Here is a 115,343-nt window from a genome sequence, read left to right as displayed (position 1 = left end):
TGGGCGAGCAGGGTTTTCGCTGGATCTTCGTCGTTCACGACCATGGCGATCCCGCGCACAACCGGGCGCTCACGCAGGTCTCCGCCTTCTTCCACGACACCTACGGCGGAACGATGGTGCACCTCTTCGGTCTGACGACTGTGAACGAGTGCTACGACACTGTCGCAAAGGTCCTCGACAAGAAGGCCGCCGAGGAAGACGGATTCACGGTGCATGCAGGCGCGGGCGAGCACAGCCAGATCCTCTTCCTCCATCCGGAACTCATCGACGCGGGATACAAGTCCGCAATGCCTCTGACCGCGAGTACCTTCGAGGATTTGTATTCTCTCGCGGCTAAGCCCGACTGGCCCGGCTACTACGGTTCTCCACGCCAGGCTTCCGCAGCACTAGGCAAGGCCGTCATGACTTCATGCGCTGCGAAGATGGCTCAAGTGTCGCAGCAGATCATCGGTGGTCTCGACCCCGCGACTCTGCCGCGCTTCTACGATCAGCTCGATCCGCGCGATGCAATCGGCGACAAGACCGAACGCGCGCACGATCGAGAGCTCGCGCAGAAACAAGTCGAATGGCTCAGCAAACATCAGATCGAATGAGAGTCACGTGAGGCCGCATCCGCGCTTTCACCGCACCTCGTGCAGATCCCGATCTCGCACGCCGATCAGGTAGAGCAGCCCGTCCAGCCCCAGTGCCGAGATCGCCTGTGGAGCGCTCTGCCGCACCAGTGGCTTCGCTCGATACGCGATCCCCATGCCCGCAACTTTCAACATCGGGATATCGTTCGCGCCATCCCCGACTGCGACCACCTGCTCGAGTGAGATGTCTTCGCGATCCGCAATCTCGCCGAGTAGCGCAGCCTTGCGCTCGCCATTCACGATCGGAGGCAGTACGCGCCCCGTCACCACGCCGTCGGCGATTTCAAGCTCATTCGCGTAGACGTAGTCGATGCCGAGGCGTGTCTGCAGATGATGCGCGAAGAATGTAAATCCGCCGGAGAGAATCGCAGTCTTGTACCCCAGCATGCGGAGCGTGCGGATCAGCCGCTCGGCGCCCTCTGCCATCGGAATCGCATCCACCAGCGCGTACACTTTCTCAGCCGGCAGTCCCTTCAGCAGCGCTACCCTTCTGGTAAAGCTCTCGTCAAATTTCAGCTCGCCACGCATCGCCGCTTCCGTGATCTTCGCAACTTGCTCGCCCACGCCGGCCATCTTGGCCAACTCGTCGATGACCTCGCCCTGGATCAGGGTTGAGTCCATATCGAAGGCGAAGAGACGCCGATTGCGCCGGAAGATGCTCTCCCGCTGAAACGCAATGTCGATGGAAAGCTCCTGCGCAGCCGCCAGGAAATCCGCGCGCATCCCTGCCTCGCGCGATCCATCGCCGCTCACCGCCAGCTCGACACATGCGTTCGCAGACGGATCCGCGGGCGCGAGCTCTCCGGACAGCCGATCGATGCGATCCACATTCATCTGGTGCGCGGAGACGATCCTGGTCACGCGCGCCAGCTCCGCCGCGCCGATCGATCTTGCAAGTATCGTGACGATGAAGTGCTGGTGATGCAGCCCGCGCATCCAGTGCTGGATCGCATCTGCCCGAACCGGCGAGAACCGCACCTGCAGATCAAGTGCGTGCGCACGCTCGGTCAGCTCCGCTTTCAGAGGCGCGAAACTGCCCTGCTCCGGCACCCGGATCAGAATCCCCAGCGACAGCGCCTCATGCACCACCGCCTGGCCCACGTCCAGGACGACAATCGGATGCCGCGCAAGCGCGCCTGTCAGCTCGCACGTGAGCCCCGGCCGGTCATGCCCGGAAAAATGAAGGAGGACGGTCTTGCCTGGGTCTGCAGAGGACATGCTCTCTCGACTATAAAAGAGCGGCCAATCCTGCCGGGCCTCCGGGTGCCCCATCCTAAACGCGGTTTTTGCGTTTAGGGTGGGAGAGGAACAAGCATCATCGTAACGACACTTTCATCCGGTGCCGATCTTGTCCCGCGCAGGTTCTACAATCATCCCTTGCTCACTCAGGCCCAACGCGACCGCATCTCCATTGTCCTCGTCTCGCCGCGGAATCCCCTGAACATCGGCGCTGTCGCCCGCGCAATGGCCAACTTCGGCTTCGTGGATCTTGCAGTGGTTTCGGCATACGAGCCGCACTGGCGCGAAGCGCGCTCCGCCGTCGGCGCGCCGGAACTTCTCGCAAAGGCTCGCGAAACCAGCACTCTTGCCGAAGCCGTTCGCGACTGCACTCTGGTCCTCGGCACCGGCACACTGACTCACCGCAAGCCCGAGCAGCCGGTCGTGTGCCTCGATGAGATCGCTCAGCTTGTTACCCGCGAACTCGACCAGCCTTCCAGCAGGATCTCCATCATCTTCGGCCCAGAGAAACACGGCCTCACCCGCGAAGACCTCTCCTGGTGCCATCACCTCGTCGAGATCCCCACCGATGCGGGTCAGCCGTCCATGAACCTCGGCCAGGCCGCGGCCGTCTGCCTTTACGAGATCGCCATCCGGTCCGGCGACGCAACCGAAAACCCTTATACCCCCAGCCCTGCGGCTGCGTCGCGTGCCACCTCCGGCAACCTCGACGTGCTCACCGGACTCATCCAGCAGGTCATGCTCGCCTCGAATTACTCCCCGGGAAACATGCGCGCAGCCAATGAGCACGACCTCCGCCTCATGCTCCGCAGGCTGAACCTCAATCCCGCCGATCAGCGCCGCGCCCTCGGCCTATTTCGCCGGATTCTCCGCCAGCTTGAGGACCGGAGAAACTCGTAACGTTACATTTCATGCAACAACAACTTACGGGTGATATCAAAATGCGGGCGGATTCATACAATTTATTCAGGCCCTCGATCCATCAGGAAAGGTACCCGGATGCGCAAGTTCATCCCGACACCCCGCGTGCTTCATGCGTGCCTCGCCATCGCCTCTCTGAACATCACGGCATTCGCTCAAGCTCCCGCTGCCTCTTCGCCCGCCGCGAGCGCTGACGCAAACTCAGGCGTTGCTCCTTACACGCGCTCTGCTCCAGAAACGAATCCTGTGCTCACCGCGGGAGCGTTCTCGCTCCAGACCACCGCCGGGGAATTCAAAGAGGATCAGCTCAAGCAGCTTCTCGTGGGCAAGACGCTCTATGTGCGCGACGGATACCAGGACAATAATCTCGAGTTCGACGAGCAGGGCAAGATCACCAGCAAGTCCGCGCAGGGTTCCTTCACTCTGAGCCAGGTTCAGATCAATAAGGTCAAGCTCTCCAAGCACAAGCTCGAACTGCAGGGCGATCGCTACGGCCTGCACTTCCTTGGGGCGGCGCCTTTCGAAGATCCAACCAAGGCCACAGACCGCGTGAAGATCACACCGAAGAAGAAGACAGTCCGCATCTCCTTTGATCGCGAGCAGGTGGAGAAGCCGAAGAAGGAAAAGAAACACAAGCACAAGGGCGAAGATGCCGATGGGACAGGAAACGCGTCGTCGGACGAGTCGCTCTCGAAGGCGCCCGTTGCTGACCCTTCAGACAAAGGCGAGAAGGAACACACGAAGACGACCTCGCCCGCTCACGCTTCGCAGCTGCTGCTGACTGCGCTGGACAAGGTCTTCTCCATCGGCATCGACGATCGCATGATCGCCGCGATGCCCGACTTCTGGCGTCTCTACTACCAGGCCGCCGCAGCGAAGGCGGACTTCAAGGCGGCCGATCCGGGCATCTTCCGCCAAAGCGCAGTCGATCAGAAAGCAAAGCTCAACACGGCCATCGATCCGCCTTCCAATGAATTTGCGCAGTCGAGCGGCATCGCCGGAATGGCCCTCTATCATGCAGTGATCGGCACAGACGGCAAAGTTCAGCAGGTCATTGCCGGCCGGCCCATCGGGTTCGGTCTTGATGAAAATGCTGAGAAGGTGATTCGCAGCGCCACATTCCAGCCCGCTCTGAAGGAAGGCAAACCCGTCCCGGTTTCGCTCGACCTTATTGTCTCTTTCCGCATCTACTCGAAGCGTACGTCGCAAGCGGCTACGCAGGTAATTAACGAGAAGCCCGCTTCTCTACCCGGCCCGTATACGGCAAAGGTCCTCGAAGCGAGAAGCCAGCAGCCGCAAGCCGCGCAGCAGACGGACGCAGCAACGCAACCGGCGCAGCCCACGACGCCGCAATAGCCGATCTGTGAACTACGAACTGAGAACAGTTCTTCAGGCCTCGAAGTCCAGTTCCACGGGATCGATCAGCGGGACCAGCCACTCCAGCAGTGCCATGTGCATCGGATGCGTCGCATACACATCGCACGCTGCGCGATCTGTAAACCGCATCAGCCCTGCAAACGTGTACCCCTGTCCGCGCGGCGATAAATTCTCGCCAACCGCCACATCGATCAACCCGGGAATCGTCCCCTGAAACGCGCGAATCTCCCGCGTTGCGCGTGCCTTGTCCGCGTCCGTCGCGTTCGCCTTCCATCGAAACCCAAAGATGTGTATGAACACGTCACCCCTCGATCGCTAAGCCGCACCGGGCTCTCAAGCCCTTGCTGAAAGCGGAAGGCTGAGAGCTGAAAGCTTGTGACTCCTACTCTTCACTGCCCCATTGCGAACTTCTTGCCGCTCTCCAGCAGCTTTGCAACCGCTTCCTTCGACGTCGACTCCGTGTAGATCCGCAGCAGCGGCTCGGTCCCGCTCGCGCGAAACAGAATCCACGTCTCTGCCGCATTCGGCTTCGATTTGGCCTCGGGATTTACGAGGTAGAACTTAACGCCGTCGAGTGTCTCCTGCCGCAGCACTGCCATTCCGCCGATTGCCGTGTCGCCGGTCTTCAGAGCTTTCGCGCGCGCGATCGCCGCGTTCTTTAGCTCGTCGGGAATATGCAGATCGATGCGGCCGTACTGGTGTTCGCCGTACTCGCTCTGCAGATCGGCCACCAGTTCTCCCAGCGTCTTCTTCTCCTCGGCCATCACGTTTGCAAGCAGCAGCGCGTTGAGCAAGCCATCGCGCTCCGGTAAATGCCGCTGGAACCCGATGCCGCCGGACTCCTCGCCGCCCATCACGATTTCGCGCTCCAGCATGTAGTCACACACAAACTTGAAACCGATGCCGTGCTCGATCAGCTCCCGCCCATGCTTTTGCGCGATGCGGTCGAGCATCTTGGTTGTGTTGAAGGCTCGCGTCACCGCGCCGGGCCATCCCTTGCGCCGCAGAACCCAGCTCAGCAGCACCGAGAAGATCTTGTGCGGATCGACAAAATTCCCATGCTCGTCCGTCGCGCCGATGCGGTCCGCATCGCCATCCGTGCAGAGGCCGGCGTCGCACTTTTCTTTCACGCAGGTCTCGCCCAGCATACGGATATGCGGCTCGATCGGCTCCGGATTGATTCCCGGAAACAGCGGATCCGGGTTTCCGCGAATCTGCACATGATCTACGCCGATGCGCGTGAAGATTTCCGAGAGGATCGTGCGTCCCGCCCCGTACATCGAATCGATCGCGAACTTCATCCCCGACTTCGAGATCAGATCCAGATCCGCGAAGCTCTCAATCGCCTTGAGATACGGCGGAAGGAAATCAACCTCTTCAATCGCAGCCGCCTGCTTCGCCTGCGGAGCCGGCTTGTCGAGATACGTCTCGATTGCAGCGATGATGGAAGGCTTGCCTGACCCGCCGTACCACGCCTTGTACTTGACGCCGTTCCACTGCGCCGGATTGTGCGAGGACGTGATCATGATGCCGCCTGCCGCATTGCGTTCGCGCACGCCGTAGCTCAGCGCCGGCGTCGGCGTAATGTCGTTCGCCAGGGCAACCTTGATTCCGGTAGCGGCCACGACCTCGGCGCACGTACGCGCGAAGGCCCTGGAGCCGAATCTCGTGTCGTAGCCGATGCAGATCCCCTTCGCGGGATCTTCCTGCGCGTGGATGTACGCGGCGATCGCACCCGCGGCGGTCTTTACATTTGCGAACGTGAAATCATCGGCAATAACGCCGCGCCAGCCGTCGGTTCCAAACTTGATTTGAGGATGAGCCATCTTCGAGTTAAGTCGTTCTCCTTGCAGAAGTATCCATAATCCAGCACTCAGCCGAGGTCCGGCAACCGGGCACACCGCCGGCACTGTCCAGACAAACGAAGCCCCATGTTCATTGAGATGCAGATTTGGGCTTCAACTCACCTTGCGCGGGGCCGATGCCTTCTTGCGTGGCGGGACGTAGTGAAAGCGGATCAGGTAGATCTTTTCGCCCTTGCCGTGTTTCGCCACCTTTAGCAGATCGAGCACGCCCGCGAAGCCAGAGGCCCGGGCAAGTTGCGGCGTGATATCCGGGAACCCGATGGGCTCAATTGAATCCACCTCGATTTCGCCGTCTTCCATCTTGTAGCGGCCGCCGACGCGCACCTGCAGTCGCGTCCATATCCGCACCGTGCACGTAATCTCGCCCCTGCGCACGCCCTCGCGCAATCGTTTGGTGAATTGCATTTGCTGACCAGACCCAGAATTCATTTTGGGGGAAGCCCGTAAGGCTCTTTCCGCCGTCCTCATCAAGATAACGCGGCCGGAGCTATTTCTTCGCAGCCACGCTCTTCAGCCGGTCAGGCGGCACTCTGCGGATCACGACCTCTACGTTCGCCGCAGCCTCGTCCGCCTCAGCCCTCACCGTAGCAGGTGCAGAGACCGCCTCGTATACACCATTGGCGGTGAATTCATCCGGCACTACCGCCAGCGCAAACGGCCCATGCTTGCCCATGCGCACCAGAAAGACGCCGGTGCTGTCGCTGTAGACGGTCTCCTTGCCGATGCGCAGAGCCGCCCCTTCGACCGGATCGCCGTGATCGTCCTTTACGGTGCCCTGAACGACGAACTTCGCGATCGAAAACGAGTCAGACCGCGAGGTGGAAATCATCCCGTTTACGCGATACAGATACGTGCTCAGGCCAAACGTGTAGCGCACATGCCCGGTCGGATCGACATTGGAAGCCGCCGTCACCTGCAGCGGCCCGGTGACCCTCACGGCCGCATTCAGCGCCAGCGCCTGCTCGAAGGGATGATCGGGCCGGAAGGGGAGGTAGACATTCTGATAGTCGGCCTGCAGCATCAGACGGTTGCTAGTGAAGTCTCCTCCAAAAGAAACGGTCGTTTGTCCGGCCGTACGAGAGATGAGTTGCAGCAGGCTCAGCCGCGATGAGAGATTCTCCCGGATCGTTCCCGACAGCATCGTGGTGCTCGGCCCCGCATCCGACCTGCTTCTGAACCAGTTCTCATTCACCTCGAGCACACGCCCGAGGCGGGTGCCGGCGTACATATTTGTCCCCTGCGTGCCGAGCCCTGAGCTGGTGGAAGAAAACTGACCGGTTCCGAAGTAGAATTTTCCGAGGCGAAAGTCGGCTGAAAGCTGATTTACAGATGCCCGCTGCATGGTGCCGCCCAGCGTCACCGGCTCCAGCAGATTCTGGTGCCCGGCCGTGAAGCTTACGCCTTCCCAAGGCTTATACAGCAGCTGCGCATTTCCTTTATCGACCTCGGAGCTGAGCGGAGTCGCCAGAGAGATACGCTGAAACGACTTGCCAGTCACCACGTAGCTTGTTCTGAAGATCAGCTTCTGGGTCTCAGCATCCAGCGCAGCTGCAAAGTACTTCTGGTTCGAACCGACGCCGCCGATCGCCGACGCCCTCACCGCCTTGTTGGGCCGGTATTCCAAACCCTGCAAGAGGCTCTGCCGGCGCGAAAGGATGTTGCGCGAGAAGAACTTGAAATGATCGCTGATTTTGCGCTCGTAGAACAGCATGCCCACAGGATCGTCGCTGGTTGCCGCGTTGAAGATTCCGGTGCCCAGCCACGTCGAGGTCGTCCCTGCGAAGGCGTAGTAGTTCAGCACCGCATCCTTGTGGCTGAGGCCGATACCGCGCACTGAGAAGTAGTGGCTCGCGTCGAAGACATCGGTAGGCAGAACGTACGGAACCGTCTCATCGCCGGTGAGGAGCGTGAAGCGCTGAAACTGATAGCGGTTCTCAGCGCCGTAGCGCAGATGCCCGTCGAAGTAGCCAAGGTTGACGCTTCCGGCATACTTGGGCGCCTTGAACTCAACCGATCCGCCCTGCGCATTCAGCATCGTCGATGTTCCGCCCTGCACGCGAAACACCTGGCACCTTGCTCCTGCCGAGGCCAGCATCGCAGTGAGCAGGAGCGCGCATTGGGCTTGCGGCCGCATCGCAGTGCTCTAGTGCTTCTCCCCGGATTGCGCGGAGGCCGCCGGCGTTGCCGAGGCGAGCTCGAGATTGCTGTTCGGCTTGATCTGCAGTTTTTCTTCGACCTTGAAGTTCTCAAACTGCAGGCTTACATCCGTTGGAAACGCGTCCTTCACAGACTTCGCATCGAGCGGCACTTCAAGCATGCGTTTGCTGTGCGGGAAGATGGGAAAACCGGGCGCCTCCTGCTTCTTTTTGCCGTTCGCGAGCTGGGTCTGCAGTACGCGCCCAAAGTTGTTGCCGGTATTCTCCACTTCGAGCAGAACCTTGTCGTGAGCCTCATCCAGCTCCGCGCGCACCACGCGCACATCCGCCTTCTCCGGCTTCTCCTTGGGCAGCAGATAAACGGTATGCGGCAGCTGCAGCCGCACATTCATACCCTGCGCGGTGCGAAACGCAAAACCTGAAAACGACGCATAGATCACAAACCAGTTCGGATTGGGCGTCGTGCTCGCTTCATAGAAAACGTAGTAGCTCTGCTTGGGCTGAATGCGAAAGCTCGTTGCCGAGAGCTTCAAGTGAATGCTCGGGTCGAGCGGTCTGTAGTCCACGCTGCCCGTCTCTGAAACAGTGAAGCTCTTTGCCTCCAGGACCACGTTCAGCGGCGTATCTCCGTCGTTGACATACTCCACGCGGCCCTTAGCCGGATTGCCAAGCTCGCTGATCACGGGCCGTACCGTCTGCGCCGCCGCGCCCGCGGTGAACGCAAGCGCACAAATCCCACTCGCTAACAGAGGAAGTGCTTTCATATTCCTACCCAGAGAAGTCAGAATGCCTGAGCCTGGATCGTCAGGGTTCCGGTGTATACGCCTGCCGGCAGATTCGGCAGCGGCGCCAGATTGATATTGAACGTCATCAGGTCGCTGTTCGTGCCCGTCTTGTTGTATCCCCGGATCGGCACGGACGAAACCTGGAGTCCAGCGTTGGCTCCGCCGAACGGCACCGTGTTGGTGAGCCCGGCGAAAGCGCCGCCGTTATCGGAGATCTGAAAATCAGCCGACGGAATGTTATGCCCGGCGCCGTCGGTCAACGCTGCTGTGGATGAACTGAAGAACGCGTAGAGGTTCAGGCTGCCAACGCTTGGCTTCAGCACCCAGCTCGTCGTCGCAGTAATACCGGTGCTGCCGGGATTGCTCGCGCTCCCGCCGGTCAGCGTGAAGTTGACCGCATGGCTTGAAAGCGTCAGCGTGATCGAATCCGGAAGAACCGCATTCAGAGCAATGGGGCTCGCTCCCGAGTTCAGCACCTGCCCGTAGCACGGCGCCGAAACGAGGATGGCCGAGATTGCTGCAGCCACTACGGTTCCGAGTTTGACCAGCATCCGCATCGCGCGTTTCTATCCCGTCAGCTATCAAACGCAAGGTGAGTGGGGCGCATGCTGCTGTTCTGCAGCTGCCGCCCCGCCGTTTGGTCTAGAGTGCCTGTGCCTGGATGGTCAGCGTTCCAGCGTAGGTGCTCGCCGGGAGCTGCGGCAGCGTGCCGGTGCTGAGGTCGATGTTGAACGTCATGGCGTCGGTGCGATTCGAGCTGCGATTCGCGGTGGTGATCGCCGTGGTTCCCAGCAGCAGTGCGGCATTTGTTCCGCCGAAGCCCGTGTAGCTGTTGGTCAGCGCAGCCGCGGGGTTCGTTCCATCCTTGATGTAGAAAGCGGAAGACGGAATGTTGTTGGTTCCGTCAGTCAGAGCAGCCGTCGAGCTGGCGAAATAAGCGTAGACGTTCACGTTGGCGCGGCCAGGGGCCAGTACCCACGTCGTGGTGGCGGTAACGCCCGAGGTTCCGGCGTTCGTGGCACTGCCGGCGCTCAGGTTGAAATTCACCGTGCTCGACGACAGGTTGAGGGTAAGCGTTTCGTTCAGCTTTGCACTAAGCGTAATCGGCTGCGCGGTGGAGTTAATGCCCTGCGCAGACACGAAGGAGGCGGAGAGCGCGATCGCGGCCCCAACCATCACAGCCCAAGAGAATCTTCCGGTCTTCATCTTTCCTCCGAGTGGGATCTTGTCAACACTGCTTCGCCAGCGTGTTCGCGAAGGGCCACCGACGCGTCGCATCTCGTAACCCATGGCGTTTATATGAGAAGCAAAGCATTGCTCCCACGGCACTTAGGTAATGGAGGTTCCTTTTTCGGTCAAAACTGTCCCGAAGCGACGCTGGGCAGCTCGAGCTGCCCGGATGACATTACCCGCAATATCACTGAAAAGATTGAGGTTAGGCAGGCGTTCGACACGAAATCGCAAACCAGCAGTGCCACAGACTTAAGTAACTAACTCTTCCGTAACTGTCGCATTCTCCAGCACTTGCGGCCAATTCCATAGGTCAAAAAATTGCCAGGATTTTGAGGGCCGGTAAACCTGCCAAACTCCGCTTTCGCCCCTGGTCGCCCAATCCCGCAACGCCGCGAGCCGTCCTACTTCGACGCCGCCTCAAGCTGCATCTGGTAAGGCGTGAGCAGGTCTCCGGTGGCGTGGCGAATTGCCGCGAGGGCAAGCTGGTAGCTGACCTCGGCCTGAAGCTGCGCCAGTTCGGCCTGGGCGAGCCGGTTCTGTGCGTCCAGCACAAAGAAGTTTGTCTCCGCGCCGAGTTCGAACTTTCGCTGGTCGGCAGCAAGCGACTTCTTCCACAGATCCAGCGAAGTGTTCGCGGCCGCGAGAGAAAGCTTTGCCGTGTTGAGTTGATTGACGGCATCCCTCACCTGCCGCGTGATCACCTCTTCGGCCTGCCGGCTGCTGTAGAGATCGCGCGTGCGGTTGACTTGCGCGTTGCCAAGCTGTGCCTGCGCTGCGCGGTTGCGAACGGGGAAGTTCAGGGTGAGGGAGCCCTGGTAGCTGGGATATCCGAACCCGAAGAGCTGACTGAACGAGGATCCCAGTCCTCCCTGCGACGTGAGCTGGCCGGTGACCAGGTCGTACTGGTTGCCGCCAATTCCGTTTGAGAGGTATTGCCCGCTGAGGTTCAATGCCGGCTTCAGCTGATTGCGCGCGTAACCAATGGTGGTTTGGTCGATGGCCAGCGCTTCTTTCGCCGCCGCTATCTCAGGCCGCGAACTCAAGGCCGTGGAGAGCGTCTGATCAAAGTCGACGTTTTCAACCTCGCCGGTCGGCTGCGCGTTTTCGGTCAGTTCCAGGTCTGCGGATTTGAGCTGCGGATCCTGATCGGCGCCGATCATCAGGCGGAGAGCTTCCTCCGCCTGCAGCAGAGCGTATTGCGCCTGAATCTGCTCGACACGCCTCGCTGCGACTTCCGACTCGGAGCGGCTGATATCGAGCGGCGGCAGCGCGCCGAGCTCGAGCGAACGCTTGTCGCGGTTATAGCTGGTCTCGGCCAGCTTGAGCGTGCGCTGCTGCACTTCGAGAGCACCCCGCGCCTGCACTGCGCTCCAGTAAACGCCAATTACCTGCTGAATGGTGTCGTTGACCTCGGCGGCGAACACAGAGCGCGACTCGGTAAGAGCCCGTCTCGCGATGCGGATCTGGGCCAAATTTGCTGAGCGGCCGAAATTGCGCAGCAGTGGTTGGCTGAATCCGAGAGAGAGGCCCGTGGCGTAGTTGGGATTGAGGAAGTAGAAGCCGCTGTTCGTCGACGAGCGGCTTCCGGTCAGCCCGGCGGAGATGCTGGTTCCTGTGGAGAACATCTGCGCATAGTTGATGAGCGCACTTTGGCTTAGCGAATTCAGCGTCGAGCTGCTCGTCTGGCCGACACCCTGCAGCTGCGATGAGGTGGGCGTCGAAGTTCTGGCAACCGTGAAGTTGCTCGTCAGCAGAGGATCGAACGGTGCGAACGATCCGAGCAGAGCAAACTTGCTCGCCTCAATCTGCGTTTCTTCGATCTGGATATTGCTGTTGGCCTCAAGTGTCAGCAGGATGGCATCGCGCAGGCTGATCCGGATCTTTCCGTCCTGCATATACGATTTGATTCGATCTGAGGTGGGCAGCTTGCCGGAACGAACTCGCGCAGTGAGCATCCCTCGATAGCTCTCTGAAGATTGCGCAGAAGCTGAAAACAGGGCACAGCAGGCGACCAGAAATAGACCAAGGGCTCTTTGAATCATTCGTTCTCCGCAAAATCCTGCATGAGCGCTGCCTGAACAGGCGCAGGCGATGGATCAGCGCTCCGGGTTCCACTTCATTCGTAGCGAATCGCCTCCACCGGATCGAGGCGAGCAGCTTTGGTAGCAGGGTAGATTCCGAACACAAGTCCTACTGAAAGCGACACAAGGAATGCCAGCGCGATGGAGCCGAACGTGACCACCGTGGACCAGCCGGCGAACCATGCGATTGCACGTGAGATCACGCATCCCAGCAGCACGCCGATCGTGCCGCCGACAAACGAGATCATCGTTGCTTCTACAACGAACTGACGCACGATGTCCGACTGCCGCGCGCCGACTGCTCTGCGCAAGCCGATTTCGCGAGTACGTTCCAAAATGCTGGCGAGCATGATGTTCATGATGCCGATGCCGCCGACGAGAAGAGAGATCGCGGCAATCGCTACCATGACGATGTTGAAGAGGTGCTCGGTGCGTTTCTGCTCGGCCAGCAGTTCGGCCGGAACGATGATGCTGAAGTCGTCCGCGCCATGGTGCGACGAATCGAGAATGGCGCGCGTCAGTTGCGCGGCGGTCGGAATAGCGGACTCATCCTTGAGCTCCACATAGATCCCGTCGATCTCATCGCGCGTCTCGCTGTAGCTGTCCTCGATCCGCTGCATTGCTGCCTGAAGCGGAACATAGATGATGTTGTTCGAGTCCACCGCCGGCGTGCCCGCCACGGAGGACGCCGAACTCAACTGCGGGCTCACCACGCCGACTACGCGAAACCACTGTTCGTTGACCTTGACGTATTCGCCGACAGCCCGCCCGGTTCCGAAAATACTCCACTTCGCGGCCGACCCCAGCACGCAGACTGGCGCTCCCGCCTTCTCGTCTTCTTCGCTGAAGAACGATCCCTCAAGAACCTGCAGCCGCGCGATCTGCTGATACGAGGGCTTGACGCCGTAGAGCGTCGGCATCTCCTGCTGCGGCTTGGGGATCACCTTCGATGGTACGATCCGTTTGCGCGGCGTGGAGGCAAGGACGCCCGTCAGGTCGTCGGTGATGACGCGATAGTCGGTCAGCGTCAGACCCGGTGAGGTCCGGCGCACCTTGCTGTGCGCCTGCCACTCGAGCGTCTCCTTCGCCTCGACGATCAGGTTCCGCACGCCCATCTGTTCAATGAGCGCCATCACCTTCTGCCGGGCGCCGGCGCCAATGGAAAGCATCGCAACCACTGCCGCAACGCCGAAGATCATGCCCAGCATCGTCAGGAGAGACCGCGTTCGATGAACGAGGAGATTGTTCAAGCCAAGCTCGGCATCGCGCCCCCAGGCCTGAGAGATGGAAACGAATACGGCGCGGCGTTCGGGCGCAAGGACCGGCATCAGATTGCTCCCGTTCCGGCCGCGGAGGAGCCGGTGGTCTTTTGTGGGACTGTTGGATCGAGGAGCGCAAGCGGCGTGCCCTCCGACAGGCCGTCGATGATCACGCGGCTCTCGCTCTCGCCCTTTACTGTGACGGCCTGCTGTTGATAGCTGGCGCCCTTCTTCACGAACACCACTCGCTTTCCGTCCTTCATGAAGAGCGCCTGGCGCGGAACCGAGAGCACGGAGCGCTGCGGCGAACCCTGAATAAGAACATCGGCGGTGAGCCCGGGACGCAGACGGGGATCGGTGCCGGCCAGATCGATGGTCACGTCGGAGCCGTGCATCGACGGACCGCCGAAGACCGAAGCAATGGTCATGCCGCCGACAGCTTTCACCGTGCCCTTGAACTCGCGGTCCGGCAGCGCATCGAAACGCACGGTCACAGCCTCGCCCTGCTTTACATTGGCGTGCTGGTCTTCAGGGATGCGCGCGGTGAGATTCATGCTCGCTGGATTGAGCACCTGCACAATGGAGCTGCCTGGCTGCACCTGATCGCCTGCGCGGTAGTCCGGCACGGACATGCCGGTGAAGTAGAACCCGCCGGAGGCGTTCATATTTTTCTGGATGGAAGCGAGCCCATCCATGGGCGAGGTGACGCGCATGTGCTCGAGATTCTGCTGCGCCTGATCCATGGCCAGCTTGGCCTTGTTGTACTTCTCCTGTGCGAGATATACCGCGGCCTGTCCTGACGCGTGGTGCGACTCGATGTCTTTCTCCAGCTCAGCCAGAGCGCGCTTTGCGCCCTGCAGAGCCAATTCGTTCTTCTGGGCGTCGATCTTGCTCAGCAGTTCGTCCTTGCTCACATCCAGTTCCGCACGGCGAACGTCGTACTTCGCCTTGAGCAGCGCAACCTTGTCCTGTGCTGTGAGCACTTCGGCATCCGCTTTGGCCTTGATGATTTCCTGCTCGGCCCCCAGTAGTTCGGAGTGGCTTTGCTCGAGCTTGTAGCGCTGCTCGCTCGGATCGAACTCGATCACCACATCGCCCTTCTTCACGACATCGCCGGTCTGGGCGAGCCGGGTGATCTGCAGCGCATCGCCGCCGACGGCCGGGGCCGCCAGCATCATCGATTGCGTCGCGTTCAGCTCTCCGGTGGCGTGAACATCGATGCTGAGATCGCCTCGTGCGACTTCGGCGATGGGAATCGAGTCGGCACCAGCAAGGGGACGGCTGCGGCTCATGGCGATCAAACCCCCGACCGCCGCGAGAGCGATGACGATGAGCACGAGGATGATCCGGCTGCGCTTTCGCATCGCTATTCCTTCACCAGCGGGTCTTTAAGGGCAACGCGATCTCCCGGCTCGAGCCCGTTGGAGACCAGGCAACGATCACGGCTACGGCGATCGATCTGAATCGTTCGCTCTGAAAACTTCGATCCATCCCAGACGTACGCCACTGTACGTCCCGATTTCATGAACGACGCCTGCGCCGGAATCGAGATGGCATTCGGAACGCGTTCCACAATCACAGTGACCTGGACATTCATTCCCGCGCGCAGCCGTGGATCGGTCTGGTCGATTGCAACCTGAAGGTCGAAGTTGCGTGGAAAAGGCCAGCCGGCGGAGAAGTCCATGCTCGCGATTGTGCCGATGCGTTGAATCTTTCCCGTGAACTGTCGATCTGGAATCGCGTCGAGCTGCACGGTGGCCGGCTGCGCAACCGTAAGCCGTCCGCGTTCGGTTTCGTCTACGTGCGCGACGATATGCAGAGAGGTCGCGTCAGGAAGCTCCGCAATTTCCGATCCGGGCCACGCACGATCCCCCGCCTTAAAGGGCGTCTCCGCACCGTCGTGCCACACAGGAACAAGACGGATCGTTCCATCTGCCGGCGCGGTCACAACCATGCGATCGAGCGAGTGCGCCGCTCGGTCTGCGTCGAACTTCGCCTTGGCGCTGGCCGACCGGTAAGCCGCCACCGTGGCCTCGGTCTTCGCGCGATCGGACTTGAGCGTTTCTTCGGCTTCGCGCAGCGTCTGCTCAGCATCTTTCACCTTGAGGCGGGCTTCAGCGCCTTCGATCTCTGAAAGAATCTCGCTCTTGCTCGCATCCAGCTTTGCAGCCTCCAGATCGTATCTGGCCTTCAATACGGCGGTCGTATCTTTCTCTTCGGTGAGCTTTCCTTCGGCCTGCCCCTGCTTGATCTGCGCATCCGCCGACTTCAAAACGGAGCGATCCTGGTCCAGCTCCGACTTCGTCTTCGACGGATCGAACTCGACGACGACTTCACCCTTCTTCACCGCGCTTCCGTCAGCGGCTATCTTCACGATCTGCACATTGCCGATGTCAGAAGGAGCGGAGATCGATACCGTGCGCGCTGCCTTCAGCTCTCCGCGAAACTGCAGCACATCCAGAAACTCAGACCGCTGCACCTGGAACACCGGCTCCGTCGGATCCCTTTTCACCGAGCGCACCCACCCAAACAGTCCGGCACTACAGGCCAGGATCAGCGCCGCGATCGCGATGTTGCGGTGCCCAGCGAATATGCGACGCAGCCTGCTCACTCCGCGCCTCCCTGCGAGTGCGCGGAAGCCGTGCGCTCTACGTCGACAGCAGCGGACAGGTCGGGCATCAGTCGCGGATCGTTGCCCTCAATGCTGAATGTCGCGGAGAAGTTTCGCACTCGCGCCGAGAAGTCGCCCCGTTTTCCCATCGGATCGATCGACACCAGCTTGCCCTTGAATCCAAGATCGGGGTACGCATCCAGATGCACCCGCGCCTGCTCGCCAACCTGAAGACCGGCCAGATCCTCCTGGTTGATCTGAACATGCACCTCCATCTCCGTCGGATCAACCACCTGCATGAAAGGAACCCCGGGGCGCACCTGATCTCCCTCCTGCACCTCGCCCATGGTTCCTTCTTTCCAGATGGTGTTGTAGACAACAACTCCGTCGATCGGGGAATGAACTTCCATCAAGGCCGCATTTGTCTGCGCATGCGTCATCGTCTCGCGCGTTCTATCCCGCTGGATTTCAAGCACGCGGATGGCCGCCGCTGCCGCCTTCCGTTTCAATGCAAATGTCGTCTTCAATTGCGCCAGCGTGGCTTTGGCCTCGTCGAGGGTCTCCTGTGCCTTCTCCGCATCGATGCGCGAAAGCAGCTCGACCTTTTTCATCTCGAGCTCAGCCTTGTTCAGCGCCGTCTCGGCCAGTTCGAGTTCCGTCTGGTCTTTCGCCTTCGCAGCCACTTCAGCGGCCTGGGCCTGGAGAACCTTTCCGTTCTGGTCTTCAGCCTGCGCCTGCTTATCGATGAAGTCCCGCAGTTGCGTCTGGCGATCGAACTCCGCCAACACATCGCCTTTCTTCACCCTGCTCCCGGTCGGAACCAGTCTGATGACCGTCAACGTGCTGAACTGCTGCCCTGACAGAACCGGAGCCAGGATCGCCCTGGACGTAACTGCCTGCGTTTTCCCAGTCAGCCGGACCTGCAAAGCGGAGGCTCGCGTACCGGCAAGCACCGGCTTCGCAGAATCGGACGGTGCTGCTTGCGGCCTGCGAATGACGAAGGTCGCGGCGGCAATCAGGATCACAACTGCAATCGACCCCAAAAGCCAGAAACTTCGCAGCCGATCGCGTCGGGCGCCTTCCCGCACCGTCTCGGGTTCCGCTTTTGGAGGAGCTAATTCGCTATTCACCTCAGCCTGCTCCCAGCATCACGTGAATACACGTCTGACTACAACGAACAAAAAGGGCTGACTCAATATAGCGCCGGAGATTTACCCAGCCAAATCCAGGGCGGATTGAGAAATCAGGTTTGAACCGCTATGCCGATAGACGGAACAGCCGGTCCTTCGTTTCCAGTTTTTCGAGCTTTATTCGTCAGGACCGCTCCGGGAGGTCGGCGTCTACAGGAGCTTTTCGCTCATGACGAGAGCAACTCCGCCCCGCAGCCGCGCCGTGCCGGGCTCAGTCGCCATCCGCAGCATGGGAAGCGCCGGAAGCGGAAACTTGCGCAATTCATCACTGATGATGGAGCACGCCCGCGCCCAGGCCCGCGTGAATTCGCCGACGAGCACGATCTGGCTGGGAGCAAGAGTCGTCACGATCATGTGCAAGCCCTGCCCCAGCGCCCGGAACATCCTGGTAAGCGCCTCGTTCGCGTGCGGATCTTTCTTTTCGGCAAGGTCGAGCAGCACGTCAATCGACGGCAGAGACTCGCCGGTGATCTCCTTGTAATACCTGAGCCCGGCGCGATTCGATGCCAGCGTTTCCCAGCAGCCGCGACTGCCGCAGCCGCACGGAATGCCATCCCGGTCGATCTGCACGTGGCCGAACTCGCCCGCCATCTCGCCTGCGCCGCGCACGAGGCCGCCGTTGACGAAGATGCCCGTGCCGATGCCCTCGGAGACGTTCACAAGCACGATGTCGTGCATCTCCTCGGTGCTTCCGAACCACACCTCGGACAGAACGCATGCGTTCGCGACGTTGTCGACCACCACAGGCAGACCCGTCGCCTCTTCGACCTTCGACTTGATCTGCGCAATCGGCCAGCCTACGTTGGGCGCGAAGATTGTCTTCTTCAACTGGTGGCTGAAGCGGCCCGGCACCGTCAGTCCAATGCCCTCAAAGGAGCAGTCGGCATGCTCCGCGATAATCTTCTTGATTCCGCTGACAATCGCACGGATCACCTTTTGTGGCTCGCTCGGCAGCTGAAGTTCCCGTTGCGTGGTGATACGCCCCGACAGGTCGGCGACTGCCAACGTTGTTTGCGCGGGGTGCACGTCGACAGCCAGAACCGTGCGCTTCTCGTTGACGTGGAGACCGGTTGGCTTGCGGCCTCGCGGCGCGTCGCCGATGAGCCCTTCCACGATCCATCGCTCGCGCAGCAACTCTTCCACAATGAGCGACACCGTGCTTCGCTGCAGGCCGGAGACACGCGCCAGCTCGGCGCGCGAAATCGGCTGGCGCATCCGAACCTGATTGAAAATGACGTTGCGGTTGATCTGACGCGGGGTTCGATTGGACGCACTCTGCTTCTCTTCCAACAGGAGCATCGGCATCATCGGCTTCGCATCCTTCCCGCCGGCCGTTCAGGGCCGCAGCGCCATGACGCATCGAAAGCGCGTACTCCCGTTCGGGTTGCGGTAGGGGCTCTCAAAGCTTGTATGCCTCTTTCACCAGCCTGTAGGTGAGCGCATGCGCAACGTCGCGCGCTTCGTCCTCGTCGAGCCGATGCTCCGCAACCAGGCGGCCGAGAAAAGCGCAATCGATCCGGCGGGCTACATCGTGGCGAGCCGGGATGGAGAGGAAGGCTCGGGTGTCGTCGTTGAAACCCACGGTGTTGTAGAAGCCCGCGGTTTCGGTGACCTGCTCGCGGAAGCGCATCATTCCTTCGGGGCTGTCGTGGAACCACCACGCGGGGCCCAGCCGAAGGCACGGATAATGACCGGCCAGAGGCGCCAGTTCGCGGGCATATGTCGTTTCGTCGAGGGTGAACAGAATAATCGTGAGCTTCGTTTCGTTCCCAAAGCGCGACAGCAGCGGGTGCAAGGCCGAGACGTAGTTCACAGCCTGCGGGATGTCGGCGCCCATGTCGCGCCCGTAGCGCTGTTGCAATGCAACGTTATGGTTGCGCACGCTTCCTGGGTGGATCTGCATCACCAGGCCGTCGTCCAGGCTCATCGCGGCCATTTCGGTGAGCATCTGCGCACGAAAAAGCTCGCGCCCCGCGGCATCGGCTCTACCCGCAATGACTTCCGCAAACAACTTCCCGGCTTCGGACTCGTTCAGGTTGGCCGTCTGCGCCGTGGGATGGCCGTGGTCGGTCGCGGTGCATCCGGCCTGGCGGAAGCGCTCGCGACATTTGCGCAAAGCAGCGAGGTATCCCCGCCACGAGCCTGCGTCTTCGCCGGTCTGCTCGCCGAGGCGGGCGACATTCCTGGCGAAATCCGGAAAGTCAGGATCGACAACCGCATCCGGGCGGAAATTCGGAATGATCCGCGCTTTCCATCCCGACTCGCGAATTTTCCGGTGGTCGTCGAGCGAATCGAGCGGCGAGTCGGTGGTTGCCAGCACTTCAAGATTGAACTTCTCGTAGAGGGCACGCGGCCTGAACTCCGGCGTTTGAAGCTTTTCGGCAATTACATCGTAACAGTGATCTGCGTTTTTCTCCGAGAGCCGCTCCGCAAGGCCGAACTCCTCCTGGAACGAGTAGTCGAGCCACATCCGCGTCGGCGTTCCCCGAAACAGGTAGTAGTGGCTCGCAAACAGCCGCCAGACTTTCCGCGGATCCTTAATCTCTTTCTGCCCAATGCCGAGATCGTCGAGCGAGACTCCCTGGCTGTAGAGCATGCGAAAGATGTAGTGATCGGGCTGCACAAACAGCGCGGCAGGATTGGGAAACGGTTCGTTCTTCGCAAACCATACCGCCTGTGTATGGCCGTGCGGGCTGACCAGCGGCAGAGGAGAGATCTCAGCGTAAAGTTCCCGAGCTATATTCCTTGCACTCGGGTCCGCTGGAAAAAGACGATCTGGATGTAACAGCATCTCCGTGAATCCTTTTTTTGACTCCATCGTAGAGGCTCTGAGCAGCTTCAGAACACAGTGCCGCAATTTCGCGTACTAGCTGTTCGGGTGATATCCCATCCCGGTCAGAAGGCCTCGCATGTAAGCGATACTTTCAATCACGCCCGGCAAGGGATCCTGCTCGTGGATCTCATATTCGAGATCGACGAATCCCTTGTAGTTGATCTTCGCCAGCGCCGCAAAGATATCCCGCACCGGCATCTTCCCGCGGCCGACCGCCACCTGGCTTTCCTTCGCCTTAAAGTCCGAGAGGTCCTTCATATGCATATTGAAGAGGCGCGGCCCGACCAGATGGATGGCTTCTGCAACGTCTGTGCCGGCGCGGACCGTGTGCCCTACGTCGATGCAGCAGCCGATGCGCGGATCGAGATTCTTGACCAGCTTCAGGATGTCGAGGGGCGAGGGCCAGACCGGATCCTCAGGACCGTGATTGTGAATCGCGATCCGAATGTCGTACTGCTTGACGAACTTTTCCACCCGCGGCAGAGTCTCCGGAGTGGGATCGCCCGCCACGATGACTCCGATGCCGGCGCGCTTGCAGTATTCGAACTTGGCGCGGATGTCGTCGTCTTCATCTTTGCGGAAGTAGATGGCGCCTGCCGCGTGCAGCTTGATTCCGGCGGCAGCGTAGTCCTTCAGCGCCGCCTCTTCCTGCTGTGGGTCAGTCGGCAGATGGTCCTTGATGTCCTTTGCGTTGATCTGATCGATCCCGAGCTGCTTCAGGGATTCGATCATCTTGTCGCGCGTGAATGCCCGGAAGGTGTACGTCGCAATGCCGAGCTGAATCGGACTCGGCTTCCCGGTTTCTTCTGACGGAACGAGAGCAGGCAGCAAGCCCGGCGCAGACACTCCGGCTGCTGCCAGCGCGCTTCCCTGCAGGAAACGCCGGCGTGAAACGTTTTCTTTCATTTCGATTCGACTCCTCAAATCTGCGCGAAACAGAACAAGCTCAAAAAATCAGATGCGCAACTCATCGGTTGCGCACTCGGGCTACAAGTGCGGTTCCCAACCCTTTTCGTAGGTGCGATTCCACTGCTTCATCGCTTCGGGATCGTGCTGCACCTTGCCTTCGGCGGTGTCTAGGTTCAGAACACGCTTCACGTCCCATGCCACGTTCGCAAGCTGAAGCATCGTCACAGCAACATTGCCCACTGAAACCGGCGCGTTCAGCTTCTCGCCTTTTTTTATTCCGGCGATGAAGTTGGCAAAGTGAGCGTCGGTCATCGAGTCGCGCCCCATGAGATCGTTGGATGAGGTCTCGGACCCGGCTTTCTTCTCGCCGGTCTTCTTGCCTTTGAGATCGTAAATCTCGTAACCATCGCGATCGACCAGCACCGACCCTGTAGTGCCGATGATCACCGATCCGCGATCGCGATCGTAGACCTTCATGCCGTTGCAGCAGCGGCAATCCCACGAAATCATCTTGTCGGGATACTCGAAGTTCGTGACCAGCGTGTCATAGAACTGCCAGTCGTCGCTGTAGTGATACCGCCCGCCCTGCGCGCTGATGCGCTCCGGGAGTTCCGCGCCGAGCGCCCAGCGGCAGACGTCGATCTCGTGCGTGCCGTTGTTCAGCGTCTCGCCGGTTCCGTAGATCTTGAACCAGTGCCAGTTGTAAGGCTGGATGTTGTCGGTATACGCTCGGCGCGGCGCTGGTCCCTGCCAGAGGTCCCAGTTCAACTGCGGCGGCACCGGTGCTTCTTTGCCGTGCCCGATCGACTTGCGCGTATTCACGTACCAGGCTTTTGCCATGTAGGCGCGGCCGATCTCGCCATTGTGAATCTTGTCGACGATCTCGATGGTATGCGCGCTCGAACGCTGCTGCGTTCCCATCTGCACCAGCTTGCCGTACTTCTTCTGCGCCTGCACCAGCATCGCTCCCTCGCCGGGATTGTGGCTGCACGGCTTTTCCACGTAAACGTGCTTGCCTGCCTCAAGGCCGAGGATGGCCATCGGCGCATGCCAGTGATCGGGCGTTGCAATCGTGATCGCGTCGACTTCCTTGTCCTTGAGAATGTTTCGGAAGTCCTGGTCCGTCTTCGGAGCCTCGCCCATCTCCTTTTCCGTCTCGGCCGCGAACTTCTTCATCGTGTTCGTATCCACATCGCAGACGTACGCTATGCGGGCAGAGGCCTTATTCGCTTTCAGGGACGAGAGATGCGCATAGGCGCGCGAGTGCAGGCCGATGACGGCGAAGTTCAGCCGGTCGTTCGATCCCATGATCTGTCCATAGCTTTTTGCGGTCGACGCGATGGCGAGCCCTGCCGTTCCGGTCGCAAGCGTGTCAAGAAATTCACGTCGTGTAATCACGTACCCTCCCAGATAATGATGGTTCCAGCGACCGAAAGTTTTCAGCTTGCCTGCATTGCGCCGGCGTCGGCAAGAGCCTTCTTCATGCCGGCCCAGCTGACTCTGCTGGACGCCTCTGGCGTTGCCTCTCCATGCCAGTGCGTCTCGAGGCTCACGGCATCTCTAAAGCCCGCCGCTTTCAGCGCGCGGAACTGCCCGGTCCAGTCGATGACGCCCTTGCCTGTAGGCGCCCACACGATCTTTCCGGCGTCGTTCTTTTCCGCGTTCTTGACATGGCAGTGGTGAATGCGATGCTTCGGCAGCATCTCCCACGCCGTCGGGTAGGCATCCATTTCACCGCGCATCACCGCATTGCCCGGATCCCAGTTCAGCGCCAGCGAGGGCGACTTCACTGCGCCGAGCGTCCGCACCGATTCGCGGCCGGTCGCAGTGTTGCACTCGAACTCGTTCTCCAGCACCAGCAGGATGCCCTGCTTCCCGGCCTTCTCCGCCGCTTCGCGCAGCTTCGCGTCAATCGCATCGCGGTACGGCTTCTGATCGTCCAGACGCCAGAAATCGAAGCACCGCACCTTGTTCGTCTTGAACTGCTTCGCCAGCGCGATGGACTTCTCCAGGATTTCGTCCTGCTGCTTGAAGGTCGTTTCGGCAGCGCCGTGCATGTCGCCCTTCGACCCGTATTGGGACTTCGGCGCTCCCGGCCAGTCCGTCTTGAAGAGCGGGCTCGCGATATCTGTGACCTGCAGGTTGTATTTCTGAAGGATCTTTTGCGCGTCCCCGATCTGGTCTTCCTTCAGATCCATCATGTTCTTGCCCCACAGTGCGCGTAGCTCAACCCACTGCATTCCAAAATCGTGCGAGGCTACCTGGCAGGCGTGATCGAAGTCCTGGGAGATTTCGTCGGTGATCACCGCGATCTTGAAGGGCGATTTATCGGTTTTTGCAAAGGTCCGCATTGCGCAGAGAGACGCTGCCGCCACGGACCCCATCAGAAATGTCCGGCGGGAGTAGATGCTCATTGGTGATTTCCTCGTGCGGCCAGATCCCGTACTGCTGTGCCGCGGATGATGGCGGGGCGAACGCATCTCTGCTTCGCCCCCGCCGGTTTAGAGCCTAGAAGATATATTTCGCCGAGCCTTGCAGCGAGCGACCGCCGCCTACTCCATTTACGCTACCCTGTCCGCTGCCCAGAGTGCCCGTGATCGTACCAAAGCTGGACGATCCGCAGCAGCCTCCGTTCGGCTGTCCGAACTGAGGCGTGTTGCTCAGCTGGAACGCATCGAGACGAACTTCAAGACCGGATTCGTGATACACAGTGAACCGCTTGAAGATCGAGAAGTTGTCCTGGAGGTATCCCGGCCCGCGGAACTGGTTGCGGCCCGTGTTGCCGAGAACCGGCTGGTTGCATGGATTCTGTCCTGTGCAACCGGCAGGTTGCGAGAACGAAGTCGGATCGAACCACGGCGTTGAAGCGCCGATCTTGCCCGTCTTGTGGAAGGGCTTTGCCAGCGTCGCAGTCTGTGTGGTTCCAGGCGTGTTGAGTGTTCCTCCGTTTGCCGTCACGGTGAATGGCAAGCCGCTGACCGCCGAGACGATTCCCGACAATCTCCAGCCGCCGACGATCTGGTCCAGTATGCCGTGGTTGGCAAACTGGTGCCCGTGGCCGAACGGCAGTTCGTACGTGAAGCTCTCTTCGAAGTTCAAGGTACGGTCGTAGTCGTTCGGTGCGTAGTTGCGGCGCCAGTTGATGAAGAAGGTAAGGCCGCCATCGTCACCGCTGATGTAGCCCAGGCCCTTGCCCCACGTGAACGACGACGTGAACGTCAGGCCGCGCGAGAAGCGCTTGTTCAGCTGCGCCTGGAGCGACTGGTAGTTCGACGAGAAGCCAAAGAAGAATTGGTTCGTCGCCGCCGTGCGCCCAAAAGTGAGGTTGCCGTTCGCATCGTGGTTTTCAGGATCAGAGAATGCGCCGCCGCCGTAGTAGCTGGGCAGGTTGATGTTCTGCGATCCGGAGATGTCCGTTCCGTGATTGGCAACATACGCCAGCTGCATCGACAGATCCCAGGGCAGCGCCTGCTGCAGCACCAGGTTCCACGAGTCGGCGTACGGGTTCTTGTAGTTGAGGTTGATGTAGGTGTACACCTGCGCGATCAGCTGCTTCTGCAGAAGCGTGGTACCGACGGTGGGCAACTGGATGATGCCGTTGTCCGGAATCGGAACCGGAACGGGCGCAGGGAATCCGGCGCTGAACGTGGCTACGGTGGTTCCATCCCCCAGCACTGCCGGGGCGAAGCCCGATGTGCTGACCGGCTGATAGCTGTTGTTGGCGCGGATCGGATAGTTGTACGCGTACGTGTTATCCGGGAAAGGCGTATAGCTGATGCCGAAGCCGCCGCGGAGCACCGTATCGGGGCGAACGCGATAGGCAAACCCGGTCCGTGGCGCGAAGTACTTGTACTGCGTCTTCATGCCAAGGTTTTGGGGATTGCCGCCGATGCCCGCCAGCACAAGAGTGTTGTTGGCAGGGTTGTAGTTCGAGAAGCCGCCCTTCTCTTTCGGAGTTGCGGGCGGATAGAAATCCCAGCGTAGCCCCAGATCGAGCGTGAGTTTCGGGGTCGCCTGCCACTTGTCGCTGGCGAAGGCGAAGACCCACCACTGGCGATACCGCGGGAAGATTGTGTTGAGATCGCGGCCCACCTGGCTCGGCTGCTGCAGCAGGAAGCTCGCCATGTCGTTGGCGATGTTTGTTCCCGCGGAGCTGGCGGTCGAAGTCTGCACATCGCTGAAGGTGTACGCGCCGCGGGGGCTGAACGTCTGATCCTGCAACAGGTCGTCGTGAACCCGGCGAACGTCGGCGCCGAACTTGAACGTGTGATTGCCGGCGACCTTGGTCCAGTTATTTACGACGTCGAAGTTCGATTCGGCGCGGATCCAGGGCAGAGACGCCGAGTACCCGATGACCGGATTCGAGATTCCGCCGTTGATTGTGACTGCAACCTGACCGCTGGTGAATGGCTGCCCGTCGATGTTGACGCCCGGAACTCCGATCGTAGTGGCATCGTTATGTCCGTAGTCGACCGGTGTGGCGGTGTTTCCAAGGTGCGCCTGGCCGACGCGAACTTCCGTGAGGAACGTCGGCGAGAAAACGTGATTCCAGTTGACCCCGGCGCTATACGACTTCTGGTTGCCGGTTCCCTGGAAGCCACCACCCTGCGGTCCGCCGAGGAACGATCCGAATGCCGCAGCCTGGAACGTCACTACCTTCTGATAGCTGTAGCGGCCGCTGATGTGGTTCCTCTCAGATGGCGTGAAGTCGCTCTTGATGTCGAAACTGTCGCTCGTCTTGGTAAACGGCAGCTTGGTGGAGTAGTTGTTCGCCGGATTGCTCAGAGGCTTGGTCGAATCCAGGGTTCCGTATTTGGTGGCAGCCTGCACCAGATTCTGCAGCATGTTCTCGGGCACGGACCCTTTGATCAGGCTGTAGGGAATCTGGTTATTCGTAAATGGCTTGCGCGGATCCGTCTTGGTTCCGGCGTGTACCGTGCCGTCGCTATACGCGGTTGGATCATAAATCTGGCCCTTGCCGCTGCTAAGCGCACCGCTAAGGTCGATGCACCCCATCGGGTCGTTGCATCCTGGCAGCGCCGTCGCCGAAGGCGTAAACCAGCGCGCATCGGGAACAGTAAACACGCTTGCAATTTGTTCATGATCGACGGTGCGCAGGTAATCGCCGAAGATGAAGAGCCTGTCTTTCTTGATCGGACCGCCGATCGTTCCGCCGTAGTAGTTGTACGACAGGTGGCCCAGCTTCGGACCGAAGTAGGAGCGGGCGTTCACAGCATTGTTCTGGATGAACTCGAAAGCCGATCCGTGGAAGTTGTTCGTGCCCGACTTGAGCGTCACGTTGGTCACGGCGCCGGTGGCGCGGCCCAACTCAGCTTCGAAGTTGTTAGTCGAGATATCGACGCTCGAGATGGCTTCGGCCGGCGGGATGATGATCTGCAGCAATCCCGTGCGCTCGTCGTCGTCAATGCCTTCGATCTGATAGAGATTGCCCTGGCGCGGCAAGCCGTTTGCTTCGGTTTGCAGCGAGCTCGCGGCATTGAAAAACTGCGAGTGCTGGAACGTTGCAGGCGCGGTGCCCGGCACAAGGTTCAGCAGCGACTGGAAGTTCCGGTTGGTGCCCAGCGGCATGTCCAGAACCTGCTGCGTCTCGATCTTGGTGCTGATGTCGGCGCGATCCGTCTGCAGCACGGGTGGCGCAGTGGTCACCGTCACGGATTCCGTCACATTGCCCGGCTGCATCGTTAAGTCGACGCGAACCGAGGAGTTGCTCAGAATCTGGACGTTCTCCTGGGTTGTTTTCTTGAAACCTGTCGACTCGACGGTCACGGTGTAGGCGCCCGGCGGCAGGTCAGGGAACGTGTAGTTCCCGCTTCCGTTCGACACGGTCTCGTGAGTCAAGCTGGTGGAGGTTTCCTTGATGGTGACCTTCGCGTTCGCTACGGCAGCACCGGTCGCATCCGAGACAGTCCCAAGCAGCGTACCGTTGACGGCCTGTCCCAGCGCGAGCTGCGACACAAGCAAGAGCAGAGAGAAGACACCGAACCCGATCAGCCATTTCCAGGGGGCGCGTTCGATCATTGATACCTCCAGAATCCAGGTTGACTCCCGGCAGTTTTGCATATAGTTCAAAGTTCGAACGGAACGGTAGAACTGCGCGAGCCAGGCTGTCAAGGAAATAATTCGGAATTTGAACAAATGTGACGAGGCTTCGATTTGCTGCCAAATCGAAGGACCAAATCGAAGGGATGACTCGCGGCTCCGCCTTTCGGTGGGTTCAGGCCGTCAGAGAAGGCGGCATGTCGGATTCGGTGACCGCCAGCTTCTCATTCGGCTCCGCGCCAAGCTTGAAGATCAGCTCGCCGCCCTGGGCGATGTCTTCGTGCCGCACCCATAGCCGGTCCAGCGTCTTCCCATTCAGCGTCACCGACTGTATGTACTTGCTTTTCTGCGGATCCTGGCCGCCGTCCGCCTGGATCACAAGCTGGCGTCCGTTGCCGAGCTGAATCGCGACACGCTTGAAGAGCGGCGCAGACAACACGTAAGTCGCGCTCACCGGGTCCACCGCGTAGAGCCCCATCGCGCTCATGACGAACCAGGCCGACATCTGGCCGCAGTCCTCATTGCCGTCCAGTCCGTCGAAGTCGTTCCGGTAATGCGTCAGCAGAATCTCGCGTACCTTCTCCTGCGTCTTCCACGGCTGCCCTGCCCATGTGTACAGGTACGTGATGTGGTGGCTCGGCTCATTGCCATGCACATACTGGCCGATGAACCCCGTCATATCCGCAACCGATTCGTTGCTCACGCCAGGCTTCTCCGTAAACAGCTGGTCCAGCTTCTTCGCGAAAGGCTCGCGGCCCCCGAACAGCTGCATGTAGCCCTTTACGTCGTGTTGAACGAAGAAGGTGCTCTGCCAGGCATTGGCTTCGGTGTAGTCGCGATGTTGCGGAATGTGGCCGGTCGCCTTGGGATCGAAGTTCGGCGCCCACTCGCCATTCGCCAGCTTTGGCCGGATGAACTGGATCTTCTGGTCGAAGACGTTGCGGTAGTTCTGCGATCGCTTCTTCTGGATCGCCGCGTCGTCGGCGTGACCGGTGGCTTCGGCTACCCGCGCGCAGGCCCAATCGCAATAGGTGTATTCGACCAGCTTGCCGATTGACTCATCCACCTTGTCGGCGGGGATATAGCCCAGGCGGCGATAGTAGCCCAGCGCCATGTAGTCGTCGACCATGTTGCGCTTGCGCATTCCTGCATACGCGCGGTTCCAGTCAATTCCCGGGATCTTCTTGGCGCACGCCTCGGCCATCACGCTCGCGCCGTGATACCCCGGCATGCAATAGGTTTCTCCATCCTGAAGCGGCCAGACCGGGAATCCGTAGATGCTCTCCTCCGCCATGCGGATCAGGCAGTTCACCAGCGGAGCGACGCGGTCCTGCTGCCACAGCGTGAACGACGGGTGCAGAGCCCGGTACGTGTCCCACAGCGAATAGGTGCTGTAGTTGTGCTCGCCTGCGCCAAGTTGATGCACCTTCTTATCCAGGCCGCGATACTGACCGTTGCAGTCATCCGCCAGCGTCGGCGCGCACATCATGTGATAGAGGCTCGAGTAGAAGACAGTCTTATGCTCATCGCTCGAATCCTCGACGTGGATCCGCGCAAGCTCCTTCTGCCACATCCGCTTCGCAGCTGCTCTCGTCGCGTCGAAGTCGAAGCCGGGCTGCTCCTTCTTCAGGTTCTCTTGCGCATTGGCCGCGCTCACCATCGAGATGCCCGACTTAAACATGAGCGTCGTTCCCGGTTCGAAATGCAGCACGACCTTCAGATTTTGCCCTGACGCTTTGCGACCGCTTACAGGCTTGTCGTCGGAGAAGACTTCGACCTTGGTCGGCTTCACCGACGTTTCCGTCGTGAAGTAGATCTCGCGGTTCGGCGCCCACCGGCTCACATGCCGGCCGCCCTGGATAACGCAGTCGCTCACCATCTCCACCTCAGCCGTCTTTACAGGGCTCTTCTCTCCGTACGCGTGATGCCAGTCGAGAATGACGTACGCCGGCTCATTCGGCGGAAAGGTGAAGCGCGCAAGCCCTGTCCGCTCCGTCGCTGTGAGCTCCGTCTTGATCTTCGCCCCGCCGGCGCTCTCGGTCAGCACCGAGTAGTACCCCGGCTCACCCTTCTCGTCGGCATGATTGAAGCGCGAGCGATACGTTCCCTCCGGCTTGCTGCGTGCTTCAGGATCAACGCCGGGATTCAGCACCACGGCACCGGTGCGCGGCACCAGCAACAGGTCGAGCATGTCGCCCACGCCCGTACCGCTCAGATGCGTATGGCTGAAACCCATGAGCGTGGCGTCGTCATGATGGTAGCCGGACGACCAGTCCCAGTCCTGAATACCCGTATCCGGACTCAGCTGCACAGCGCCAAAGGGCACCGTCGCGCCCGGGAAGCAGTGACCGTGACCGCCCGTGCCTACGAAGACGTTTACATAGCGGGTGTAGTCCTCCGATGCAGCGCCTTCACCTGCGGAACCGTTCTGCACTCCGGCAGCAGAAGCTTTGTTGTCGATCAAGGCTGCACCCGCAGCCGCGGAGACCACGGCAAGAAACTCACGACGATTCAACATCAGAAACACCTCAAAGATTCAGTACGGGAGCGATCAGCTCGCGCCCATTTGCTTTACTTCGCCGACGCGGTAGCCGTGCGGCTTGCTCCCGGTCGCTGTTGCTTCCACGCGCCCGGAGGCACCCTTGCGCAATTCGAAACCGGACGCGCCCTCGAGCTTCCACGGCATTGACCCGTCGCCGAAGACCGCAATAGTCAGTTCGCGCGTAGACTCCGCTTCCGTCGTCATACCCACTCCGCCCAGCGGCACAATCGAACCAGCCTTCACGAACACCGGGATATTTTCCTCTTCGGCGGAGACGGTGAAGGAATTCCCGCCCTGGACTGCCTTGCCGGTCCAGAAATCCTGCCACGCTCCAGCCGGCAACACCACATCCCGCGACGGCTCCCCTGCAAACAGCGAAGCAACCAGCATTCGGTCGCCCACCATATATTCATCGTCAACTGTACGAAGCTTCTGGTCGTCCGGGAAATCCAGAGCGAGCGCACGAAACGGCGGCGTGCCATCCAGCGCGTACTTCGCAAACGCCCCGCGCAGATAGGGCACGAGCCTCATCCGCCACTCGATCAGTTCGCGGCAGCGCCGCTCAAGTTCCTGCCAGTTCGCCGCGAGTTCGCCGGCGTTGTTCAATTTCTGGTCGATCTGCTTCCATGGCGGATTCTTGATGTACCACGCATTCACCATCGCCAGCGGCGAAAACACGACCGTCTGCAGCCGCCGGATCAGATCCTCGGAACTCGTTGCATCCCGCACCTCGGGGCACCACAGGAGCCCGCTGAATCCCGAGTTCACAAGCGCGCGCACAAAATCCCGATGCCCATACAAATCGCTGTACAACACAAACGGGTACGGAGCAGCCAGTGCGCCGCTCGAGCGCACCAGGCTGTAGGTCTGTTTCCCGCGCGATTTGAACTGATCCCAGATCGCGTCCTGATAGCGAAGCCCGAAGACGGAGTGCATCTGCTCGCCATCCACACCCGACGGGAAGCTTGAAAACTCCGGAAACGACCACCCCTTGGTGAAGTCCGAGTTATCGCATTCATCCAGCTTGAACCCTGCAACGCCGAGGTCTACGAAGTTCTTGCCGTGATAATCGCCGAAGATCTCGCGCGTCGGCTTGCCGGCAAAGTCAGGTGTCAGCCCGCCCCATACGCCGTAGTCCCCCGCGTGCGGACCAAGCGCCTCGAACAACGGCGAAGACGGATGCGTAAACGCATGCTCCCACAAATTCACCCGATACCCGAGTCCCGTCACATCCTTCATGAAACCCGCAGGGTCAGCGAACCGCCCCTTGTCCCACACAAACGAACACGAGTAAGCATGCGACTGCCATCCCGGCTCCAATCCCAGCACGTCGCACGGAATCTTGCTGTCCCTTAGATTCCGCGCAATCGCGAGAGCTTCGCTCGCGTTTGCTGTCCCCACGGCCCGATACCAAAATCCAAGTCCCCACTCCGGCGGCTCGACCCCTCCGCCCGAAAACAGGTTGTACCGCCGCACCACATCCAGCATCGTAGGCCCGGCAAACAGATACACATCCACGCCGCTTGCACGCGGTATATCGACGAGAACGTGCCCCGGGTCGTTTTCTGCGCCGGCCGAACCGGGCGTATTCACCTTCGCCGATTTTGAAGCTGCCGCGCTCCGAGCCGTCGGCTTCAGCCGCGCGTCTCCGCAGTAAAAGCTCGCATACCGGCACGTATCGACCAGTACCCCGTACCCCTTTGTGCTGACATAGAACGGAACCGGCGCGTGAGAATCACCCGAATCCACCTTGGGATCTGCATTGACGCGAGCCGTCTTCTTCTTGCCCCGCTGCGCGAACGACAGCATCTGCAATCCAAAGCCGAAGATCTCTTCGTGTTCACCCAGGGGCAACGTGAGCAGGCACCCGCGCGAATTCACCTCTCCCGCAATCTCCGTGAACGGCGCCTTCGCAACCGCAGGCAGTTGCTCGAGCCCCTTCGCATCCGGCGCCACCGTCCGCCCGGTCACAGGCGTGTAGCTTTCCGGAGTCGCGATCGTCGCCTTCCATATCCCGGGATGCGCGAGAGAGAACGACGCGGAGAGCGGCGAAGCCCCTGGCGGTGCCGGCTCGGCGCTCAGCTTTGCGCCTGCGCATCCCGCCAGGGTGATGACCGAGCCTTTGAGCAAGCTCCTGCGATTAACCATCTTCACCTCACTAATCTAAATCTGATGCTTGCCGCGCTCGACGTCACCGGCTCCTGCGACTTACCGCCAATCGAAGGGCCCGCCCCGTACCGACCGTGAGAATCGACCCTTTCGTATAATGGATTTGGATTCAGCTCGAATACACGGCATCCTCCTCCCGATGAAGCTTCGCAACGCACTCGCCGGCATCTTCATGCTCATCGCGCTCCTCAGTGTGCCCGCGATGAGGGCACAGGATGGCCTGCGCGGAGCCATCTCTGCCGGTGAGCAACGAACGACCGCCCTGCCGGGTCGTTCACCGCAGATGGCCGCGGCCGACTTCGACAATGACCAGAAACCCGATGGCGCGCTTCTTCGCGAAGCCGGCCTGTTGAACGGCGAACGCGCCTTTCGCATCGAGCTTCACGTCACCGCGGGCGCGAATGACTCGATCACCTTCTCCTCGAATGAATCGGGTCTCGCCATCTCGGCCCTCGACGTAAACCGCGACGGATCGCCCGACATCGTTATCGAGAGAGCCTTCACGCACGAGCGCCTGCAAATCTATCTCAACGACGGTCATGGCGTCTTCCACCAGGTTCATGCCAGAGACTACCCGTCCTCAGACCCTTCAGCGCCGGCCTGGCACGCCCGGCTAAGCCAGCTTCAGCCGGTCTTCGCTCTCCCCGTATCGCGTGTCTCCGACGCCGGCTCTCCGCGCCAGACTTCTGTCCAGCCGCGAGATCGTTCCAACGCCATCAAGGTCTGGTGCGAAGGCTTTCTGATTCAGTCCTCAGCCCGCGCGCCATCCTCCTCGCGCGCGCCTCCCCGCCTCTTCCTCTAGCCACACCTCCGGCACAACTTCACGTTGCACTCAGCGCGCCTGCGTCCCGGTGTGCGACTGCGTCGTGAGCCCCCGCCGGCACATTGGACCACCCAAGCTTCAAGAGAGACAGACTATGCAACCCCATCGCATACTTGCTGCACTTCTTCCGCTACCGCTTGTCCTTGCGCTCGCAGCCTGCCATCAGGATCCTGCTCCAGCGGCAACACCCCATGCTGACGCCGCCGCAAGCGCCGTCCAGTTTGTTGCCGTAGCGCAGCAGCCCGTCGAAGACCAGCTCACGCTCGGCGCAAAAGTGCAGGCAGACCCCGCACGCTCCTTCCGTGTTTTTCCGCCTGCCAGCGGACGCGTTCTCGCCATCCAGGTCAAGCCAGGCGACACGGTAGCCAAGGGCGAAAGAGTGGCCAGCATCCAGAGTGCCGACGCCGGAGCAGCCCAGTCAGACCTTGCCAAGGCGCAGATTGAAGCGGAGCGCGCCCAGCGCGCTGCCCAGCGCGAGAAGGTGCTGCTCGATCACGGCGCGGTCGCCGAAAAGGACTACATCGACGCCAAAGCCGCAGCCGATTCCGCCCAGGCCGAACTCGATCGGGCCAAGCAGCACCTATCCGTGCTGGGAATGAACGCGCAGGCGACTACCGATGACATCCCGCTGCGCTCGCCGGGGCGCGGCATCGTCCTCACCGTGAGCGCCGCTCCCGGCGAGTTCTCCAAGTCTCTCGACAACGCCGACCCGCTGATGACCATCGCCGATCTCTCCACAGTCTGGATCGTCGGCGACGTCTTCGAGAAGGACATCGCAAAGGTGCAGCCCGGCACCCGGGTCACCGTTACCGTCGACGCGTTCCCCACCCAGAAATGGTCCGGGCGCATCAGCTCGGTCTCCGGCGCTCTCGATCCCACGACGCGCACGCTCAAGGCCCGCGTCGCTCTGCCGAACCCAGGCGACAAGCTCAAGCCGGAGATGTTCGCCGCCATCCACGTCGACACGGGAACCCACAACGCGATCGTTGTACCGGCGTCCGCTGTCATCCATCAGGGTCAGAACACGGTCGTCTTCATCGATAACAACGGCAAGCCCGAACAGAAAAACGTCACCATCGGTCAGGCTGTCGATGGCAAGGTCGAGATCGCGTCTGGGCTCGAAGCCGGGCAGCGCGTCGCGGCCAACGGCGCTGAACTCCTCACCGGAGGAGCCACCCAGCCATGAAAGCTCTCATCGCCACCATCCTTCGCTACCGGGTCATCGCAATCATCGCCATGGCTGCGTGGCTTGCTGCCGGGGTCTGGGCAGTACTGCGCCTCGACATCGAGGCGTACCCCGATCCCTCTCCGCCGCTCGTAGACGTAATCACGCAAAATCCTGCATGGTCCGCCGAAGAGATGGAGCAGCAGGTCACCGTTCCGATTGAAACTACGCTTAACGGAATTCCGCATCTCGAGTACGTCCGCTCGACAAGCCTCTTCGGACTCAGCGACGTCAAGCTTTACTTCGACTTCGATTCCGACTACTACGCGGACCGCCAGGAGGTGCTGAATCGTCTCCAGACGGTCACGCTACCGCAAGGTCTGCAGGCGCAGCTTTCCCCGTGGTCTGCTGTCGGCGAGATCTATCGCTATCAACTGAGAGGCGCAAACTACAGCCTCAACGAACTCAAGGCGACGCAGGATTGGTTCGTCGTCCGCGAGCTGAAGCAGGTCCCCGGCATCATCGACGTCAGCACCTTCGGCGGCACCACCAAGCAGTACCAGGCGGAGATCGATCCCAACAAACTCCTCCAGTACAACGTCACACTGCCGCAGGTGATCACGGCGATCAACTCCAGCAACCAGAATGCCGGCGGCAACTATCTCGAGGTCGGCGACCAGAACGTCAACGTACGCGGCGTCGGTCTGCTGCAAGGGCTCAACGAAATGGGCGCGGTCCTCGTCGCCGAGCACAACGGCGTACCTGTCTACCTGCGCGATGTGGCCAATGTACGCGAGGGCTTTCAGCCTCCCCTGGGCCGCGTCGGCCGGAATAGTCAAGACAACATCGTCAAAGGCACGGTCCTTCTGCAGCGCGGCGAGCAGTCTCTGCCCGCCCTGAAAGCTCTTCGCGAAAAGATCAAGGCGCTGAATTCCAGACTGTTGCCCAAGGGCATGACGATCGACACCATCTACGATCGAACATCCCTGATCGACACGACTACCGAGACAGTGTGGCACGTCATCGTCACCGGCCTAACCCTCGTCACCCTTCTACTTCTCGTCTTCCTCGGCGACGTCCCGCTTGCCCTCGTCACCGCGCTCACCATTCCATTCGCTGTTCTCTTCGCTTTCGGACTCATGTCGGCAACCGGCCGCTCGGCCAACCTGATCTCCATCGGCGCCGTCGACTTCGGCATCATCGTCGATTCCGCAATCGTCGTTCTCGAAAACATCTACCGCCGTCTGCATGAAGCAGAGGGCGACGATCACCGCATCAGCCTCATCGCCGAAGCGAGTTCTGAAGCGGCAAAGCCCGTCCTCTTCTCAACGTTGATTATTCTCGTCGCCTTCATTCCGCTGTTCACGATGAAGGGCGTCCCAGGACGCATCTTCGCGCCGATGTCTCTCACCTATGGCTATGCGCTCACCGGAGCGCTGCTCTTCGCTTTGCTCTTTGCGCCGGTGCTTGCGTCTTTCCGCAAGTCGGTTCGCAGCGGTCACAGTTCCGATCCGCGACTGATGAAATTCCTTAAGCGGCACTATGAGCGCACGCTCATCCGCGTGGTGCGTCATAGAAAGCTGGTACTGGCCGTCTCTGTCCTCTTGCTGGTTGCAGCGCTCGGCTCATTCCTCCTGGTCGGAGGCGAGTTCATGCCCCCGCTCGAAGAGGGCAACCTATGGATCCGCACAACGCTTCCGCAGGATGTCTCCCTCGACTACTCAGCCGGAATCGCCGACCAGATGCGCCGCATCATCACCACCTTCCCCGAGGTATCCCAGGTCGTCTCGCAGGTCGGCCGCCCCGATGACGGCACCGATACTACGACCTTCAATGACATCGAGTTCGAAGCCGATCTCAAGCCGCAATCGGAGTGGAAGACGGCGCGCAGCAAGGACGAGCTGATTGAGCAAATGAATCGGGACCTCTCAAAATATCCCGGCGTCTCGCTCAACTTCTCCCAGAACATTCAGGACAACGTGGAAGAAGCCATGTCCGGCGTCAAAGGCGAGAACTCGCTGAAGCTCTTCGGCGATGACATTGAAGTGCTCGCCACCACCGCGAAGCGAATCATGGATGTGATGGACAAGGTCCCGGGCATCACCGACCTGGCGGTGTTCAAGGAGACGGGCCAACCCAACCTCATCATCTCCATCGATCGCGCCGCCGCCGGGCGCTACGGATTGATGGCTTCCGACATCAACACCGCCGTGCAGGCCGCCATCGGCGGCAGCGCCGTCACGCAGATCCTCGAAGGCGATCGCAGGTTCGACTTCGTCGTCCGCTATCAGCCGCAGTACCGCCAGAACGCCGATGAGATGCGCAACATCCTGCTGCCTACTGCCGACGGCAACCGCGTTCCGCTCGGCGAGGTAGCCAGCATCGGCTTCCGCGAAGGAGCATTCATGATCTACCGCGAGAACGGCCGCCGCTACATCCCGATCAAGTTCAGCGTTCGCGGCCGAGATCTTGCCGGCACCATCGCCGACGTGCAAGGCAGACTCGAGCGCTCGGTGATGCTCCCCGAGGGCTACCACTATGAGTGGGCCGGCGAGTACGACAGCCTCAGGAAAGAACAGCGAAGGCTCGCGATCATCATTCCCATCACCGTTGGCGTGATCCTTGGCCTCCTCTACGTCTCGTTCAACTCGCTTCGCGACGCACTGGCGGTCATGTCTGTGCTGCCGTTCGGCATTGCAGGCGGCGTTCTCTCGCTGCTGATTTCGGGAACGCCCTTCAGCATCTCCGCGGCCGTCGGCTTCGCGTCGATCATCGGAGTCGCCACTCTCGGCGGCCTGGTCTTTGTTGCGGGAATCAGGCGCGCCGAGGCCCACGAGCATGGCATGGAGCACTCCATCATCCGCGCCAGCGTTGGCGAGATGCGCGCGGTGCTGATGGCCTGTCTCGCTGCCGGGCTCGGGCTTCTCCCTGCCGCGCTCTCCCACGGCATAGGCGTACAGGCGCAGCAGCCGCTTGCGCGCGTCGTGGTGGGCGGCATGGTCACCACCACATTTGCCATCCTGATCGTCGTGCCCGTCATCGCCAGTCTGGGACTGGTCACAACCGCCGCTTCGGAGCCCGAGGTGCAGCCATGAACAACTTCATCTCGCGCATGAGTCGTCTCAGAGCAAGCGCGACCATCCTTGCGATCTCTACTGCCGGAGTCCTCGCAGCCTCGTGTTCCGCTCAACAGCCACAGAGCTACACCTGGCAGCAGCTCAACGATCTCTTCGTGCGTTCGAACCCCACCCTGCGCGCGCAGGAGCAGAGCGTCGTCTCCAATAAGGCGGCCGAGATCACAGCCGCCACGCGTCCCAACCCCACTCTGCAAAACGACACAACATCCGCCACCATCGGCATTTACCAGGAATTCGAAATCGGGGGCAAGCGCTCCGCACGTATCCGCTCCGCAAAGCTGGCGACGCAGATCTCGCAGACTGACGCCGCAGATGCACGTCGAACACTCACGCTAAACCTGCACCAGGCCTTCGTCGCCGCGCTGCAGGCAAAGTCAGACCTGCAGTTCGCCCGCGACAACCTCGCCAACTATCAGCACACCGTCGACCTCAACCGCGAGATGCTGCAGGCCGGCGAAATCGCGCGCGCCGATTTTCTACGCATCCAGTTGCAGACTCTTCAATTTGAAACCGATCTCGACGACGCCACCCTCGCCCTGAAAACAGCGAAGGCCACTCTGCGCGGCCTGCTCGGCAATGCCACGCTGCCCGAAGACTTCGACGTGAGCGGAGAGCTCAAAGCCGAGCCATTCGATTCCAGGCTCGACGACCTGCGCAAGCTCGCCCTTCAGAATCGGCCTGACCTCAAGTCAGCCGAAACCACTCGTCTGAAAGCCGCAGCGGACGTGCGCGTCGCCCAGGCCAATCGCTGGCCCGACCCCACCATCGGCGCCTCATTCCTGCACACCGGCAACGAAATGCCCGGCCCCCAATGGTTCGAGCCCTTCTATCCCAAGGGCAGCACGACGAACGCCATGGGCCTCGGCTTCGCCTCGATTCAGATCCCCATCTTCAACCGCAACCAGGGCGAGATCGCGCGCACCAAGTCCGAACAACTCCGCGCCGACTTCCTCGCCCAGGCAGCGCAGAACCAGGTCCTTCAGGACGTCGACTCCGCCTACGCCCAGTTCGACTCCGCCCGGAACCGGCTCAATCTCTACGAGAAAACCTACCTCGGCGCCGCAAAAGAATCCCTCGACATCGAGGACTTCTCTTTCCATAAAGGCGGCGCCTCCGTCCTCGATTTTCTCGACGCCGAGCGCACCTACCGCGCCACCCAGCTCGCCTACCACCAGCAACTCGCCGCATACCTCGACGCCCTCGCCCAGCTCCAATCCGCCGCCGGCCTCGACGTCGGCCCGTGAAACTCCGCCGAAAGAACCGCAATCGAGCTCGACCAGAACAAACCTAGGCCCGATGTGACGAATTCGCCTGCGCTACGCACTTGTTTGGTTTTTCGGAGAAATTGGAGGCGCGGGCCGGGATCGAACCGGCGCATAAAGGTTTTGCAGACCTCTCCCTTACCACTTGGGTACCGCGCCTTGGCAGGGCTGTCTTCCTACTGTGCGCCCCAAATCGCCGTAGCCAACCCGGCTGGCGCCGGAGGGCGATTGGAGCGGGAGACGAGATTTGAACTCGCGACCCTCGCCTTGGCAAGGCGATGCTCTACCACTGAGCTACTCCCGCTTAACTGCAAGTCTGAGTATACCGGGCGCCCTAAACAGGGTCAAACAGCAGGGATACCCCCGCCCGCCGCCGGAGAAACCTCGGCCGCCCCGCCGAAATTGCCCGACCCCGCCTCGATCCTCACAATCTCCCCATCCCGCATGTGCAGGATGCGCCCCGCAATCGCCGCAGCTTCGGGATTGTGCGTGATCATCAGCGTCGTCTGCCCCAGTTCCTGGTTCGACCTGACCAGCATCTTCAACACCGCGTCTGAATTCTTCGTGTCCAGATTCCCCGTCGGCTCGTCCGCCAGCACAATGGCCGGCCGCGTAACCAGAGCCCGCGCGATCGCCACCCGCTGCTGCTCTCCGCCGCTCAACTCCGACGGCCGATGATTCAGCCTGCCCCGAATCGACAGCAGATCCGACAGGTGCTCCAGGTATCGCCGGTCCATCGGCTCCTTGCGCCCGCTGATCTGATATGCAATCTCAACGTTGGCGATCGCGGATAGCGTCGGCAGCAGATTGAACTTCTGGAAGACAAACCCAATCCTGCGCCTGCGCAGCCGCGTTCGCTCCGCATCGCTCAGCGTGGCAAAATCCACGCCATCGATCAGCACCCGCCCATCGCTGGCCTTCGTCAATCCACCTAAAAGGTAGAAGAGAGTCGACTTGCCCGACCCCGACGGACCCACAATCGCTACAAACTCGCCCGGCTGCACCGAAAAGGACACTTCGCGCACAGCCGCAACCATGATCTTGCCGGCCGCATAAACCTTGCTCAAACGGTCAGCAAGAATGATGGGTGTCGACGCTTCTGCCTGCACAGCACTCATTGTACCCGTCACGCCTCTCGCGAAAACTCCGTGCCACAAGCCGAATGCCCTGCAGCGGAACGAGTTCCTCCCACAGGCGCCGGGGCCGGCTCAACGTGCTGTCGGGAAATGCTCCGCACATGCTCTAAAATTGAAGCTGCACCAATCCTCAGTAGCAGGTCATCCATGACAACGAAAGCATCGCTCGTCACCGCCATCGAAGCGGCCGCCGCTAAGGCCGGTCTCAAGCTCGTCTCCGCCACTGAAGCCGATCTGAACGGTCAGCCCACGCAGATCTTCTCGCTCGGCCTCCCCGGCAACGACGAACGCCGCCTCCAGCTCGAACTGACCGAGGCCTTCGACTTCGACAAGCCGAACCTGCTCCCCGAAATGACCGCTCACCTTGCGGCCGAGGCCAAGCGCCTGCGCAACCCGCGCCCCGAGTGCTACGTGACCCTCGGCGGCCTGCCCCTCGCCTTCGGCAAGTTCCAGTGGCCGTTCCACCGCTCCACCTCCGGCGCGGACACGTACATCGTTCACGGCGAAATCCGCCTCGAAGACGGCGGCACTCACAACCTGCACGCCAAAGTCGCCGCATCCGTCACCGTCACCTTCGCTGAAATCGTCCCCGCGATGGAACAGCCCTACGCCGAGTCCTTCATCTACAACGCGATCCGCAAGACCGTCGACTTCGGCCAGCTCGAGTTCCTCAAGTCCGGCAACCGCCAGCCCGTTCCCGTCACCACGCGCTTCTACAGCCGCTGGCAGAAGAAATTTGTCTTCACCGAAACCGACGACAAGGAACGCCTCCGCTACCTGCTCAGCAAGGTCTACTGGCTCTCCGGAGTTCTGGGCAACAGCAAGCCCGTCTGGATCGCCGATCCGCGCGACGCGCAGTACCTCAACACCAGCGAGGCCGACCTGCTCCGCATGGCCAGCCACGAAGCCGGCGAAGGCCTGATGACTCTCGATGGCGAATACGCCGCCGCCACGCCAACTCTGATGGCCCGCGCCGCCGAGTACGAAGCACTTCGCGACGCCGCGCTCAACTTCACCAAGCCCCAGTTCAACGAAGCCATGCGCGCTGGCCACGCAAACATGTAGCTAACGTCACTGTGTCAGCGCTAAGGGTGAGCGTGTGCTTGACCCCATTGGCGACAACAACTCTGGCAAAGTCATGCTTACCGCATGACGCCGTCGCAGAAATTCCGAACGGTGACGCTGTTCGCGCTCATATCAGCGCGCAGAGACGCTCTCCTGCCAATCGCTTGAATTGATTTCGTACCGGCGACTATTCGCCCACGGTGCTATGCTCTCCGGCTCTGACATGGTGTGGTAGTATCTCCCACGCGATTTGATTCAGAAGTTTTTCGGCCCGGGCGGCGTCATGAAAGCACATTTGTCGTGCCTTATTTTGGCTGCGTTGCTCGAGACCGGAAGCTCCTCGGCTCAATTGTCCTGCCCGACGTCAGCTCCTGTGATCGCTTTCTCCGGGAACAGAACCGAAATATTGACTGTGAATGATTTTCGGGCGACTGCGAAGGGCTATGAGATTTCGATCCGTGCAGTAGATCCTCCACCTGCCGCGCGCCGGATTCTGTTTGTCCTCGATCGCAGCCGCAGCATGACCAGTTCGAAGCTTCTCGTGGATCAAGCTGTGGGCGAAGCCCTTTCCGCAGTTCCGGTCGATGACACGGTGGCGTTTCTGGTATTCGCAGGTCAAGATTCCAAGCAGACGGATTTCATGAATCTAGGTCCCTTGAAGGAGCGGCTCCCCGAAATCCTCACCTGGAAGCCCGTCAGTAAATCGAACGGACCAGACACGCCGCTTTGGGATAACATCGGACGCGCGTTGCAGATGTTGACCCCCCATAGACGGGGCGATGTCATCATCGTGATCTCGGATGGGGATAACAATTCGGGCAGGCTTTCCCGTGTAGATGTTCAGGATGAGCTAGTCAGGGCTGGCGTACCAGTACTGGCCGTTATCAAATCAGATCCTTATGCAGCTACGCCTCAAGAAAAAGCTGGACCGACCTTTCTAAGTATTTTTGCAAAAGCAACTGGCGGCGGGGTTTCTCAGATGCAAGGGCAATTGAATAGCCCAGGTCAGCTGATCTTGCAACTCGAACATCAATACACTCTGGAATTGGAAGTGACACCGACTCGGGGATGGGTGCAACCAGCTCAGAAAATCCAGAATTGGCAGCTCAGCCTCAGCTCTCCGCTTAGAAAAAGCATCAGCCTGTCCTACCCATCCTCCCTGTATCCTTGTGCGGCCTCTGCCGGCAATGCTTCGAATGAACGTCGCGAGGCGTTACGCCCGAAGGGGTAGGGTCGAATAACTTCATTCAATCTCAGGAGCCAAATGATTGTACGCAGCGGCCTGGCTTTTCTCCCGATACTATGTCTCCCGATTGTGTGTGACAGAGCCGCAGCACAGAGTACTCAGGAGCCAGTGCCGAAGGGTGCGATCTTCTACAGCGAAGATGGCATTCAGTCTCCCCAATTGGCTCAAACTGACTTTTCTGCTGTCGTCTCGAATAGTTGCGAATACGAAGGGGCTGGAATCGTCAGGCTCTCTCTGGTCGTCAACGCACAGGGGCGATCTGAGAAAGTGTCCCCGCTCTATCCGTTCAATGACGACATCGACAAAGCCGCGATGAGTATTGCTGAGGTTGATCGCTTCTCACCCGGAACCAAAGATGGAACTGCAGTGGCCATTGCGCAGGAACTCGAGATTAAGCTGACCGCTTGCAGGATCAAGTTAGAGGGTAAGGACGGAACAACCTCTGTTCGGCTCAGGCTCAAATCAGCGCCGATACAAAAGCTTTTTCCTGCCCCGAAAGAACCGCTACCCGGCCTCTTGCCCTCTGTGGGCCAAGTTCCGGCGACACCGGAGTTGGCGAAGCAACTCGGGAAAGTGAAATCAGACGTTACAGCCCCTGTTGCGCTCGCAACAGCCGAGGCTGAGTGGCCTCCCGAACTGCGGAATGTCGAAGGTCTGTGTCTAGTTCGCCTTGTGGTTGATGCCAAGGGAGAACCGCAGGCTTTGAGAGTCGAACAGGGCACCAACGAGCAATTCAACGAGAAGGCACTGGAAGCCGTGGAGAAATATAGGTTCAAGCCAGCCAGAAAAGGCAAGGATCCCATCCCAATCAAGATGTCAATCGTGGTCCATTTCAAACTTCACTGAGAGTTGCACACTGTCTGGTGTGGTCGTGTCTGATCGGTGAAGCATCCATAGCTGGCCGGCCGCTAATTATGGAGTCCGAAGCCTAAGACCGCTTTGAAACCAACCAGATCAACGCTTGCGATGAGCGCCGAAATGATCACAAGCAGCCATAGAAGATATGGATTTGTAGGAAGCCGATCCTGCACCGAAAACAATAAGAAGGGGTAAATGGGGATGGTCAATCTGGGCAAGAACCGTGCGAGATCGTTGTAATTCCAACACACGATGAAGCACAGGTAGCCGATTACAAACGTCAGTTCGGCAGGGAATCGCCGGATAACCGCGAAAGCATGCTTTGGCGCGAAGAAGATGCTGAGCGAAACAAGCATGAGACAAAACAGCGGCTGTACCAATCGAGTCCAATAGCCGTCTCTGGAGATTCGAATGAAGCTCGTTATAAGTCGAACGAAAGGGAAGGACACGGGATTTCCTGAAGGCCAGTCGACTGAAGTGTAGAGCTTGAAGTTGATGAATGGGTCTCCACTTGTGTGCCTCACCCAGGCAAAATATCCCAAAGCAATCAGCGCAGAGCAACCTATCACAATCGCGAGTCTGCGCAGTTCCCATCTCATCAGCAAGACGAGGCCGAAGGCGCAAACTGCAATCACCCCGAGCGGCCGGACGATAGATGCAAGCGACGCCACGGTCACCGCCAACAGCGCCTGATCTCTTCTGAACAGGAGCCATGCGCAGAGGAGAAGTGCCATGAATAGTGGCTCACTTCCCCCTAGAATGGAAAGGCGGACCCACTCGGGGGAGAGGATGATGAAAGCGGCGGTAACTGCAGCGCCGTAGAGCCGATAAACCAGGAATGTGGCAACGATCGAGCCGGCAAGCGACACCGCAATGATTGCGGCATATCCTGAAACCGAGAACAAGCGCTCCAGCAATGCGATTACAGCTGGTAGCCCCCAAAAGTGCTGCTCTGCCGTCGGCCCCCCGAATCGGATGACATTGGCAATCTCGATGTAGCTCCCGTTATCCAGCCATCCTTCGACGCGCTGCCAGTAGAGCCCACGTGTTGTTAGTTCCAATATCGGGAAAAGTAAGGAGAACGCGGTGATCGCTACAAGGTCGCTCTGTTTTATCGCGCCTCGCAGTTTCATTCTAAGACCGTATCAGAGTAGAGGGATTGTACGAGGTGCAAACCCAAACGCTCAAGTGTGGGCGGATAACGGCAACAATTACGAACTGTGAACTGCCCTACAGCGCGTTCCCACAGCCCGAGCAGAATTTCGCGCCGACGGGATTCGTCTTCTGGCATTTGCTGCAGGCGATCAACGTGTCTGGTTGCAGCGCGGTGTTCGCGGGATTGTAAGTTGTGTACGGCGGAGCGGCCGGATACGCCGGAGTTGCTGGATAGGCCGGAGCCGCCGCCGGGTATCCCGTACCAGCCGGCACATTCACCGTGACATTTACCGGAGGTGCGTACGTCGGAATCGTAATGCCCAGCGCAGCCGCAATCCCCGCTGCCTGAATCGCATTGAACTCCCGCACCCTTCCCGGCATGAAGAAGCACTCGATGAAGCCCAGTACCCACGGAAACGGAGTCCAGCAGAAGCACGCATACAAAATGCCCAAGCCCGTCCGCCGCAGGTAGAAGTGGTGGATCCCGAACCCGCCCAGAAACAGCGCCAGCAATATGCCCACAACCTCGTCGCGCCGTACCTGCTCGTACTGCTGGTAAAACACTGCTTGCGCGTTCACATAAGGCATCGTGGCCATGACTGTTTCTCCCTGCGTTCCCTGCATTACAGCATACGCACCCGTCTCCCGCCGGGTTCCCATGGCATGGACCATCAGCATTAGCTGTAGCCTTCAGCCCTCAGCCCTCAGTCGCCTGGCCCGCCGCCCCCTGACCACCGACCGCGGACAACTGACAAACTGATGACTGATCTCTGATTCCTGACCACTGCTCACCATCCTCTGTGTCTCCCATCACGTTTTCCGTTGCAGTCCATTTCCAGCGGAAAGCGCATAATCGGATCAAAGCTCGAAAGGCTCCACTCACTGGCGCCACTACACAAGGAGGCATCGGAGGCGATGCGGCAGCTCAGGAAATCGAAGCATCCTGTAAGCCTATTCGCAAGATACACTTACGGCTAACTCCAATCGCTGCATACACCTGCGGCTACCCCTCCGCTGTAAGCTCAACAAATGAAGAGAGTTACGCACAAGGTATACCCAGGGGGGAGGGGGTAGGTCATGACAATCACTTCACCGATTGTTCTAATCACTGACGACAGGCTCAGCTCTGATCACCGCCCACTGACGACTGACAACTGAAGACTGCTTCTAGCATCTGAGCCAGCATGACAGCACCCTCTGCAAATGCTTCCGGCACCTTCAACATCGGCGGCGACCTTCCCGTCCACCGACTCGGCTACGGCACCATGCGTCTCGTGGGCGAGGGCGCCTGGGGTGAGCCCGACGACCCCGAAGAGTGCCGTCGCGTCCTCCGCCGCGCCGTCGAACTCGGCGTCAACCTCATTGACACCGCCGACGCCTATGGCCCCGAGATCGCCGAGCGCCTCATCTGCGAAGCGCTGCACCCCTACCCTGCAGGCCTCGTCATCGCCACGAAGGGTGGCATCACCCGCCAGGGCCCCGCTAAAACCGAATACGTTGGCCGCGCCGGCTATCTGATCCAGTGTGTCGAGATGAGTCTGCGCCGCTTGAAGCTCGAGCGCATCGATCTTTATCAGTTGCATAGAATCGATTCGCGCACACCGCTCGAGGAGTCGCTCGGCGCTCTTCGCCGCATGCAGGAGCAGGGAAAAATCCGCCACGTCGGCCTCAGCGAAGTCACACCCGCCGAGATTGAAGCAGCGCAAAAGATCGTTCCCATCGTCAGTGTGCAGAACCGCTACTCGCTCGCCGACCGGCGCCACGAGCAGACCCTCGCCTGGTGCGAGCAGCACCGCATCGCCTTCCTGCCCTGGTACCCCATGGCCGCCGGCAAACTGCTCAAGCCCGACCACCCGTTCTCGCAAACTCTCTCGCAGCTCGCCGCCCGCTACAACGCCACCCCGGCCCAGCTCTCCCTGGCCTGGCTCCTCCATCGCTCCCCCGTAATTCTTCCCATTCCGGGCACATCGAAGGTGAAACATCTGGAAGAGAACGTCGCGGCCGCTTCGCTTCAGATCGGCCCGGACGAGTGGGCACGACTCGAAGCGGCTTCGCAACAGCAATCATGAAGTCCTACTTTGTGCCTGCGTCCTTGTCGTCCTTCTTTTCGCTCGGTCTGGGTGTGAGAGCCGGCGCAAGCGGTTCGCCCCAGATGTAGTGACCGAACCAGTTCTCGTTTTCTTCCATCACAGCCCGCTGCTGTTTCGGCTTGTTGATGGGATGGCCGAAGCCGTCGTAGACCACCATCTTCACCGGCACGCCATGATCTTCAAGCGCCTGCCGCAGCTCGAACCCGTTCGCGATCGGCACGCGGTGGTCTGACCCGCCGTGCTGGATCAGCGTCGGTGTCTTTGCCTTTGAGATGTAGCTGATAGGCGACGTCACACGGTAGACCTCAGGATCATCCCAAGGCGTCGCGCGCAGATATTGCGGCGTGAAGGGAGTGATGTCGGTATTCGCGTAGTACGTCATCCAGTCGGAGATGCCTGCGCCGACGCTGACCGCTTTGAATCGATCGCTCGATGTTGTGATGAAGGCCGAGATGTAGCCGCCTTCGCTCCAGCCCATCGAACCGACGCGGTCCTTATCGACGAACCCCTGGCCTATCAAATAGTCCACGCCCGAGATCACATCGGCATAGTCGCCGACGCCGAGATTGCGTACGTTGAGAGCGCGGAACTTCTCACCATATCCCGCGGACCCGCGGTAGTTCGGCCGCAGCACTAGAGCGCCTTTGGCCACAAACCGCTCAATGGGATAGTAGCGATCCGCGTTCAGCAGCGGCATGTCAATGCCGGTTGGGCCGCCGTGAATAACAACGAGCAGCGGATACTTCTTCTCCGGCGAGAAGTCCGCCGGCTTGTAGAGAACGCCTTCGATTTCCGTGCCATCACCCGATTTCCAGCGCACAACTTCGCGCTTTGCGACTGTGAAGCCGGACTCCTGCTCGCCGGCCGCGGTCAGCTTGGCGGGAGTTCCGCCTGAAACGGCACCCGCAAAGATTTCGGCATACTGGTTTGTGCCGGCACCGCGGTACGCCACCTGCTTGAAGTCTTTCGAGAATGTGAACTGTGCAGCGATCTCGCTTCCAGTCATCGCAATCTTCTTCAGCTTTGCGCTCGATGGATCGAGCAGATACAGGGTCGAGCTCATCTTCTGCAGGCCGGAGATGTAAATCCCCTCCGGCGCCCACTTCAGCAGATCGGCATCCTCATCGAATGCATCGCTCACAACACGCGGTGTTCCGCCATCGGCGTCGACCACCGCGATCTTCTGGTTGGCGTAGAAGAAATACTTCGCGCCGTTCGACGTCACATACGCGATCTGCTTTCCATCCGGCGACCACTTCGGATCTCCATCCGGCCCTGGTGTGTCGACGATCTTCTTCGGCGCACCGCCTGCGACAGCGATCACATAGATGTCCTTCGATCCTTCCGAAATGAGATCAGGATCTTTCGCCGCGCTGAATGCGATCTTCGACCCATCGGGCGAGAAGGAAAATTCGTCGATGGTGAACGTGTCTTCCTTCGTCAACTGTTTCGGATCGGCGATGGCGCTCATTCTTCCCGCAGCGTCCGTCTTCGGCAGATCGATGAGCCAGAGATGCATCATCTGGTAGTCCGCGTGGACGACCTGGTAGTCGCCGAAGCTCTCTTTACGATCCTTGAGCGCCTTCGCTTCGGGCGCTTCCGCGTTGAATGCGATACGGCGCGAGTCCGGAGCCCACTCGAATCCGCCAATGCCCTTCTCCATCTTCGTAAGCTGCTGTGCTTCGCCGCCGTCGGCCGGCATGATCCATAGCTGCCGCTTGCCGTCCGGCGACTTCGGCAGCGCGCCCGGCCTGTCCGAAGCAAATGCAATCCACTTCCCGTCTGGAGACCACTCCGCGGAATTGCAGGAGTGTCCTGTTGCGGTCAGCAGATGCCGCTCGCGACTACCAACGTCGGCAATCCAGAGATCGGTCTCGAACGTGTTCGCATCCCAGTTCGTTCGCGCCTGCTCGTAGATCACGCGTTTGCCGTCGGGCGAGATCTTCGGTGAACCAACGTTGTACATCTCGAGAGATTGATCGATGGTCGGCGGCTTGAGGGACGCAGAATTCTGACCGAAGGCAGCGCTCGAAATTGCGAGGATGGAAACAGCACAGTTCGACAGACGCACAGCGGAGCGAAGTAGCAAGGGGAATCTCCTTCAGGAATGCCTTCGCAGTATACCGTCGGGCACGAAAGGAAAGGCCCGCGGCCATGAGGACCGCGGGCCTTTTCACTCGAAGCGGATTGCGCTAGACGACAGCGTTCTCCGCGATCGTCTGCTTGTACCACTGTGCGCTCAGCTTCGGGTACCGCTTCAACGTCTTGAAATCGACGTAGTGGATGCCGAAGCGCTTGGAGTAGCCATCGGCCCACTCGAAGTTGTCGAGCAGGCTCCAGAGGAAGTAGCCCTTCACCGGATACTCCTCCTTCACCGCTCGATGCAGCATCGTAAGGTGGTTGCGCAGATACATCACGCGATCCGTGTCTTCGACGTGCCCTTCCGGCGTGAGGACGTCATCGGATGACGTTCCATTTTCGGTGATATAGATCGCCTTCGGCTTCCACAGATCGCACACGTTACGCACCGCCCAGTAGATGCACTCCGGGCTGAGCTGAATCCATGGCGAAAACATCTTCGGATACGATGCAGGAGCCTGTTCGAGTTCGAAGCCCTCGGGCTTGTCCGACGCCCGAACATACGAAGGCGTGTAGACATTCAGCCCCACGAAATCCAGCGGGCTGGAAATCTTTTCAAGATCTCCGTCTTCGACCTTCGGTGCGTTCGCGCCTTCCTTCGCCAAATATTCAGCCGGATACTTGCCTTCCATCAACACGGTCAGGAAAGGCGCATTCATCAGTCGCGTCGCTTTCCGCGCGGCGGCGATGTGCTCTTCGGTCTCCATGACAGGAACATAGACGCTTGCGTTCTCAGCCAGACCTACCTGCGTCCCCGATGGCGTGTTCGCGCGAAGAGCCTGGACTCCGTAACCGTGCGCCAGTATCCCATGATGACGAACCTGATTCACTTGCGCAGGCGGCAGCTTCAGGCCCGGCGCAAACTGTCCGACCTGGTAACCAAGATCGGTGAAGCAGACGAACTCGTTGGTCGTCATCCAGTGCTTTACGCGGTCGCCAAGGTGCTTGCCCATGAACGCCGCGTAATCGCCGAATGCCTTCGACGTATCGCGATTCGTCCAGCCGCCGTCGAGCCCCGCCGGAGTGTCCCAGTGGAAGAGCGTGACGTATGGAGTGATGTTGTTCTTGAGCAGCTCGTCCACGACCTTGCTGTAGTAATCGAGTCCCTTGGGATTCACCGGAGCCTTACCGGTCGGGAAGACCCGCGACCACGAGATCGACATACGGTAAACCTGCACACCAAGGTTCTTTAGTAGTTGCACGTCCTCTTTGTAGAGGTGGTAAGAATCATCCGCCACATCGCCGGTGTCGCCGTTGTGCGTCTTGCCCGCCGTGTGTGAGAACACATCCCAAGTCGACGGCCCACGACCGTCGTCTTTCGCACCGCCTTCCACCTGGTACGAAGCCGTTGCGCATCCCCACAGAAAGCCCTTCGGGTACTCGACATGGCCCGGCTGCGGCTGGCCCCATGCGAACCGTGGAAGCGAAACACCTGCATACGCAGCAGCAGCCGCTGCCGCCACACCCTTGCCGAATTGACGGCGGGAAATCCTCTTCATTTCGAACTCCTTGCTACAACCAAAACGTTTTAGCAGAGGAGTTAAGCACGTGGCAAGCGCTAATTCCATGAAGCGGACGCAGGCTGCCGATTTAGGACGAAAAGGAATTCAATCGGCCAAAACAAAAGCCGCAGTCCTTAGGCCGCGGCTTTTGCGCTGCCGCTCCACGTACTCTGCGATCAACCTATGGCGCCGAAGGCGCAGTTGGCCGCACCGCAGGTGCTACATCTCTTTCACGCCATCCACGAACGCCTTCAGCTTCCGCGACCGCGACGGATGCCGCAGCTTGCGCAGCGCCTTCGCCTCGATCTGTCGGATGCGCTCGCGTGTGACCTGGAAGCTCTGTCCTACCTCTTCCAGCGTGTGCTCAGAACCATCTTCAAGCCCGAAGCGCATCTTGATCACCCGCTCCTCGCGCGGCGTCAGTGTGCGCAGTACCTGCGAGGTGTACTCCTTCAGGTTCACGCTGATGACTGCCTCGCTCGGCGAAACAGCCTGGCGATCTTCAATGAAGTCGCCAAGGTGCGAATCTTCCTCTTCGCCGATCGGCGTCTCCAGCGAGATGGGCTCCTGCGCGATCTTCAGCACCTTGCGCACCTTCGCCACGGGAATATCCATGCGCCGCGCGATCTCTTCGCTCGAGGGCTCACGGCCGAGTTCCTGCACGAGCTGACGCGACGTGCGGATCAGCTTGTTGATCGTCTCGATCATGTGCACCGGAATACGGATGGTGCGTGCCTGGTCGGCAATGGCGCGCGTAATCGCCTGGCGGATCCACCACGTTGCATACGTCGAAAATTTGTATCCACGGCGGTATTCGAACTTGTCCACCGCCTTCATCAGGCCAATGTTGCCTTCCTGAATCAGGTCGAGGAACTGCAGTCCGCGGTTGGTGTACTTCTTCGCGATTGAAACGACGAGACGAAGGTTCGCTTCAATCAGCTCCCGCTTCGCCTGCTCGGCGTCCATGTCGCCCTGGATCATCTCGCGCTGCGTGCGCTTCAGCTCGGCGATGGAAACGCCCGCATCGCCCTCGATCTTCTCAAGGTCGATCTTGCAGTTCTTCTGCTGCCGGCGATACTCCTTCTTCAGCTCCTCGCTCTTCGAGGCTTCGTACTTCTGATCGAGCGAACGGATCTGGCGCTCCAGTGTGCGCATGGTGTCAACGGTCTTGTTCACCTTGTCGAGCAGGCGCTTCCGCTCCAGAGCCGTGTACTTCAGCTCGCGGACGATTCGCGATACATAAACCTTCTCGCGCGCGATGAGCCACCGCGTCTTGCGCAGTTCCCTCTGGCTCGTCTTGCTGTTCGCGGCTTCGAGCTTCTCTTCGAGCTGCGCGATCTTCTTCTGGTGCTTCACAAGCGCGTCGATGCGGCCCACGGTCGAACGCACGCGCGCCTGAACCACGTCTTCAGTGAGCTCTTCCTCGTCGAAGATCACCACTTCTTTCACGTTGCGAACGCCGCGCTTGAGGTCTTCGCCCAGCGCCACAATCTCGCGAATGACGATCGACGAGCGCGAGATCGCCTTCAGCACGCGAAGCTGGCCACGCTCGATGCGCTTGGCAATTTCAACTTCGCCTTCGCGCGTGAGCAGCGGAACGGTGCCCATTTCGCGCAGATACATGCGAACCGGGTCGTTGGTTTTTTCCAGCGTTCCAGGCGTGAGATCGAGCTCGACGTCTTCGCCCTCTTCGAGCTCGAAATCCTTGTCGGCTCCGAACTTGGGTGCGTCCAGCAGGTCGATTCCCTGGCCGCTGATAGTTGTCATCAGGTCATCGATATCGTCCGGCGAGGTGCTCATGTCCTCCGGCATCATCTCGTTGACGTCGGTGTAGGTGAGATACCCCTTCTCCTTACCCGTGTCGATGAGCTTCTCGATATCGTCTTCGAATTTGTCGTTGATAGCCAAAATGGTTCTCCAGCGCGATCAAGTTTCAGCACCGATATCGCGCAACAGTGCCTGGGCCCAATCCGCGCGCAACATGTTTTTGATGCCCTGCGTGCGCGTACGGACACGAACTCGCGGTTTCCCGCAAAAAAAGAAGCGGAACGTAAGTAGGTCGCTCGGAGCAGGATGTTTGCGCTTCAGGTTTCGCCTGGTAAGCCCGCGAGCCGCAGCTCATGTATGGGGCAAAGGGGCGCGCATCCTCACAGAGATCAATAGATTAACACAGCTTATTCCACCCTAAAACGGTGAAATCGCGGCCCAGATCTCTCTACCGGTCATGCTGCTGGTAGCGGCCGGGCCAGGCAGTCCGCCAATACTGCCCGCTGCTCTGTTTATTTAGACGAAGTTAAGGCTTAAAGCGACTCAAAGTTGATGACGGTTTGCGCCTAGGAGCGGCCGCCGTTTCCCGCACTGCGCAACTGCCGCAGGGCCCGGTCCAGCTCCAGCTTTCGCTGCGTCAATACGGCGAGCTCAGCGGAGTCGCCCCGCCGCTCGGTTTCGGCAATTTGAGAGCGAACCGACCTCAACTCAGCCTCAATGCCCCGCTGCTGCAGGCTGACGATGGTGCTCACCACGGTCTCCGCCGTCGGAGGCTCGCTTTCCGCCAGCAAAGCCTCAGCCAGCAATGCCTTTTGAGCAGGGTCGCCGACCACGTCCATGGGATCCCTCGCTCCCCGCAACGCCAGCGCGCCAAGAGATGATGCAACTCCAAGCGATTCAAACCATTGCGGTTGTCTTACCACTGCATCGGCGGCCGTGCGGCGCGCCTCCTCATGCTCGGGGTCGGTAATCGCGAGGGCCCGCAGCAGAACCCTTTCCACCTCGGTCAGAGCAGTTGTCCGCACCTCGATATGCTCGCGCCGCTTCAGAGCAGCCTGCCGCAACTCTTCTCGCAGCACCGCCGAATCGATCCCCAGCTTCTGCGCCGCATCCATCGCAAACTGGTCCCGGACCAGCTTCTGCGGAATCCGCCGGATATGCGGCAGCAGGTAGTTCATGGCTTTCACCTTCTGCTCTGCCGTCGCCCCAGGAAACATCTGCCGCGCACGCTCAATCAGGTAATCCGCCTGGCGCCGTGCACCCATCACCGCCTGCGTGTAGGCCTCAACCCCTCGCTCCCGAATGAACCGGTCCGGGTCCAGCCCCCCGTCCAGAGTCACTAGCTTCAGGTTGAACCCCTCCTCCGTCAGCAGGGCGATCGACTTTTCGGCCGCGTTCGCCCCAGCCGCGTCGGGATCGAAGTTCACTACCACGTTTTGCGTGTGCCGCTTCAGGATGGCTACCTGCTGCTCGGTGAAGGCTGTTCCGCTGGTGGCGATGACGTGCTGGATGCCCCGCAGAAACAGCGAGATACAGTCCATTTGCCCTTCGACCAGCAGTGCATACCCGGCCTGCCGGATGGCGCTCTTCGCCTTGTCGAGATTGAACAGGACCTCGCCCTTTCGGTACAGCGGCGTCTCCGGCGAGTTGACGTACTTCGGCCCTGCTTTTTCGCCCGACTCGAGCGTCCGAGCCGTAAACGCAATCACCCGCCCGCTCTCATTGCAAATCGGGAAAGTGATTCGCTTCCGGAACCGGTCGTAGATCGGCCCCTGGCTGCCGTCACCCTGCTCTTTCGAGCTAAACAATCCCGATGCCCGGAGGGTCGCCTCGTCCGCCATCCCGCTCAGCCGGTCCCTGAGTGCCCCGAAGCTGTCCGGCGCATACCCGATCCGAAACGTCCTGATCCCCTCCGGCGTCATGCCACGGCCTGCCAGGTATTCGCGCGCAACAGCTCCCTCGCCTCCTCGGAGTTGCTCTTCGAAATAGCTTGCCGCAGCCTCGTGCAGGTCCAGCAGCTTGCCCCGCATCCGGGCCTCGGCGGCCTCTTCGGGTGACGAGAACTCCCGCTTGGGCAGCGGGATCCCGCCCTTCTGGGCCACGATCCGCACTGCCTCTGGGAAGCTGACATTCTCGATCTTGCCTACAAACGTGAAGACATCGCCCGACACCCCACACCCGAAGCAGTGGAAGAACTGCCTTACCGCATGCACGTTGAAGGAAGGCGACTTCTCCTTGTGGAAGGGGCACAGCCCGGAGTAGTTCGTCGCTCCGGCTTTGCGCAGGCGGATGTATCCCTCGACAATCTTGACGATGTCTACTTGCTGCTTCACGCTCTGGGCGAAATCACTCACGTGGGACGTGTTTCAAGCATACGTCCCGGTCGAGAGCGTTCCATGTGGAAGGCCTGAAAGCGGGCGGTCTCAGCGCTGCCCTTCGGCCTCTGGCTTGCTGGCGACCAACAGGTGCACAATCGCGGAGTTCGTCGTTGGTGCGCCCGACGTGCTGGCAACTACTACGACCAGGTCGTCTCCGAAATTGGTTGTGCGGGCAGGAACCGCGAGCTGCACTTTCAGAGTGCCGCTCCCGTGCGTCGGAAGCGTAAGCTCCTTCGGCTCAAAGCTGCTGACCAGCTTCCGTGCATCCGTAACCGTCACCTTGAAGGTCCGCGCGGGTCCGAAGTTCCTGACCTCGAACTCGCCGGTTCTTTTCTCTCCCGGCGCGATCTCGTCGAAGCTGACTTTCGGAACAACCTGAACGCTCTCCCCGTGAAACAGAGGCGAGTCGAACCGTTGATATGGCATCCCCTTGGCATCGCGACCCGTGACCGCGATTCGGAACGGCTGGTCCGGCAGTTTAACCTCGCCGGTGAGTTCCAGAAACTCTCGATCGTGATCGATCGTTTTCAGGTGAAGTTTCTCGAGGGCCTCGCCTTTGGTATTCACCAGTTCGAACTCCGTTGTTTCCACTTGCGTTGCCGACATCGAGACCTGCAGTGTCGCTGGCTGTCCAGCAATCGGCTGCCCGTTGATCTTGAAGAACCCTTCGTGCCCCGGCCGACCGCGCAGCTCAACGAACTCGGCTTTGATGAAGTAGATCTCGCTCTGCGCCTGCGCTTCGATCCAGAAGGTCCCGGTCCCGGTCACCTCCGCATGCCACATTCCTGCTTGCGGCTTCACCACTGTGATCACTCGGCCACAATTCAGCTCTGTGTCTTCCGTTCCAGGAGATCCGGCCACGACCTCCTGCCCGCTCGGCTGCCGCAGCACGAGCTTCGTTCCTTTTGTGTCGACGGAGAAGGTGAACGTGATGCGCTCTGTGACCGAATCCACCGGAACCTCAAAGCTCTGCCCAGCACCCGCCAGCTTCGCAGAGGCCCACAACACCGTCGCGACGTTCTCGCGCGTCGACTCCCGCACCACGTGAAACGACTTGGCGACCTCGCTCCGCTGCAGAAACAGCGGCACACCGCCGGTCTCGTTTGCGGTTTTGATGTACGCCGGATCAGCGGGACCGCACTGGTCTGGGCCGAAACTGTGGGACCGGTTTATCTGCGGAATCTGCTGAGCAAGAGCAGCGGCGCTACCTAGACAAATCAGTGCGGCGAGTGCGCGGCCTCGTGCTGCGCGAATCTGAACCGGTTTCGGGATCATTGTCGAAAGTGTAGCCGCATTTCGCGAGTTTCTGCCCTGGAAGGGCTGCGCTCCGTCACAAATGGAAGATGTTACATCCAAGCTCTCCTTCATCCCACTCTGGCAGGCTGCACCGCCCATCTGATTTAATCCACTCGTACTTCTCCGCATCTCGATGGGGGTCGCTTGAAAACTATCGCCCGCCTTTGCTGCCTCGTTCTCGTATGTTCTGCTTGCGCAACATCCGTTCACGCAGCCGATTGCGCTTCGCTCAAGTCCCTGAAGCTCGACAGCACCACCATAACGCTTGCGGAGCAAGTCGACTCCGGCACGCTCACGATCTCCGATTCACGTCAGCCTTACTCCGGCCTTCCGCCCTTCTGCCGGGTTACAGGCGTCCTGCGCCCCACCAGCGACTCCGCTATCCATTTCGAAGTCTGGCTTCCTGCACAGAACTGGAATGGCCGGCTGCTTGGGGCAGGCAATGGCGGATTCGCCGGTTCGATCGGCTACGACGAGCTTGCCTCTTACCTCAAGCGCAACTTTGCGGTTGCAGGTTCCGATGCCGGCCACCAGGGCAATGCGACTGACGCCACCTGGGCCTTTGGGCATCCTGAAAAAGTGAAGGACTTCGGCTGGCGATCGGTTCATCTCACCCGCATTCGCGCCGGCGAAATCATCTCCGCCTTCTTCGGCAAGCACGAGAACAAAGCCTACTTCGACTCCTGCTCCGATGGGGGCCGCGAAGCGCTGGTCGAGGCACAGCGTTTCCCGACGGACTACGATGGCATCCTGGCCGGAGCCCCCGCCAACGCCTGGTCCACCATGCTCGGCATGGGAGTGAAGGCCGTCCAGGCCCGCCAATCCGACCCGCGCGCCTACTTCTCCGATCTCAAACTTCCGGCGATCGAGAAAGCCTCTCTCGCGGCATGCGATGCGCTGGACGGTGTGAAAGATGGCATCGTCAATGATCCCTCGATGTGCCATTTCGATCCGCAGGTGCTGCTGTGCAAGGGCGAAGAAACGCTCAACTGTCTCACACAGCCGCAGATCAACACGCTCAAGTTGATCTACGAGGGACAGAAAGGCAGCTCTGGAAAATTCTCCATGCCCGGCTTCACTGCCGGAGACGAGATGGGCTGGCGCGAGTGGGTCATTGGCCAGGATCCGACCAGCGCTTCGAGCCTTCATTATCTTGAGAACTACTTCCGTTACATGGTCACGGGGAATCCCAAGTGGAACGCGCTCACCGCCGATCCGGACGCCTCTTTTCGCGAATCACGCGAGAAGGAAGCCGCGGACCTCGACGCAACCGATCCTGACCTCAGCAAATTCTCATCGCACGGAGGCAAGCTGATCCTCTATCACGGCTGGGATGACCAGGCCATCTCTCCCTGGAACACCGTCGCCTATTACCAGGATGTCCAGCAGAAGATGGGTGACACCGGATCTTTCCTCCGCCTTTACATGGCTCCCGGCGTGGAGCACTGCGCCGGCGGACCGGGCCCCAGTTTCTTCGGCCAGTTTGGGTTGCAAACGGCGAAAGGGTCAACGTTCGGTCTGTTCGACTCACTTGTGAACTGGGTCGAGAAGGGTGCCCCGGAAGAGAACATCACTGCGACGAAGTACGGTCAGGGGGAAAACGGAGCACCCAAAGTCGTCATGACGCGCCCGCTCTGCGCATATCCCAAGGTGGCAAAGTATTCAGGAAGCGGTGACACCAGCGACGCAGCAAACTTCACCTGCGCCGCGCCCTAGGCTCGAGACTGCATCGGCCAACTCAGCGCAGTTCCGTTGCGACCACGTCGGTACGTCCGCGGTTGTACTGAAACAGCAGCATCCAGTAGCTGTCGCGTGCCTTGCCGTCGCTTACCGGGGCTTTGAACTTCCACCCCTCTGCAGCCTGCTGCGAAATCCTGGCCCAGTAGTTGCCGCGGCTCTGCGTTACGCACTGGGCGCTCGACACCGACCCGCTGCTGTTCACGGAAACGCGCACATCCACCTGCACCGGCCTGCGCATGCTTTCCACAGCGCCAGGTGCGACGTTGGGTAGAACACGCTTCAGCACTGCGCCTTTGGCGTTCGTCACTCGTGGAACTGGAGGCGCCTTCCTCTCCTCAGTTTTCGGAGTTTCCTTAGGTTCCGGCTCGGGCTGCGGCTTTGCTTCGGCGGTTTCGGCAGGAGCCTGCGCCTGCGGTGCCGGTTGTGCCGGAGCCTTGGCAGCATCAGCCGCTGCCTGTGGCGCAGGACTCTGCGCAGGCGTTGCGGTTCCGCTCGCCTGGTTCGCAGACTGAGAGCTTTGCGCGGCACCTGGCGGCGGCTCCTGATCGGACTTCGCCACACCCTCAGGATTCTGCGGCGCTTCCGTCTGCGGCGTACGCTCGCTCTGCGCCGGCGTACTGCGTTTTGCTATCAGCGGCATGATCCGGTCCTTGTACCGAATGCCGAAGATCGCGGCGATCACAAGCAGAACCAGCAAAGTGAACAACACTGGTCCGGTACGGCTCGGACGCTCTTCTTCGTAGTCCAGATCGCCAAAGAGCCGCGGCGTTCGCGGTGTGAGTTCGCCAGGCTCATCCTCGATGAGCCTCTTTGGAGCGGGCCGCAACTCGTCAGGTTCTGCCGCTCGGACCGCCGCCACACGTTCAGACAGCGTGGAAACGGGCGCGGTTGCGACGGCGGTGGCCGAGACGGCACGATGCGCTTCAGCCTCGCGCGACGGTGCAGCGTTTGCTGAGGCCGCAGGTATCGCGGTTCGTGACAGCAGATCTCTCACCTTTCCGATCGATATCCGCCGCGCAGGGTCCCAGCGGATGCATTCGCGCGCAATCTCCTGGAATGGCTGCGGCAGCCAGTCCGGAACGCCTAAATCGCCCGGAGCGTTTCGATCCCACACGGGCGTTCGCTGCGAACATGCCTCCACGATGATCATGCCCAGCGACCACATGTCTGCCGCCGGCGTTACTGCTCCGGAACCAAGCTCCGGAGCATCGTAGGTATCGAGTTCTCGATTCAGCCGCAGCGGTTCTCCCGCGCGCTCCATCTCATCGGCCGAGAGCTTCCACTCTTCATCGATCAGGGCGATGCTCGACGGTTTCACGCTCCCGTGCACGAATCCCTTCTCATGTACGAAGGTGAGGGCGTCGACTACGGGCAGCAGAATCTCCTGCACCTTCACCGGATCGAGCGCCTTGCGCGGAACAATGCCGGAGAGAAAGGTCTCGGCCTTTTCAGTCACAACGTACGCTACATCGATGTCGTTCAGCCGATAGCGCCCGGTCTCCATCATCTCCACGAGGCAGGGGTGAGGCAGCGCCTTGGCGGCCTCCCACTTCGCAACGCAGGCGTCCGCCTCAGCGCCGCTCGCCTGGATCAGCTTGATGTTCGCGGTATGCGTCGACTGACGTACCGTGAGAAAGACGCAGCGGTCTGCCCATCCACCCAGCCACTCCAGCAGCGGGAACTTTCCGTCGACTGTGAGCCCTTCCCAGCCTTCACAGATCATTGCCAGATTCTACCAACGCACATCTCTGCTTGGATGCGCGCCGCACCGCAGAGCAAGATAAGGCTCGATCAGGGGCGGCATTATCTTAGAATTCGTTGCAGATAAATGGTTTGTTAATCCCTGATCACTTTTCTCCAGTCCGTCCGTTACTCATCCCTTAGCGCCTGTATCGGCTGAATCGTAGCCGCCCGCCGCGCCGGGATGAGTGCCGCTACAAGCCCGATCAGCGTGAGCACCACCGCGACCGCGGCATAGGTGGACGCATCAAGGGGCTTCACTTCATACAGGAAACCCTTGATCAGCCTCCCCGACGCGAACGCCAGCAGAAGTCCGGCAACCAGGCCTCCTCCAATCAGCAAAGACCCTTGCCGCAGCACCAGTTTGGCCACGCTCGCCCGCGTCGCCCCCAGCGCCATGCGCACGCCAATCTCTCGCCGCCGATAACTCACAAGCTGAGACAGCACGCCGTAGAGCCCCGCGATCACCATTGCAATCGCCAGTCCCGCGAACGATCCCACGAGATAGAGCCCGAGTCGCTGGCTGAACGTGTTCTTGTCCACGGCCTCCTGCATGGTCTGGAAGTTGTCGAGCGCGAATGCAGGGGCAAGCTCATGGAAGACAGTGCGCACCTGCTGCGCCACGGGAATATTTCCTCGCGTCTTTACGACGAAGGTGACCACCGTCTTGAGCAGCGCCTGGTAGAAGAGCGACGTCGTCGGAATCTGCTGTTGCGGCAACAGCACAAGCGGCTGTATCGATCCGCCTACATTGGAGTCGACCTGATCGGCCAGGAGACCCACGATCGTGTAGGGCTTGATCATTCCGGTATTCTTGCCGCCGAGATTGATCTGCTTCCCGATCGGATCCTTATCTGCGAAATACTTTTTCGCGAGCGATTCATTCACGACCGCGACAAAGGGCGTCGTCAGCGCATCTGAATCGCCGATCATGCGACCCCTTACAATCGGTGTTCCCATGGCATGCGCATAATCGCCGCTCACCGCGGAGACCCGCGCCTCAGGGTGATGAGAACGGTCCGTCGGCTGGCCAAGGATATCGAAGCTTGAATGCAGGTCCATGCCCGAGAGCGGCGGTGACGTTGCCATAGCTGCGGCCTCAAACCCCGGCAACTGCCTGATTCGTTCCAGCACCGGCTCATAGGTAATGGTCGCAACCGAGGCCGGCGCGTTCTGCGTGTCCTCTGAGACTGCCATCCCGGAGAACCCTGCGGCATCCGCGGGCATGGCCGTGAACGTGGTGACATGCTCGGTTGTAAAGCCAAGATGCGACTGCTCCAGGTTCCAGAGAGTTCGGAACAGCAGTCCCGTTCCCACCAGCAATAACGTGGACAGGGCCACCTCGCCGACAACCAGCCATCCGCTCAGTTTGCCTCCAGCCGACTTCGATCCGACTCCGCGCGAGGCGGCCTGCAGCGCAGCCTGCGGGTTGGCGCGCGCCACCAGCAGAGCGGGCAAGAGCGACGACAGAATCGTCGTCACGGCGGCGATCCCAGCCAGCACCAGCAGCACCGTCCAGTGGATCCTGATTAAGCCCGCAAGTGGGATGGTCCAATCCGGCAGTTTGCGGATCCCCATCATCGCCAGTTCCGCCACAGCAACGCCAACTCCGCAACCGAGCAGACTCAGCAAGAGTCCCTCTGCAAGCATCTGCCCGATGAGCCGCGACTTTCCTGCACCCAGCGCCGCCCGCACGGCGAACTCCTGCTGCCTGCCAAGGGCCCGCGCAATCAGCAGGTTCGAAACATTGGCGCACGCAATCAGCAGCACCAGCCCCAAGGCTCCAAACAACGCGATCAGTACAGCCCGTACTGGTCCTGTCAGCACCTCCTGGTACGCATCGACACGGAATGTCACCGGCTCATGCTCGAACGGGATCCGCGCTGCGATCGCGCTCACCTCCTGCTGTACCTGCTTCACCGTCGCTTCCGGCCTCATCACTCCCACCACATTGAAGAAGTGATAGCCGCGCTCCTTCAGCATCTCCGCTGTTGGCTGAACCGGCAGCCACACGCCTTTCTGCAGATCGGGTCCCATGTTGTCGGGGAAATGGAAGCCGGCGGGCATTACGCCCACGACGGTGCTCGGCTTGCCCCCAATCTTGACTACCTGGCCCACTATGTTCGGATCGGCGTGAAACGTATCCCGCCACAGTCCTTCCGAAAGCAGCACGACCGGCGGTCCGCTCGACTGGCCCTCTGCATCGGAGAACGTTCTGCCCAGCAGCGGGCGAGCCCCAAGCATCAGGAACAGGTTCGGGGTCACTCGCGGAGCAACTACGCTTACGGATGCATCTCTCGCCTGCAGCACGCTCACGTCTTCTGCGTAACCGGCAACGCTCTCCATCAGCTTCGCTTGGGTCTGAAGATCCTTGTAGTTAAGCCACGATGTCGACCCGAAGCTCGGCTTGTCGCCGCCTGGCCCGATAAACACCAGCCGATCGGAATGTGCATACGGCAGGGACCGCAATAACACGCTGTCAATCACCGTGAAGATCGCCGTATTCGCGCCCACTCCGAGAGCCAGCGTGAGTATCGCGAGCAATGCCATGCCTGGCGTATTGCGCAACTGCCGAATTGCATACCGCAGGTCGTACAGCAGATTCTGCATCCAATTCCTCCAAAATCGTGGGGCCGGGGACACAGCCTAAGACGAAATCGGAGCACTCGGGGTTCCCACTTTCTTTAGGGTGCAATCGATTTGTCTCGGGCCTTTTCGACAATTCCGGATAGCGTGGACTTCCTGTTTACCGTCCGATTCGCCCCGGCAACGTTCACAACCGGACAGGCTTTCGTCCCCGGCTCATGACGTGGACAGCCCATGCACCCGCACCGGATCGAAACAAAACATCTCGATTTACGTAAACGATTTCTTGGTTTCTTCCATCCTTCATAAGATTCAGCAATCAATCGTTTCACCGCGCGAGTAAAGTGATTTTCTAAGGTAAGTTGCCCAGATGTGGGTCTATAACCATCTCGTCACAAAACGTTGACAACTGTGCTCTAAAGGCGCAAGAATACGTGCGCTGAAGATAACGCTTGCCGTCGAGTAAGTTCGCGATCGGTCCAGTGATTGCAGCGACGGAGACGAAACACTCGGCGTTCCATACGGCGATCGACACGAACTGAGCCGTAGAGCAGATAGATAGGAAAGACCCTTCGCACACCGGCCGATCAAGCACGAACGGCCTGCACGACTGACCTCAGACTTCCTCTACCCTCTGTTGCGGCATTAGGGCCGTAACGAAGGGCTGTTGCACGTGAGAAGCATCGAGAATCGTCCGAAGAAAAACATGACAAAGCTCAGGTGATCTCGAGATCGGGTCCCCGCAGTCGCAGGATCTCTGACTGCGGCCGGGTCAGGTTCGAACTGCAAGTCACTTACTGAAACGGCACATCGGCGCCCGGGACGCGGTCTCCGGACGCATCAGGAGTCGTTTGCTCAGGAGGCAAACAATGCATCACTTCCCCCTCAGCCGGAAAAGCCCCGACACAGGTCAGCAAAGCTCGCGCGTTCGAGACTGGCGCTGGCTTCTCACGCTTACTGCGATCTTCATCGCCCTTGCGGCGTTCGCTCCGACTCTGCGCGCCCAGGAAAACGCAACACTGACCGGTACTGTCACCGATCCCAGCGGCGCGGTGATTCCCAACGCTACGGTTGTTCTCACGGACACCGCTACCGGGCAGGAGCGGCAGTCCACCTCCAACGGCGCGGGAATCTACGTCTTCGCCAACCTTGCACACGGCAACTACACCGTAACTGCCAACGCTCAGGGCTTCCAGAAGTACTCGAAAACTGGCGTCGTCCTCAACGTCGCGCAAACCCGCCAGGAAAATGTGACCATGTCGGTCGGCAGCCAGGCGCAGACCGTCACGGTTGAGGCCAACTCGCTCCAGGTCCAGACGGAGACCAGTGAGGTCAGCAACCTGATCAACGGTGAAGAAGTCTCGCAGCTCTCCACCAACGGCCGCAACATCACCTCGCTCGCTGCGCTTGGACTGGGCGTCTCCAATAACCTGCCGCAGTTTGGCGGCGTCGACGCGCTCACCTCATCCAACGCGATCGAGTTCAACGGAACCCGCCAGTCGCACAACATCTACCTCATCGATGGCGCCGAGCAGAACGACCGCGGCTGCGGCGGCTGCTTCATGAACCTTCCCTCGCAAGACGCAATCGCTGAGTTCCGCACGCTCGACAGCAACTACAGCCCCGATTACGGAATCGGCTCCGGCGGCACCGTCACGATGGTGATCAAGTCGGGCACCAAGAAGTACCACGGCGAAATTTACGAGTTCAACCGCAACACCGACTACAACGCGAACGACTACTTCTTGAAACGGTCCGGCAAGTCGCGCCCCAAGTTCCAGCTCAATGAGCCCGGCGCGAACCTCGGTGGCCCCATTCCCTTCACAGGCGGCCGCACGTTCTTCTTCGTGAATGAAGAATGGCGTCGCCTGATTCAGGGAAGCGCGCCATCGATCGCAAACACGATCATGGCTAGCAACTTCGCTGTCGCAGGTCAGAATCTCTCCTACACATCGCCAAATGGACACGCTCCTCTCGTGCCCAAGACAACCGACCCAGCGAAGCTTGCGATCTACACTGCGAACGGGCTCACCCCGGGCTCTCCGTTCCCGACAAACTCAGACGGAACGTACCGTATTCCAGCAGCCGTGATGGATCCGAACTCGGTGCTGGAATTGAACTCCGGCACTTTCCCGAAGCCCAATCTCGGAACCAGCCAGTACATCGCTTCCATTCCTCAGCCAGAGAACGTGCGCGAAGACGTCTTCCGCATCGACCACACCATCAACTCCAAGTTTCAGTTGATGGGCCACTTCCTGCACGACTCGATGACCAAGAGCTTCTTCCCGCCGCTGTGGAGTTCGAGCACCTATCCGACGGTGGGAACAACAATGCAGAATCCCTCCTACACTGCGGCGATTCGCCTCACACAGACGTACTCGCCCAACCTGCTCAACGAAACCGCCTTCCTGTATGGGGGCAACAAAATTCGCCTGACGCCGACTGCTGGGCAGGGTGGATCATTCCAGATTCCCTCCGGCTGGACAGCCTCGAGCTTCTTCCCTGTGGCCAACAACGCCGGCAACGACATGCCTGAGATCGATCTGCAAGGCTCGCCTCTCAGCGTGACCTGGACCGAATCCTACTTCCCCTGGAAGAACGGCTACGAAGGCTTTGAATACCGTGACGACCTCACCTGGAACAAGGGTCGCCACCAGTTCAAATTCGGCGCCAACTGGCTCCATGACTACAAGAACCAGCAGCTCCAGGCCAACACCCAGGGCACCGCAGCGTTCAACTCCAGCAACAAGAACTTCTCGGGCGACTCCTACATTGACTTCCTGCTTGGCGATGCGTCCAGCTTTACGCAGCTTCGCGATCTTGCAGGCAAGCACTGGGTCAATAACAACTACGGTGCCTATGCAAACGACAATTGGCACCTCACACCGCACTTCGTGTTGAACATCGGTTTGCGCTTCGACGGCATGCCTCACGCCTTTGAGCGCTACGATGCCTTCGCTAACTTCGTGCAGGCCGACTACAACAGATCAGCCGGATACCCGCTGAACAACACTCCCGGCGATCCCAACCTGGGCACCATTCGACCAGAGTTCCTCTCCACCTTCCCGAAGGCTGGAACTCAGCCGTTCTACCTCAACGGAATCCGCGAAGCTGGTGTGAACGGGTTCCCGCGCGGCAACGTCGAAAACCGCTACTTTACCTGGCAGCCGCGCGTCGGCTTCAACTGGGATATCTTCGGCGACGGCAAGACCGTGCTTCGCGGCGGCGCTGGCGTCTTCTATGAGCGCGTGCAGGGCAACGACGTCTACAACGCCGCTCTCAATCCGCCGTTCGCCTACCAGCCTTCGGCAACCAACGTTTACTTCTCCGATCCGCACACGAGTGCTGTGACCGGTGCAACGACGTCACAGACCTTCCCGTCCACTCTCACCTCAATCAATTACAACTACCCTGCCCCGGGAACCATGGACTACAGCCTGGGTATCCAGAAGCAGGTTTCTCCTTCCGTTGTTGCCGTGATGCAGTATGTGGGTTCTGACGGATGGGATCAGAACGACGATCGCGCCGTGAACACGCTCCCGCTGAACGACATCACCAATCGCCAGGCGGTTGCGGGCGGCGCCAATGCCAACCTCTACCGGAACTACCCCGGATATGCCGGCATCACGCAGGAAGAAAACGAAACACACTTCAACTACAACTCGTTCCAGGCCGGTCTCCGCATTGAGAATCGCTGGGGCCTCACCACGCAGTTCTCCTACACCTACGGGCACAACATCGACGAGGTGACGAACGATCTCGGCAGCCTCTCCAATCCCTACAATCCCAAGTACGACTGGGGTTCGGATACCAGCTTCGATCGTCGCCACATCTTCAACGCGAGCTACGTCTATGGGCTGCCGTGGTTCAAGCACAGCGGCAACTTGCTGGCGCGCACGCTCGTTGGCGGTTGGCAGATCTCCGGCATCACCGCGGCAGAGACCGGACTTCCGCTCACCATCACCTATAACGGAACCGACACCGTGGGACTCGGTGGCGGCTTCACCAATCGGCCGAACAAAGTCAGCGCAGTCAGGTATCCGAAGACGGCCGCTGCCTGGTTCGATAAGACCGCATTTGCGGATCCGATTGCCCCATGGAACGGCGGCCCCAACCAGGGCTTCGGCAACACGGGGAAAGATTCCGTCCTGGGACCGGCACTGATCAATGAAAACCTCTCGTTGTTCAAGGCCTTCGCGCTTACCTCGCACGAGGGACCGCGCATCGAACTTCGCTTCGAGTCCTTCAACACGTTCAACCACACGAACTACTCGGGTGTTGATCGTGCCTCACATGACGGAAACTTCGGTCAGGTCACGTCGGACTACGGTCCGCGCCTGCTCGAACTCGGCGGCAAATTTATCTTCTGAGTTTGTGGTGTGCCGGGAGGGAGGCTTCGTCCTCCCTCCCTCTTTTTTTGCTCACTCGAATCCCCGCCTCGTACCATGCTCACGGAGACACTCATCCTCATGCGCACGCTTTCTGTTTTGATCGCTGTTGCTCTTCTTCCTCTCGCTACTTACGCACAACAGGCAGCAGAGACTGCTGCGCCGGCTCCGACACCGGAGCAGATCAAAGCCGCCGCTGTCATGCCGTTCCGCGATGCGTCTCTCCCGATCGAGAAACGCGTGGACGATCTAGTAAGACGGCTCACCCTCGAAGAGAAGGTCTCGCAGCTCATCGACCGCGCTCCCGCAATCCCGCGCCTCGACATCCCCGCCTACAACTGGTGGAACGAAGGTCTTCACGGGGTTGCTCGTTCCGGATTCGCGACTCTCTTCCCGCAGGCCATCGGAAACGCCGCCACTTGGGACGCCCCGCTCGTCCACTCCATCGGCGGAGTCGTTTCAACGGAAGCCCGATCCAAGTACAACGACGCCATCGCGCACAACAATCACGACCGCTACTTCGGCCTCACCATCTGGTCGCCCAACATCAACATCTTTCGCGATCCCCGCTGGGGCCGTGGGCAGGAGACCTACGGCGAAGATCCGTTCCTGACAGCGCACCTGGGCACCGCCTTTGTCGAAGGCATCCAGGGCGACGACCCCAAATACTTCCGCGCTATAGCTACTCCCAAGCACTACGCCGTGCACAGCGGCCCCGAGTCCACCCGCCACAAGGCCAACGTCGATCCCTCCCCGCACGATCTCTGGGACACCTACCTGCCTGCCTTCCGCGCCACCATCGTCGATAGCAAAGCCGACTCGATCATGTGCGCCTACAACCGCGTCGACAAAGTTCCCGCCTGCGCGAACAAGATGCTGCTCGGCGACATTCTCCGCGGCGACTGGCACTTTAACGGGTTCGTCACTTCCGATTGCGGTGCCATCGGCGACTTTTACGAGTCCTACGGCCATCACTACTCGCCCGACGCTCCCGCTGGATCAGCCGCCGGCGTCCTCGCCGGAACGGACACAGACTGCGGCACCGAGTACCGCGCCCTTACCGACGCTGTTCACAAGGGACTCGTCTCCGAGCCGCAGATCGACGTCTCCCTCAAGCGCCTGTTCACCGCACGCATGAAGCTAGGCATGTTCGATCCACCCGAACAAGTCCCGTTCTCAAAAATGCCGATGACGCTTGTGAACTCACCCGAACACGCTGCTCTCGCCCTCCGCGCCTCACGCGAATCCATGGTGCTGCTCAAGAACGAGGGCCACTTCCTCCCGATCGATCCCGCAAAGCATCAGACCATCGCCGTGGTCGGCCCTCTCGCCGGATCGCGCGTCGCCCTTGAGGGCAACTACAACGCGATCCCGCTCCACCCCATTCTCCCAATTGACGGCATCGAGTCCGAGTTCGGCCACGACCACGTCCTTTACGCACAAGGCGCAACCTACATCGCCAATGGTGACCTTCCCGTCCCGCGCACCATGCTGCGCGCAGCGACGGATTCGACGGTCGATGGCCTTGAGGGGCAGTACTTCTCGAAGCCCAGCTTCGATGGCGCTCCCGCAATGGTCCGCATCGACAAGGAAATCGACTTTGACTGGGCCTTCGCCAATCCAGTTGAACCCTCCGACACGTCCAACCAGTCCTTCGCGGTCCGCTGGGTCGGCGCTCTCCGCGCTCCCGTGGCCGACACGCTGAATCTTCAGTTCCGCCTGCCCATCTGCTACCCCTGCCAGGACAAGCTGAAGTTCGCCGTCTATCTCGACGGGAAAAAGCTCGAGCCCGCCGCTCCGCCGACGCCAACTGCCACCAAGCTGCCGCCTTCCGGACGCAACTACGGTGCGGTGCAACACTTCGCTGTCCCCTTTGCCGATACCCGCCCGCACGAGCTCCGGATCGAGTACATTCAGTCGGGTCGCATCACCGGCGCCGGGCTCTCCTTCGAATGGACTCCCTCGCCCGAACTCCTCCAGAAGCAGGCCGTCGAAGCAGCATCGAATGCCGAAGCGGTCATTGCCTTCGTCGGACTTACCCCGCGTCTCGAAGGGGAAGAGATGAAGGTGGACGCAAAGGGCTTCTCCGGGGGCGATCGCACTGACATCGAATTGCCGGATGTTCAGAAGCAAATGCTCGAAGCTGTAGCCAGGGCCGGCAAACCAATAACAGTTGTCCTGCTCAACGGCAGCGCTCTCGCTATGAACTGGGCGCAGCAGAACGCCCGCGCTCTAATCGAAGCCTGGTACCCCGGCCAGTCCGGCGGTCAGGCAATTGCTGAAACGCTCAGCGGCAAGAACAATCCCGCCGGTCGCCTCCCCGTAACCTTCTACACTGGCGTGGATCAGTTGCCCGCCTTCGAAGACTACTCCATGGCCAACCGGACCTACCGCTACTTCAAAGGCAAGCCGCTCTACGCCTTCGGCGACGGCCTCAGCTACGCCACCTTCGCCTATTCCGGCCTGAAACTCTCAACGACCAGCCTGAAAGCCGGCAACACCCTTACCGTCGAAGCCGACGTGAAGAACACCGGCTCCCTGGCAGGAGATGAAGTTGCGGAGCTCTACCTCATTCCTCCCCAAGCCGCACTGTCCGCTAAACAAGCCCTCTCCGGATTCCAGCGCCTGCACCTCAATCCCGGCGAGACGAAGCACGTCTCCTTCAAGCTCGATCCGCGCACGCTCTCGCAAGTCGACGAGAAGGGCGTCCGCGCCGTAATTGCTGGCGAATACAAGCTTTCTGTCGGTGGATCCCAGCCCGATGGTGACCTCGGCCCCGCCACCATGTCAACCACATTCACAATCAGCGGCGGCCAGCAGCTTCCCCACTGATCAACAATCCGGACGCCCTCCCCGCGTCCGGGTTCACCCCTTTTTGGCGTCATTTCTGCCGCAAGTCCTTCCCCTTCACGAACCCCCAACTGAGAACTGAAGACTGGCAACTGTTAACTAAATATTTGTTGCAACAACTATCTCCTTCGCGCATCCAAGACTTCTGAAAGGAGCCACCCCATGGCCACAACCACCTCCACTCCCGCAACCCTCACCACCTGGAAACTCGATCCCGCCCACTCCCACGCCGAGTTCAAGGTGAAGCACATGATGATCTCCAACGTAAAAGGCAGCTTCAACGGCCTTTCCGGCACGCTGACCGAGCACCCCACAGACAAGACACTCTCCAGCATCGAGGCCACCATCGACGTGAACACCATCAGCACCGGCGATGCCCAGCGCGACGCGCACCTCAAGAGCGGCGACTTCTTCGACGCCGGCCAGTTTGGGACCATGACTTTCCGGTCGAGCAAAGTCCAGCCCAACGGCGACGGCGGATACAACGTTACGGGCGACCTTACGATTCACGGCCAGACCCGCCAGCAGGTTTTCGTCGTTGACGGCCCCACAGCGCCGGGCAAAGATCCGTGGGGCAACACGCGCATCGGCCTCTCAGCGACAACGAAGATCAACCGCAAAGATTACGGTTTGAGCTGGAACGCAGCGCTCGAAACCGGCGGCATTCTCGTAGGCGACGATGTGAACATCACCATCGAAGCCCAGTTCATCAAGCAGTGATCAGCTTCCATTGATCAGTGGTCAGCAACAACGGCACGGGTCTCCCCGTGCCGGCTCTGTTTGGTATCCGGGACCGCATCGTCTTGGAGCAGAGCTCGCCTCGTTGGCAATCAGGCAAACGCGGCTGGTGAGGGACACAGGGGTGAACCTCACTGGGGGTCAACAGCCATCGAACCGCGAACTACCTTAAGCTCCTGATTCCAAACAGAAAAATCTTTTGCCCCTTTTGCAGCTCAATTCGCTCATTTTCTTCATACTTGAGCTATGAGTACAGAGCAAAACTTATGTCAAAAGAACGGGATTCGCGACTCTTGTCCCTTCTTCCCTCGTTCGTTTCTAAGTCCTTTATTATGAGACAGCTTGTGTAGAAGCCCAATGGACTGAGACACCTGCAGCGGACGCTTCGCCGTAAGCCACACAAACGGATACTTGGCCTCAAAGGGTACATGGGGGGGGTAGGGGTCCTGCTGTCCGGGATCGGACAATCAGCGGACATCCAACCCCGGTCCGAACCCGTCGGCTCCTGCCCACGATCAATGACTACTGACCAGTGAGCACCAATTCCTGATAGCTGGAGACTGGCAGCTGGCAACTATGGATAGATTCTGTGCAGCATGCGGGCGAACGGAATCGTCTCCCGCACGTGCTCCAGCCCGCAGATCCACGCGACGGCTCGCTCGATGCCCATTCCGAATCCCGCGTGCGGCACTGATCCATACCGACGCAGATCCAGGTACCATTGGAATGCCTCGAGCGGCAGGTTATGCGCTTCGATCCGGCTCTTCAGCAGCTCGTAGCTAGACACGCGCTGCGATCCGCCGATTACTTCGCCGTATCCCTCCGGCGCCAGCACATCCACGCAGAGGGCGAAGTTCGGATCCTTCGGATCGGGCTCCATGTAGAAGGCCTTGACTGCCGCCGGATACCGATGCACCATCACCGGCTTGTCGAATTGCGAACTGAGCCACGTCTCATCCGGCGATCCGAAATCATTTCCGTACTCAAATGGCTGCTCCAACAAGCCCTTCGCGTGCGCCTCGTTCAGCATCTTTGCCGCCTCGTCATAGCGCAGCCGCGGGAAAGGAGGCGTGATCTGCTTCAGCTTCTCCACGTCCCGGCCGATCACGGCAAGCTCAGGTTCTCGATTTTTGACCACGCTCTGCACGATGTGCGAGATGAAGTTCTCCGCTAGCTCCATCAGCCCGTCGAGATCGCAATACGCAACTTCCGGCTCGATCATCCAGAACTCGGTCAGATGACGCCGCGTCTTCGACTTCTCCGCCCTGAACGTCGGCCCGAAGCTGTACACCTTGCCCAGCGCCAGTGCCGTCGACTCGATATAGAGCTGCCCCGACTGCGTCAAAAACGCCGGATCGCCGAAGTAATCTACCGGGAACAGCGTTGAAGTTCCCTCGCACGCCGCCGGCGTCAGAATCGGCGGATCCGTGCGAATGAATCCATTGTTGTCGAAGTACTCTGCCGCCGCCCGCATGATCTCCGCACGAATCCGCAGAATCGCCGACTGCCTCGGCGACCGCACCCAGAGGTGCCGCCGTTCCATCAGGAAGTCGACCCCGTGCTCCTTGGGCGTGATTGGATACGGCTCGCTTTCGGGGACGCGCTGCACCACCTCGACGTTCTCCACGTCGAGCTCGTACCCGCCCGGCGCGCGTTTGTCGGCCCGCACCTTGCCCGTCACGATCACCGAAGACTCCTGCGTAAGCCCCTTCAGCGTCTCGAAAACTTCAGCCGGCACGCTCTTCACATGCGCCACGCCCTGAACCGTACCCGTTCCGTCGCGAAAGATGGGGAAGATCAGCTTCCCGCTCTCGCGCGAGTTATACAGCCACCCGCGAATCTGCACGGACTGGCCCTCAAACTTCCCGAGTGTGGCGATCGTTGCAACCGGGGCGGCGGGTTTCGTTGTTGCAGTGGATCCAGAGATGGCAGCGGTTTCTTCAGACATGGCTCTACTCTCTCGTCGTTTTCCAGACCTTTCAGGATAAACCTCCAACGCTGCTCGTCATCTCGATCTCCCTCGCTGCATCCGGCCTCCGTGATTTATCGTCCATACACATATGGCGACCACCAAGCCGCAGCCGGCCTCTTCCACTCAGCCGCACCCTACGCCCGAAGCCGAAGAGGTCTTTCGCCGCTGGATCCGCTTTCTGGATGAGGAGTTCTACCGGCACCGTTCGCCCGAGCGCCGCGCCGAGATCGTTCGCGATCAGCTCTATCAGCTTTATCTGGGCCGACCCCACGGGACGAAGCCCAATGTTTCGCTTACCAGCGAACTCCCCGGAAACGTGCTCAGCTACTCGCTCGACCCGGAGAACGTCACCCTCGATGCCGAGTACTTCAACAACATCGATCCGGTTGAGTACGCGGTTCGCAAGCCGCTCATCTGGTTCTGGAAGATGTTCGACCGCTCTCCCATCGGCCTCAACGTCTGGCTCGGCCTTCGCTTCCGCTGCATGCTGGGCCGCCACATCTTCGACCACATGGGCTCCGGCGTGAAAATTCATCAGGGCGTGGATCTTACTTACGGCTACAAGCTCTCCGTAGACGATGGCGCTGTCATCCATCAGGGTGTGCTCCTCCACGATCGCGGCGGCATCAAGATCGGCAAGAACGCGATCATCGGCTCGTACGCACGCATCTTTTCGCACAGCTACTCTGAGACGAATAAGGAAGAGGACGTGAAGCTGCAGCCTACGACGATCGGCGATGGCGCCCGCATCGGCAGCCACGAGATCATTATGGGCGGCACCAACATCGCTCCAAACGAGGTTGTGGGCCACTACCCGGCCTTCAAAGTGTAGGAATTGCCGGGCAGCGACAGCTGTGACGAGCCGGACCGGTTCCGCCGATCCATCATGCTAACCTGAGCTTTCTCGTATCAGGGGAGCGCCGTTGGAGTCTGCAGTATTTGCAATCAAGGTCTTTGAGTTTGTCCTGCTGATCTTCTCGCTCAGCTTCCACGAGTGCTCTCATGCCTGGATGGCCTCGCGCCTCGGGGACCAGACCGCACGGCTTCAAGGCCGTGTCACTCTGAACCCCATCTATCACATCGATCCGGTGGGGAGCCTCATCATTCCCGCCCTCATTATCTTTGGTCCGCTCATCGGGTTTTCCATGTTCAGCGGAGTTCTCATCGGCTGGGCCAAACCTACTCCGGTCATCACACGCAATTTCACCAGGATCCGGCGCGACGATAACCTCACCACGCTCGCGGGCCCCGCATCGAACCTCATCCTCGCAGTCGCGGCGGTGCTGATTCTGCTATTCGTCGATCACTTCATTCCAAATGGCCGCCAAGTCGTCGTCTTCACGATGCGCGGGCTGCTGTTGCCGAATGCGAACTCCTCGGTCCAGGCCATTGTTCTGCTCGGAATCGCTGCAGTGCAGATCAATCTCGCTCTGCTCGTCTTCAACCTATTACCCATACCGCCGCTGGACGGCAGCCATCTGCTGCGGAACGTGCTCCCCTACAGTGCCGTGCAGTCCTACGACCGCATTCCAGTATGGGTGAGTTGGATTCTGATGTTCGTCGTCGGCGGCTACATCATGAGTCTCTTCCTTGGTCCTGCTTTTGCCATCGTGAGCGCTATTCTGACCCGGGGCTGAAAGACGCCTCTCCCGCTACAATGGATCAAGCCACCCTTTGACCTTTTCCGATCAAAACGGCTGATATCCGGCATACTTCCGGTATAGAAAACAGAATGTCTGAATCTCCAGCTACATCTTCTCGTCCGCGTGTCCTGAGCGGCATGCGCCCCACGGGCAAGCTCCACCTCGGCAACTACATGGGCGCCCTTGCCAACTGGGTCAAACTCCAGGACAGCGGGCAGTTTGAGTGCTACTTCTTCATCGCGGACTGGCACGCCCTGACCACCGATTACGCCGATACGTCGAACTTCCTGAGCAACACCCGCGAGGTCATTCTCGACTACCTCGCCGCCGGGCTCGACCCGGCAAAGTCCGTACTGTTCACGCAGAGTCATGTTCCTGCGCACGCTGAACTGCACCTGCTGCTGAGCATGATCACGTCCGTAGGCTGGCTCGAGCGCGTGCCCAGCTACAAGGAACAGCAGGAGAACCTAGTCGGAAAGGACCTCAGCACCTACGGCTTCCTCGGCTATCCGCTGCTGCAGGCTGCCGACATCCTGATGTATCAGCCGAAGTACGTCCCTGTCGGGCAGGACCAGGCTGCGCACGTCGAGCTCACGCGCGAAGTCGCACGGCGGTTCAACAATCTCTATCAACTCAACGGCCGCGATGTTTTGCCCGAACCGGATGTGCTGCTCACTCCGTCACCGAAGCTGCCCGGAACGGACGGGCGCAAGATGTCGAAGAGCTATGGCAACACCATCATGCTCACCGACCCCGAGCCTGAAGTCCGCCAGAAGCTCAAGACCATGGTTACGGACCCGGCTCGCATCCGCCGCAAAGATCCAGGCGACCCAGACAAATGCCCAGTAGGCGATCTGCACAAGGTCTTCTCGACTCCGGAAACCTTGGCTAAGGTCTACGAAGGCTGCCGCTCCGCAGGTATCGGCTGCATCGAGTGCAAAGGCTGGGCGGCCGACGCGCTTGTGCAGGTTCTGGACCCCATCCAGGAGCGCCGCGCGAAGTACACGCCGAATGAAGTAGAGGATATCCTCAAGGACGGCGCAAACCGGGCACGCAATCGCGCCGAACAGACGATGACCGAAGTTCGCACCGCTATGCAACTGATACCCGCGGCAAAGTAAGCTCCATACAGACCATTCCCCTTCACCGAGATTTCCCATTGATTGAAGAGAACCAAAATCCGGAGATCGAGCCCGCTAACCCCGATCAGCACCCTGTTCAGGAACCCACTCCCGAGCCGCAGCCAGTTGAAGATCCTGAGCCCGGCCATCGCGGCCCAGTGAACGATCCTGAACCAGGCCCCGAGCCGGAGCCTGATGCTCCCGAGCCAAGCCCGGAATCGCCGCAGGGTGATCCGCCGACACACGAACCTGGCGTACAGGCTGCGCCAACGCTCGTCCTCACTTCGAAGACCATACCGGAGAAGGAGGCCGCCAAACCGGCAGCCGCTCCAAGTGCGCCGAAGAAAAGACCCGAGGAGAACCCGGAGCAGTCGCCGTTCTCTGTCACCGTTGGCCACGTCTACGACGGGCCGCTCGACCTGCTGCTCGATCTGATTCGCAAGCAGGACATCGACATCTACGACATTCCCATCTCGAAGATCACGGCGCAGTTCCTCGCATACGTCGACCAGCTCAAGTCTTCAGACGTCGATGTTGCGGGAGACTTCATCTACACGGCGTCGCTCCTCATCCACATTAAGAGCAAGATGCTCTTGCCGCGTGCGCCCGCAGGCCCGGACGATGCCGCCGAAGATCCGCGCCGGGAGCTCGTCGAACGTCTGCTCGAACATGAGCGCTTCAAGAACGCTGCGCAGATGCTGCAGCAGAAGCAGATGCTTGAGGCTGCCACGTGGACCAACCCTGGCGTGCGCGAATTCAAAGACGATGCAGCCGCGGAGCCGGAGATAGCCGCCGACACCGTCGACCTCGTCCGCGTCTTTCGCGACATTCTCGATCGCGCCCGCAAACGCCCCACCTTCAACGTGCAGGATGATGCGGTCACCGTTGGCCAGATGATCCAGTTCCTCACCCGCCGGCTTTCCATGGAGGATCGGCCGCTCGCGCTGCGCAAACTCCTCGCCCACACCAAATCATCGCGGGCACTCGTCGCCATGTTCCTGGCCCTTCTTGAGCTCGTCCGCCTCCAGGCTATTCTTCTTCGCCAGGACAAAGCCTTCTCCGAAATCTTTATCAAGAAGAACTCCGGGTTCGACTCCGTTGTCAATGAAGGCATCGCAACCGCTACGGACGAGTGGCGCTGACCCGCCACCCGAAGCTTCAGAAATCCCGCCCATGAAACAGGATCAACAATCCTGTCTGAATTCTCGACTTCCTGAAACCCCCGCCTAACTCTTCTGCTTCCCAGACCAGGCCTCCCTTCATCTCAATCTCGTTCCAAAGAATTTTCAGGAGGTTGAAAGTCGATGAAGTTTAATGGAAAGCTGTGCCTCGCTTTGGTGGCCACTTCGGGCTTCCTCACACTCGCCGGATGCGGCGGCAGTTCCAGCCATGCCTATGTGAAGTTCATCCACGCATCGCCCGGTGCACCGAACGTCGACGTCGAGGTCAAAGACAAGTTCGCTGCGCAAAATGCCGCCTACGGCTCAGCCACCTCTGCCTATGCGCCGGTCCCCGCCGGAACCAACGAAAAGGTTCAGGTCTTCGCAGCCGGGAAGGATTCGACCGCCGTCCTCTCAGCAAGCCAGACCTTCACGAAAAACCAGTACTACACGATCCTCGCTCTGAATACTCCCACCAAACTTCAGGCTGCCATCGAGAACGATGACCTTACGGCGCCTACGAGCGGCAACTGTAAGATCCGTGTCGTGCATGGCTCTCCCAGCGCGGGCGCGGTCGATGTCTACGTGACGGCACCCAACACCATCATTAACGATCCCAAAAACCCCGTAGCTCCGGTGCTCTCCAACTTCACGTTCCCGACGGTGACGAAGTACCTGCAGGTTCCGGCAGGCACCTATCGAATTCGCGTTACAGTTCATGGTGACCCATCAACAGTGGCAATCGACACGGGCGCATCGGGAGTAGCGGTTTCCGCAGGCGCAATCTACACCGCCGTCGCCCTGGATCCGAATCCCAGCAGCAATCCCCCAGGCACGGCTTTCACTCTTCTGCTGACCCAGGACCAGCCGGTCGCCGGAGTTACGCCGATGGCGCCCGCAATGTGATGTGCATCTCCCCCGCAATGGGAACGCGGCCTCCGGTCGCGTTCCCGCGAGGACCTGCTGCACTCAGGTCACGCAACCAACTGATTGCGTATCCATCCAGCGGACATATATGCAACCGTTCCGTTGCATACAGGTTGGCGCGAGAAGCGTCCCTCTTTGTCCGCCCTCCGCTTTTAGGCGTATCCGCCTTGAAAGTGGTGCAATTAACGTGCGGACTTCATCTTTTAACCGGATTTTAAATCTCTGTTAACCCCATGATCTGCATAGCCTTAGTAGGCCATTTGCGATCCGTCGGGCTCCGCCAGTCACTGTTGGCGCCCCGTATCGCATGTAGAATCAGCAGTGCGGTGACTCGGAGAAGGAGCCGCGCATCAAACAACTGTGGCGCTAATACAGTTGTTGGGGTTTTATGCAATCCTTTTTTGATTGTCCCTCCTGCTGCGATCCCAGATCGTTCCATCTCCATTTCCCCCCAAAATTTCACACTGACTTCGCGTTGTTCCTCCCCGCGCAACGTAGCGAGTCGCTGTCCACTGCGTCGGGAGACATCTGATGGCGGCCACAACCGCAACAGCACTTCCCAGCCGTTCCCTACTCGACCGCAAGATCAAGCACCGGCCGAGCAAAATTGGCATTCTCGCGTTCCTCACCGCACTTGCCGCCGGCGTGGTCTATATCGTCTTTCACGTCGCGCACGATCTTAATGCGGTTTCGATTACCAGCTATGCGCCTTACATGATGCTGGGCGTCGCCCTGCTTATCGCGCTCGGCTTCGAATTCGTCAATGGATTTCATGACACGGCCAACGCGGTCGCCACGGTCATCTATACCCATTCGCTGGAACCCAATGTCGCCGTCGTCTGGTCCGGCATCTGCAATCTGGCCGGCGTGCTTCTCTCTTCCGGTACGGTCGCATTCGCTGTCATCACGCTTCTGCCTGTCGAGCTCATTCTGCAGGTAAGCTCCGGCGCCGGCTTCTCCATGGTCTTCGCGCTGCTCATCGCAGCCATCCTCTGGAATCTCGGCACGTGGTGGCTCGGTCTTCCCGCTTCCAGTTCGCACACGATGGTCGGTTCCATCATAGGCGTCGGAATCGCCAACCAGCTCCTCATGCCCCACACCGGTACCTCAGGCGTCGATTGGGATCAGTGCATTAAGGTTCTGAAAGCACTGCTCATCTCCCCGATCATCGGCTTCGTTTTTGCAGGAATGCTCATCCTGCTCGCCAAGCAGGTCGCGAAATACCCCGGGCTCTACGAAGCGCCCAAAGACAATGCCCCGCCGCCCTTCCCCATCCGTGCGCTCATGATCGGCACGTGCACGGGTGTCAGCTTCTTCCACGGATCGAATGATGGCCAGAAGGGCATGGGCCTCATCATGCTCATCCTCATCGGCACTGTCCCGACCGCGTATGCCCTCAATCATGCGGTCAGCCCCGCACAGGTGCAGAGCTACATCGTCGCCTCGGAGAGCGCGGGCCAGATTCTCGAAAAACATGTCGATCCGACCGCGGTCCTCACGGAGGACGCTCGCCAGATAATGACCGACTACGTTCGGACGAAAGAATTGCAGCCGAACACGGTTCTCGCTCTGCGCAAACTGATCGACGACACGACACACGAGATCAGCTTGTACAAGCAGTACAAGTCGGTGCCTCCGCAGGAGCAGGCCAACGTCCGCAACAACATGTACGTTGCCAGCGAAGCGCTTCGTCTCATGATCAAAGACAAGAACCCGGCATTCACGGTCGAAGAACGCAAGGCACTCGAAAGCTACAAGGCCAAAGCCGATGACGCCACCAAGTTCATTCCAAGTTGGGTCAAAGTCGCCGTCGCCCTCGCTCTCGGCTTGGGAACCATGGTCGGCTGGAAGCGCATCGTGGTCACCGTTGGCGAGCGCATTGGCAAAGACCACCTGACCTACGCGCAGGGGGCAAGCGCCGGCCTCGTCGCCATGGGAACCATCTTCGCGGCTGACAAGTTCGGATTGCCGGTAAGCACAACGCACATCCTCAGCTCCGGCGTCGCCGGCACCATGGCTGCCAATGGAAACGGCCTCCGATTCTCCACGATCCGCAACATCGCCGCCGGATGGGTCTTCACACTCCCCGCCGCGGCTCTTCTCTCCGGATCGCTCTATTTCCTCTTCCGCCTGATCTGATCCACGCATTCAAGCGGAAAGGGCCGCGCTCGTCGCGGCCTTTTCCCTTTCTGCGCGGTCTGCAAATTCACCTTTCCTTCATTTGGCGTTCATCTGGCTCGGTAATCCTTGCTCAAGTCCGGCGCGTGCCCTCCCCTTGCCGCCAGATCAAACCATCTCAACCCGGAGTTTCGTCATGGCAGACCTGGCAACCACAGCCGTCGCTCCTCCTATAGGCGGCTCTCTACTCGATCGAAAGAAGCACTCATTTCCCGGCTGGATTACCGGCGCCATCGTCGCCGTCGCTCTTCTTGGTGGGCTGGGCTATGTAGGTTTCCACATCGCCGACGATGTCAAGAATGTCTCCGTCACGAGCGTGTGGCCATTCGTGCTGCTGGCAATCGCTCTTCTCATCGCGCTTGGATTTGAGTTCGTGAACGGATTCCACGACACTGCCAACGCAGTCGCAACTGTCATCTACACGCACTCGCTTGAACCGAATATCGCAGTCGTATGGTCCGGTCTTTGCAACCTCGCGGGAGTCATGACCTCGGCAGGCGCGGTTGCCTTCACCATCATCACGCTGCTTCCGGTCGAGCTGATTTTGAAAGTCAGCGCTGGCTCAGGATTCGCAATGGTATTCGCACTGCTCATCGCTGCGATCCTGTGGAACCTCGGGACGTGGTATTTCGGGCTGCCTGCGTCGAGCACTCATACTATGACCGGCTCGATCATCGGTGTGGGTGTCGCGAACCAGCTTCTCAGCAGTTACGGCGGGACCTCCGGTGTGGACTGGGAGCAGGCCGCGAAGGTGTTCAAAGTGCTGCTGATCTCGCCTCTCGTTGGCTTTGGCTGCGCGTTTCTGCTGTTTCTGATTGCGAAATTCACCATCAAGTACCCTGAGCTTTACCAGGCGCCCAGGGACAACACGCCTCCACCGTGGCCCATCCGTCTGCTGCTGGTACTCACCTGCACTGGTGTCAGTTTCTTCCACGGCTCCAACGACGGGCAGAAGGGCATGGGCCTCATTATGCTCATCCTCATCGGCACCGTTCCCACCGCCTATGCATTGAACCATGCCGTTACTGCGCACGACATGCAGGACTTCATCGCCGCCTCTGAACGAGCCGTTTCCATAGTTGACGCACACGTAGACAGGAACGCGATACTCGCAGGCGATCCGCGCACCGAGTTGACCGTCTACCTGCAAACCAAGCAACTGCAGCCGGACACCCTAACCGCTCTCCGCGAGAACATCCGCGATCTCGAAGGCAACGTGCGGGCATTTGGCGAGTACAAGAACGTTCCTGCCAACCTGCAGAGCAACGTTCGCAATGACATGTACGTCACGAGCGAGGCGCTTCGGCTGATCGCGAAGAGCCACAATCCCAAGTTCACAGCGGACGAGAATGCTGCGCTCGCCAACTACAAGGCGAAGGTCGACAAGGCGACCAAGTTCATTCCGCCCTGGGTCAAGGTGGCTGTCGCGTTGGCCCTTGGCCTGGGCACAATGGTCGGATGGAAGCGCATTGTTGTCACCGTCGGCGAGAAGATCGGCAAAGAGCACCTGACCTATGCGCAGGGTGCGACCGCCGAACTGGTCGCCATGGGCACAATCTTTGCAGCCGACAACTTCGGCCTGCCGGTCAGTACCACTCACGTTCTCAGTTCAGGCGTGGCCGGTACGATGGCAGCCAACAAGAGCGGCCTGCAGTTGTCCACGATCCGTAACATCGCGGCAGCGTGGGTGTTCACGTTGCCCGCCGCGGCGCTGCTTTCCGGCCTGCTATTCGCGCTCTTCCGCCAATTCACCAACTGAGAGTTCGCCTTGCACCTGTCGAGGCGTCCGGCTATCGGGCGCCTCGTCTGTTTGCAGCATCCCCTGTGGACGACCGGGTCTCCGCGCTCCAGCTTCATCCGGTACCATACAAAAGGTACTGATTGCTGCATGAGCCTGAAATCCAAGCTGGAAGCTGTTATTTACGCCTCTGAGGAGCCGGTCGCGCTCGCTCAGCTCGCAACCCTGTTCGGGGCCGAAGCGCTCGAATGGGAAACTGCCCGCAAGGCGGCTGAAGAAGCAGCCGCTGCCCAGAAGGCCGCAGCGAATGCAGCCGTCGTCGACCCCTCCCAGCCCATCACAACCGAGACCCTGGAGCATCTGGACATCCGCACTGAAGACGGCACACTCCTCGAGCAGCCCGGCTTTGCCGTGCTTCCAGCCGCTGACTCTTCAGCGGAGACCGCTGCCGGCCATGAGGCTGAAACCAGCCCTGATTCCGGGGCTGAAAACACCGAAGCCGTTCCAACTGAAGCAACGGAAAGCGCTCTGCCCGAAGGCACCGTAGCTAACGAATTTGTTGAGCCGCAGACGCCCGCGTCCGCCGCTGAACCCCTCGATCCCGAAGCTGAAGCCAAGCGCGTCGCCCGCCAGCGCGACCGCGACATTAGGGTAATTCTTCGCAAGCTCATCGACGAACTCATCGCCGACTACGCGAACGACGACCGGGGCATCGAGATCCGCGAAATCGCCGGCGGCTACCGCATGGCAACCAAGCCCGAGTGCCACGATGCTGTCCGCATGTTCATCAAGAGCCTCAAGCCTGCACTGAAGCTTTCTCTGCCCGCGCTTGAGACGCTCGCAGTCATCGCCTATAAGCAGCCTGTCACGGCACCCGAGGTCAACGAGATTCGCGGCGTCGACTCCTCCGGCGTCTTCGGATCCCTGCTCGCCCGCAAGCTCATCACCACCGCAGGGCGCAAGCAGGTCATTGGCCGACCGATCCTCTACAAAACCACCAAAGAGTTCCTGATGCGTTTCGGCCTGAAGGACGTGAACGAACTGCCCTCGATGGACGAGTTTGAAAAGATGGCCAGCGAACTCGAGGAAGCAGAACCGGCCCCCATCACCGATCCCGCTGCTGCCGAGGCCTACGACGCCGAAGGCAGCAATGGTCCCGAACTGGACGAGAACGCATCCGAGGACGAACCGGCGCGCAAAGAGCTCGAAAACGATTCGGCTCCTCTGGCCGACAACTCCGCGCCGACTCTGGAACCAGCAACCGAATCCAATCTCCAGACAGAGCCGGCCGAATAGGCCGGTTTTCTGCACGCGGCCGCGCCTCACCGCTCTCAAAGAGGCAGAACCGAGATCTCCTCATGACCGACAAAGACAAGCAGCAGCCGGATCAGCCCGAAGCCGATCGCCCCGAACTCGACGATCCTCTCAACACCGTGGCCGAGGTCGACGCTGCCGTCGATGCGAACGCTGAAGCCGCAGCCGCCGCGAGTGACACCTTCGAACAAGCCGGAGATGACAATGCAGAAGCTGGCCTCGAGGTGTCCGAGATCGCCGAAGAAGAAAGCGGCGATGAGACCGCACCGGAGCCCGAGCCGCAACTGGAACGGCTTCAGAAGATCCTTGCCAAGTCCGGAATTGCCAGCCGTCGCCATGCGGAAGAGCTCATCACCTCCGGCCGAGTGCAGGTCAACGGCAAAGTCGTAACCGAGCTGGGCAGCAAGGCCGACTCTGCTCGCGACCACATCCGGGTCGACGGAAAGCTCCTCCAAGGCTCCGAGCGCCATCGCTACTTCATGCTTAACAAGCCGAAGGGCTACGTCACGACGGTCAGCGATCCCGAAGGCCGCCCCACCATCATGGAGTTCTTCTCCAAAACTCGCGAGCGCCTCTACCCCGTCGGCCGCCTCGACTATCTCAGCGAAGGCCTCCTGCTCGTCACCAACGACGGCGAGCTTGCGAACAAGCTGACGCGCGCCGCTTCAAACGTAGAGAAGACCTACCTCGTCAAAGTCAGCGGCCAGCCCAGCGAAGAAGATCTCGATCGCCTGCGCCAGGGTGTTCCCATCGCGAAGGGTAAGCCCGGTTCCTCCCGCGTCCATACTGCTCCCGCGGAGATTCGTCCTTTCCGCCCCGGCAAGACGCGAGGCCAGCGCGGCTCAGCGGCTTCGGCTGAGAATCCCTGGTACGAGGTCGTTCTTATCGAAGGCCGCAACCGCGAACTCCGCAAGATGTTCGAGGAAATCGGCCATCATGTAGAGAAGATCCGTCGCGTAGGCTACGGCCCGCTCGTGCTGGATCTCGAGCCCGGCAAGACGCGCGAGCTCGAACCCGAAGAGGTAGAGAACCTGCGCAAAGCCGCCGAAGGCAAATATCGCAAACCGAAATCACGAGAACCAAAGACCCGCGAACCGCGCAATCGCGAATTCACGTCGCGCTCTGATCGCCCTGCATCGAGACCACGCTGGGAGGATCGCCGCGCCGAAGGCGGCAAGCCGCGAGGCGATTTCGGCAGCCGTGAAGAGCGCCGCCCGTTCCGCGGAGATCGACCCGATTTTACGCGCCGCTCGGCCCCCGGCGGTCAAGGCCGTCCGGAGCGTAGCCAGTTCCGCGGTGACTCCAGACGTGACTCAGGTTCTGGTGAGCCTCGCCGCGAATTCCGACCCGGCAGCGGACGCCCGAACCCCAGGTCCACCGAAGATCGCCCCCAGCGCTCGCCGCGGCGTGACGACACAGCCCGGCCGTCGTTCCGTGGAAGACCTGAGAATCGCAACCGCTTCGAGGCCGAACGCCGCGGCCAACGACCACAGAGGGAAGAAGGCCCCAAGCGCTTTGGTTCCCGCCCCTCTCGCCAGGAATCGGGCACGGGGCGTTCTGATGGCCAGCGCTTTGAGCGCCCCCGCCGTTTCGAAGACCGTCCGCAGCGCGGCACTACCGGTTCCCGTCCATTTGGCGGCGCGCGATCGGGAAGCTATCGGGGCCCTCAAGAGGACAGGCCTCGCTTCGACCGTTCCCCGTCGAGAGACCGTGGTCAGGATCGCACTCCTCCGCGCGAACGTCCTGAGCGGGATGCTCGTCCCCGTCTCGACATACAACCGGTGGATGATCGCAGCAGCCGGCCGCGTGACGAAAACCGCCCACCGCGGCGCGAGCGACCTGTTGAGCGAGAGAGTCGGCCGCGCTTTGACCGACCGCGCAGAGACGACCGAGGCGGTCCTCGCGGCGAAGGACGCAGCGAATCGCGTTCCGGGCGCCCTGAGCGCCGGCCGGACAGCGCTCGCGGTCAGCGCCCGTCCACGCCGCGCTCCGGTGCCAACTTCCGTCCTGGAAAACCAGGTGCGTCGAGCGGCAAACAGGGCACCGGTCGCTCCAGCAGCGGCCGTCGCCCCGGCTATCGCCCCAACGGCAAACGCCCAAACAAACGCCCATGACGCAAGCTGCTTCGCGGCATTTCCCGAATCGCCGCGAAGCATCTCCCTTATCCCGACATCCTGCTTCCCAATCCCCGCCGTCATGCAACCCCGCAGTTGCACAACCTGTCACGGTCGTCCTATGATCGTTAGCCATGTCCCGTAAAGACCGCAAGCGCATCACCGCCAAGCCCAAAGCCAAGGCGCGCGTATTCGCCGCCCTCGGCGACAAGACCCGCCTCGCCCTTATCGCCCAGCTCTGCTCTGGCGAATCCGCCTCCATCTCCAAACTGGCGGAAGAGTCGAAGATCACCCGCCAAGCCATCACCAAACACCTGGGCATTCTGGAGCGAGCCGGCATCGTATCCAGCACTCAATCCGGCCGCGAACGCCTCTTCAGCTTCGATCCGGAACCATTCCAGGATCTTCAGCAATATCTCGCTTCTGTGTCGAAGCAAGCGGAGCAGGCTGCGGCTCGCCGCAAATCGCGTACGCCCAAATGAGATCCCCAGTCCGGAGCCTTCTTGTCACCTTGAGGGCTTCTCGCGCATCTAGAGGTGTATGAGCATCGAAAAAGCCACATTTGGAGCGGGTTGTTTCTGGGGTGTTGAAGCGACCTTTGCTGCCATCCCCGGTGTCACCGCTACCGCAGTCGGCTACGAGGGCGGAAGCCTCGATCGCCCCACCTACAAGGATGTCTGCACCGACCAGACCGGTCACGCCGAGGTCGTCGAACTCGATTTCGACAACGAGAAGATCAGCTACGACAAATTGCTCGATGCCTTCTTCAGCCTCCACGACCCCACCACCCTGAACCGGCAAGGGCCAGACTGGGGTACCCAGTACCGCTCGGCGATCTTCTTTCACTCACCCGAGCAGGAGCAGCAGGCCAAAGAAAAAATCGAGCAACTGACCGCCTCTGGGCGCTACTCGCCCAAGCGCATCGTCACCAAAGTCGAACCCGCACAGACCTTCTGGCGCGCTGAAGAGTACCACCAGAAATATCTGGAGAAGCGCGGCCAGGCCAGCTGCCACATTTGAAGACAGTCACCAGTTCACAGTCACCTTTTCCAGTGGAGGTCTGGTCCGATTTGCAGCCTGGAAACTGGTAGCTGGAAACTGGCAACTACTCCTTCCCCTGCCCCAGCCTCCACGCTTTGATGAACTTCCAATGGACGTAGACCGAGTGGTTGATGTGCAGAATCAGCCCCTCGCGTCCATCCAGAAAGCCCAGGCGGAAGAAGTAGTTGTAAATAAAAGTGGCTGCCGGATTCAGCACCGCATTCCAGACGAAGGCTCCGACTGATTTGCTGACCTTGCCACGCTTCTGGAGCAGCGGCGCAATATCGGAGCTATAACGATCCATGTGCTCCAGATAGATCCCCATCGTCGGATACGCATAGTGCAGCATGTCGGCTTTCAATCTCCCCTTTGGTCCGGCAAACTGCGGCGTTGAATGGGGTCCCACCCCTTCGCTTAGTCGCGCCGCGCCCCGTTTGAACAGCCGTAACTTGCGATCCGGATGGAAACCGCCGTGCCGGATCCACCTGCCAAAGTACAGGTTCAGCCGCGGAATCCAGTACGCATCGTACGCGGGCTCTCCCGCAAGCAGCTCCTGAATCTCTCTTTGCAGCTCCGGGGTGAGCACCTCGTCCGCATCCAGCAGCAGAGTCCAGTCGCCGGTACACAGGTCCAGGGCAACATTCTTCTGCTCGCCGTGCCCGCCGAATGCGTGAAAGCTGGTCTTCGCCCCAAACGATTGCGCAATCTCAACTGTGTGGTCGCGCGAACCCGAATCCACAAGGACGATCTCATCCGCCCACTTCACGCTTTCGAGCGTGCGCGGCAGATTCGCCTCTTCATTCATGGCGATCATTGCAATCGAAAGGGTCTTCCGGGGCATCCCCCGAAGGATAAATGACAGCTCGGAGAAGCGAATGCTGTCATCCTGAATGGAGCCATAAGGGGAGTGCAGGATCTTCTTCTGGATACAGCGTCAGAATCGGATATTCACGCCCTGCTCGCACATGTCGGTCAACACTGAGAGCAGGTTCGTAATCCCGAGCAGCTGCCGGATCCGCGGCCCCACGTTCACCAGCACCACGCAGCTGCCCCCCGCCTTGGCCGACACGTACAGGCGTACCAGCGTTCCAAGTCCGATACTGTCCATGATGGTCAGGTCGGTCAGGTCCAGCACGATCCGCTTCGATTGCGGGATCAGCTCTTTCACTTTGCTGGCGAGCACGTCGCAAAAGCCCAGCACCAGCTTGCCGTGGCACTTCACGGTAAAGACATCGCCATTACGCTCAACTTCTAGCGTCAGTTGAGAGACCGCCGCGGCCTGGGCCATACGCCTACCTTTTCCAGAACAGATTCGAGGAACGGGGAATTCAGGATTGGCTGGATTCTCTCACATACGCAGGTGACCGGAAAACCGCTGAGCTACGATCCCATCTTCACCGCAGCCAGCTTGCGCTTCGCAACGGCAATTGCATGGTTGGATCCAGGGGAATTTGCCTCGCGGAGTGTCCCAGACAGCAGGTCAGTTCATCCCAGTACCACGCGGCGGCGTCGGCCTCTTCCAATGGGGCATCGGGAAGGGTGTTCACAAAGAGCGGAACCGGCTTAACGCAGAGCGGCTCCTCGCAGCGCAGCCAGTTCAGCAGCACCGTGTCGCCTTTCCTCTGTGCATGCACCAGGCGGTGGCGGGTATCGAACCCCCTGCAGTTCCGGAACATGGAGTAGTTCGATATGTGCTTGCACTTCGCACAAACAGAGGCGATCGATTGTGCCTCGATCCTGCGCGCGTCGGGATTGCCGAACGGGGATCCCAGCCGGTCCGTTGGCAGAAGAACCTGTTCTCCACACCAGGAGCAGAAGAAGCAATAGTGAGGCACCGAGCACGCCGCCACCACCGCCGGCTTCGCGGCCACCTCACCGGGCTTCACGGGCTGTTCTTTCGCTACGGCAGTCCCGCCAACCACCATCAGCCGGGGTCTTCCCATCACCAGCACATAACCGCTCTCGTCGCGCAGCCAACCCATGCGGGCCTCCTTACACTGCCTCGACGTTCGGTTGGGGGGACTTCTTCCGAGCGTCAGTGAAGTGAATATCGACCCCGCCCGGTACTTTCGGAATGCCCCGATGGCAGTAACCTCGATCCCACGTAGGAGGCAGTTACTGCGATATACACAGATGGTGGTTACTGGATTGCTAGGCCGAGTACTAGATTACAGAGCAAAAAGGTACTCAGGTTACCCAATTTAGTGTTACTGGCATCATGCCGGGGAGGGCGATAGCTCCTCCGGCGTCAGCTCACGATCTCTGATTTCTGCTTGCGCAATGCGGCTCAGGGTCAGCACCGTAATGTCGTCCTCCTGTCCGAACTCCCGCGCCATGTTCGCGATCGCATCGGCCGAATGCGTCGATATGCCGGCGGTTCTGTCGAACCCGTACAACTCACCCTGTCGGTTGCGCGCTTCTACAACGCCATCGGTCAGCATCGTGAGCTGTTCGTCTGCCCGAAGCGTGAATGTCGACTCGGCATAGTTGCGCGTCACCTCGAGGCCGAGCGGCATGCCGCCGTGCACGGCCAGTTCGTGCCCGTTCAGGTACGGCGCCAGGTGCCCGGCGTTCGCAATCGTCAACTTTCCATTCGGATCTACGCGCACAACCAGACAGGTCGTGAATCCCCCGGCGCTCCGGTTTAGCATGCGATAGTTCATTGCGGTCAGAATCTCGCCCGGACTTTGCGTGTAGTGCGCCAGCGTTCTCACGGTCCCGACCAGCAGTGATACCGTCATCGCCGCGGGCATGCCCTTTCCGCTTACGTCGCCAATGACGACCAGCGCCCCGCCTCCGTCCATCGGCAGGATCTGGAAGAAATCGCCGCCCACTTCGCGCGCCGGCTTATACGCGCTGGCCAGGTTGAATCCAGGAACGGCGGGCAGCGCTTCGGGCACCAGCACCTGCTGCACTTCCTTGGCGTTCTGATACTCGCGCTCCAGCGCATTCTGCCGCTTGCGGTAGTCGATTGCGTACCGCAACACGGCGTACACGATCGCCAGAAACAGGGCCGTGCGCAACAACAGTTGCAGGCCAATATTGTTTCCCAGCACAGTCACGTGCGCATCCTGCAGCCAGCCCGCGAGCGGCCAGTGGGTGAACCGTTCGCCTTGCTGCGAGATGTTCGACACTGCATACATCACGTCGTTCAACAGAGCGATGCTTGCCACGATCCATCGTGCCGAATCGAGCCGTCGACGGCGCATCATGGCCAGCGAGACCAGCAAGATTGGAAACGCTTCTCCCGGCAAAATCAGCGCCGTAAGAAAAGCATCCGTAATCTGAAACGTCGACTTTGCCATGCCGCCGAAGAAAAATCCCAGAGCGCCGTCCAGCGCGCCGGCAATCAACGAAGCGATAGCGATTCCCTTGATCCACTGCATCGATCGCGGGCGATCATCAAGCTGCAGCAGATAGATCAGCACGTACCACTGCGAAATCTCGCGCAGTTGAATTGCAAATTGCATCGCAAACGTAAGCAGGATGAAAGATGCCTGCAATCGCAAACCGTTTAGAAGTAGCTCCAGCGTCGGCATCAACGCGTACACCGCCATCCACAAGAGCAGCCGCTGACTGCGGTCGCGCATCCAGGCGAACAAGCTAAGCAGGCAGACAATTCCGTACAGTCCGGTCAGCGCAAAACGCATCTGCTGTCGCTGAAGCCATTTGTAATCCAGTGAATCCTTGACCAAAGCTATGGCCTGCGGGCTTCCGATGATCGGCACCCCTTCGAACCCGCCCGCCGTGCCATCGTCGTTCGATGCAAACGGCGCCTTGTACACGCGCACGGCGAGAACCCCGCTCCGGGCCGGACCAAGTCCGTAGGTCTGCGCGGGAATCGCCGTCTGGAAGTCGACTCGCGGCGGAAACGTGCCGAGATGCCCCACGGGCTGACCGTTCCAGTAAAGTTCATAGACGTCGTCGATTCCGCGAATCAGCAGCGCCACGTCGCTGGGCGCACCCGGCGCCAGCGTCAGATCGATGCGTTTGCGATACCAGCCGTAGCCTTCGGTGTTCGGGTGGGTCTTTGCACCCCACGGAGCGTCGGCCGTCAGTTGCTCCCACCCGTCATGGCCAGTTGCATCGTCGATATCCGGTTGGGCCCATGCAGGATTGTCGCCCAGATGAAATTGCCACGCGCCGTCAAGCGGCGCAGAGCCCTTACCCAGACCTTCGATTCTCATCGAAGGAGCTGAGGGAGCTTGCGACTCTGCACCTGCCCAGGTCGCGGTTACACAGAGGGCCCAGACCGCGGCAAAAACGAACCACAAGCTGCGGAGCACCGGCCGCCCGCGCAGTAAATTCAGGGAATCCATGCCAACGAGCATACCCGTGATATGCGTTGTTCCGGCAAGCGAATTCTCAGCGCGGGATCAGAGTCTGCTCTGGAACATGACGACTGCTCTGATCACGAGGGTCGTTGCACGGGCAACGGCACGCTCGCATCGGTCCACTTTTATCAGCTCGATGCGAGCAGCCGCCTGAATTTATTGCGCTCTCCGATCAGCGAGCCGCAATCGTCATCGTTTCGGCTCGGGAGCAGCTTTCCACCTCCGTGCTTTTTCTTGGTCTCGCATCGATGGTGGCGCTGTAGAGGTTGGTTCCCGGAACATGAAATTCGCTCAGTTTATTCCGATCTCCGCACCGCTGGAACACCAGCAGTCCCTTCGCTGGAATGGCTCTGCGCTGCTCCGGCCGAACGCTGAACAACTCCTTCTCCCCCGTCTTCACATTTTCGACGGACAACAGAAACGGACTTAAATCGCGCCTGACCTCGTACGTTCCCGGCTGGATGTCGTGCCCGTCCACAGTAAACGCGAACGGCACGGTGAAGATTTCGCCCGTTCCGTCCTGCGCGTTTGCTCTTGCTCCCCCTGATCCGCCAGCGATGACGAACGCCAGCAGGATCCCAGACATGATCGATGTAACCTGCTTCATACTCTCCTCCTCGCTACTCATGTGACCGACGTTCGTGCGATCCGCGCCTTGCGGCAGCGACGGTGGCACATCACGATTTCAGCAGCGGTTCGATACGCGTGCGGTCAAGATTGGCAAAGCACGGTAAAGATTTGTAAATGCGCTCATCCCTAAACTTCGCGTGGACTAACATCGAAGGCGTGGAGGGGTGCCTGCGCGGATGGATCGCGTTCTGATCGTCGACGATGACGTACAACTGTGCCGGCTGCTGAAGGAACGCCTCAGCACAGAAGGCTTCGAGCTCGAAGCAGTGCATGACGGCGTTCGTGGCCTTGAACGCGCGCTCTCGCTCGAGCACGCGCTCGTCATCCTCGATCTCATGCTGCCGGGAATAGGCGGTCTCGACGTACTGCGCCGCCTGCGCGCCAAGTCGCCTATCCCCGTTCTGATCCTGACCGCCCGCGGAGAAGAAATCGACAGGATTCTCGGCCTCGAGATCGGCGCAGACGATTACGTCCCAAAGCCGTTCAACCCGCGCGAACTTATCGCGCGCATTCGCGCCATCCTCCGCCGCAGCTCGATGACCGCCGCGTCAGCGGGACCGCTCAATCACGGAGACATTCAGCTCGATCCAAAATCGCGCGAGGCGTCGCTGAACGGCGTTTCCCTCAATCTCACCAGCGTTGAATTCACTCTGCTCGAGCTCCTTCTCCGCCAGGCCGGTCACGTCGTCACGCGCGAGCAGCTGACCGAATCCGTTCTCGGCCGCAAGCTTGGCCCGTTTGATCGCGTCATCGACGTCCACGTCAGCAACATTCGCAAAAAGCTCGGCCCATCGGAACTGGGCCAGCGGATCAAATCCATTCGCGGCAGCGGCTATCTGTTCGTCCCGCGATCAGAGGCGCGATGAAGCTGACGCATCGCAGTCTCCTCCTCAAGATCTTTCTCTGGTTCTGGGCCACCGTGCTCATCACCGGTATCGCCTCGGTGCTCACTTTCTGGATTAGGGCGCATAGCTCTCCCTACCAGTGGCACGCTTCACTGATCGAGAAGGCGCGAAGTTCAGGTGAGACCGCGATCCGGATCTATGAGGACAGCGGCCCGGTAGGAACGGTGAAGTACCTGTCTCTCCTCAAGCGTGACAATCTCCTAAACGCCTGCCTTTTTGACCGGTCCGGCCGCGTGCTCGCCGGACACGACTGCGAAGACGTTGCCGACATGCTTCCCAACCTGAGCGCACCGGGAGTGCCCGACTTCGGCGTCAAGTCCGGAGTGGGCCGCGTGGCGCAGATCCTCAAGGGGTCCAGCGGCCGCGAATACATCTTCGCTACCGAACTTCCGCCGGGTCCTCCGATGCGGCCGCGGCTTACCCGTCTGGGATTCGCGCTGCAGTGGGCGGTCGCGCTTTTCGTCTCCGCTCTCGTCTGCTACCTGCTCACGCGCTACCTGACTGCCCCGATCTTCCGATTGCGCGAAGCCGCCCACCAGCTCGCCGCTGGCGACTTGACCACGCGCGCAGGCACGCGCATCGCTCCTCGCAACGACGAGCTCGGTGATCTCGTCCGCGACTTCGACGCCATGGCCGCCCGCATTGAGGATCTCGTCTCGCGCCAGCGCCAGCTGATCTCCGACGTATCTCACGAGCTGCGGTCGCCGCTGGCACGTTTGAACATCGCGCTCGACATGGCGCGCCAGCGCAAGGGAGACGATCCCGCGTTTGATCAGGCCGAACAGGACACCGCGCTGCTCGACGAGATGATCGGCCGTCTGCTTACGATCGCCAAACTGGATGTATCTGCCCGCGAGATCCCTATGGTGCAGATCGAGCTCGCCGAGGTGGTCACGCAAATTGCTCGCAACGCCAACTTCGAATCCCACGCCAATGGTGACCGCGTCAAGCTGATGATCGACAACGAATGCCTTGTCTACGGCAACCCAGAGCTCCTGCATAGCGCGATTGAGAATATCGTTCGGAATGCCATCAGCTACACCGATCCCGGAACCCAGGTCGATTTGCACCTGAGCCGCGTCTCGGAGTACGGACAGCCGTCCGCGCGCATCGAGGTTCGGGACCACGGGCCCGGCGTGCCGGAGTCCGAACTCACCAACATCTTCCGGCCCTTCTACCGTGTCGCGGTCGCGCGCGATCGCCAATCCGGAGGAGCGGGTCTCGGCCTGGCCATCTCAGACCGGGTAATCCGGGCACATGCCGGAACCATCCGCGCCCTGAACGCCAGTCCCAACGGCCTGCTCATTGAGATTCTTATCCCGGAGCAGCCTGCCGGCTCCGCGGGCTCTTCCTCAGAGCACCAGCCGTAACCTGGATCGACTTACCATTGCGTAAAAGCTGTGCTCTGAAAGCGATGGACGCGTGCACGGCATCGCATGTTACATTGAGATTCCCGCAAGTGTAAGGGTGAGGTCATGGCAGCAGGCATCCATCTGCCCGGCAGCAATGAGACGATCGATCTTCAGCAGCAGGTAGCCCGGCTACAGGCGCTGCTCGAGGCTTCGCGGCAGGTGCACTCCACCATTCGCGAAGAAGCCGTGCTCGGCGCGGTACTCCGCATCGTCGTGCGCGAGCTCGAAATGGCCGGCGCCGCGTTTCCTGGGGCTGGGCTCAGCTACGGCGACGTTCCCGATCCGGCTGAACAAACTGAAAATGGCCCGACACTTCCGCTCTATCTCCTTCAAGATCGTGAAGGCAAGCGCATGGCCGAACTGGTCGTCGCCCCACCGGATGGTCGCGAACTCACTCTTTACGAATCCGACTTCATTGAAGGCCTTGTCCTCCAGGCTGCAGTCGCGCTCGAAAACGCCCGCAATCACGAGCGCAACATGCAGTGGGCCCGCGTGCAGCAGGATCTCGACGCTGCCCGCAACATCCAGCGCTCGCTTCTCCCCCAATCGTTGCCTGAGATCGCCGGCTACTCCGTCGCCTTTCGCTCGGTCACCTGCTACGAAGTGGGGGGTGACTATCTCGACATTGTCGAGCAGCCCGATGGCAGCCTCCTGCTTGCTGTAGCGGATGTCGCCGGAAAAGGCCTGGCCTCCGCAATGATGTCCACCAGCTTCCGCGCAGCCTTCCGCGCCATGGCGATCACCGGTCTTCCTCTCGACGAACTGGCGACCCGCATGAACGAGCACCATTGGCGTGAAGGCGAAGAGGCACGCAGGCGCTACGTCACCGCAATCTTCATGCGCCTCTACCCAGACCTGGGCAAGATTGAAGTCGCCAACGCGGGCCATAATCCGGGCTTCCTCATCATGCCGGATGGAACTAGCCGGCAGTTCGAGTCCGCCGGCACACCTCTCGGGCTTCTTCCCGGTATGCACTACACCAGCGAAGAGGCCGAGTTCACGCCCGGCACCCGTCTACTCTTCTATACGGATGGTCTGACCGAGGTCTTTCGCGGCGAGGAAGAGTTTGGCCCCGAACGACTTATGGACGAATTTTCTAAATGCCCCCATGAACAGGCCGATGTTATCCTCGATTCATTGTGGACAACCATTGAGGACTTCGCCCAGGGCGGACCTCAAAGTGACGACATGACCGCACTGGCCCTGTGCCGGTGTGTGCGGGGTACGGAGATACCTGCATGAGTAACGTGAAATCCACTTCAGTGGAGGTGCGGCTGCCTTCGCAGCTCGGCTACGAAAAGGTGGCTATGAGCACCGCAGCCGCTGTGGCCAAGCTGATGGGTTTCCGCGAAGATCGCGTCGAGGATTTGAAGACTGCCGTGGCAGAGGCCTGCATCAACGCCATCGAGCACGGCAATAAATTGAACGAAGACCTCTCCGTTGGCGTAGTCCTTTCAACAGGAGCCAACGCACTTGAGGTGAAAGTGATCGACGACGGGCAGGGACTCAAAACACTTCCTCCCCGGCCCGACATCGACAAAAAGATTCACGGCGAAGAAGACCCGCGTGGCATGGGCATGTTCCTCATCCAGGCACTCGTCGATGAAGCGGAGTGGGTCAAGGGCTCCAACGGAAAGAGCAGTTATGTCAGGCTGGTTATTCGCCTGGACGTTAATGCAAACGCGGACTAAACACGACTAACATCAATACGGAGACACAAGATCGTGCAGAGCGAAACCAAAGCGCGCGTAGACCAGTTAACTTCCCCAGCCGGGCACAACGTGACCGCCCTTCGTTTCGAAGGCGACATCGCCAGCACCTCTAAGGACGCGGTCCTCGGCAGTTATCAGGCGCTCCCGAAAGACACCGCCAAGCTTGTGCTTCTTGACTTCACCAAGGTCGACTACATCAACTCAAGCGGGATCGCGCTCGTTATCCAGATGCTGATCGAGGCGGCCAACTCCGGCCAGAAGGTCTATGCCTTTGGCCTCTCGCCCCACTTCACCAAGGTCTTCACCATGGTAGGTATCACCAAATACGCCGGTCTCTTTCCGACCCAGGCCGATGCCCTCGCGGCGCTATAGGCCCCACCGCTTCTTCCAAATCACAAGTCACAGCAAAGGCCGGATCCCTTCCGGCCTTTTGCTGCATCTCTGCACCGCTTTTGCGTTTCATACTTCCGTTCAGTTCTCCCGAAGAGCCACGGCGGGATCAACCTTCAGCGCCCTTCGCGCCGGGATCCACGCCGCAACGCACGCGATGCCGACCAGCAGTCCTGGAACTGCCGTGAACGTCACAGCGTCGTAAGGGCTCACTCCAAACAATAATCCGGCCAGCACCCGCGAAACTCCCGCACAGAGAAGCACTCCCGCACCAGCTCCAATCGCGACCGGCCGCATTGCCTGCCTCACCAGCATCGACATCACATCCCGCGCGCGCGCACCCAGTGCCAGTCGCAACCCGATCTCCCCGGTCCGCCGGCTCACTCCATAGGCCACAGTCCCGTAGAGTCCAATCATCGCCAGCGACAGGGCAGCAAATCCCAAAATTCCGGCTGCTCCCGCAGTCAGTCGCGATATCGCTTGGTAAGGCCCAAGGTTCTCCTCCAGCTTTGTCACGGTTAGATTCAACGCCGGATCAATCCCTTTCCCCGACGCGATCATCGCATTCGAGACGGGCCCGTAATCACCCCTGTAATGCACCATGACCGTCTGCATCATCAATTCATCTGCGCGATCCGGCGGCATATACACAAACTTACGATCGCTGTCTCCGAGGTTTCCTACCTCTGCATCTCGTGCGACACCGATAACCTCCCACTTCGCCTTCTCCGGACCGTACTCAACAACCTTTCCCAGCGGATCCTCTCCCGGCCAGAGCGCTCGCGCCATCGCTTCACTCAGGATCATGTACTTCGCACCGCGCGCAACATCTCCCTCTGAGAAGTCTCGTCCGCGCAGAATCGGGAGATTCAACAGCGAGAAGAATCCAGGCGCAACTTCGAGATAGGGAGAAACCTGCTCCGGCTGACTGCCTGCTTTGAACACGCTAATGAAATGCCGATCGCCCAGGGGTGTCCCCAATGCCGGAACAACGCCATCGATACCGGGCACTGCCCTCAGCTTCTCCGACAGAGATGAATTGAATGCCCTCGCCTCGGCCTTGGAATAGCCCACGCGCCCCAGATCGTAATGCAGCACCGCGACATTTTGCATCGTGAACCCTGGATCGACCGTTTGCGATCGCAGAAGCGCCCTCACCAGCAGCCCAGACGCAAGCAGCAGAACCATGCAGAGCGCCACCTGTCCGCCAACCAGCACACCTCGGCCGGCTCTCTGCGAACCCGCCGTCAATCCAGCGCCCTCCCGCTTCAAGAGCGTATTCAGATCAGGACGCGTTGCGCGCAGTGCCGGCAGCAGCCCAAATGCGACACCCGTCAGCACCGTCACCCCCAACGCATATCCAACAACACGCCAGTCTGCGTGGATCTCCAGGTGAATCGGCGGCGCTTCCGCTGGCAGATGCGCCAGCACAAAGCCGAAGAGAGCCGCACCTGACCAGCACGCAACGACGGCTCCAAGCACCCCTCCCATTGCAGCCAGAAGGAGCGCCTCCGTCACCAGTTGACGCACCACCCTGCTCCGAGATGCCCCTAATGCCAGCCGCATTGCGATCTCCTTGCTCCGGGCAATCGCTCGAGCCAGCATCAGGTTTGCAAGGTTCGCGCAAGCAATCAGCAGCACCATGCCCACTGCGATCAGCAGCACAGCTCCCGCACCCATCAGTGCTTTGCGCTTGTTCGGCGCGCCCAGCATTGTCGCTTCAGATGTGGTGAGCACAGTAGACCTCTTCGGCTCCTGATGATCGATCGCCTTCGCAATCACGGCCAGATTCGCCTGCACCTCGCCCGTCGATACGCCATCACGCCGGCGGCCCACCAATTCGAGCCAGCTGATCTGGTTACTGGTGAAATCGATGTCCCTCATCACTCCGCTAAGCTGCTTCATCATCGGCAGCGGAGCCCAGAACGAAGCCTCCACCATGTCTGTCCCCGAAAAACCAGGCGCAGCCACGCCAACCACCGTCACCGGCACGCGATTGACCTTGATCGTGCGGCCCAAAATTGATGGGTCTGCTCCAAACTCCCGGCGCCAGAAGGCATCGCTTAGCACCACCACGTTCGGTGCTCCCGCACCGGTGCATTCGGCCGCTGCGAATCCGCGGCCCAGTTCCATCGCCGGCTGCAGCACGTTGAAGTAGTTGCATGACACCGCCTGCACCTGCGTCTCCCGTGCGTCGTCGTTGACTACCGCGCCCAGTTCCGGGTGATAAGCCGCCAGCCCGGAAAACACACGGTTGCTGTCTCGATACCTCTCGTACTCCGATAACGAGAACCGATACTTGCCGCTGATGTAAGCGCGCTTGTCCACCCCGCTCAACTGCTGATACATGCTCACCAGTTCGCCGGAGTGCGGCATCGGCAGTGGACGCAACAAAAGGCTATTCAAGATCGAGAAGATGCTTCCGTTGATCCCAACTCCCATCGCAATCGTGATCACCGAGACCAGAACGAACCCCGGCTGCCCCTTCAGCGTCCGCGCCGCGAATCGCAGATCCTGCCAAACCTGCCGCAGCAGAATTCCGGCCGACACCGACCGCACCGCCTCCTTCACACTCTCAGCGCTGCCCAATTCAACTCTTGCCGCCCTGCGCGCCGCTTCCCGCGGCATCCCTGCCGCAACCTTCTCTTCCGTCAACATCTCGACATAGGACTCGATCTCTTCACCCAGATCTTCTTCCACCGCGCGCCTGCGGAACAGGTTCCGCCACAGCCATCCAACTCGATTCATCCTGCCTCTCCTCTCGCCGACCCGAGAGATACCCGACCCCGCCTAGCTCTCAAGCGCACACTGGATCGCGACCGAAATCCGGTCCCACTCCGACTTCTCCGCTCCAAGCTGCGCCTTCCCCGCCTTCGTCAACTCATAGAACTTCGCCTTGCGGTTGTTCTCTGACTCACCCCATCTGGAGCTCAGCCAGCCCGCCTCCTCCATCCGGTGCAATGCGGGAAACAGTGATCCTGGCTTCACCGCGAACGTTCCCCGCGTCATCTGTTCGACCCGCCTCGATATGCCTAAACCGTGCAATTCTCCTAATGCCAGCGCCTTCAGAATCAGAAGATCCAGCGTCCCCTGCAAGAGATTGCTGCGTTGCTGCCTGCCCATCCAGTCCCGCTCCTATAGAAGTTCGATAGGAGCGTACCGCCGTCTCCTATAGAACGTCAATACGAGAGTGACGAGCTGCAGGTTCCTCCAAATTCGGGCCCAAAGAGTAAGAGCGCACCGGCTAAGCCGATGCGCTCCTGATCCACCCTTAACCGAGAACTAGTCGCCCGCCTTCGACTCCAGCGCGCCAATATCTGCCCTGTTCAAGTTGCTGTGGTGTCTCGCGTAGACGAAGTACACCACCAGCCCGATCACCATCCAGCTGCCCGCCGCGATCTTCGACGTGGCATCGACGGAGATGATCATCGCCAGGCAGAACAGAGCTCCCATGATGGAGACGAAGGGAACCGCGCGGACGCGGAACGGACGCGGCTGCTGCGGATTCTTCTTGCGCATGATCCACACGCCGATGCACACCAGCACGAACGCAAAGAGCGTACCGAGGTTCGTCATGTTTCCCGTGATGTCGCCCGGCAGAAAGCCGCCCAGCAGCGCAACGAAGACATACAGGACCATGTTGCACTTCCATGGCGTCCGAAACTTAGGATGCACCTCGGCAAACAGCTTCGGCAGCAACCCATCCTTCGACATGGAGAAGAACACGCGGCTCTGTCCCAGCAGCATCACCAGCATCACCGAGGTGAAGCCCGCCAGGATCGCCACCGAAACCAGCGTCGATAGCCATCCATAACCCGGCATGTACGTGTGAATCGCGTACGAGACAGAAGCCTCCATGCCCTTGTTCGGATCGATAAAGTCCAGTACCGGCGCGATTCCCGTCAGCACCCAGCTGAAAAGGATGTACAGGAACGTGCAAACGGCCAGCGAGCCGAGAATTCCGATGGGCATGTTCTTGCCCGGATTGATCGTCTCCTGCGCCGCCGTGGACACCGCGTCAAAGCCAATAAACGCAAAGAACACCACCCCTGCTCCCCCCAGCACACCGCCCCACCCGTGCTGGAACATGCCCTGGTGCAGCGAGTCCTGCGCCAGTACGAACGGTGTGTGATTCGCAGGATTGATGAAGTGCCAGCCGATCGCAATGATCATCAGCACGATCGTGACCTTGATGCCCACAATGATCGCGTTTACCGTTGCCGACTCCGAGATGCCCTTGATCAACAGCAGCGTCATCACGGCCAGAATGATCAGCGCCGGGACATTCACCACGCCGTGGATTCCACCCGGACCGGACTGCAGCGGAGAATGCCTGAATTGCCACGGAATCAAATTCGGGAAGAGGTTATTGAAATACTCCGTCCAGTAGATGGACAGTGTTGCGGCTCCCAATCCGTACTCCAGGATCAGCGCCCACCCGATCACCCAGGCCACCAGCTCGCCCATCGTTACATATGCGTACGTGTAGGCACTCCCGGCAATCGGAATCATCGCCGCGAACTCGGCATAGCAAAGCCCCGCAAAGGCGCAGCCGATCGCCGCGATGATGAAAGAGAGCGTTACGCCAGGTCCCGCGTTCTGCGCCGCGGCTGCAGGGGTTCGCGCGAACAGACCGGCACCGATGATCGCGCCGATTCCCAAGGCAATGAGGCCGGGCCAGCCCAACGTGCGCTTCAGCCCTCCTTCGTCCAGTTGTTTCAATAAGGTGGCTAGGGGTTTAGTGCGAAAGAGGCTCATGTTAGTCCCAAAGTCTATCAGACCAAAGGAACAACCCTCTATTCCTTACGCAATCCTCACTTTGTTGTGCTGTGTCCGCAGTTCAACGCCCTTAGGACTGATCCCCGAATCTGGAGTTGGTCACAATAGGCCTGGCCCAGAGGCCTACGCTCAGCACGCACCCGAAGGTCAGATAGAGCGCCATCATGCCCCAGCGCAGCCCGACGGCATCGCCAATCTTCCCGATGACCAGTGGTACCACCGCGCCGCCAACGATGCCTGTACACAGAATGCCGGCGAACGAGCCGTGGTGTTCCTTGACGGAGTTCAGTCCCAGGGAGATGACGGTGGGCCACATGATCGAGGCGAAAAAGCCGATAGCTGGGAAGGCATATCGAGAAACCGTGGCCGGGCCGAAGAGAGCAGCGGTCAAGGCCGCCAGCGCGCAAACCGCAAACCCCAGCAGCACTCTTCGGCTGTCGAAGACCTTGAGCAGCGCCATGCCCAGGAAGCATCCTGCCGTCATCATTCCCCAGAACCACGACACCGCACTCGCCCCGACTGTATGAGGATCGAACCCGTGATACTGCATGAGGAATTTCGAAATCCAGTCGGCTGTGCCCTGCTCAGAGCCGACGTAGGCGAAGATGCATCCGAAGTAGGCCCAGACCATCCCGCGGCGCAGCATGGCGGCGTAGGTTTCCGCTTTGCCGGCCTGTTCATCTTCAGTGCGCTGGATGCGAGGAAAGCGAATTGCGAAGAGCAGCACCGCCACCGCGGCGGACACCACGGCAAAGATCCAGTAAATCGATACCCAGCGCATCTCGGCTGGCGTGATGCGCGCAAAGAGACTCAGGAACGCGCCGGCGCCCGGCGAAACGTTGCTGACCATATACGCGTAGATCAGCGGACTGATGAAGGAGGCCGCCCCAAACACAAACTGCGCAGTGGCCTCATTGAAGGCGAAGTGCTCTTCGCCTCCCGCTACCCGGAGCAGCGGATTAATGGCCACCTGTAACATGGCCATGCCCGCGCCAATTGTGAAGAGGGAAAAGATCGCCATGGCGTAGGTCGGATGCATTGCGAAGCAGAGAGCCCCCGCGAGCGCCGCGATGAATGAGGCGATCATGACCGGCTTTTCGGTGAAGCGGTCGACGAGAAACCCTGCAGGAATCGACAGCACCCCGTAGGCGAGGAAGAAGGAGAACGGCAGGAACGCCGCGGCGGCGAGGCTCACATGAAAGCTGTCGATGATATCGGGGATGATCGGCCCAAGGATGTTGGTCAGAAACGAAAGGACAAAAAACATCAGAAAGACGACGCCGACCATAAGCCGGCTTCTGTTGCCTGCACGCTCGGCCATCGATCACTCCACCGCTGTGACTTTCGTTGCACGCTCGAACTTCCCGGCTTCGCGGCCAGACAGCGCCGCCAGGGCGAGCGTCATCATCTGCGCAGGCAATATCTCGACAAGGGTCCGCGACGCTTCCGGAACAGCGGGAATGCGGCATGCTCCCGCCGCGTCCTCGGCGAACAGTAATGCTCGAGCAGTGGTGCCCGCGACGTCTCTGACCAGCCGCTCATTCAACTCACGTGTCTTTGCACCGCCGGCAAAAACGCCGACGAAGATCCCCTCCTTGAGCATTTCGAAGGGGCCATGACGGAAAGCGGCACTGCTCATTCCCTCAGCGTGGAAGTGTGTCGACTCCTTGATGGTCAACGCTCCGGTCTGAGCGGTCGCCAGCGATTCGCCCCGGGCTACGAGGAATACATCGCGCACTCCGCGCAGCATCTCGATCAACTCATCGACGCGACGGCTCCATCCGCTCAGATAGTCGCTGAAGACCTGCGCAGCGGATTCCAACTGCCGCAAGCGGACGGCTGCGTCAGCACCGCTCAATGCAGCGCCAAGCATCCTCAGAGCCATCTGCGTGGTCACATACGTCTTGCAGGAGACGGTGTACTCATCTCCAGCGGCGATCATGACCGCAAAATCGCATTCGCGAGCCAGAGGGCTGTCGGCCCCGTTGGTTACGCCAATCACTTTCGCGCGCCGCGCGTTCAACTCCAGCAGCCGGATGGTTTCGGCGCTCTTACCCGACTGCGAGATAGCGACGACGAGGGTGGAAGGGCACAGCAGTTCCGGATAGTAATGGATCAGCTCCGATGTCTCGATCATCATCGGAGTCCACCCGGCCGCTGCGAGTTCTATCGTGAGCGGATGCAGCCCGAAGAATGAACCACCCATGCCAGTCAGGACGATGCGCTTGAAACGATCGCGCCCGCACTCGCGAGCGATCTTGTCCAGCGAGACAGCTTCGCGCAGCGCACTCCAGGTACCTCGCAGCGCCTCGGGCTGGTTCATCAAATCGGTGAAATACCGACCCTGAATCACATCTTTACTCGATGCCACTCGATTCTCCTCGATCGCGGCCCTCAGAATACGCCATCTTCGAGGTTACGGCTCTGACAGGGCAAATCGGAGCGCGGTGGTATGCTCCGGTTCATGCCTTCCAAACGTGCCGGTGTCTTCGTCGCGATTCTGCTCGTCTTCTCGTCCGCTGCAGCTTGGGCGCGGGTTACGCGCGTGGAGATCACATTGCGGCAGGATGTGCTGGGCGGCCAGAGCTTCGGCGATGCAGGGCCGTACGAACGCATCCAGGGGACTGTCTACTTCTCACTCGCAGTCGATAATCCACACAACGCCCGGATTGTGGATCTCAGAAATGCTGTGAATCTGCACGACGGTGAAGTCGAGTTCTCTGCAGACTTCATCGCCATCCGGCCCAAAGATCCGAAGCGTGGGAACGGATCGATGCTGCTCGAGAATCCCAATCGTGGCCGCAGCCGCATCATCTCGCTCGTGGATGGAGGCGACTGGAATGTCGACAAAGACGCCGGCGACGGGTGGCTTCTTCGCCAGGGGTTCACCATCGTGAGCCTCGGCTGGCAGTGGGACGCCGCCGGCAACCACGCGCTTCACTTCCATGCACCCATCGCGAAGGACCACGGCAAGACGATTACTGGACTCCTCCGCGGCGACCTGATGCTTTCAAGACCGACGGACGAGATTCCGCTCGGTCATCTCATTCTCGGCAACATCGGCGGCACAGAATATCCCGTGAGCGCGCCCGATGACCCGCGCAACACACTCACCGTGCGGGACTCCCGCAATGCGCCGCGCACCGTTATTCCGCGAACGCAGTGGCAGTTTGCCCACGCGGTAGACGGCAAGCTCACTCCGAGCGATCGCCAAATCCATCTGAACGGCGGTTTTCAGCCGGGTCGGATCTACGAATATATCTATGTCGCCTCCGATCCCGTGGTGGCCGGCGGCGGGTTCGCCGCGTTTCGAGACTTTGCTTCTTATGCCAAGCACAATCCGGATGCCGTCACACCCGCTCAACGTGTGATCGCCGAGGGTATTTCGCAGAATGGGCGCTTTCTTCGCGACTTTTTGTATCAGGGGTTCAACGCAGACGAAGAGGGGCGCATGGCTCTCGACGGGGTCCTCGCCCATGTCGCCGGCGCCGGTCGAGGTCACTTCAACTACCGCTTCGCTCAGCCCTCGCGCGACGCGCAGCCTACCTCGTCCGTCGACTACCCGGTCGACATCTTTCCGTTCACCGATCGACCCGAGACTGATCCTCTTACCCACAAAACAGCAGGCCTCCTCGACCGCGCTCGCGCCGAAAACGTTGCTCCCAAAATCTTCTTCTCCAACACCTCCTACGAGTATTGGGGCCGCGCAGCCGCACTGATCCACGTCGACGCCCACGGCAGGCGCGACGCGCAGATCTCCGACAACGTCCGCATCTATCACTTCACCGGGCTGCAGCACTTCTCCGGTCCCTTCCCTCCTGCAAAGGGAACGGGCGATCTCGATGGGCAGGAGCCGCAGACGCCGCTGCCAGTCCGCTACTTCTGGCGTTCGATGATCGCGAATATGGATGCGTGGATTCGCAGCGGGACGACGCCGCCACCGAGCAGCTACCCGCATCTCTCGGATGGGACCCTGGTACCGCTCGCGCAGTACGCGTTCCCGCATTTGCCGGGAGTAAACACGCCGCACGAGGCCAACGCGGGACAGCGGCTCGACTTCGGCCCACAGTGGAGCAGCGGCATCGTGGCCTTTCAGCCGCCGCGCGTCGGCCCCGCATTTCCCGTACTCGTTCCTCAAGTCAACGCCGACGGTAACGAGCGCGATGGAGTCCGCTTGCCCGAAATCACGGTTCCGCTCGCAACCATCACCGGATGGAATCTGCGCGATCCATCCATCGGCGCGCCCACCGAACGGGTCTCTTTCGAAGGCTCCTTCATCCCCTTCGCCAAAACCGCCGAGGATCGCAAGCGCACCAACGACCCGCGCCCGTCGGTTGCGGAGCGATACACGAGCGAGGCCGACTACCTGGCCCGCTACACAAAGGAACTCGATGCGCTGATCAAGGAAAGATGGATCCTGCCTGAAGACCGCGACGCCATGCTCGCCCGCGCCAAACAGGAGTGGGCAGAAGCCACCAGGTGACAGTAACCGTGAACTATTGAGCCGACGACCAGAAACTGCTCACTGGCAACTGCCTTACAATCTCCGGTATGAACCTGGAAGCGATTCAATCCGCGCTGCGCGATGCGAACCTCGACGGCTGGCTTTTCTATGATCACCACCACCGCGATCCCATCGGCGAGAGCATCCTTGGCCTCGATCCCAAAGCGCATATCACCCGGCGCTGGTACTACTTCATCCCCTCTACCGGGGAGCCGCGCAAGCTGATGCATCGCATCGAGCAGGGCAGGCTGGACTCGCTGCCGGGCTCCAAGGGGCTTTACTCAAGCTGGCAGGAGCTGCGCACCGGGCTCAAAGCCATGCTCTCCGGTTTCCGCCGCATCGCCATGCAGTACTCGCCGAACAACGACATCATGTATGTCTCGATGGCCGACGCCGGCACCGTTGAATTCCTCCGCTCCCTCGGCAAGCACATCGTCAGTTCCGCCGACCTCGTCAGCCAGTTCGAAGCCGTCCTCACCGAGCGCCAGATCAAGTCGCACTCTGTCGCACAGCAGGTCATCGACGCCATTCTCGAAGAGGCATGGCACGAGATCGCCCGTCGTCTTCGCCCCGTCACCTGCAACCCTGGGCGGGTCACCGAATTCGACATGGTTCAGTGGCTTTCAGAAGCGATGAAGCGAGGCGGCCTCGTCTGGGAGAACGGCCCCAACGTGAGCGTGAATGCAAACTGCTCCGACTCGCATTACGAGCCCACATCCGAGCGCACATCTGAGATCAAGCAGGGCGACTTCCTGCTGATCGATCTTTGGGGCCGGACCGATGAGGCGGACAGCATCTTCTACGACATCACCTGGACCGGAGTCGTCGGCCGGGAGCCATCTGACCGCGAGCAACAAGTCTTTGAAACTGTCCGCAACGCGCGTGACGCAGCCATCAGCGCGGTAAGCACCGCGTTTTCGGAGAACCGCGCCATCTGCGGCTTCGAGGCCGATGACGCCGCACGCAACGTCATCCGCGCCGCCGGATTTGCGGAATACTTCACCCATCGTACGGGCCACAACATCGCCCATGAAATCCACGGTCCCGGAGCGCATCTCGACAACCTCGAGACCCACGACGAGCGCCGTATTCTCCCGAACACCTGCTTCTCGGTCGAACCCGGCATCTACCTCCCCGAGTTCGGCATCCGCAGCGAAATCGACATGCTCACCGCTCCAGGTAAAGCATGGGTTACCGGCAACATCCAGCGCGAGCTCGTAAGAATTTAATACCGAGCTCCCGGAAATGATGCTGCCATGCTGAGCTCACGAGCCCCAGGCTGAGAACCGGCGGATCTCCCAATCCGCCGGCGTTCACCATCAACTCACCAGCGCGAGATCTTCAGATCGTCCACGTAGATCGTCGACGACCCGCTGGTCCCCAGCCCATTTACCTGGAAGTTAGCCACCAGCGCTCCCAACGCCCATCCCAGCGAAAAGTCTGACATCACTGTCTGGTTGATCGGCTGCTCCTGCCCGTCGAACCAGACGGAGTGATACGTCACATTGCCCAGATCGTCGCGCGATAGGCTGATTTGGATGTGGTGCCAGGCATTGCGCGTCCAGTTCGCCGGATTGCATGGCGCCGTCGACTTCAGCCAATGCGCCCGCGTTTGATCGACGGTACCCGCATTTTCCGTGTACTCCCAGAATCCGGAATACCCGGAACACTGGAAGCCATAGATAATCGTGTGGCCGTTGCGGGTCACCTGGTTGTTGTCCAATTCCAGATTGCTGAGGACACTGCCGGCTGCAAGCCACACGTTCACGTCATAGACAAAATTTGTCGAATCCGTGTCGTTGCCGTAGGTATTCGAGTAGAGAATGCCGCCCGCGTCCGTAAACGCCGTGTAGTACTTTACCGATTGCCCGCTGAGCGTCGGATCGCTCACCACCGCCATCGATCCAGTCGCTGTGCCCGGAGTCGCCGGGTCGTGTTTGATGCGCCAGTTAGGCAGCAGGTCTATCTGCTCCTGCACAGTCGCGTATAACGGGATTTGCGGTCCCTTGGGGATCGAGATCGTGTAACTCGCCTGCGACACTCCGCTGTTCGTATATCCAGTTGCGGCAGAGATTGCACTGAGCGCGGTCGTTTTTGAGATCGAGACTGGCCCCGTGTAGAGCAGCGACGTCGGCCTCGGCGTGGACCGGTCGATCGTGTAGTAGATCTTCGCGCCGGCTGTCGAGGAAGAGATCGAAACAGTCTGGCTGCTGTTATACGTCCCCGACGGCAGAGAGAAAGAAGGCGCTGCGGCCATCGGCTGAATGACGTTGATGCTCAACAGCACCTGATCGTTCACCTGCTGTCCCCAGCACTTGACGTGCAATACATGTGCGCCAGGAGCCGCCGAAACGGACGCCGTGAAGGCCGTCGGCTCGATGGTAGCCGTTGCGCTGTCGATCGAATAACCCATTGATACTGCTGGCTTCGAAGCGCATGTCCTGGTGCTGGCAGTCAGAGTGAAAGGCGACGTGAGCGTCGCGCCGTTCCCGGGCGTCGCAATGGTGATGTCGGAAACAGAAGCAGCCAGCACAGTGATGCTGAGCAATTTTTCATCATGCGTATTCTTGCCCCAGCACTTTACGTGCAGCACATGCGCACCCGCTGCGGCTGATACCTTTGCCGAAAATGACGTAGGCTCGATCACGGCCGTTCCGCTGTCGATCGAGTAGCCCATCGATACGGCAGGGACTCCCGCGCACGTAGTCGTGCTCGCCGTCACCGTGAATGGCGAGGTTATTTGAGCTCCATTGGAAGGCGTTGAAACAGTGATGGCTTGGCTGGCAGGCACGGTCCATGCGACGAGCGCCATTGCAGCAGACAGTAACTTCCTCATGCTTAATCCCCTGGTGAAACGGCGACGACGCGCCGGTGCAACAGTGGGGAGAAGTCACTGTCGGTTTATACGATCACTTCAGCTGAGGCGCACTGTCTTTCGGGCCTTCCTGCGCTGGATCTGAAGGACGGAGCAGCAACTCCTTTATCAAGAGCTCCTGATCCTGACGAACTGTATCTAGATCCGTGGAATAGTGAAGCAATTTTTTGAAGTGCTTGACCTAATCTCGCCCGGAATCCATCAACGTTCTGTGACGTCGCTCACTCAGTAGCGCTCCGATCAGCCAAGCCACGGTTCTGCTATCCTCCCCGCAAGGAGCCTTCCCCATGCCCGCCGACTTTCCTTACGAAACCCGACTGAACATCCTGCATGGCCCTCTCGAGGTCATCGACATCAACGTTCCCGACGCGAAGAACTACAAATGGTTCAACCAGACCCTCTGCAAGGTGAACGAGTCCGTTGTCCGCGTCGGCATCATTGAAGGCGAGTACCACTGGCACAAGCACGACAACGACGACGAATTCTTCCTTACGGTCGAAGGCCAACTTCTCATCGACCTCGAAGGCAGAACGGTAGAGCTGAATCCTGGACAGGGCATGGTCGTTCCGCGCGGAGTGGTTCACCGCACCCGCGCCCCAAAACGCACCGTGATTCTCATGGTCGAAAACGCGGGCATAATCCCCACTGGGAACTGAGGCAGTCTGCTGCGCGTAGGTCTTTGAAGAACATCTTTTCCCGCGAGGTCAACTTTGAAGAGCTTCGTCCTCCTCGTTCTGACGTTCACAGTCCCTCTTCCGTTCGCCTATGCCCAGAATTCGCAGGGGCTTCCTCCGACCGATCCGTTGTACAAAACAGTCGTCGGTCTGGATACCGAACTCTTCGACGCCTACAACAACTGTCAGCTCGACAAGCTAGGTTCTCTGGTATCGGAAGATCTGGAGTTCTATCACGACAAAACCGGCCTCGCTGTCGGCAGGCAGACGTTCATCCAGGCCACCAAAAACAACATCTGCGGTAAGGTCCATCGAGAGCTCGTACCCGGCTCACTCGAGATTTATCCGATGGAGGGGTTCGGCGCGGTGGAGATCGGCATCCATAGGTTCACTCACCCTGATGATCCGCGCAATCTCGGAGAGGCAAAATTCATTACGCTCTGGCAGCATAAAGATGGCTCATGGAAGATGACACGCGCGATCAGCTTTGACCACCATCCTGCAAATCCCTGAACCGAATCACCCTGCTCGTTGCGATATAGTCAGATAGGAATGGCAGAAACCGAAAACAAGAAAGCCGCGGCACCAGGAAGTTCCCAGGACGGCTTCATATTCCTTCCTCTCATCGCAGGTTGGCTGATTCCTGGCGCGGGGCATTTCCTGCTGCGTAAGTGGGGACGGGGCGCACCGCTGGCCATCTCCATCATCTGCATGTTCGCCCTGGGGCTTGCCATGCAGGGCAAGCTTTACGCCAATGCGCACGACATCCTCGAGATCCTCTGCCTGCTCGGCGATCTTGGCAGCGGGTTGCTCTACCTCGTGGGAAGGGCGACCGGCCTTGGCGCCGATTCGGTACAACTCACCGTCGCGGACTGGGGTACGCGCTTCATCGTAGTCGCAGGTTTGCTCAATGTCATCGCTGCAGTGGACGCACACAATATCCGCACTGGGAGGAAGTCCTAGTGTTCTCGCCTTCCCACTTCACAGCAGTGCTGTTATTCGGTCTTTTTGCCTCGACGGTCTTCGGCATCACGCAACGTGAAACGCCACAGCGCATGTTCCGCTACGGTCTCTACTGCTTCTCTCTTTTCGTGGGTTCGGCCATCGTGCTCAGCTGGGTCATGTACCTGATCGCGCGCTAGTGCGCTGCCTGCCTGGCGATCAACCCTTTCACTACATCCAGACCGGCGTCTCGATGGACCGCGATATCCTGCGCGGTCGTGTGCACCAGTACATCCGGCGTCAAGCCCGCGTCCGGCTTAGCAGAGCTGGGAAAGCTTCCGATCAGAGGCAGGTCCATCTCGATGTTCGAGTGCGGAAGTCGCAGGAAGAAGAACGCACCGCCATTGATGCCTCGCTGATTCCCGCCGGTCGGCGTCCCTACCAGTGGTCCCAGACGATTCTGCTGAACCGTCTGCGCAAACTGAAACGTAGCCGAACTGTTGCTCGCATCCACGAGCACATAGACGCGCCCGCCAAAGTGCGTTCCTTCCGGCTTGACCACGTCCCCATCGGCATCATCGTCGTACTTCTTCAACCGGAAGTAGTGAACCGCGGGCGCGGTCGGCCACGGCTCATCCATTTCGACCGCACTTTCTCCCCAGTCCCTGAAACTCCTGTCCCAGGTGTCTAGATAAGGCAACAGATCCTCGGGGACTTTTCGATAACGAACGAGCCGTCGTGTAGCAGACAGCTTGAGATCGCTATTGATCAACCTGCTCAGGATGGCATTGCCTACATCCAGTCCGCCCTCATTCCCGCGCACATCGATGATCAGCGCTGGCGCATGTCTTGCCGCAAGTTCGTCCAGATGGTCTCCAAGCCATCGGTTCCAATCCCACTTGCTGTCATACAGAGCCCAACTCGGCATGCGGAGATAAGCAGCGCCTCCATCCAGATACTTCCACTCGAAAACTTCGGTGCTGCCGCCTTTCAACGCCTCCTCACGCGCCTTGATCGGCTGCAGCCGCTCTTCCGGCGTGAGCGCACCTGCTCTCACCGTCGACGTTCGGGATTCCCCGGGCTTGCGAACCTCGAGAACGTACATGCCTTCCTTGACGGAAAAGAACAGCGGATAGAAGACGTCGAACGTCTCCCAACGGTCATCTCCTTGAACTCCGAGCAGTGCAACCCGCTTCGCGTCATTCGAGCCATCCGCACGTGCCACCGTGATGAGCCGCTTTAGGATCGCTGCCGTCGGTGTTCCGTTCACTTTCAGCACACGCGTGCCTGCGGGCAACAATCCCTCACCGGTGAAGTCGCGCGTCACCACCATCTCGCTCCCATTCCACTCGAAGTAGAACGGGACCCGATCGCGACCGCTGAACAGTTCGTCCACCACCTGCTTGGGCTGATTGTAGAAATTTCCGTACGTATGCCCGCAGCGGATCTTCGCCGCAAATACTGAAAACGCCAGGTACGCCTCGCGCAACGGCTGATCGTGATTCAGCTTCTTTCTCAGTTCCGCGAAAGCCGCATCAATCTGTGCCGGCGAATTGTAGCGATAAAGCCCGGGATGCAGCTCCGTATAAGCTTCCTGCAGCACCTTCACGTCCGCCTGCAAATCGGCCGCTCTGAGGATCGTCTGCTTTGGCGACGAGGCTGCATCTTCGCTCCACGCAGTGGAGACCGTCAAACGAGACAGCCAGAGAACCAGGAGGAACGACCGGGAGAGCTTTTTCAGCATAGGGATGATCGAAGCCTACCAGCAGCGGAGGCAGGCTTTGAATGAATCCGGCAGCGATTCGACTTGATAAAACGAGGTGGTAGACCCGGCTCGTGTGCTGAAAACGAATCCCGATTCTCTAATCTAATCCCCGACTTTAGCGCCTCTCCCACACAGCCGCATCGAAGGTGTGCACGCAATCGTACCCTTCGCTCCTGTAGAGTTCGATCGCCTGCGCATTTGCTTCCGTCACCGTGAGGGATATTTCGCTGACGCCCTGGGAGAGAAAATGCGCTGCCGCCACTAGCAGCATCTTGCGAGCCAGCCCCTGCCTGCGAAACTTCGGGTGAACACACAGCTGCGTGATGTGCCCGCTCTGCGGACTCACCCGCGATCCCAGCACAAGCGCGGCAAGCTCGCGTGTACTGCGGTCCACAACCACATGCGAAGCATGCGGCGAGAATACCCCACACCCCGAGTACCGCACGATGTTGTGCAGAAATCTCATCGATCCGTTCACCGACCGATACTGGTCGTTGATCAGGCTGTCAGGATGTCCGTAGTAAGCGGTTGAGATCAGCCGGGCCGCCGCATTCAAGTCATCGTCCCGCCACGCCCTCAACTCCAGCTCCTGCGGCATCTCAACCCGCTGCCTGTTCCAATGTCCGGCCAGTGGTTGCACCATGAAGAGTCGTCTGTACAGATCGAATCCCGAAGCTCGAAATATCTCTGCGTGCGTGCCGGAGGGATGCAGCAGCAATTGCGATTCGATCCGGTCCACGCTGGGCGAGTTCAGCAGAGTCTCGAACAGATGTTTCAGCAGCGTCTCTTCAACCTCGCGCTCAGGCTCCGGTTCTGACTCCGCGGTCTCCGGACTCCGCCCCGGCATCGCGAACACATCTCCAATGACGGCCTTCGTCTCTTCGTAAACGCAGAAAGTGTAGCCGGTCACCTGCCCCGCTTCCAGCGCTGCATACCCGGGCAGAAGATGATTGTCGAGATACTGCATCAGCAGGCGCGCGCTTGAGCGGTAATCCCAGTGCAGCCGTTTGCTCCAGAGCTCGCCCTCGGCGTCCAGCACGGGCCGAAGCACCGGCGCGGCAAAATGTCGAAGGTCGAGAATCTCAAGACTTACGCCCGCTGCCATGCTTCTCTATCCTATGCGCGCCCCCACGGCTCGCCGCGCCCACTCGGCTCTTCCGGTCACTTTGACACGATTCGTACAGTTCCCGCAACCTACAGAGCGCTCGAACCTTGCCCAAACCACGCAGAACTCACCGCGGCCCCACCAGGTACACTTCCAGCCCCTGCTCCGGCCAGCTCAGGACCTCCTCATAGTGCCGGCCCTCCAGGTACTGCTGCAGAGCCGCCGGAGTATGCAGATCGACCCCGCCGCGACCCGCCACGCGCGCCACCAGCAGGTGCTCTCCCTCCGGCACTCCCAGATCCTCGTAGTTCACAACCTCCCGGTTGCGGTAGAACGCCAGCCCGTACTCCACGTCGCGCCGCACACGGAAGACCGCCACCGTCTCATCCCGCGGCGCCAGCTGCTCCAACCGCTGCGCGAGCGGCCGCGCTGAGTAAGACCGGTCCAGTACATGGATTACCCTCTTTGTCGCGGCAATCGCCGGTACGCCGAAGAACGGGCCCACGCCGTACAGGAAAAACGTCAGCACCACCAGCACGCCTGTCGTTGCCAGGCGAAGCCGCGCCACTCCATATCCCTTCACCACAATGATGATGAGCAGCGCCGCGCCGACCGAGGCCAGCAGTGCTACTGCCCACGCTCGCGTCGGGGGCACCTCCGGTCCATGGTTCACGAACCATGGCATCAGCAGCGCGAACATGGTCATCACCCCGCACAAGGCCGCATGGCCCACGAGTTCCCAGAGGTTCAAACCCACCTGCCGCTTCCTGAACAGATAATCTCCCGTCAGAATCGTGATCGGCGGAATCGAGGGCAGAATGTACCCCGGCAACTTCGACTGCGAGAAAGAAAAGAACACAATCGGGATGATCGCCCACAAGACCAGAAACTCAGGGAATGCGTCCCCCGGGCGGTTCGGCGCGCGCCGCTTCGGATTCAATCTCCGCAGCCGCCACTCCGCCACTGAAGTCTGCACGCCATCGACCAGCGCCCGTCCGGCAATCACCGTCCAGGGCATCACTGCCAGCACAACGACCACCAGGTAGTACCAGAACGGCTGCTGATGCTGATAGCGATTGGTCGCAAAACGCTCCAGGTTGTGCTGAAGAAAGAACTCCCGGAAGAACGTCGGGTTCTGATGCTGCACCGCGATGAACCAGGGCAGCGTAATCGCAAAGTACAGCGCGATTCCCGGCCACCAGACCGACCGCTGCACAATGGACCACTCCTTGCGCAGGAAAGCAAACGCACAGACGATCAGCAGCGCAAGAAAGGGGGCCACTGGCCCCTTCGCCAGCGTCGCCACTCCCGTAAAGAAGTAGATATCGAACAGCCAGAATTTGGAGTTCGTCTCGTACCACGCATACCAGCCCAGAAGCCCGATGGAGAGCGGCGCGGCCATCTGCATATCTGTAGAAGCGCCCCGCGAAAACCCGATAATCCCTGCGCAGGCGACGGTGATCAATGCCGCATCCAAATGCCCCCCGGGCCTGAAACGCCGCATATGTAGATAGATCAGGGCTGCCATGATGAACGCAAAGCTCCCGGATGGCAGCCGCGCGCTCCAGTCGTGAACACCAAACTCCTGAAAGACGAACATCGCACGCCAGTAGTACAGCGCTGGCTTCTCCAGCCACGGGTGCCCGTACAGATACGGCGTAACGCAGGCACTGAGCCGCTCCTTCAAGGCATGCGCTCCGTCAAAGCGCACCAGCATCTCGTGCGCTATCTGCGCATACCTGGGCTCATCGGCCCCAACGAGCCCCAGCCCGTCCCCGCCGAACAATGGAACTACTCCATAAAAAATGAAGAAGGCGCTGAAGGCCACGAACACAGCGGCCTCGCAGAAGGTCGCCCATGTCGGCAGGCGGAATCGTCGGCTCTCCGGTGATTCAGGCACTACTGGTTCCAACTGTGTTTCCACTTCCTGCAAATTCTCCAGACCAGCAATTCAAGCTGGTCTTCCAGTCGGCTTACAAGTTCACTCGACTGGCAGGAAAAGCCTCTGCGTCTAAGAAGGACCCTGGAACGCAGAAGCTAGGCTATCAGATTCCTGCCCTCGCTTCGCTCCCGCGCGCAAGCCAGCGCTGCCCTCAACTCTTCTACTATCTGCTCTTTCGCGCGACTCAACGGTCCATCGAGCGTGCACCCCGCAGCGTTTTCGTGTCCCCCACCGCCAAGTCTGCCCGCAATGGCTGCGACATTCACGCGTCCCTTGCTGCGCAAACTCACCCGCACCCGCTTCTCCTCGAGTTCACGCAGGAACGCCGCAACTTCCACTTCTGCGGTCGAGAGCGCGTAGTTCACGATGCCCTCGCAATCCTCCTCAACCGCGCAACTCCGGATCATGTCCTCCTGCGAGATCCAAAGCCACGCAACCCGTCCTTCTCGATGCAGGTTCTTCAGCGCCGCGCCCAGCAGCAATAGCTTTGATATCGGAGTCGAGAAGTACACCTGCTGAGCGATCCTGATCGGATCCGCTCCGGCCGCCACCAATTCCCTAGCCAGTTCAAATGTTGAGGCTCGTGTGCCGCCATAGACAAACCCGCCGGTATCCGTCAGCACCGTCGTGTAGATGCAGCTTGCTGCCTCGGGCGTCAGCGCCACACCTGCAGACCTGAACAGGCGGTAAACCATTTCGCCGACGCACGCCGCCTCACGGTCTATCCAGTTCAGATCGGCAAATGCCACTCCGCTGGCGTGGTGGTCGATATTGATGTGGAAGAAGCTCTCCAGCCCCTGCAGCCGCGTACGCTCCACCCCGTCGCACTCCAGAAGAATCACCGCGTCATACGGCCCATGCACACGCATCGCCGTTTGAATTCGGTCCGCCCCCGGCAGCGCCCGAAAGACGATGGGTACACGATCCGCGCTCACCATGTCGGCATGCTTCCCCATCCTCTTCAGCAACATCCCCATGGCCAGCATGCTGCCCACGGCATCCCCGTCTGGCCCTGCATGAGAACAGACCAGGAACCGTTCGCCTTCCCCAAGCACCTTCAGGATTGCCGCGATAGGCTCGTCCGCGTCGTCGCGCAGAGGGGCTGAACCAGCTATGGACGTGATCGCCTTCATGGCCTACTCGACGGGCGCCTTCTGCCGCTTGCGTGCGCGACCCATCAGTTCCTCAATCCGCGCCTGGAATCGTCCCGAGCGGTCCGCGAGAAACGTCAGATCCGGGACGTGCCGCACTCCCATTCGCTCTTTCAGCTCGAACCGTATGTATCCCTTCGCTGCTTCGAGCCCTGCAATGGTGTCCTCCTCGGCCTTCTCGATGTGCGGCACGGCATTGTCGACCGCCACATACACGCGCGCCGACTTACCACCAGGGTTGAGCGCCACCTCCGTCACGTAGCAGAACGAAATCCTGGGGTCGGAGAGTTCCCCCTCGATCATCGCGCCAATCTCCTCGCGAAGCGTCTCAGCCACCCGGTCCTGATGGTGTTTCCTTCCTCTGTGTTCCGGCATAATCAGCGCCTCCCGAGCGGCTTGAAGTAAACCAATCAGGATAACAGAGCCTTTTATTCCAATCCCACTTTCCGATCAGCTACAACCGAGGCTGAAAGACGCTACAATTCGGGGAATTCAGAACAGCAGTAGTTTTGGGACTTCGCACTGGGGCAAGAACTGGCGCAGAGAAGCCAGCCCGCACGGAACGGGCTGCACCTATGCGTTGAAAGGCCGGCGCAGAAGCTCAAAGAAGGACCTTTCATGCGCTCTCTGCGTTTGCTTGCCCTGGTCTGCCTCACGACCCTTTCGCTCGCCGGAATCCGTACACACTCCCAATCCGCGTCGTCCCGGTCACGCGCCAATCGAATAACCGAGAAGATTGACGACGAGCGTCTCCTTCCGCTCAGCGGCAACACGCTCCCCGTCGCCAATGCCGGGAACGACCTCGGCCGTGTCCGCGGCGACCTCGCAATGACCGATCTGGTTCTGGTCCTCAGCCGCGGTCCGGAGCAGCAGGCTGCCTTTGATGCTCTCGTAGCCAGCCAGTACGATCCCACCTCTGCGAGTTTCCATCGCTGGCTCGAGCCCAACGAAGTCGGCGAGAAATTCGGCCCTTCAACCGCCGACATCGCGACCATCGCAACATGGCTCACTCATCACGGACTCACCGTCGCTGAGATCTCCAAAGACCGGATGTCGATCCGCTTCAGCGGAAACGCCTCCCAGGTACAGGCCGCCTTTCACACCGACATCCACAATCTCCAGGTAAACGGCCAGAGGCACATCGCCAACATGCGCGATCCGCAGATTCCCATCGCGCTTGCTCCAGTCGTCGCCGGCGTTAAGGCCCTGCATGACTTCCGCCCCCACCCCCTCCACAGCCTCGGCAGCAAAGCGAAGCTCGACGCTTCAACCGGCAAGTGGAGCCGCCTCCCTGCCGATCCGACCCTCTCCATAGCAGCGAAAACAAGCGCCATCGTCCCGCATCCCGACTTCGGCATCACCGTTTCGACATCGGGAGGCGCCTACCCCATCGAAGACGTCACCCCCTACGACTTCGCTACCATCTACAACGTTTTTCCTCTCTGGAACGCCGGCACCGACGGCACTGGACAGACCATCGCCATCGCCGGCACCAGCGACATCAATCCGCAGGACGTCGCCAATTACCGCAGCGCCTTCGGCCTTCCCGCAGGACCGCCCGTCAACACCATCGTTGCCAACGGCGTTGACCCGGGCCAATGCACGGCATACGCCGGTCTGTGCACACTCGGCGATCTCTTCGAGAACACGCTCGACGTCGAAGTCTCCGGCGCGGTCGCAAAGAACGCGCAGATTGATCTCGTCGTCTCCGGCACAACCTCTCCCACCACCGATACCGTCTTCTCCTCCGCAAATTACGTCATCCAGAACAACACCGCCAAGATCCTCAGCGTCAGCTACGGTCTCTGCGAACTGTTCATGGGGACAAGCGGCAACGCCGCCTACAACAACCTCTGGGAGACCGGCGCCGCAGAAGGCATTAGCATCTTCGTCGCTACCGGCGACGCCGCGGCGCCCACGTGCGACCAGAATCTCGCCACCAGCGTTCCCTACGGCGCGCGCTTCGGCCTCTCGGTAAACGGCCTCGCCTCCAGTCCGTATGTCACCGCCGTGGGTGGCACCGACTTCGCTTGGTGCAAGCCCAGCATCAACTCCAGCGGCCAGGAGGTCGGCTGCTCGTCAACATCGCCCT

General features: G+C 60.1%; 86 protein-coding genes and 2 tRNA genes (2 of these 88 only partly in view). 38 read left to right on the top strand and 50 right to left on the bottom strand.

The genetic code is table 11. The annotated features are described in order from the left end of the window. A protein-coding gene (locus tag DHV10_RS15960; protein WP_162601582.1) for a creatininase family protein crosses the window boundary here: on the top strand, positions 1–593 show its 3' portion. The gene continues 388 nt to the left of window position 1, outside the view; 593 of the gene's 981 nt are visible here — the last part of the coding sequence; the start codon falls outside the window, past its left edge; its stop codon occupies positions 591–593. A gap of 27 nt (positions 594–620) precedes the next feature. Here DHV10_RS15960 and serB read toward each other — a convergent pair whose 3' ends face one another. Beyond that, positions 621–1,850: a phosphoserine phosphatase SerB gene (gene serB / locus DHV10_RS28010; protein WP_109487378.1), complete on the bottom strand. Its 1,230-nt coding sequence runs from the start codon at positions 1,848–1,850 to the stop codon at positions 621–623. Positions 1,851–2,009: 159 nt separating this feature from the next. On the opposite strand from serB, the gene DHV10_RS15950 reads away from it, so the two are divergent. Both DHV10_RS15950 and DHV10_RS15945 read left to right on the top strand, forming a co-directional pair. Beyond that, positions 2,010–2,771 carry an RNA methyltransferase gene (locus tag DHV10_RS15950; RefSeq protein WP_162601581.1) on the top strand — a complete coding sequence of 254 codons (762 nt, stop codon included), beginning with the start codon at positions 2,010–2,012 and terminating at the stop codon, positions 2,769–2,771. Between the two features lie 99 nt (positions 2,772–2,870). Further along, complete coding sequence (locus DHV10_RS15945) at positions 2,871–4,148, top strand: energy transducer TonB (RefSeq protein ID WP_109487376.1); 1,278 nt, start codon at positions 2,871–2,873, stop codon at positions 4,146–4,148. A gap of 33 nt (positions 4,149–4,181) precedes the next feature. Here DHV10_RS15945 and DHV10_RS15940 read toward each other — a convergent pair whose 3' ends face one another. The 20 genes from DHV10_RS15940 to DHV10_RS15845 all read right to left on the bottom strand — a co-directional run bounded on the left by DHV10_RS15940 (position 4,182) and on the right by DHV10_RS15845 (position 31,841). After that, entirely contained in the window at positions 4,182–4,469 is a 288-nt protein-coding gene (locus DHV10_RS15940; RefSeq protein ID WP_109487375.1) for a Dabb family protein, read from the bottom strand. Between the two features lie 89 nt (positions 4,470–4,558). Continuing rightward, a complete protein-coding gene (locus DHV10_RS15935) occupies positions 4,559–5,995 on the bottom strand; it encodes a phosphoglucomutase/phosphomannomutase family protein (RefSeq protein WP_109487374.1) in 1,437 nt (478 codons plus the stop codon). 132 nt (positions 5,996–6,127) lie between these two features. After that, a complete protein-coding gene (locus tag DHV10_RS15930; protein ID WP_109487738.1) occupies positions 6,128–6,439 on the bottom strand; it encodes an ASCH domain-containing protein in 312 nt (103 codons plus the stop codon). Between the two features lie 82 nt (positions 6,440–6,521). Next, positions 6,522–8,168, bottom strand: a complete 1,647-nt coding sequence (locus tag DHV10_RS15925) for a hypothetical protein (RefSeq protein WP_109487373.1) — start codon at positions 8,166–8,168, stop codon at positions 6,522–6,524. 9 nt (positions 8,169–8,177) lie between these two features. Further along, positions 8,178–8,954 (bottom strand): hypothetical protein, encoded by a 777-nt coding sequence (locus tag DHV10_RS15920; protein ID WP_109487372.1) that lies wholly within the window; start codon positions 8,952–8,954, stop codon positions 8,178–8,180. A 17-nt stretch (positions 8,955–8,971) separates the two neighbouring features. Further along, a complete protein-coding gene (locus DHV10_RS15915) occupies positions 8,972–9,532 on the bottom strand; it encodes a hypothetical protein (protein ID WP_109487371.1) in 561 nt (186 codons plus the stop codon). Positions 9,533–9,617: 85 nt separating this feature from the next. Beyond that, the gene (locus DHV10_RS15910) at positions 9,618–10,181 is read right to left on the bottom strand and encodes a hypothetical protein (RefSeq protein ID WP_109487370.1); all 564 of its coding nucleotides are present in this window, start codon (positions 10,179–10,181) and stop codon (positions 9,618–9,620) included. 428 nt (positions 10,182–10,609) lie between these two features. Next, positions 10,610–12,250: a TolC family protein gene (locus DHV10_RS15905; RefSeq protein ID WP_109487369.1), complete on the bottom strand. Its 1,641-nt coding sequence runs from the start codon at positions 12,248–12,250 to the stop codon at positions 10,610–10,612. Between the two features lie 74 nt (positions 12,251–12,324). Then, positions 12,325–13,617: an ABC transporter permease gene (locus DHV10_RS15900; protein WP_109487368.1), complete on the bottom strand. Its 1,293-nt coding sequence runs from the start codon at positions 13,615–13,617 to the stop codon at positions 12,325–12,327. Continuing rightward, entirely contained in the window at positions 13,617–14,912 is a 1,296-nt protein-coding gene (locus DHV10_RS15895) for an efflux RND transporter periplasmic adaptor subunit (protein WP_109487367.1), read from the bottom strand. Before DHV10_RS15895 ends, DHV10_RS15900 begins: the two co-directional genes overlap by 1 nt. 2 nt (positions 14,913–14,914) lie before the next feature. Next, the gene (locus tag DHV10_RS15890) at positions 14,915–16,159 is read right to left on the bottom strand and encodes an efflux RND transporter periplasmic adaptor subunit (RefSeq protein WP_109487366.1); all 1,245 of its coding nucleotides are present in this window, start codon (positions 16,157–16,159) and stop codon (positions 14,915–14,917) included. Continuing rightward, the gene (locus DHV10_RS15885) at positions 16,156–17,289 is read right to left on the bottom strand and encodes an HlyD family secretion protein (protein WP_162601580.1); all 1,134 of its coding nucleotides are present in this window, start codon (positions 17,287–17,289) and stop codon (positions 16,156–16,158) included. The genes DHV10_RS15890 and DHV10_RS15885 overlap by 4 nt, the downstream gene beginning before the upstream one ends. Before the next feature lie 210 nt (positions 17,290–17,499). Next, positions 17,500–18,657, bottom strand: coding sequence for an ROK family protein (locus DHV10_RS15880; RefSeq protein WP_204101438.1), 1,158 nt, complete (start codon positions 18,655–18,657; stop codon positions 17,500–17,502). Positions 18,658–18,748: 91 nt separating this feature from the next. After that, positions 18,749–20,167: a glucuronate isomerase gene (gene uxaC, locus DHV10_RS15875; protein ID WP_239461787.1), complete on the bottom strand. Its 1,419-nt coding sequence runs from the start codon at positions 20,165–20,167 to the stop codon at positions 18,749–18,751. Positions 20,168–20,215: 48 nt separating this feature from the next. Next, positions 20,216–21,088 carry a TIM barrel protein gene (locus DHV10_RS15870; protein WP_109487364.1) on the bottom strand — a complete coding sequence of 291 codons (873 nt, stop codon included), beginning with the start codon at positions 21,086–21,088 and terminating at the stop codon, positions 20,216–20,218. A gap of 81 nt (positions 21,089–21,169) precedes the next feature. Next, the gene (locus DHV10_RS15865; RefSeq protein ID WP_109487363.1) at positions 21,170–22,489 is read right to left on the bottom strand and encodes a Gfo/Idh/MocA family protein; all 1,320 of its coding nucleotides are present in this window, start codon (positions 22,487–22,489) and stop codon (positions 21,170–21,172) included. A 41-nt stretch (positions 22,490–22,530) separates the two neighbouring features. After that, positions 22,531–23,505, bottom strand: a complete 975-nt coding sequence (locus DHV10_RS15860; RefSeq protein ID WP_109487362.1) for a sugar phosphate isomerase/epimerase family protein — start codon at positions 23,503–23,505, stop codon at positions 22,531–22,533. A gap of 94 nt (positions 23,506–23,599) precedes the next feature. Further along, the gene (locus DHV10_RS15855; RefSeq protein ID WP_109487361.1) at positions 23,600–27,130 is read right to left on the bottom strand and encodes a TonB-dependent receptor; all 3,531 of its coding nucleotides are present in this window, start codon (positions 27,128–27,130) and stop codon (positions 23,600–23,602) included. Between the two features lie 196 nt (positions 27,131–27,326). After that, positions 27,327–29,669, bottom strand: a complete 2,343-nt coding sequence (locus DHV10_RS15850; protein WP_109487360.1) for a GH92 family glycosyl hydrolase — start codon at positions 29,667–29,669, stop codon at positions 27,327–27,329. 33 nt (positions 29,670–29,702) lie between these two features. Continuing rightward, entirely contained in the window at positions 29,703–31,841 is a 2,139-nt protein-coding gene (locus tag DHV10_RS15845; protein ID WP_109487359.1) for a TIM-barrel domain-containing protein, read from the bottom strand. Between the two features lie 118 nt (positions 31,842–31,959). On the opposite strand from DHV10_RS15845, the gene DHV10_RS15840 reads away from it, so the two are divergent. The 4 genes from DHV10_RS15840 to DHV10_RS15825 all read left to right on the top strand — a co-directional run bounded on the left by DHV10_RS15840 (position 31,960) and on the right by DHV10_RS15825 (position 38,231). Further along, positions 31,960–32,664: an FG-GAP repeat domain-containing protein gene (locus DHV10_RS15840; RefSeq protein WP_109487358.1), complete on the top strand. Its 705-nt coding sequence runs from the start codon at positions 31,960–31,962 to the stop codon at positions 32,662–32,664. A 115-nt stretch (positions 32,665–32,779) separates the two neighbouring features. After that, positions 32,780–33,871: an efflux RND transporter periplasmic adaptor subunit gene (locus DHV10_RS15835; RefSeq protein ID WP_109487357.1), complete on the top strand. Its 1,092-nt coding sequence runs from the start codon at positions 32,780–32,782 to the stop codon at positions 33,869–33,871. Further along, positions 33,868–36,945 (top strand): efflux RND transporter permease subunit, encoded by a 3,078-nt coding sequence (locus tag DHV10_RS15830; RefSeq protein ID WP_109487356.1) that lies wholly within the window; start codon positions 33,868–33,870, stop codon positions 36,943–36,945. The genes DHV10_RS15835 and DHV10_RS15830 overlap by 4 nt, the downstream gene beginning before the upstream one ends. Beyond that, complete coding sequence (locus DHV10_RS15825) at positions 36,942–38,231, top strand: TolC family protein (protein ID WP_109487355.1); 1,290 nt, start codon at positions 36,942–36,944, stop codon at positions 38,229–38,231. The genes DHV10_RS15830 and DHV10_RS15825 overlap by 4 nt, the downstream gene beginning before the upstream one ends. A 102-nt stretch (positions 38,232–38,333) precedes the next feature. On the opposite strand, the gene DHV10_RS15820 is transcribed toward DHV10_RS15825, so the two are convergent. The 3 genes from DHV10_RS15820 to DHV10_RS15810 all read right to left on the bottom strand — a co-directional run bounded on the left by DHV10_RS15820 (position 38,334) and on the right by DHV10_RS15810 (position 39,367). After that, positions 38,334–38,408 (bottom strand) — tRNA-Cys (locus tag DHV10_RS15820). Between the two features lie 70 nt (positions 38,409–38,478). Continuing rightward, positions 38,479–38,553 (bottom strand) — tRNA-Gly (locus DHV10_RS15815). Positions 38,554–38,593: 40 nt separating this feature from the next. Continuing rightward, entirely contained in the window at positions 38,594–39,367 is a 774-nt protein-coding gene (locus DHV10_RS15810; RefSeq protein WP_109487354.1) for an ABC transporter ATP-binding protein, read from the bottom strand. A 165-nt stretch (positions 39,368–39,532) separates the two neighbouring features. Between DHV10_RS15810 and DHV10_RS15805 the strand changes: the two genes are divergently transcribed. The 3 genes from DHV10_RS15805 to DHV10_RS15795 all read left to right on the top strand — a co-directional run bounded on the left by DHV10_RS15805 (position 39,533) and on the right by DHV10_RS15795 (position 42,542). Continuing rightward, entirely contained in the window at positions 39,533–40,450 is a 918-nt protein-coding gene (locus DHV10_RS15805) for a hypothetical protein (RefSeq protein ID WP_109487353.1), read from the top strand. A gap of 250 nt (positions 40,451–40,700) precedes the next feature. Next, positions 40,701–41,681, top strand: a complete 981-nt coding sequence (locus tag DHV10_RS15800) for a vWA domain-containing protein (RefSeq protein ID WP_162601578.1) — start codon at positions 40,701–40,703, stop codon at positions 41,679–41,681. Positions 41,682–42,062: 381 nt separating this feature from the next. Further along, positions 42,063–42,542: a TonB family protein gene (locus tag DHV10_RS15795; RefSeq protein ID WP_204101437.1), complete on the top strand. Its 480-nt coding sequence runs from the start codon at positions 42,063–42,065 to the stop codon at positions 42,540–42,542. A gap of 62 nt (positions 42,543–42,604) precedes the next feature. On the opposite strand, the gene DHV10_RS15790 is transcribed toward DHV10_RS15795, so the two are convergent. Further along, positions 42,605–43,687: a hypothetical protein gene (locus DHV10_RS15790; RefSeq protein ID WP_109487350.1), complete on the bottom strand. Its 1,083-nt coding sequence runs from the start codon at positions 43,685–43,687 to the stop codon at positions 42,605–42,607. A gap of 97 nt (positions 43,688–43,784) precedes the next feature. Continuing rightward, positions 43,785–44,387: an NINE protein gene (locus tag DHV10_RS15785; RefSeq protein WP_204101436.1), complete on the bottom strand. Its 603-nt coding sequence runs from the start codon at positions 44,385–44,387 to the stop codon at positions 43,785–43,787. A 506-nt stretch (positions 44,388–44,893) separates the two neighbouring features. Between DHV10_RS15785 and DHV10_RS15780 the strand changes: the two genes are divergently transcribed. Continuing rightward, complete coding sequence (locus tag DHV10_RS15780) at positions 44,894–45,778, top strand: aldo/keto reductase (protein ID WP_109487349.1); 885 nt, start codon at positions 44,894–44,896, stop codon at positions 45,776–45,778. 4 nt (positions 45,779–45,782) lie between these two features. Here DHV10_RS15780 and DHV10_RS15775 read toward each other — a convergent pair whose 3' ends face one another. The 5 genes from DHV10_RS15775 to DHV10_RS15755 form a co-directional block, all read right to left on the bottom strand. After that, complete coding sequence (locus DHV10_RS15775; RefSeq protein ID WP_239461784.1) at positions 45,783–47,888, bottom strand: S9 family peptidase; 2,106 nt, start codon at positions 47,886–47,888, stop codon at positions 45,783–45,785. Between the two features lie 103 nt (positions 47,889–47,991). Continuing rightward, positions 47,992–49,437 (bottom strand): GH1 family beta-glucosidase, encoded by a 1,446-nt coding sequence (locus DHV10_RS15770; RefSeq protein WP_109487348.1) that lies wholly within the window; start codon positions 49,435–49,437, stop codon positions 47,992–47,994. A gap of 222 nt (positions 49,438–49,659) precedes the next feature. After that, positions 49,660–51,348, bottom strand: coding sequence for an RNA polymerase sigma factor RpoD (gene rpoD, locus DHV10_RS15765; protein ID WP_109487347.1), 1,689 nt, complete (start codon positions 51,346–51,348; stop codon positions 49,660–49,662). Positions 51,349–51,773: 425 nt separating this feature from the next. Next, complete coding sequence (gene dnaG / locus DHV10_RS15760; RefSeq protein ID WP_109487346.1) at positions 51,774–53,561, bottom strand: DNA primase; 1,788 nt, start codon at positions 53,559–53,561, stop codon at positions 51,774–51,776. 69 nt (positions 53,562–53,630) lie between these two features. After that, on the bottom strand, positions 53,631–54,860 hold the full coding sequence (locus DHV10_RS15755) for a hypothetical protein (RefSeq protein WP_162601576.1): 1,230 nt from the start codon (positions 54,858–54,860) through the stop codon (positions 53,631–53,633). Positions 54,861–55,025: 165 nt separating this feature from the next. On the opposite strand from DHV10_RS15755, the gene DHV10_RS15750 reads away from it, so the two are divergent. Further along, complete coding sequence (locus DHV10_RS15750; RefSeq protein ID WP_109487344.1) at positions 55,026–56,597, top strand: tannase/feruloyl esterase family alpha/beta hydrolase; 1,572 nt, start codon at positions 55,026–55,028, stop codon at positions 56,595–56,597. A gap of 22 nt (positions 56,598–56,619) precedes the next feature. On the opposite strand, the gene DHV10_RS15745 is transcribed toward DHV10_RS15750, so the two are convergent. Both DHV10_RS15745 and DHV10_RS15740 read right to left on the bottom strand, forming a co-directional pair. Further along, the gene (locus DHV10_RS15745) at positions 56,620–58,344 is read right to left on the bottom strand and encodes a protein kinase domain-containing protein (RefSeq protein WP_109487343.1); all 1,725 of its coding nucleotides are present in this window, start codon (positions 58,342–58,344) and stop codon (positions 56,620–56,622) included. A gap of 146 nt (positions 58,345–58,490) precedes the next feature. Further along, positions 58,491–60,971 (bottom strand): ABC transporter permease, encoded by a 2,481-nt coding sequence (locus DHV10_RS15740; RefSeq protein ID WP_109487342.1) that lies wholly within the window; start codon positions 60,969–60,971, stop codon positions 58,491–58,493. Positions 60,972–61,816: 845 nt separating this feature from the next. On the opposite strand from DHV10_RS15740, the gene DHV10_RS15735 reads away from it, so the two are divergent. The 3 genes from DHV10_RS15735 (at position 61,817) to DHV10_RS15725 (ending at position 68,905) form a co-directional block, all read left to right on the top strand. Then, positions 61,817–65,317, top strand: a complete 3,501-nt coding sequence (locus DHV10_RS15735) for a carboxypeptidase-like regulatory domain-containing protein (RefSeq protein WP_109487341.1) — start codon at positions 61,817–61,819, stop codon at positions 65,315–65,317. A gap of 99 nt (positions 65,318–65,416) precedes the next feature. Continuing rightward, the gene (locus tag DHV10_RS15730; protein WP_109487340.1) at positions 65,417–68,167 is read left to right on the top strand and encodes a glycoside hydrolase family 3 C-terminal domain-containing protein; all 2,751 of its coding nucleotides are present in this window, start codon (positions 65,417–65,419) and stop codon (positions 68,165–68,167) included. A 180-nt stretch (positions 68,168–68,347) separates the two neighbouring features. Then, complete coding sequence (locus DHV10_RS15725; protein WP_109487339.1) at positions 68,348–68,905, top strand: YceI family protein; 558 nt, start codon at positions 68,348–68,350, stop codon at positions 68,903–68,905. Positions 68,906–69,497: 592 nt separating this feature from the next. Here DHV10_RS15725 and asnS read toward each other — a convergent pair. After that, positions 69,498–70,871, bottom strand: a complete 1,374-nt coding sequence (gene asnS, locus DHV10_RS15720) for an asparagine--tRNA ligase (RefSeq protein ID WP_109487338.1) — start codon at positions 70,869–70,871, stop codon at positions 69,498–69,500. A 112-nt stretch (positions 70,872–70,983) separates the two neighbouring features. Here asnS and DHV10_RS15715 point away from each other — a divergent pair, with 112 nt between their 5' ends. The 11 genes from DHV10_RS15715 (at position 70,984) to msrA (ending at position 84,110) form a co-directional block, all read left to right on the top strand. Further along, positions 70,984–71,727, top strand: a complete 744-nt coding sequence (locus DHV10_RS15715) for an acyltransferase (RefSeq protein WP_204101435.1) — start codon at positions 70,984–70,986, stop codon at positions 71,725–71,727. Positions 71,728–71,818: 91 nt separating this feature from the next. Next, positions 71,819–72,532: a site-2 protease family protein gene (locus DHV10_RS15710; protein WP_239461782.1), complete on the top strand. Its 714-nt coding sequence runs from the start codon at positions 71,819–71,821 to the stop codon at positions 72,530–72,532. Positions 72,533–72,627: 95 nt separating this feature from the next. Further along, positions 72,628–73,659 carry a tryptophan--tRNA ligase gene (gene trpS / locus DHV10_RS15705; RefSeq protein ID WP_109487337.1) on the top strand — a complete coding sequence of 344 codons (1,032 nt, stop codon included), beginning with the start codon at positions 72,628–72,630 and terminating at the stop codon, positions 73,657–73,659. A gap of 38 nt (positions 73,660–73,697) precedes the next feature. After that, complete coding sequence (locus tag DHV10_RS15700; protein ID WP_338042611.1) at positions 73,698–74,801, top strand: segregation and condensation protein A; 1,104 nt, start codon at positions 73,698–73,700, stop codon at positions 74,799–74,801. A 162-nt stretch (positions 74,802–74,963) separates the two neighbouring features. Beyond that, positions 74,964–75,725 carry a DUF4397 domain-containing protein gene (locus tag DHV10_RS15695; protein ID WP_109487336.1) on the top strand — a complete coding sequence of 254 codons (762 nt, stop codon included), beginning with the start codon at positions 74,964–74,966 and terminating at the stop codon, positions 75,723–75,725. A 552-nt stretch (positions 75,726–76,277) separates the two neighbouring features. Further along, entirely contained in the window at positions 76,278–77,885 is a 1,608-nt protein-coding gene (locus DHV10_RS15685; protein WP_109487334.1) for an inorganic phosphate transporter, read from the top strand. A gap of 175 nt (positions 77,886–78,060) precedes the next feature. Then, positions 78,061–79,683: an inorganic phosphate transporter gene (locus DHV10_RS15680; protein ID WP_109487333.1), complete on the top strand. Its 1,623-nt coding sequence runs from the start codon at positions 78,061–78,063 to the stop codon at positions 79,681–79,683. A 129-nt stretch (positions 79,684–79,812) separates the two neighbouring features. Further along, the gene (gene scpB / locus DHV10_RS15675) at positions 79,813–80,958 is read left to right on the top strand and encodes an SMC-Scp complex subunit ScpB (protein WP_109487332.1); all 1,146 of its coding nucleotides are present in this window, start codon (positions 79,813–79,815) and stop codon (positions 80,956–80,958) included. Between the two features lie 62 nt (positions 80,959–81,020). Beyond that, a complete protein-coding gene (locus tag DHV10_RS15670) occupies positions 81,021–83,090 on the top strand; it encodes a pseudouridine synthase (RefSeq protein WP_109487331.1) in 2,070 nt (689 codons plus the stop codon). 134 nt (positions 83,091–83,224) lie between these two features. Beyond that, a complete protein-coding gene (locus DHV10_RS15665) occupies positions 83,225–83,572 on the top strand; it encodes an ArsR/SmtB family transcription factor (RefSeq protein WP_109487330.1) in 348 nt (115 codons plus the stop codon). Between the two features lie 58 nt (positions 83,573–83,630). Further along, positions 83,631–84,110 carry a peptide-methionine (S)-S-oxide reductase MsrA gene (gene msrA, locus DHV10_RS15660; RefSeq protein WP_204101434.1) on the top strand — a complete coding sequence of 160 codons (480 nt, stop codon included), beginning with the start codon at positions 83,631–83,633 and terminating at the stop codon, positions 84,108–84,110. An 85-nt stretch (positions 84,111–84,195) separates the two neighbouring features. Here the strand turns inward: msrA and DHV10_RS15655 are convergent, their stop codons facing one another. From DHV10_RS15655 to DHV10_RS15635, 5 genes are all read right to left on the bottom strand, one after another. Further along, the gene (locus DHV10_RS15655; protein ID WP_239461779.1) at positions 84,196–84,945 is read right to left on the bottom strand and encodes a glycosyltransferase family 2 protein; all 750 of its coding nucleotides are present in this window, start codon (positions 84,943–84,945) and stop codon (positions 84,196–84,198) included. Between the two features lie 120 nt (positions 84,946–85,065). Continuing rightward, positions 85,066–85,419 (bottom strand): STAS domain-containing protein, encoded by a 354-nt coding sequence (locus DHV10_RS15650; protein ID WP_109487328.1) that lies wholly within the window; start codon positions 85,417–85,419, stop codon positions 85,066–85,068. Positions 85,420–85,525: 106 nt separating this feature from the next. Then, a complete protein-coding gene (locus DHV10_RS15645; protein ID WP_109487327.1) occupies positions 85,526–86,113 on the bottom strand; it encodes a hypothetical protein in 588 nt (195 codons plus the stop codon). A gap of 234 nt (positions 86,114–86,347) precedes the next feature. Continuing rightward, the gene (locus DHV10_RS15640) at positions 86,348–88,318 is read right to left on the bottom strand and encodes a PP2C family protein-serine/threonine phosphatase (protein WP_162601575.1); all 1,971 of its coding nucleotides are present in this window, start codon (positions 88,316–88,318) and stop codon (positions 86,348–86,350) included. A 319-nt stretch (positions 88,319–88,637) separates the two neighbouring features. Next, the gene (locus DHV10_RS15635) at positions 88,638–89,072 is read right to left on the bottom strand and encodes a hypothetical protein (RefSeq protein ID WP_109487325.1); all 435 of its coding nucleotides are present in this window, start codon (positions 89,070–89,072) and stop codon (positions 88,638–88,640) included. 199 nt (positions 89,073–89,271) lie between these two features. Here DHV10_RS15635 and DHV10_RS15630 point away from each other — a divergent pair, with 199 nt between their 5' ends. The 5 genes from DHV10_RS15630 to DHV10_RS15610 all read left to right on the top strand — a co-directional run bounded on the left by DHV10_RS15630 (position 89,272) and on the right by DHV10_RS15610 (position 93,496). Continuing rightward, entirely contained in the window at positions 89,272–89,961 is a 690-nt protein-coding gene (locus DHV10_RS15630) for a response regulator transcription factor (protein ID WP_109487324.1), read from the top strand. After that, positions 89,958–91,370: an ATP-binding protein gene (locus tag DHV10_RS15625; RefSeq protein WP_109487323.1), complete on the top strand. Its 1,413-nt coding sequence runs from the start codon at positions 89,958–89,960 to the stop codon at positions 91,368–91,370. Before DHV10_RS15630 ends, DHV10_RS15625 begins: the two co-directional genes overlap by 4 nt. A 105-nt stretch (positions 91,371–91,475) precedes the next feature. After that, positions 91,476–92,654: a PP2C family protein-serine/threonine phosphatase gene (locus DHV10_RS15620; protein ID WP_109487322.1), complete on the top strand. Its 1,179-nt coding sequence runs from the start codon at positions 91,476–91,478 to the stop codon at positions 92,652–92,654. After that, positions 92,651–93,103 carry an ATP-binding protein gene (locus DHV10_RS15615; protein ID WP_109487321.1) on the top strand — a complete coding sequence of 151 codons (453 nt, stop codon included), beginning with the start codon at positions 92,651–92,653 and terminating at the stop codon, positions 93,101–93,103. Before DHV10_RS15620 ends, DHV10_RS15615 begins: the two co-directional genes overlap by 4 nt. A 33-nt stretch (positions 93,104–93,136) precedes the next feature. Beyond that, positions 93,137–93,496, top strand: a complete 360-nt coding sequence (locus DHV10_RS15610; RefSeq protein ID WP_109487320.1) for an STAS domain-containing protein — start codon at positions 93,137–93,139, stop codon at positions 93,494–93,496. 99 nt (positions 93,497–93,595) lie between these two features. Here the strand turns inward: DHV10_RS15610 and DHV10_RS15605 are convergent, their stop codons facing one another. The 5 genes from DHV10_RS15605 to DHV10_RS15585 form a co-directional block, all read right to left on the bottom strand. Beyond that, entirely contained in the window at positions 93,596–96,262 is a 2,667-nt protein-coding gene (locus tag DHV10_RS15605; protein WP_109487319.1) for an ABC transporter permease, read from the bottom strand. A 42-nt stretch (positions 96,263–96,304) separates the two neighbouring features. Next, complete coding sequence (locus DHV10_RS15600) at positions 96,305–96,637, bottom strand: PadR family transcriptional regulator (RefSeq protein ID WP_109487318.1); 333 nt, start codon at positions 96,635–96,637, stop codon at positions 96,305–96,307. Between the two features lie 159 nt (positions 96,638–96,796). After that, the gene (locus DHV10_RS15595; RefSeq protein WP_109487317.1) at positions 96,797–98,272 is read right to left on the bottom strand and encodes an APC family permease; all 1,476 of its coding nucleotides are present in this window, start codon (positions 98,270–98,272) and stop codon (positions 96,797–96,799) included. 91 nt (positions 98,273–98,363) lie between these two features. Beyond that, complete coding sequence (locus DHV10_RS15590) at positions 98,364–99,614, bottom strand: MFS transporter (RefSeq protein ID WP_109487316.1); 1,251 nt, start codon at positions 99,612–99,614, stop codon at positions 98,364–98,366. A gap of 3 nt (positions 99,615–99,617) precedes the next feature. Beyond that, positions 99,618–100,664, bottom strand: coding sequence for an SIS domain-containing protein (locus tag DHV10_RS15585; RefSeq protein ID WP_109487315.1), 1,047 nt, complete (start codon positions 100,662–100,664; stop codon positions 99,618–99,620). An 81-nt stretch (positions 100,665–100,745) separates the two neighbouring features. Between DHV10_RS15585 and DHV10_RS15580 the strand changes: the two genes are divergently transcribed. Beyond that, a complete protein-coding gene (locus tag DHV10_RS15580) occupies positions 100,746–102,776 on the top strand; it encodes an alpha/beta hydrolase domain-containing protein (protein ID WP_239461776.1) in 2,031 nt (676 codons plus the stop codon). 68 nt (positions 102,777–102,844) lie between these two features. Next, positions 102,845–104,026: a M24 family metallopeptidase gene (locus tag DHV10_RS15575; RefSeq protein ID WP_109487314.1), complete on the top strand. Its 1,182-nt coding sequence runs from the start codon at positions 102,845–102,847 to the stop codon at positions 104,024–104,026. 95 nt (positions 104,027–104,121) lie between these two features. On the opposite strand, the gene DHV10_RS15570 is transcribed toward DHV10_RS15575, so the two are convergent. Next, positions 104,122–105,633 (bottom strand): chitobiase/beta-hexosaminidase C-terminal domain-containing protein, encoded by a 1,512-nt coding sequence (locus tag DHV10_RS15570; protein WP_109487313.1) that lies wholly within the window; start codon positions 105,631–105,633, stop codon positions 104,122–104,124. Between the two features lie 326 nt (positions 105,634–105,959). Here DHV10_RS15570 and DHV10_RS15565 point away from each other — a divergent pair, with 326 nt between their 5' ends. From DHV10_RS15565 to DHV10_RS15550, 4 genes are read left to right on the top strand one after another with little or no spacing between them, the layout of a single operon-like run. Continuing rightward, positions 105,960–106,328 (top strand): cupin domain-containing protein, encoded by a 369-nt coding sequence (locus tag DHV10_RS15565; protein ID WP_109487312.1) that lies wholly within the window; start codon positions 105,960–105,962, stop codon positions 106,326–106,328. Positions 106,329–106,382: 54 nt separating this feature from the next. After that, complete coding sequence (locus tag DHV10_RS15560; protein ID WP_239461773.1) at positions 106,383–106,859, top strand: nuclear transport factor 2 family protein; 477 nt, start codon at positions 106,383–106,385, stop codon at positions 106,857–106,859. A gap of 39 nt (positions 106,860–106,898) precedes the next feature. Then, a complete protein-coding gene (locus DHV10_RS15555; RefSeq protein WP_109487311.1) occupies positions 106,899–107,309 on the top strand; it encodes a DUF6677 family protein in 411 nt (136 codons plus the stop codon). Continuing rightward, positions 107,309–107,488: a hypothetical protein gene (locus DHV10_RS15550; protein ID WP_109487310.1), complete on the top strand. Its 180-nt coding sequence runs from the start codon at positions 107,309–107,311 to the stop codon at positions 107,486–107,488. Before DHV10_RS15555 ends, DHV10_RS15550 begins: the two co-directional genes overlap by 1 nt. On the opposite strand, the gene DHV10_RS15545 is transcribed toward DHV10_RS15550, so the two are convergent. From DHV10_RS15545 to rbfA, 5 genes are all read right to left on the bottom strand, one after another. Then, positions 107,485–109,032 (bottom strand): S41 family peptidase, encoded by a 1,548-nt coding sequence (locus tag DHV10_RS15545; protein ID WP_109487309.1) that lies wholly within the window; start codon positions 109,030–109,032, stop codon positions 107,485–107,487. The genes DHV10_RS15550 and DHV10_RS15545 overlap by 4 nt on opposite strands. A 136-nt stretch (positions 109,033–109,168) precedes the next feature. After that, positions 109,169–110,158, bottom strand: a complete 990-nt coding sequence (locus DHV10_RS15540; protein WP_109487308.1) for a GNAT family N-acetyltransferase — start codon at positions 110,156–110,158, stop codon at positions 109,169–109,171. A gap of 127 nt (positions 110,159–110,285) precedes the next feature. Then, positions 110,286–112,058 carry an ArnT family glycosyltransferase gene (locus DHV10_RS15535; RefSeq protein ID WP_239461771.1) on the bottom strand — a complete coding sequence of 591 codons (1,773 nt, stop codon included), beginning with the start codon at positions 112,056–112,058 and terminating at the stop codon, positions 110,286–110,288. A 137-nt stretch (positions 112,059–112,195) separates the two neighbouring features. Continuing rightward, positions 112,196–113,233, bottom strand: a complete 1,038-nt coding sequence (locus DHV10_RS15530; protein ID WP_109487306.1) for a DHH family phosphoesterase — start codon at positions 113,231–113,233, stop codon at positions 112,196–112,198. A 3-nt stretch (positions 113,234–113,236) separates the two neighbouring features. After that, on the bottom strand, positions 113,237–113,626 hold the full coding sequence (gene rbfA, locus DHV10_RS15525) for a 30S ribosome-binding factor RbfA (protein ID WP_109487305.1): 390 nt from the start codon (positions 113,624–113,626) through the stop codon (positions 113,237–113,239). A 243-nt stretch (positions 113,627–113,869) separates the two neighbouring features. Here rbfA and DHV10_RS15520 point away from each other — a divergent pair, with 243 nt between their 5' ends. Then, positions 113,870–115,343, top strand: the beginning of a protein-coding gene (locus tag DHV10_RS15520) for an Ig-like domain repeat protein (protein WP_109487304.1). The gene runs 2,945 nt beyond the window's last position; the window shows 1,474 of its 4,419 coding nt (coding positions 1–1,474); the start codon lies at positions 113,870–113,872; the stop codon falls past the right edge of the window.

It is taken from the genome of Occallatibacter savannae (genome assembly GCF_003131205.1).
In the GTDB taxonomy this organism is placed as follows: domain Bacteria; phylum Acidobacteriota; class Terriglobia; order Terriglobales; family Acidobacteriaceae; genus Telmatobacter; species Telmatobacter savannae.
Note: the sequence above shows the minus strand (reverse complement) of the source record. Positions and strands in the feature narration are given on the sequence as shown.

What these genes read in the sequence shown, in the direction of transcription:
- DHV10_RS15685 (WP_109487334.1), top strand. Translation starts at nt 76,278, where the DNA reads ATGGCGGCCACAACCGCAACAGCACTTCCCAGCCGTTCCCTACTCGAC.
- DHV10_RS15595 (WP_109487317.1), bottom strand. Translation starts at nt 98,272, where the DNA reads ATGAGCCTCTTTCGCACTAAACCCCTAGCCACCTTATTGAAACAACTG.
- DHV10_RS15825 (WP_109487355.1), top strand. Translation starts at nt 36,942, where the DNA reads ATGAACAACTTCATCTCGCGCATGAGTCGTCTCAGAGCAAGCGCGACC.
- serB (WP_109487378.1), bottom strand. Translation starts at nt 1,850, where the DNA reads ATGTCCTCTGCAGACCCAGGCAAGACCGTCCTCCTTCATTTTTCCGGG.
- asnS (WP_109487338.1), bottom strand. Translation starts at nt 70,871, where the DNA reads ATGTCTGAAGAAACCGCTGCCATCTCTGGATCCACTGCAACAACGAAA.
- DHV10_RS15905 (WP_109487369.1), bottom strand. Translation starts at nt 12,250, where the DNA reads ATGATTCAAAGAGCCCTTGGTCTATTTCTGGTCGCCTGCTGTGCCCTG.
- DHV10_RS15920 (WP_109487372.1), bottom strand. Translation starts at nt 8,954, where the DNA reads ATGAAAGCACTTCCTCTGTTAGCGAGTGGGATTTGTGCGCTTGCGTTC.
- DHV10_RS15900 (WP_109487368.1), bottom strand. Translation starts at nt 13,617, where the DNA reads ATGCCGGTCCTTGCGCCCGAACGCCGCGCCGTATTCGTTTCCATCTCT.
- DHV10_RS15910 (WP_109487370.1), bottom strand. Translation starts at nt 10,181, where the DNA reads ATGAAGACCGGAAGATTCTCTTGGGCTGTGATGGTTGGGGCCGCGATC.
- trpS (WP_109487337.1), top strand. Translation starts at nt 72,628, where the DNA reads ATGTCTGAATCTCCAGCTACATCTTCTCGTCCGCGTGTCCTGAGCGGC.
- scpB (WP_109487332.1), top strand. Translation starts at nt 79,813, where the DNA reads ATGAGCCTGAAATCCAAGCTGGAAGCTGTTATTTACGCCTCTGAGGAG.
- DHV10_RS15790 (WP_109487350.1), bottom strand. Translation starts at nt 43,687, where the DNA reads ATGAAACTGCGAGGCGCGATAAAACAGAGCGACCTTGTAGCGATCACC.
- DHV10_RS15930 (WP_109487738.1), bottom strand. Translation starts at nt 6,439, where the DNA reads ATGCAATTCACCAAACGATTGCGCGAGGGCGTGCGCAGGGGCGAGATT.
- DHV10_RS15605 (WP_109487319.1), bottom strand. Translation starts at nt 96,262, where the DNA reads ATGAATCGAGTTGGATGGCTGTGGCGGAACCTGTTCCGCAGGCGCGCG.
- DHV10_RS15695 (WP_109487336.1), top strand. Translation starts at nt 74,964, where the DNA reads ATGAAGTTTAATGGAAAGCTGTGCCTCGCTTTGGTGGCCACTTCGGGC.
- DHV10_RS15745 (WP_109487343.1), bottom strand. Translation starts at nt 58,344, where the DNA reads ATGATCTGTGAAGGCTGGGAAGGGCTCACAGTCGACGGAAAGTTCCCG.
- DHV10_RS15785 (WP_204101436.1), bottom strand. Translation starts at nt 44,387, where the DNA reads ATGCTGATGGTCCATGCCATGGGAACCCGGCGGGAGACGGGTGCGTAT.
- DHV10_RS15680 (WP_109487333.1), top strand. Translation starts at nt 78,061, where the DNA reads ATGGCAGACCTGGCAACCACAGCCGTCGCTCCTCCTATAGGCGGCTCT.
- DHV10_RS15915 (WP_109487371.1), bottom strand. Translation starts at nt 9,532, where the DNA reads ATGCGGATGCTGGTCAAACTCGGAACCGTAGTGGCTGCAGCAATCTCG.
- msrA (WP_204101434.1), top strand. Translation starts at nt 83,631, where the DNA reads ATGAGCATCGAAAAAGCCACATTTGGAGCGGGTTGTTTCTGGGGTGTT.
- DHV10_RS15935 (WP_109487374.1), bottom strand. Translation starts at nt 5,995, where the DNA reads ATGGCTCATCCTCAAATCAAGTTTGGAACCGACGGCTGGCGCGGCGTT.
- DHV10_RS15650 (WP_109487328.1), bottom strand. Translation starts at nt 85,419, where the DNA reads ATGGCCCAGGCCGCGGCGGTCTCTCAACTGACGCTAGAAGTTGAGCGT.
- DHV10_RS15655 (WP_239461779.1), bottom strand. Translation starts at nt 84,945, where the DNA reads ATGATCGCCATGAATGAAGAGGCGAATCTGCCGCGCACGCTCGAAAGC.
- DHV10_RS15830 (WP_109487356.1), top strand. Translation starts at nt 33,868, where the DNA reads ATGAAAGCTCTCATCGCCACCATCCTTCGCTACCGGGTCATCGCAATC.
- DHV10_RS15545 (WP_109487309.1), bottom strand. Translation starts at nt 109,032, where the DNA reads ATGCTGAAAAAGCTCTCCCGGTCGTTCCTCCTGGTTCTCTGGCTGTCT.
- DHV10_RS15715 (WP_204101435.1), top strand. Translation starts at nt 70,984, where the DNA reads ATGGCGACCACCAAGCCGCAGCCGGCCTCTTCCACTCAGCCGCACCCT.
- DHV10_RS15575 (WP_109487314.1), top strand. Translation starts at nt 102,845, where the DNA reads ATGAACCTGGAAGCGATTCAATCCGCGCTGCGCGATGCGAACCTCGAC.
- DHV10_RS15625 (WP_109487323.1), top strand. Translation starts at nt 89,958, where the DNA reads ATGAAGCTGACGCATCGCAGTCTCCTCCTCAAGATCTTTCTCTGGTTC.
- DHV10_RS15615 (WP_109487321.1), top strand. Translation starts at nt 92,651, where the DNA reads ATGAGTAACGTGAAATCCACTTCAGTGGAGGTGCGGCTGCCTTCGCAG.
- DHV10_RS15945 (WP_109487376.1), top strand. Translation starts at nt 2,871, where the DNA reads ATGCGCAAGTTCATCCCGACACCCCGCGTGCTTCATGCGTGCCTCGCC.
- DHV10_RS15740 (WP_109487342.1), bottom strand. Translation starts at nt 60,971, where the DNA reads ATGCAGAATCTGCTGTACGACCTGCGGTATGCAATTCGGCAGTTGCGC.
- DHV10_RS15810 (WP_109487354.1), bottom strand. Translation starts at nt 39,367, where the DNA reads ATGAGTGCTGTGCAGGCAGAAGCGTCGACACCCATCATTCTTGCTGAC.
- DHV10_RS15665 (WP_109487330.1), top strand. Translation starts at nt 83,225, where the DNA reads ATGTCCCGTAAAGACCGCAAGCGCATCACCGCCAAGCCCAAAGCCAAG.
- DHV10_RS15925 (WP_109487373.1), bottom strand. Translation starts at nt 8,168, where the DNA reads ATGCGGCCGCAAGCCCAATGCGCGCTCCTGCTCACTGCGATGCTGGCC.
- DHV10_RS15735 (WP_109487341.1), top strand. Translation starts at nt 61,817, where the DNA reads ATGCATCACTTCCCCCTCAGCCGGAAAAGCCCCGACACAGGTCAGCAA.
- rbfA (WP_109487305.1), bottom strand. Translation starts at nt 113,626, where the DNA reads ATGCCGGAACACAGAGGAAGGAAACACCATCAGGACCGGGTGGCTGAG.
- DHV10_RS15835 (WP_109487357.1), top strand. Translation starts at nt 32,780, where the DNA reads ATGCAACCCCATCGCATACTTGCTGCACTTCTTCCGCTACCGCTTGTC.
- DHV10_RS15600 (WP_109487318.1), bottom strand. Translation starts at nt 96,637, where the DNA reads ATGGGCAGGCAGCAACGCAGCAATCTCTTGCAGGGGACGCTGGATCTT.
- DHV10_RS15845 (WP_109487359.1), bottom strand. Translation starts at nt 31,841, where the DNA reads ATGGTTAATCGCAGGAGCTTGCTCAAAGGCTCGGTCATCACCCTGGCG.
- DHV10_RS15850 (WP_109487360.1), bottom strand. Translation starts at nt 29,669, where the DNA reads ATGTTGAATCGTCGTGAGTTTCTTGCCGTGGTCTCCGCGGCTGCGGGT.
- DHV10_RS15580 (WP_239461776.1), top strand. Translation starts at nt 100,746, where the DNA reads ATGCTCCGGTTCATGCCTTCCAAACGTGCCGGTGTCTTCGTCGCGATT.
- DHV10_RS15565 (WP_109487312.1), top strand. Translation starts at nt 105,960, where the DNA reads ATGCCCGCCGACTTTCCTTACGAAACCCGACTGAACATCCTGCATGGC.
- DHV10_RS15870 (WP_109487364.1), bottom strand. Translation starts at nt 21,088, where the DNA reads ATGAAAGAAAACGTTTCACGCCGGCGTTTCCTGCAGGGAAGCGCGCTG.
- DHV10_RS15635 (WP_109487325.1), bottom strand. Translation starts at nt 89,072, where the DNA reads ATGAAGCAGGTTACATCGATCATGTCTGGGATCCTGCTGGCGTTCGTC.
- DHV10_RS15780 (WP_109487349.1), top strand. Translation starts at nt 44,894, where the DNA reads ATGACAGCACCCTCTGCAAATGCTTCCGGCACCTTCAACATCGGCGGC.
- DHV10_RS15570 (WP_109487313.1), bottom strand. Translation starts at nt 105,633, where the DNA reads ATGAGGAAGTTACTGTCTGCTGCAATGGCGCTCGTCGCATGGACCGTG.
- DHV10_RS15880 (WP_204101438.1), bottom strand. Translation starts at nt 18,657, where the DNA reads ATGATGCCGATGCTCCTGTTGGAAGAGAAGCAGAGTGCGTCCAATCGA.
- DHV10_RS15730 (WP_109487340.1), top strand. Translation starts at nt 65,417, where the DNA reads ATGCGCACGCTTTCTGTTTTGATCGCTGTTGCTCTTCTTCCTCTCGCT.
- DHV10_RS15555 (WP_109487311.1), top strand. Translation starts at nt 106,899, where the DNA reads ATGGCAGAAACCGAAAACAAGAAAGCCGCGGCACCAGGAAGTTCCCAG.
- DHV10_RS15540 (WP_109487308.1), bottom strand. Translation starts at nt 110,158, where the DNA reads ATGGCAGCGGGCGTAAGTCTTGAGATTCTCGACCTTCGACATTTTGCC.
- DHV10_RS15755 (WP_162601576.1), bottom strand. Translation starts at nt 54,860, where the DNA reads ATGATCCCGAAACCGGTTCAGATTCGCGCAGCACGAGGCCGCGCACTC.
- DHV10_RS15630 (WP_109487324.1), top strand. Translation starts at nt 89,272, where the DNA reads ATGGATCGCGTTCTGATCGTCGACGATGACGTACAACTGTGCCGGCTG.
- DHV10_RS15855 (WP_109487361.1), bottom strand. Translation starts at nt 27,130, where the DNA reads ATGATCGAACGCGCCCCCTGGAAATGGCTGATCGGGTTCGGTGTCTTC.
- DHV10_RS15895 (WP_109487367.1), bottom strand. Translation starts at nt 14,912, where the DNA reads ATGCGAAAGCGCAGCCGGATCATCCTCGTGCTCATCGTCATCGCTCTC.
- DHV10_RS15840 (WP_109487358.1), top strand. Translation starts at nt 31,960, where the DNA reads ATGGATTTGGATTCAGCTCGAATACACGGCATCCTCCTCCCGATGAAG.
- DHV10_RS15805 (WP_109487353.1), top strand. Translation starts at nt 39,533, where the DNA reads ATGACAACGAAAGCATCGCTCGTCACCGCCATCGAAGCGGCCGCCGCT.
- DHV10_RS15770 (WP_109487348.1), bottom strand. Translation starts at nt 49,437, where the DNA reads ATGAAGAGGATTTCCCGCCGTCAATTCGGCAAGGGTGTGGCGGCAGCG.
- DHV10_RS15670 (WP_109487331.1), top strand. Translation starts at nt 81,021, where the DNA reads ATGACCGACAAAGACAAGCAGCAGCCGGATCAGCCCGAAGCCGATCGC.
- DHV10_RS15620 (WP_109487322.1), top strand. Translation starts at nt 91,476, where the DNA reads ATGGCAGCAGGCATCCATCTGCCCGGCAGCAATGAGACGATCGATCTT.
- DHV10_RS15860 (WP_109487362.1), bottom strand. Translation starts at nt 23,505, where the DNA reads ATGAGCATCTACTCCCGCCGGACATTTCTGATGGGGTCCGTGGCGGCA.
- DHV10_RS15645 (WP_109487327.1), bottom strand. Translation starts at nt 86,113, where the DNA reads ATGGGTTGGCTGCGCGACGAGAGCGGTTATGTGCTGGTGATGGGAAGA.
- DHV10_RS15590 (WP_109487316.1), bottom strand. Translation starts at nt 99,614, where the DNA reads ATGGCCGAGCGTGCAGGCAACAGAAGCCGGCTTATGGTCGGCGTCGTC.
- DHV10_RS15640 (WP_162601575.1), bottom strand. Translation starts at nt 88,318, where the DNA reads ATGAGAATCGAAGGTCTGGGTAAGGGCTCTGCGCCGCTTGACGGCGCG.
- DHV10_RS15530 (WP_109487306.1), bottom strand. Translation starts at nt 113,233, where the DNA reads ATGAAGGCGATCACGTCCATAGCTGGTTCAGCCCCTCTGCGCGACGAC.
- DHV10_RS15725 (WP_109487339.1), top strand. Translation starts at nt 68,348, where the DNA reads ATGGCCACAACCACCTCCACTCCCGCAACCCTCACCACCTGGAAACTC.
- uxaC (WP_239461787.1), bottom strand. Translation starts at nt 20,167, where the DNA reads ATGGAGTCAAAAAAAGGATTCACGGAGATGCTGTTACATCCAGATCGT.